This is a genomic window from Bacteroides sp. Phil13 (assembly GCF_001940965.1).
Taxonomy (GTDB): Bacteria; Bacteroidota; Bacteroidia; order Bacteroidales; family Bacteroidaceae; genus Bacteroides; species Bacteroides intestinalis.
Window position 1 is genome coordinate 1 of record NZ_MSHA01000034.1, and the last position, 115,343, is coordinate 115,343.

86 protein-coding genes and 3 pseudogenes (1 of these 89 running past the window's edge) are annotated in these 115,343 nt (G+C 41.6%); 13 read left to right on the forward strand and 76 right to left on the reverse strand.

From position 1 onward, the window contains the following. Positions 1-219: 219 nt before the first annotated feature. The 33 genes and pseudogenes from BWI44_RS05635 to BWI44_RS05795 form a co-directional block, all read right to left on the reverse strand. Positions 220-1,776, reverse strand: a complete 1,557-nt coding sequence (locus tag BWI44_RS05635) for a hypothetical protein (protein WP_115501617.1) — start codon at positions 1,774-1,776, stop codon at positions 220-222. Between the two features lie 14 nt (positions 1,777-1,790). After that, a complete protein-coding gene (locus tag BWI44_RS05640) occupies positions 1,791-4,061 on the reverse strand; it encodes a glycosyl hydrolase family 95 catalytic domain-containing protein (RefSeq protein ID WP_195208204.1) in 2,271 nt (756 codons plus the stop codon). Between the two features lie 109 nt (positions 4,062-4,170). Next, positions 4,171-6,342, reverse strand: a complete 2,172-nt coding sequence (locus BWI44_RS05645; RefSeq protein ID WP_195208205.1) for a polysaccharide lyase 8 family protein — start codon at positions 6,340-6,342, stop codon at positions 4,171-4,173. Between the two features lie 6 nt (positions 6,343-6,348). Further along, positions 6,349-7,656 carry a glycoside hydrolase family 88/105 protein gene (locus BWI44_RS05650; protein ID WP_195208206.1) on the reverse strand — a complete coding sequence of 436 codons (1,308 nt, stop codon included), beginning with the start codon at positions 7,654-7,656 and terminating at the stop codon, positions 6,349-6,351. Positions 7,657-7,668: 12 nt separating this feature from the next. Continuing rightward, entirely contained in the window at positions 7,669-8,835 is a 1,167-nt protein-coding gene (locus BWI44_RS05655) for an alginate lyase family protein (RefSeq protein WP_195208207.1), read from the reverse strand. Positions 8,836-8,839: 4 nt separating this feature from the next. Next, positions 8,840-11,280: pseudogene (locus BWI44_RS05660) on the reverse strand (glycoside hydrolase family 2 protein). Between the two features lie 19 nt (positions 11,281-11,299). Next, the gene (locus tag BWI44_RS05665; RefSeq protein WP_195208209.1) at positions 11,300-12,523 is read right to left on the reverse strand and encodes a glycoside hydrolase family protein; all 1,224 of its coding nucleotides are present in this window, start codon (positions 12,521-12,523) and stop codon (positions 11,300-11,302) included. A gap of 149 nt (positions 12,524-12,672) precedes the next feature. Then, a complete protein-coding gene (locus BWI44_RS05670; RefSeq protein WP_195208210.1) occupies positions 12,673-16,779 on the reverse strand; it encodes a two-component regulator propeller domain-containing protein in 4,107 nt (1,368 codons plus the stop codon). 22 nt (positions 16,780-16,801) lie between these two features. Continuing rightward, positions 16,802-17,941, reverse strand: a complete 1,140-nt coding sequence (locus BWI44_RS05675) for a glycoside hydrolase family 88/105 protein (protein WP_044533280.1) — start codon at positions 17,939-17,941, stop codon at positions 16,802-16,804. A 300-nt stretch (positions 17,942-18,241) separates the two neighbouring features. Continuing rightward, positions 18,242-20,644: a c-type cytochrome biogenesis protein CcsB gene (gene ccsB / locus BWI44_RS05680; protein ID WP_229036041.1), complete on the reverse strand. Its 2,403-nt coding sequence runs from the start codon at positions 20,642-20,644 to the stop codon at positions 18,242-18,244. A gap of 7 nt (positions 20,645-20,651) precedes the next feature. Continuing rightward, positions 20,652-21,395 carry a DAHP synthetase I family protein gene (locus BWI44_RS05685; RefSeq protein ID WP_044534281.1) on the reverse strand — a complete coding sequence of 248 codons (744 nt, stop codon included), beginning with the start codon at positions 21,393-21,395 and terminating at the stop codon, positions 20,652-20,654. A gap of 85 nt (positions 21,396-21,480) precedes the next feature. Continuing rightward, the gene (locus BWI44_RS05690) at positions 21,481-25,473 is read right to left on the reverse strand and encodes an SUMF1/EgtB/PvdO family nonheme iron enzyme (protein ID WP_195208212.1); all 3,993 of its coding nucleotides are present in this window, start codon (positions 25,471-25,473) and stop codon (positions 21,481-21,483) included. A 25-nt stretch (positions 25,474-25,498) separates the two neighbouring features. Beyond that, complete coding sequence (locus BWI44_RS05695; RefSeq protein WP_171032085.1) at positions 25,499-26,395, reverse strand: beta-propeller domain-containing protein; 897 nt, start codon at positions 26,393-26,395, stop codon at positions 25,499-25,501. Between the two features lie 20 nt (positions 26,396-26,415). Further along, positions 26,416-27,291: a 3-hydroxy-5-phosphonooxypentane-2,4-dione thiolase gene (gene lsrF / locus BWI44_RS05700; RefSeq protein WP_195208213.1), complete on the reverse strand. Its 876-nt coding sequence runs from the start codon at positions 27,289-27,291 to the stop codon at positions 26,416-26,418. Between the two features lie 25 nt (positions 27,292-27,316). Further along, entirely contained in the window at positions 27,317-27,931 is a 615-nt protein-coding gene (locus BWI44_RS05705) for a DAK2 domain-containing protein (RefSeq protein ID WP_007664278.1), read from the reverse strand. A 3-nt stretch (positions 27,932-27,934) separates the two neighbouring features. After that, positions 27,935-28,942: a dihydroxyacetone kinase subunit DhaK gene (locus tag BWI44_RS05710; protein ID WP_007664279.1), complete on the reverse strand. Its 1,008-nt coding sequence runs from the start codon at positions 28,940-28,942 to the stop codon at positions 27,935-27,937. Between the two features lie 20 nt (positions 28,943-28,962). Continuing rightward, a complete protein-coding gene (locus BWI44_RS05715) occupies positions 28,963-29,280 on the reverse strand; it encodes a VOC family protein (RefSeq protein ID WP_007664280.1) in 318 nt (105 codons plus the stop codon). A 23-nt stretch (positions 29,281-29,303) separates the two neighbouring features. After that, positions 29,304-29,984: a cupin domain-containing protein gene (locus BWI44_RS05720; protein ID WP_021967902.1), complete on the reverse strand. Its 681-nt coding sequence runs from the start codon at positions 29,982-29,984 to the stop codon at positions 29,304-29,306. A 33-nt stretch (positions 29,985-30,017) separates the two neighbouring features. Next, complete coding sequence (locus tag BWI44_RS05725; protein ID WP_021967901.1) at positions 30,018-31,175, reverse strand: chorismate transformation FkbO/Hyg5 family protein; 1,158 nt, start codon at positions 31,173-31,175, stop codon at positions 30,018-30,020. A gap of 19 nt (positions 31,176-31,194) precedes the next feature. Beyond that, the gene (locus tag BWI44_RS05730) at positions 31,195-33,033 is read right to left on the reverse strand and encodes a hypothetical protein (protein WP_007664283.1); all 1,839 of its coding nucleotides are present in this window, start codon (positions 33,031-33,033) and stop codon (positions 31,195-31,197) included. A gap of 146 nt (positions 33,034-33,179) precedes the next feature. Next, positions 33,180-37,289 carry a hybrid sensor histidine kinase/response regulator transcription factor gene (locus tag BWI44_RS05735; protein ID WP_286812071.1) on the reverse strand — a complete coding sequence of 1,370 codons (4,110 nt, stop codon included), beginning with the start codon at positions 37,287-37,289 and terminating at the stop codon, positions 33,180-33,182. A 238-nt stretch (positions 37,290-37,527) separates the two neighbouring features. Continuing rightward, positions 37,528-39,570 carry a glucosidase family protein gene (locus BWI44_RS05740; RefSeq protein WP_286812072.1) on the reverse strand — a complete coding sequence of 681 codons (2,043 nt, stop codon included), beginning with the start codon at positions 39,568-39,570 and terminating at the stop codon, positions 37,528-37,530. 13 nt (positions 39,571-39,583) lie between these two features. Beyond that, complete coding sequence (locus tag BWI44_RS05745; RefSeq protein WP_286072153.1) at positions 39,584-41,752, reverse strand: alpha-galactosidase; 2,169 nt, start codon at positions 41,750-41,752, stop codon at positions 39,584-39,586. Positions 41,753-41,759: 7 nt separating this feature from the next. Continuing rightward, the gene (locus tag BWI44_RS05750) at positions 41,760-43,907 is read right to left on the reverse strand and encodes a glycoside hydrolase family 31 protein (RefSeq protein ID WP_118422963.1); all 2,148 of its coding nucleotides are present in this window, start codon (positions 43,905-43,907) and stop codon (positions 41,760-41,762) included. A gap of 35 nt (positions 43,908-43,942) precedes the next feature. Beyond that, positions 43,943-45,889 (reverse strand): glycoside hydrolase family 97 protein, encoded by a 1,947-nt coding sequence (locus tag BWI44_RS05755; RefSeq protein ID WP_195208216.1) that lies wholly within the window; start codon positions 45,887-45,889, stop codon positions 43,943-43,945. Between the two features lie 22 nt (positions 45,890-45,911). Further along, positions 45,912-47,804 carry a glycoside hydrolase family 97 protein gene (locus BWI44_RS05760; protein WP_195208217.1) on the reverse strand — a complete coding sequence of 631 codons (1,893 nt, stop codon included), beginning with the start codon at positions 47,802-47,804 and terminating at the stop codon, positions 45,912-45,914. A gap of 9 nt (positions 47,805-47,813) precedes the next feature. Next, complete coding sequence (locus BWI44_RS05765; protein WP_117707576.1) at positions 47,814-49,187, reverse strand: glycoside hydrolase family 28 protein; 1,374 nt, start codon at positions 49,185-49,187, stop codon at positions 47,814-47,816. 20 nt (positions 49,188-49,207) lie between these two features. Further along, complete coding sequence (locus BWI44_RS05770; RefSeq protein WP_195208218.1) at positions 49,208-51,388, reverse strand: DUF362 domain-containing protein; 2,181 nt, start codon at positions 51,386-51,388, stop codon at positions 49,208-49,210. Between the two features lie 117 nt (positions 51,389-51,505). Beyond that, positions 51,506-53,080: a DUF362 domain-containing protein gene (locus tag BWI44_RS05775; RefSeq protein ID WP_195208219.1), complete on the reverse strand. Its 1,575-nt coding sequence runs from the start codon at positions 53,078-53,080 to the stop codon at positions 51,506-51,508. A 43-nt stretch (positions 53,081-53,123) separates the two neighbouring features. Further along, positions 53,124-55,964 (reverse strand): glycosyl hydrolase family 28-related protein, encoded by a 2,841-nt coding sequence (locus BWI44_RS05780; protein ID WP_286812073.1) that lies wholly within the window; start codon positions 55,962-55,964, stop codon positions 53,124-53,126. A gap of 3 nt (positions 55,965-55,967) precedes the next feature. Beyond that, positions 55,968-57,365 (reverse strand): polysaccharide lyase 6 family protein, encoded by a 1,398-nt coding sequence (locus tag BWI44_RS05785; protein ID WP_195208221.1) that lies wholly within the window; start codon positions 57,363-57,365, stop codon positions 55,968-55,970. 209 nt (positions 57,366-57,574) lie between these two features. Continuing rightward, complete coding sequence (locus BWI44_RS05790) at positions 57,575-58,183, reverse strand: OmpH family outer membrane protein (protein ID WP_007664296.1); 609 nt, start codon at positions 58,181-58,183, stop codon at positions 57,575-57,577. Positions 58,184-58,212: 29 nt separating this feature from the next. After that, positions 58,213-58,446: a hypothetical protein gene (locus BWI44_RS05795; protein WP_195208222.1), complete on the reverse strand. Its 234-nt coding sequence runs from the start codon at positions 58,444-58,446 to the stop codon at positions 58,213-58,215. Between the two features lie 227 nt (positions 58,447-58,673). On the opposite strand from BWI44_RS05795, the gene BWI44_RS05800 reads away from it, so the two are divergent. Next, positions 58,674-60,134: an aminoacyl-histidine dipeptidase gene (locus tag BWI44_RS05800; protein WP_195208223.1), complete on the forward strand. Its 1,461-nt coding sequence runs from the start codon at positions 58,674-58,676 to the stop codon at positions 60,132-60,134. Between the two features lie 67 nt (positions 60,135-60,201). On the opposite strand, the gene BWI44_RS05805 is transcribed toward BWI44_RS05800, so the two are convergent. The 17 genes and pseudogenes from BWI44_RS05805 to BWI44_RS05885 all read right to left on the reverse strand — a co-directional run bounded on the left by BWI44_RS05805 (position 60,202) and on the right by BWI44_RS05885 (position 76,401). Continuing rightward, the gene (locus BWI44_RS05805) at positions 60,202-60,531 is read right to left on the reverse strand and encodes a type II toxin-antitoxin system RelE/ParE family toxin (RefSeq protein ID WP_117707579.1); all 330 of its coding nucleotides are present in this window, start codon (positions 60,529-60,531) and stop codon (positions 60,202-60,204) included. After that, the gene (locus BWI44_RS05810) at positions 60,522-60,752 is read right to left on the reverse strand and encodes a hypothetical protein (RefSeq protein ID WP_021967888.1); all 231 of its coding nucleotides are present in this window, start codon (positions 60,750-60,752) and stop codon (positions 60,522-60,524) included. Before BWI44_RS05810 ends, BWI44_RS05805 begins: the two co-directional genes overlap by 10 nt. Positions 60,753-60,825: 73 nt before the next feature. Next, positions 60,826-61,785, reverse strand: coding sequence for an MraY family glycosyltransferase (locus tag BWI44_RS05815; protein WP_195208290.1), 960 nt, complete (start codon positions 61,783-61,785; stop codon positions 60,826-60,828). A 97-nt stretch (positions 61,786-61,882) separates the two neighbouring features. Further along, complete coding sequence (locus tag BWI44_RS05820; RefSeq protein WP_195208224.1) at positions 61,883-62,779, reverse strand: NAD-dependent epimerase/dehydratase family protein; 897 nt, start codon at positions 62,777-62,779, stop codon at positions 61,883-61,885. Positions 62,780-62,809: 30 nt separating this feature from the next. After that, on the reverse strand, positions 62,810-64,009 hold the full coding sequence (locus tag BWI44_RS05825) for a glycosyltransferase family 4 protein (protein ID WP_138291256.1): 1,200 nt from the start codon (positions 64,007-64,009) through the stop codon (positions 62,810-62,812). An 8-nt stretch (positions 64,010-64,017) separates the two neighbouring features. After that, positions 64,018-64,869, reverse strand: coding sequence for a dTDP-4-dehydrorhamnose reductase family protein (locus tag BWI44_RS05830; RefSeq protein WP_138291257.1), 852 nt, complete (start codon positions 64,867-64,869; stop codon positions 64,018-64,020). A gap of 19 nt (positions 64,870-64,888) precedes the next feature. Further along, entirely contained in the window at positions 64,889-66,019 is a 1,131-nt protein-coding gene (gene wecB, locus BWI44_RS05835; protein ID WP_138291258.1) for a non-hydrolyzing UDP-N-acetylglucosamine 2-epimerase, read from the reverse strand. A gap of 17 nt (positions 66,020-66,036) precedes the next feature. Continuing rightward, entirely contained in the window at positions 66,037-67,110 is a 1,074-nt protein-coding gene (locus tag BWI44_RS05840) for a polysaccharide biosynthesis protein (protein ID WP_138291259.1), read from the reverse strand. A gap of 50 nt (positions 67,111-67,160) precedes the next feature. Then, entirely contained in the window at positions 67,161-68,468 is a 1,308-nt protein-coding gene (locus tag BWI44_RS05845; RefSeq protein WP_138291260.1) for a UDP-glucose dehydrogenase family protein, read from the reverse strand. Position 68,469: 1 nt separating this feature from the next. After that, entirely contained in the window at positions 68,470-69,630 is a 1,161-nt protein-coding gene (locus BWI44_RS05850; RefSeq protein WP_138291261.1) for a glycosyltransferase, read from the reverse strand. 146 nt (positions 69,631-69,776) lie between these two features. Continuing rightward, positions 69,777-70,877, reverse strand: coding sequence for a glycoside hydrolase family 99-like domain-containing protein (locus BWI44_RS05855; RefSeq protein ID WP_138291262.1), 1,101 nt, complete (start codon positions 70,875-70,877; stop codon positions 69,777-69,779). Positions 70,878-70,895: 18 nt separating this feature from the next. Next, positions 70,896-72,092: an O-antigen polymerase gene (locus tag BWI44_RS05860; protein WP_138291263.1), complete on the reverse strand. Its 1,197-nt coding sequence runs from the start codon at positions 72,090-72,092 to the stop codon at positions 70,896-70,898. 39 nt (positions 72,093-72,131) lie between these two features. After that, the gene (locus tag BWI44_RS05865; RefSeq protein WP_138291264.1) at positions 72,132-73,079 is read right to left on the reverse strand and encodes a glycosyltransferase family 2 protein; all 948 of its coding nucleotides are present in this window, start codon (positions 73,077-73,079) and stop codon (positions 72,132-72,134) included. A 22-nt stretch (positions 73,080-73,101) separates the two neighbouring features. Beyond that, on the reverse strand, positions 73,102-74,154 hold the full coding sequence (locus BWI44_RS05870) for a glycosyltransferase (RefSeq protein WP_138291265.1): 1,053 nt from the start codon (positions 74,152-74,154) through the stop codon (positions 73,102-73,104). A gap of 33 nt (positions 74,155-74,187) precedes the next feature. Further along, positions 74,188-75,270, reverse strand: a complete 1,083-nt coding sequence (locus BWI44_RS05875) for a polysaccharide pyruvyl transferase family protein (protein ID WP_138291266.1) — start codon at positions 75,268-75,270, stop codon at positions 74,188-74,190. 99 nt (positions 75,271-75,369) lie between these two features. Beyond that, positions 75,370-75,543 (reverse strand): annotated as a pseudogene (locus tag BWI44_RS05880) (dTDP-4-dehydrorhamnose 3,5-epimerase family protein); the annotation flags it as partial. Positions 75,544-76,248: 705 nt separating this feature from the next. Continuing rightward, entirely contained in the window at positions 76,249-76,401 is a 153-nt protein-coding gene (locus BWI44_RS05885; RefSeq protein ID WP_171032081.1) for a hypothetical protein, read from the reverse strand. A 107-nt stretch (positions 76,402-76,508) separates the two neighbouring features. Between BWI44_RS05885 and BWI44_RS05890 the strand changes: the two genes are divergently transcribed. Both BWI44_RS05890 and BWI44_RS05895 read left to right on the forward strand, forming a co-directional pair. Beyond that, entirely contained in the window at positions 76,509-77,558 is a 1,050-nt protein-coding gene (locus BWI44_RS05890) for a hypothetical protein (protein ID WP_195208226.1), read from the forward strand. 55 nt (positions 77,559-77,613) lie between these two features. After that, the gene (locus tag BWI44_RS05895; RefSeq protein ID WP_195208227.1) at positions 77,614-79,635 is read left to right on the forward strand and encodes a bifunctional DNA primase/helicase; all 2,022 of its coding nucleotides are present in this window, start codon (positions 77,614-77,616) and stop codon (positions 79,633-79,635) included. Between the two features lie 128 nt (positions 79,636-79,763). On the opposite strand, the gene BWI44_RS05900 is transcribed toward BWI44_RS05895, so the two are convergent. After that, complete coding sequence (locus tag BWI44_RS05900; protein ID WP_007664330.1) at positions 79,764-80,021, reverse strand: DUF4248 domain-containing protein; 258 nt, start codon at positions 80,019-80,021, stop codon at positions 79,764-79,766. Between the two features lie 207 nt (positions 80,022-80,228). Between BWI44_RS05900 and BWI44_RS05905 the strand changes: the two genes are divergently transcribed. The 3 genes from BWI44_RS05905 (at position 80,229) to BWI44_RS05915 (ending at position 81,418) form a co-directional block, all read left to right on the forward strand. Next, a complete protein-coding gene (locus tag BWI44_RS05905; protein ID WP_007664332.1) occupies positions 80,229-80,759 on the forward strand; it encodes an HU family DNA-binding protein in 531 nt (176 codons plus the stop codon). Positions 80,760-80,865: 106 nt separating this feature from the next. Continuing rightward, positions 80,866-80,970, forward strand: coding sequence for a smalltalk protein (locus BWI44_RS05910; protein ID WP_022394077.1), 105 nt, complete (start codon positions 80,866-80,868; stop codon positions 80,968-80,970). A 4-nt stretch (positions 80,971-80,974) separates the two neighbouring features. Continuing rightward, positions 80,975-81,418, forward strand: coding sequence for an N-acetylmuramoyl-L-alanine amidase (locus tag BWI44_RS05915; RefSeq protein WP_138291270.1), 444 nt, complete (start codon positions 80,975-80,977; stop codon positions 81,416-81,418). A gap of 72 nt (positions 81,419-81,490) precedes the next feature. Here the strand turns inward: BWI44_RS05915 and BWI44_RS05920 are convergent, their stop codons facing one another. From BWI44_RS05920 to BWI44_RS05975, 12 genes are all read right to left on the reverse strand, one after another. Continuing rightward, on the reverse strand, positions 81,491-83,014 hold the full coding sequence (locus BWI44_RS05920; RefSeq protein WP_195208228.1) for a lipopolysaccharide biosynthesis protein: 1,524 nt from the start codon (positions 83,012-83,014) through the stop codon (positions 81,491-81,493). 72 nt (positions 83,015-83,086) lie between these two features. Continuing rightward, positions 83,087-83,998 carry an aldo/keto reductase family protein gene (locus BWI44_RS05925; protein WP_115501894.1) on the reverse strand — a complete coding sequence of 304 codons (912 nt, stop codon included), beginning with the start codon at positions 83,996-83,998 and terminating at the stop codon, positions 83,087-83,089. Positions 83,999-84,020: 22 nt separating this feature from the next. Beyond that, positions 84,021-84,743: an SDR family oxidoreductase gene (locus BWI44_RS05930; protein ID WP_007664336.1), complete on the reverse strand. Its 723-nt coding sequence runs from the start codon at positions 84,741-84,743 to the stop codon at positions 84,021-84,023. Then, positions 84,740-85,957 carry an ANL family adenylate-forming protein gene (locus tag BWI44_RS05935; protein ID WP_007664337.1) on the reverse strand — a complete coding sequence of 406 codons (1,218 nt, stop codon included), beginning with the start codon at positions 85,955-85,957 and terminating at the stop codon, positions 84,740-84,742. Before BWI44_RS05935 ends, BWI44_RS05930 begins: the two co-directional genes overlap by 4 nt. Continuing rightward, a complete protein-coding gene (locus tag BWI44_RS05940; protein WP_007664343.1) occupies positions 85,954-86,181 on the reverse strand; it encodes a phosphopantetheine-binding protein in 228 nt (75 codons plus the stop codon). Before BWI44_RS05940 ends, BWI44_RS05935 begins: the two co-directional genes overlap by 4 nt. A gap of 4 nt (positions 86,182-86,185) precedes the next feature. Next, on the reverse strand, positions 86,186-87,229 hold the full coding sequence (locus BWI44_RS05945; RefSeq protein WP_138291272.1) for a 3-oxoacyl-ACP synthase III family protein: 1,044 nt from the start codon (positions 87,227-87,229) through the stop codon (positions 86,186-86,188). Positions 87,230-87,235: 6 nt separating this feature from the next. Beyond that, positions 87,236-87,982 (reverse strand): SDR family NAD(P)-dependent oxidoreductase, encoded by a 747-nt coding sequence (locus tag BWI44_RS05950; RefSeq protein WP_138291273.1) that lies wholly within the window; start codon positions 87,980-87,982, stop codon positions 87,236-87,238. After that, positions 87,975-88,211 carry an acyl carrier protein gene (locus BWI44_RS05955; RefSeq protein WP_007664346.1) on the reverse strand — a complete coding sequence of 79 codons (237 nt, stop codon included), beginning with the start codon at positions 88,209-88,211 and terminating at the stop codon, positions 87,975-87,977. The genes BWI44_RS05950 and BWI44_RS05955 overlap by 8 nt, the downstream gene beginning before the upstream one ends. Before the next feature lie 19 nt (positions 88,212-88,230). After that, entirely contained in the window at positions 88,231-90,024 is a 1,794-nt protein-coding gene (locus BWI44_RS05960) for a Coenzyme F420 hydrogenase/dehydrogenase, beta subunit C-terminal domain (RefSeq protein ID WP_138291274.1), read from the reverse strand. Positions 90,025-90,307: 283 nt separating this feature from the next. Continuing rightward, positions 90,308-90,628: a nucleotidyltransferase domain-containing protein gene (locus BWI44_RS05965; RefSeq protein WP_138291275.1), complete on the reverse strand. Its 321-nt coding sequence runs from the start codon at positions 90,626-90,628 to the stop codon at positions 90,308-90,310. 58 nt (positions 90,629-90,686) lie between these two features. Next, positions 90,687-91,166 carry a UpxZ family transcription anti-terminator antagonist gene (locus BWI44_RS05970; protein WP_195208229.1) on the reverse strand — a complete coding sequence of 160 codons (480 nt, stop codon included), beginning with the start codon at positions 91,164-91,166 and terminating at the stop codon, positions 90,687-90,689. A gap of 36 nt (positions 91,167-91,202) precedes the next feature. Continuing rightward, positions 91,203-91,751 (reverse strand): UpxY family transcription antiterminator, encoded by a 549-nt coding sequence (locus BWI44_RS05975; RefSeq protein ID WP_138291276.1) that lies wholly within the window; start codon positions 91,749-91,751, stop codon positions 91,203-91,205. 644 nt (positions 91,752-92,395) lie between these two features. Between BWI44_RS05975 and BWI44_RS05980 the strand changes: the two genes are divergently transcribed. Both BWI44_RS05980 and BWI44_RS05985 read left to right on the forward strand, forming a co-directional pair. Further along, entirely contained in the window at positions 92,396-93,826 is a 1,431-nt protein-coding gene (locus tag BWI44_RS05980) for a hypothetical protein (protein ID WP_195208230.1), read from the forward strand. A gap of 12 nt (positions 93,827-93,838) precedes the next feature. After that, the gene (locus tag BWI44_RS05985; protein ID WP_007664354.1) at positions 93,839-94,900 is read left to right on the forward strand and encodes an endonuclease/exonuclease/phosphatase family protein; all 1,062 of its coding nucleotides are present in this window, start codon (positions 93,839-93,841) and stop codon (positions 94,898-94,900) included. Here BWI44_RS05985 and BWI44_RS05990 read toward each other — a convergent pair. Next, a complete protein-coding gene (locus BWI44_RS05990) occupies positions 94,897-96,066 on the reverse strand; it encodes a mechanosensitive ion channel family protein (protein WP_007664355.1) in 1,170 nt (389 codons plus the stop codon). The genes BWI44_RS05985 and BWI44_RS05990 overlap by 4 nt on opposite strands. Positions 96,067-96,435: 369 nt before the next feature. Between BWI44_RS05990 and BWI44_RS05995 the strand changes: the two genes are divergently transcribed. The 3 genes and pseudogenes from BWI44_RS05995 (at position 96,436) to BWI44_RS06005 (ending at position 97,633) form a co-directional block, all read left to right on the forward strand. Then, a complete protein-coding gene (locus tag BWI44_RS05995) occupies positions 96,436-96,684 on the forward strand; it encodes a hypothetical protein (RefSeq protein ID WP_007664356.1) in 249 nt (82 codons plus the stop codon). A gap of 134 nt (positions 96,685-96,818) precedes the next feature. Beyond that, positions 96,819-96,923: pseudogene (locus tag BWI44_RS22285) on the forward strand (LytR/AlgR family response regulator transcription factor); the annotation flags it as partial. 83 nt (positions 96,924-97,006) lie between these two features. Further along, complete coding sequence (locus BWI44_RS06005; RefSeq protein ID WP_195208231.1) at positions 97,007-97,633, forward strand: hypothetical protein; 627 nt, start codon at positions 97,007-97,009, stop codon at positions 97,631-97,633. 8 nt (positions 97,634-97,641) lie between these two features. Here the strand turns inward: BWI44_RS06005 and BWI44_RS06010 are convergent, their stop codons facing one another. Then, positions 97,642-98,325 (reverse strand): response regulator transcription factor, encoded by a 684-nt coding sequence (locus BWI44_RS06010; RefSeq protein WP_007664359.1) that lies wholly within the window; start codon positions 98,323-98,325, stop codon positions 97,642-97,644. Between the two features lies 1 nt (position 98,326). Continuing rightward, positions 98,327-99,862, reverse strand: coding sequence for a sensor histidine kinase (locus tag BWI44_RS06015; protein WP_118477260.1), 1,536 nt, complete (start codon positions 99,860-99,862; stop codon positions 98,327-98,329). A 219-nt stretch (positions 99,863-100,081) separates the two neighbouring features. On the opposite strand from BWI44_RS06015, the gene BWI44_RS06020 reads away from it, so the two are divergent. Beyond that, the gene (locus BWI44_RS06020) at positions 100,082-100,951 is read left to right on the forward strand and encodes a GLPGLI family protein (RefSeq protein WP_118308063.1); all 870 of its coding nucleotides are present in this window, start codon (positions 100,082-100,084) and stop codon (positions 100,949-100,951) included. A 305-nt stretch (positions 100,952-101,256) separates the two neighbouring features. Further along, entirely contained in the window at positions 101,257-103,791 is a 2,535-nt protein-coding gene (locus tag BWI44_RS06025) for a carboxypeptidase-like regulatory domain-containing protein (protein ID WP_195208232.1), read from the forward strand. A gap of 1 nt (position 103,792) precedes the next feature. Here BWI44_RS06025 and BWI44_RS06030 read toward each other — a convergent pair whose 3' ends face one another. The 10 genes from BWI44_RS06030 to pulA form a co-directional block, all read right to left on the reverse strand. After that, complete coding sequence (locus BWI44_RS06030; RefSeq protein WP_195208233.1) at positions 103,793-104,464, reverse strand: phosphatase PAP2 family protein; 672 nt, start codon at positions 104,462-104,464, stop codon at positions 103,793-103,795. A gap of 6 nt (positions 104,465-104,470) precedes the next feature. Continuing rightward, entirely contained in the window at positions 104,471-106,348 is a 1,878-nt protein-coding gene (locus BWI44_RS06035; protein ID WP_195208234.1) for an LTA synthase family protein, read from the reverse strand. 113 nt (positions 106,349-106,461) lie between these two features. Then, positions 106,462-107,118 carry a fructose-6-phosphate aldolase gene (gene fsa / locus BWI44_RS06040; RefSeq protein ID WP_007664365.1) on the reverse strand — a complete coding sequence of 219 codons (657 nt, stop codon included), beginning with the start codon at positions 107,116-107,118 and terminating at the stop codon, positions 106,462-106,464. A gap of 112 nt (positions 107,119-107,230) precedes the next feature. Beyond that, a complete protein-coding gene (locus BWI44_RS06045) occupies positions 107,231-107,878 on the reverse strand; it encodes a DedA family protein (protein ID WP_195208235.1) in 648 nt (215 codons plus the stop codon). A 146-nt stretch (positions 107,879-108,024) separates the two neighbouring features. Further along, a complete protein-coding gene (locus BWI44_RS06050; RefSeq protein WP_117707606.1) occupies positions 108,025-108,438 on the reverse strand; it encodes a DUF8440 family protein in 414 nt (137 codons plus the stop codon). Positions 108,439-108,507: 69 nt separating this feature from the next. Next, on the reverse strand, positions 108,508-109,695 hold the full coding sequence (locus BWI44_RS06055) for a BF3164 family lipoprotein (protein WP_115501589.1): 1,188 nt from the start codon (positions 109,693-109,695) through the stop codon (positions 108,508-108,510). Between the two features lie 3 nt (positions 109,696-109,698). Continuing rightward, complete coding sequence (locus tag BWI44_RS06060; RefSeq protein ID WP_118294323.1) at positions 109,699-110,907, reverse strand: DUF4934 domain-containing protein; 1,209 nt, start codon at positions 110,905-110,907, stop codon at positions 109,699-109,701. Positions 110,908-111,065: 158 nt separating this feature from the next. Further along, entirely contained in the window at positions 111,066-112,391 is a 1,326-nt protein-coding gene (locus BWI44_RS06065; RefSeq protein ID WP_195208236.1) for a tetratricopeptide repeat protein, read from the reverse strand. Positions 112,392-112,403: 12 nt separating this feature from the next. Beyond that, positions 112,404-113,855 carry an ATP-binding cassette domain-containing protein gene (locus BWI44_RS06070; RefSeq protein ID WP_044534321.1) on the reverse strand — a complete coding sequence of 484 codons (1,452 nt, stop codon included), beginning with the start codon at positions 113,853-113,855 and terminating at the stop codon, positions 112,404-112,406. A gap of 204 nt (positions 113,856-114,059) precedes the next feature. After that, positions 114,060-115,343, reverse strand: the 3' portion of a protein-coding gene (pulA, locus tag BWI44_RS06075) for a type I pullulanase (RefSeq protein ID WP_138291289.1). The gene runs 714 nt beyond the window's last position; 1,284 of the gene's 1,998 nt are visible here — the last part of the coding sequence; the start codon falls outside the window, past its right edge — the gene reads right to left on this strand; its stop codon occupies positions 114,060-114,062.

Below are 115,343 nucleotides of genomic sequence, written 5' to 3' on the forward strand. Positions count from 1 at the left end.
ATAATATCAATACATCATTTTTAAAGTTATACATTATTGTTTTCCATATCGCAAACAAACAACAATTTTCCCAAACGAGATTTAAAGATTGTATCAAATACTATCAATTATATCTCAAAGTGTTATAGACTGTAAACAACAAATTAGATAACACCCTATTATACAATACATTACCAAGCACTATGATTTTACAACACCAAATTACAAGCTAATTCCGGCTTACTTAGTCAGTATTCGCAAGTCCATATTCCTATGACGAGCCATCAGTTGTGCCACATAAAGTGAACGGGGGAAAACATTCTTCTCATTCTGTCCTTCCCAAACACCATCCGGACGATCGATAAAAACTCCCGGATATTTTTCACCCTTCATACCAAAGTTATAATTATGTCCTGATGTCCAAGGACTCTGTACAGCAGCACGTTTCACACGACAGTTCCAAAGCACCTGAGTTACTCCAGCCCAGCCATGTCCACTTCCCATTTTACCACGATCCTGCACATTGATTTCTCCATCGGTAATCACATTATCATAAAGAGTACCAACTGCCCAGCGATGGTGAGGACCTATATCTGCATAAGTTTGCGAAGCCGTACAATTATAAAATACATTAGGACCACATACACGTGCACCCGTCACATAATCATGACGCCCCTCTGTACTCTGACAGTTCATGAACAGATTTTGCTGTCCCCAATTATTAAAAGAATATCGCAGTCCACCGGTTATCAGAGATTTTGTTTCCAGGCAACGGCAATCCGTCACAGTTACATTCTTCGCATTGCGTTCACAACTTACCGCTGAATACCCGAAATAGCGACAAGTCAGATTACGCGCCCAGCAGTTTTCCACTTTATCGAATTGAACGCCAATCCAACCATGCTCGTTATCCTCATAATGTTCAAATTCAGATTCCAAACACATATTAGTCACCCCGACTTCACTGATACGACCGTCAAATGTATACTTAAATACTTCACCGCCGCCATATTTCTCTTCCATTTGCATTACTACCGGATTATCAATATAAATACGGTTACCTTCTACTTTTACAATTTCACGTTCGAAAGAAAGATTATATTCCCGTGCAGTCCATTGGCGGGTTCCCTGGCGTTCAACGATCTGATCCATCTTAATATCATGTATCCAATTCTCTGTTCCCGGACGATAAACAATGATACGATCACCTACTTTAAAATTTGTAGCAGAAGAAACCTGAAAAGAGTGTGTTCCCACTGGTACAAAAGCATCCGTAATCTTCACCCTTGTTCCGGATACTTCCTCCATTCTACCATTACCAGATACTTCTATCAATGAAAAACGCTGCTTACCGATAGCCAATAAACGGGTTTCATTCACATTATCTCCTTCTCCGGTCAAAATAACCCCACCTGTATTTATATGAATGGTTCCATGAACATGATATACTCCCCGTTTCAGCAAAACCGTTCCACGGTGTCCGTTTTTATCCGGTTTCATACGAGACACTTCATCTATTGCATCCTGAATTCTTTGACGACTATCCCCTTTTTCCACAGGATATACAGTTTTTGTTACCGGATAATCAGGAATTGATTTATCACCATGATGATAACCAACCCGGCTAAAATCCGGTATCGTATTTCCTTGTTTATCGGGATAATAAGTTAACTCCCCTTTCGGAGTAATTTTCACATAGCTGGATTGCCAGCCCGGAGGTAATTTGGTCTGGGCAGATACACTTACACAAAGTGTTATCGCCAATATCCCCCCCACAAGTTTCTTTACACGATTCATTCTATTCTCAATTATTAGTTTGTATATAAATTCAGTTCAACCTTCTCACCCACCACAGTCGGTATTTGCAGATATTCTCCATAAAGAATGTCTGCTTTTCCATTTTCCCGGATAACTTGCACAGGGCGTCCTTTCCATGGGTTCTCTATTTTACAGACACGTCCTTTCTCACTAACCAGGGTTACTCCCTGAATTCGTCCTTCTTTCAAAGTAGAAGTAACCAAAAACGCACCATAAGCTCTCAGATTTTCAAAAGATGCATCCTTCTTACGATTCCAATTTGGGAAAACACGAATAATACCTTCATAACTTTGTAGCAGCATCTCATTAATAGTCAGGGGAACAGCTGCTAAAGTTTCAATACCTCCCCCACCTTGCACAATCCAGGAATTGGGATATACATCCATCTCAATCCGCTTCTTCAAATAAGATAGAATCTTATCCGAGGGATACCCCACACGTACAGCTCCGGGATAGCAGGTTTCAATTCCATTATTAGATGTATTTCCCCAATCATTCGGATCACGTTGTTTATCCGCCCAATGTGCCACATCTTCCAGCAAAATAGCATTGAAAGCCACATCTGTCATGGGTCCCACAACACCGGCAGGGAGAATCAAACCATGAATAGATACCCTATTCAGCCCCGATGGAGGTACTTCTTTATCTTGAGGTCCTTTCTCCATATTCTTCAAACTTTGACGCCCGTCTTCTGTAATACCCAATGGGTATTCACTCAGTTTCTCCAAAATATCCTGCCAACGGGATTGCCGTATCTTATCAATGGAAAGGAAATCACTCATATCCATCACACCCTGAAACAGCATACGAACCAAACCCAACGAAAGAGTTGAATTAAAATCACCTAACCGATTACGCCAGACACCTCCATTGCGTTTATTAGGCATCACCTCGTTGAAATGATCCATACGAATGACATAACGTCCATTCTCTAGAGAGAGATAATCTTCCCAAAAATCCGCACAGGCCAGAAGATACGGATATACTTTACGGGCATACGCCTCATCATACGTACTGTAATATCGCATCAACATATTTCCAACACTAAACACCGCATTGATTTTCTGTCCCAGAAACTTATAACCACCATCAATTGTATTTTCACGGGTCGAATACTTTTCCTGCATTTCTTCAGGAGTTAACGGCCACATAGCTGTACATAAACCTTTAGGACCGATACCCACCGGATAATAGATACCTTTGCAATTCAGCAATTCCTGCGCATGCTTCCGTCCAGCTTCCATATAATCTAATAGAGGTTGATCAAAATTATCCGTCAGACTAATATGATTGGAAGAAAATGACGCCCAGTAAGGTGCCTGATAATTATAATTCAGATGATAATCACCTCCCCATGCCGCTTCGTCACGCGTAACAAATGGTCCCCAGATACCAGGTGCAAACTTACCCTCACGGGAAGAACAAGCAAACAAATATTGCGACTGATAGTAATACTTTTCAAAATAACTATCACCTATATTAATATGAGACTGTTTCCAAAAATGATTCCACCAAGAATGATGTTCTTTCCGTAATTGCTCAACACCCGCTTCCGTTACTTTCTCTGCTTCTGTAATAGCTTTGTCTTTCCAATCCGGTGTATCATGATTCGTATAAACAGATATAACCAATTGTACTTTCTTACCAGGAATCAAGGAGAATTCATCAGAATTTGAGTTTAAAGCCAATGCCACATGAGTAGGCCAACGCAACAATTCCGTATTTTCAAATGAACGACTTACCCACATTACTTTATCTTTGCCTCCCGCAGTAGTCGAAGTATTACCTTCCGCAGCCCATAGACGCAAATGGGCAGTAACGGCTTTGTCCGATTGCAATTCAATGATAATCTTATTATCCGTTGCAGCAACCCATGCAGACAAATCCAACTGACAATGAGGAGTTGTGAATTTAGTTCTGATTTCAGCAGATCCGGGCAATTGTTCCGCATAGTAAGTAGCTCCTTGCAGTTCTTTTATCTCAATATCCAGTCCGCCCGGAAGCGCAATTCCTCCCGGATAAACAGGATAAGCCCTCCAAAAATCATTTTTACCAATATAAAAACAGAGTTTATCAGGAGTACCTCCCATTGTGATACCGATATCTCCATTACCGGCTAAAGGAGCATCCGGAGTTTTGGTAGTGGGAACATGCTGTGGGGATGAAGTAAAGACAGCTTTATAGTTATCAATGGCAAACTGAGCTTTCACCCCAATAGTGCTCAGCAATGCTACGCCCAAAATAAAAGCCTTGTGTGTATTCATAGTCCTATAATCATTTATCTAAAACAAAAATAGACGTATCTTACCAACAAGGCTTGCAATATTATTTCAATCGTTTGGAGAAATGGCTCAAAATGCGTTTTTTAACGCATTAACCCACTATAGAAGTTGTTTTCCCTTTCTCTTTTCCTTCGGGAAGAGAAAGACGCACCTTTTTATGATTCAACTCAAGTTCTGCAACATTTCTCTGTTGAGTCGGATCGGCATAGTTTATTACGTACCGACCGGATTCATTTTTCCGTATCATATAGATTCCGGGAGTTTGAATATTCAATATCAAATCCGTACTTACAGTCAATTGTACCGGCTGATAAGCGGCCACCCAACAAGTAGTATTTCCTTCACTATAGACAGCCTGAACAGTAGCATCATTACGGAGTATCCGTATATCAGATAAATTAAAAGCAGCCACATTTTCCTTGTCCATTTCGGGCAATATCAAATATTGATATGTGCCTTGCTTAGGTGCAACACCATGCGTCAAATAGATGGCAGTCACCTCTCCATGTGTTTCTTCCGGGTGATACATTTGCATCACATCATACCATGATCCCGTACGTTTTGCTGTTTCAGCTACAACTTCATGATTATTGCCCCATACAATATATCCTGTATGATCATGAAAATAGCGCTGTTCCTTTCCCTTAGCAGATTGCTTTGTATTCACAACATTCCATCGTGCATTTTCCCAAGAAAGCAGTTCCCCATTTTTATGGCATTGCTCTATAGAAGTGGTAACAACAAGATTACTATCTGCTTGTATGCCAGCTCCCAAACAAAGAATAAAGTCATCCGTACAAACCCATGCCTTATGAGCCTTCACTCCGGAACGATCTAATTCCATAACAGTCATTCCTTGTTTTCCATCCGAAACAGCTCCTACAAAAGTTCCTTTATTACGAGGCTGATAACTTTTAATCAGAGGCATAGGCGCATTATCTTCAAAAGCTGTTACTCCCGGCAATTTCCGCCAGTCCCAAAGAGGAAAAATATCCAGATACTCCTTACCATCTTTATAAATATAAGTAGCTCCATCTGCCATATAATACCCTTTCATATTATCGCCATTCATCATTTCCGTACCGATAATACGGTCAGAAGCCATTTTTATAGACGCCATCCAGGAAGGACAGCGATGAATTGTATAATCCGACTGCCAGAAATGCTTATGTCCTGTAAGCACATTCACCGCAGGCGCAGGATAATTATCACGAAGCAAAGCTATTGCCACAGCCACGCACTCATCTGATTCACCTCCACCTAACTCCGAGGCTGCAAATGCAAGACTCAGTGCTTTATGTACGGGAGCATGATGAAACAGTTGACGTCCCAAAGCATTCACATCCATCATTCCTTTCCAGATTACCCAACGATAGCCCTTATCAATCAGTGTACTCAGAATACTCAACTGTTTATCATCAAATGCTAACGACGTCCCTGAAAATAACCCAGAGAAGAAACTCATTCCGGATACGAACGAAAGCCCATAATTACCAAACTGCTGCTGAGCACCATGCTGGTGAAAGCACCAATCGTCTTTTATACCTTCTGCTCCACCCGTGACTATTTCAGATGCAATGGTATCACGCGCCATCTTTACCAACTCATAATCATTCTGTAATAATGCACGCATCATCACATTTCCGGCAAGCCATACCTTATTCTGTCCGGTCATCCCAAACTTAGCATTCTCCATTACAGTTATAGCGTTCTGTTTCTCCACAGGGGTCAATTGCTTCTCAAACAAGATAAAAACCGTACCCAGTGTTTTAGGAATACCTATTTGATTATACCACCAGTTCAAACATACAGGTTTAGCAGTAAACCAATAATTCAAAGCTTTATGAATAACCGCTTCCACCTCCGAAGAACGATAGTAGGAAGTCTGATCAGAGTTATAGAGCTTTACCAGCTCCAGAATACGTTCCGCATGAATTTTAGGTTCCCAGCCAGAACGCTTTTTGTCATCGTAATTAATATCCGGCCATGTTCCGGCTTCCGTGAAAGAAGACAGATAAGTTTCTATTTTCTTTAAATCAAAAGGATATCGCTGATGTAACTCTACCACAACCTGATCCGAAATCTCTGTTTCCGGTTGAATAGACGAAAGGATGGACAATAAGCCAAACGGATCTTTACCGGAAGGAACCAACATTCGGGCATAATTTTGCTTGATACACACCAACTCATCCACACCACTTGCCTGTACAGTAACAGATACAAGTAATAGACTAATTATAACCAGTTTACGCAAAACTTTCATTCCTGTTTATTTTTTCAATTGTTCTGTTTCCATTATAACAGCCGCCCACAATATACCGGCAACAGCCTCTTTGGCATTCAATATTTTGGGAACAGTAACATATTCTATAAAATTCTTTTTAATCACAACTCCATCACATGCTCCTATCACATCCAGTAAGCCTCTGTCATTCACTTGTATAAAAGGAAAGAGACTTTGATATCCCCTATATGCAACCGGAGTATATTCCTTTGCTTTTAAGAGCCCTAACTCTACACCACGCTGAATAGAGTATACAAACATAGCAGTTCCGGATGGATCTACAAAATTTAAAGGATTATCTCCTTTATCCACAACCATAAACCAACCACCGGTCTTCTTATCCTGCACTTCTTTCAGCCCTTTACACATTTTCAGATAAATATCAAGGACCTGCTGATAATTCGGATGTGTTTTGGGTAGTAAAGCCAGTAATTCAGGTACCACCAAAGTGTACCACCCCATACCTTCACTCCATACCTCCGGTGACAGTCCAGTAGTTTTATCCGCCCACACAGCCTTTTCAGGCTCTGTAGTCCATGCATGAAGGATAAGTCCATCCGAGCGTTGCAAATGACGGGCAGCAGTAATAATATTCCTACATGCCACATCATAGCAATAATCAGCTTCTCCTACATATTGTGCACAACGTATAAGGAACATCTGCATCATAAAAACACCATCTATCCACATATTAGGACTCCGGTTTCCATGCCAAAACTGTCCATCGGAACTGGGATACTGATCCACAGCTTTCAATATTTGCAAGGCAGCTTTCTTGTATTTCTCATCACCCGTACGCCCGTATAATGTACAAAAGGCCGAACCTGTCATAAAATTATCGAGATTCGTTAATCCGCCTCCTTTGTAATTACCCGCTTCATCGACGAAATGATCCATATATTTCTTTATATACTCCAGATACCTGCTATCACCTGTTAATTGTCCCAAACGGTCCATAGCCTCAAACATGTATCCCTGCACATATGTATAATCTTTCCAGTAAGCCATCCGATAATCCGGATATCTCGTCATCAGTGTTTCCGACAAAGGTATAGCTAAATATTTCGGAGTAACTCCGGGTGTATATCCCAGTTTAGCTTCCGGCACTCCCTGAGAAGTAGTTCGCCGATAGCGGGTAGTAGTCTCCTGAGTAACCAGCATAGTAACCTCTCCTTCCACTACCGTACCGGCTGTATGTTGAGTAACTACCCGGTTTTGAGCCATAGAAGAATGACTTGTACCGACTACACATACGATACAAACTCCTACTATTATTTTCCGTGTTATTATCATAGTCATTATTGATTAAATCCAAATCAACGGGTTACGTACAGGCAGATTACGCACCACTTCGTCGGTTACAGGAAAATGTTCTAACTTCTCCCACGTTGACTGCCAATTTTTATTATGAGTCTGTAGCGCACCGAATATCAGGAAAGGATGCGCTACCGGCCATTCATCCCAATACATTACATCTTTCGTATAAATCCAGCTTTCTTTATCAACGACATAGGGATAGATAAAATTAATACCCTTCTCCATATTCTTACCCCCCTCTGCCGTATAAGTCCATAAATTATCATTCTTATCCGAAAGCGTCTGGCATATTGTTGCCATGGCATCCAGATTAAATAAAGAATAACCATAAGGTTTCGTACGTGCTGCCTCCAACGGAAAACTACCGTCTTCCGCCATCTGCTTAGGTAAAAGTACTTCTTTATAACGCCGCTTACAAAAATCCATCATATCCTTATCACCGGCATAACGGGCAAATACAGCAGCCTGCATCACCCAGCAAGTTCCATGATTGTTCTTAGCATTCATCTCGTCTATGCCATACTGATGTGTGAACATCCATTTCAAATAATCAGCAAACCACTGTTTAGTAGACTTTATATCATCCTTAGACAATACTCCAAGCTTTTCTAACTGCCATAACGATTGGGCTACTTCCATAAGATGTACCGTATCAATGATGCCAATACCACGTCCTGTAGCAATTCCCTTAATAGCTTGCGCATACTGCAAGTTAGGATTCATTTTCGTAGACTCATTCACAAACCAGGCACGCACATGCGTCAGTATCGCATCCACATATTCTTTATCCTGAGTCAATAAATAAGCAGAAGTCAGATTACCTACGATTGAACTAAAACGTATCATAGCATGACGATGAGCTACAAAATTATCCGGATTGGTCTCGCCATCCCGACGCACATAAGGTCCGTCAGGATTCAAAGTATCCGGCCACCAATAATCACCCTCCGAATAAAAATCATGTATATCCCCTGCACTGCGTTCCGCTATAAAGGCGGTAACCGTTACCGGTTCCTCCTTTATATTCATAGCGGCACGTTCCAGTATACCCTGCTTTAAAACGCACTTCACAAAATCTTTACCGTCTTTATCCGATGTACACGAAATAGCCAGAAAAGAACAGATCCCTAAAAATAACATACCTACCTTTTTCATAATCTTACTGCACCGTTATAAATGATGTTTGGACTTTATCAGCTTTTACAGCTACACAGGAAGTACCGCCTTGCGTACGAACCCGGATTTGTGCCCGCCCGTTACGTGCCTGTACTTTGCGGGAACCGGTTGCCGTGCCCTGATTCTGTATCAGTTCTCCGTCACCGGCAATATCGAAAGAAACAAAAACCCTGGAATCAAGACACCTGATACCATTACTATCTACCAGCTGGGCTTCAACTTCAACAATTCCGTCTTCTTTAGAAGTAGAAGTTACCCGGAATGCATGTTCTTTCCCCCACTTCTCGGTCTGATATTCAAAGCTCAATTCATCAGCAAGAACTTCTTTTCCAGCAGCCACTGCACGCAATGTATTCTGCCCCTTAGCAAGCTTCACATTCCAGCGCAAACCCGCTGCGGGAAAATCCTGACTATTACGCTTGCGTATCCCCTGGCTTTGTCCGTTCACAAACAGTTCCACCGATGGACAGTTAGAGTAAACCAAAACCTCTTTTTCTTCATCGGCATCTCCCCATCTCACAGGCCAACCATGCCCATAGATATGTACCATAGGCTTTTCTGTCCAATAGGATTGGAATACGTAATAGCTTTCCTTTTTCGTAAAGTCACGTTCCACCACTCCTTTCTGATTCATATATGGTACCGGATTATCCGGACGCACCGGTGTGGAAAAGTCCTTAAACGGCCAATAAGCAGCACCGGTCAACCAAGGCATATTCTCCTGTTCCTTCAAATGCCAATCTATCAGCTTAACGATATAACTTTCCGACCAGTCTCCTTTCTTCAACACCAGAGCCGAACCGTTCAGAGCCGCATCGCCATCACTTTCACCTTCTTTTCGTATAGGAGCAGTAGCCTCCGCATGACGTCCGGCATGGCTATCCCCCCCCACTCTACATGCAGAAAATGTTTTACCTTCTCCATTTCTTCTTTGGACATCTGCTGATAATCTGTATAAACCCCACGATACCAACCGGCCCAGATAGAAGGAGAATATACATCTACAATATCGCTACAGAATGCACAACGGCGAATTGCTGTCTTACGTTCGGCATCAAGATGATGTGTCAGTGTATTCAACTCACTCATCAGGCTCCGTATCTCACGTTGTTCAAATTCAGGAAAGTCATTCGGCCAGTCATTCTCATTACCCAATCCCCAGATTATCACTGAAGGGTGATTATAATGCTGGGTTATCATATTCGTCAACATACGTTTCGCTTGTCCGCGATAAGTTTCATTCCCCACACCACCACGGCACCAGGGAATTTCTTCCCAAACCAGAATGCCCAGTTCATCACAAAGATTCAAAATGATTTCAGATTGCTGATAATGCCCCAGACGGATGAAATTCACACCCATCTCTTTCATCATTTTCATTTCCTGTATCATCTGTTCCTCAGTCATGGCAGCAGCTACTCCTGCATGATCCTCGTGCCGGTGTGTTCCCCTCAACAAGAGACGCTTTCCATTCAGCATGAAAGGGCCCTTATCTATAAACTCAAAAGAACGGAAACCGAAACGTTCACTCGTTGTTATTTTCTGTCCATTGGCTGTTACAGTAACCTCGCAAGTATATAATACCGGATGATCTACATCCCAAAGTTGTGGTTTATCAATCTGAATATCCAGCATATCCAAATCCCCCAACGGAGTTATTTTATCCAACGTACGGGCAGATACCACTTCACCTTTAGCATTCTTCACAGTAACTTCCACCAGTGCTTCACGCACATCCGCAGGATTATAGAATGTACCGGATACCTTTAACATTCCCTTTTTCAATTTAGCGTCCAATGCCGGTTCTATCCGGAGAGAAGTCACGGAGACTTCCGGAAGATACACCAGATTCAGATAACGGTAAATGCCGCCATACAAATTGAAGTCCGATAAATCCGAAGGTATCATTTCAGCATCCCGGGTATTATCACAACGAATACTTAATGGAATTTCACCTCCAAAACGTTCAGCCTCTTTGCTTGCCAGAAAAGCTCGCACGGCATCTGTTATATCTACATTCCAACTATCATATCCACCAACATGACTACCCACTTTGGTCATATAAACATATACATCCGTCTTCTGTCCCGCTCCTTCGAATTCCAATACCACCCGTCCGTCAGGATATGGATTATCCAGCTTCAGGCGTGTTTTATACCATCCCGGTCCCTGATAGTAATTCAAATCCGGATCAACAGCATCCTCCGCATTAAAGCAGTGGGGCAACGTCACTTTTGTCCATATAGGTTGCTCTTCCGGCTGGCCTTTCTTTATAGGGCGTACCAGTTCCCAGATATTGCCCACATCCTGACGGAGAAACTCCCAGTTATCCGTTAACCGGATCTTATTGCCCATCACAGGTACCTTCGCAAAGGTACCTGCAACAAAGCAACTCATCACTAACAATGCAATTATACGTCTCATACCTATTGATTCTCCACGTTTACAGAATAGCCGTACCTTCTTTCTCTAATTTAGCTTTCTTAAGCAAAGCTTCCAGGAAGTAATAGTCTGCATAAACCAAAGGCACATCTCTCTCAAAGTTGTGCGCACCTGTGCTGTGCAGCAGTAAGAATCCACGGTCACCATCTAATTGCGCACGATAGTTCTTGCTTAAGCTCTCAACAATCGTATCCGCCCATTTCTTGTATAATGCTGCTTTCTCCGGATTATACATGGACAATTCGTACATGGCACAAGCCATCACTGCGGCAGCAGAAGCATCTTTCGGTTCGTTCGGAATACCCGGAGCATCAAAGTCCCAATATGTAACCATATCTTCCGGCATGGTAGGATTGGTAAAGATGTAATTGGCTATGTGCTCAGCTTGCGACAAGAATTCCGGAAGTTTCGTTTCGCGATAACACATGGTATAGCCATACAAGCCCCATGCCTGGCCTCTTGACCAGGCAGATTCGTGATTGTATCCCTGGTGCGTATGCTTATGAAGCACGTCTCCGGTGATTGTATCATAATCGATTACATGATAAGAGCTATAATTATCGCGGAAATGATTTTTTATTGTAGTGCGTGCATGTGTATTTGCAATGTTATAATACACAGAGTCACCGGTTTCCTTAAATGCCCAGTACAGCAATTCAAGGTTCATCATATTATCGATAATAACCGGACATTGCCACTTGTCACGGCTGTGATCCCAGGAACGGATACAACCAATTGTTGGCTTATAGCGGGTAATCAATGTAGCAGCAGATTCCAACAGGATATTTTTGTAGTTTGCATCATTGGTCAGGCGATAACCGTTACCAAAGCTACAGTACATTTTGAATCCCATGTCATGCGTTCCGCCATTCGTTTTCTGGTCTTCTATGTTAGCGGTAAATGCCTGTGCCTGTTTCTTCCAAAAATCATCTTGTGTATACTCATACATATACCACAATTCACCGGGAAAGAAACCACTGGTCCAGTCTCTTGATGCTACCAAACGTAAGGTACCGTTATCTTCTATCGTGCGGGGAGAAACCGGCTTCCTTTTCAGCTGTTCCTCCGGCATACTTGCTTTTGCAGAATCTATTTGTGTAAATGCATACTTCAACTGCTGTCCGGCAAAATCAAAACTGTCTTTTACGACATCCGTTTCTTTTGTCGCTTGGCTGCATGCTCCACATACGACCAATAACGATACTAATCCTGTTTTAAATTTCATAATAGTTATTCTTACTAATGTTGATATTGATTTAAAGATTAAATTCTCCATAAAAAGATTGCGCTAAGATAGGCGATTTATCTTAGCGCAACTTTCAATATTGTCTTATTCATTTGAGATTCTATTCCAAACGATATGTAAAACATAAGCTATTTGGGAGTTTCTCCCTTATCATTATGCCTTTGTACCCACTCTGAAGGTGAATAGCCATAAAATGACTTGAAGCAGTTGGTGAAATAAGCATGGCTATTGAAGCCTGTGTAGACCGATATTTCAGAAACCGTATAACTGGATTCCAACAAGAGTTTGGCAGCTATTTCCAAACGTTTATTACGTATCAACTCTGTTGGAGAAAGCTCCGTTACCGCTTTCAGTTTCCGATACAAGTTGGCACGACTCAACCCTAACTCCTGACTTAACAAGTCTACCCCAAGCTCCGGATTAGAAATATTCTTTTCTATAATCTCAAAGAAACTCTGCGTGAACCGATCATCCCCCGAAACAATCTCGATACCCATCGCTTCCGGAGAGAACTTCTTTCCATATAGTTTCTTCAGTTTCTCACGGGATTCCAGCAAACTGTTGATACGGCAAATCAGCACATCCATACTGAAAGGTTTCACAATATAGTCATCGGCGCCCACCGAAAAGCCTTCCTTGATATGAACCACCATGGACTTGGCCGTCATCAGTACAACCGGAATATGCCCAAGCTGTAAATCCTGCTTCACACGTGAGCACAGTTCCAGTCCGTCCATCTGCGGCATCATGATATCACTCAGTATCAAATCCGGATATTTCTCCAGACTCAGTTCCAGTGCATCCTTACCATTGTTTACATCCAGCACATAGAAATAAGGATCCAGACATTCTTTGACGTAAGCTCTTACTTCATCATTATCTTCCGCCAGAAGTACAGTCCACTTCTTCTCTATCTCAAAATGCATTTCCTTGGCTGACGGAATAACGTCCTCCACTACCTGCTCTTCATCATCCTCCACCAATTGCTCCTTGCCGTAGACAGAATTGCTGATCGGAATATAAACCTTGAAGATCGTACCCGTAGGCTGATTATGGGATACGGAAATAGTGCCTTTATGCAGAAGTACGATAGAGCGTGTCAGACTCAAACCGATACCCGTACCCACATTCTCTTTATTGTCATCTTCACCCTGATAAAAAGGTGCAAATATATTCTTCATATCTTCCTCCGTAATACCCTTCCCGGAATCGGTAACCGAGAGACAGGCAAACCGGGTATCGGCAGGCATCTTATTCAATTCCGCCTGCTGTTCTGACGGAAGTTCGGCAAAGGTACACCGGGACAATGAGAACACAACTTTACCATTATTCGGAGTAAACTTCATCGCATTGGACAAGAGATTAAAGACCACCTTTTCCACGATAGACTTATCAAACCATGCCGACATTCTCTCCTCACTCTTCTCAAAAGTAAATTCTATGGATTTCTTTGCTGCAAGATGGTTGAAGGCATAGTAAATCTCTTGCAGGAACAGATTCATATCCGTTTTGGCAATATGCAATTTCAATTTACCCTCCTGGTTCTTGCGCAGATCCATCAACTGATTCACGAGCAGCAATAGGCGTTGAGCATTACTGAATATCAGGCTCAGCTTATTCTTCACACTGGAAGAAAATTCCGGCATAGACACCAGATCCTGTAAAGGTGCAATAATCAATGTAAGCGGAGTGCGGAGTTCATGGGAGAAATTGGTAAACATACGTATCTTCGCCTGATGGAACTCTTCCAGTTGCAGTTTCTCCTTCTGTTTGAATTGCAATTCACGCTCCAGCTTTTGCTTCTTCGATATATAATACATGATGAGTGTCATTATAAAGACAAAAGCAATGGCATAAAACAGGTAAGCATACCAGGTTTTCCACAAGGGTGGATGCACAATGATGCGTATCTTACGTGTCTGTTGACTCCAGACTCCATCATTATTAGAAGCCTTCACTTCAAAGACATAGGTTCCCGGACTTAAGTTCGTATAGTAGGCTTCCCGACGATTATCTATATAATTCCAGTCTTTATCGTAGCCTTTCAGGAAAGTGGCATACTGATTCTGCCGGGCAAAGACAAAGTTCAGTGCGCAGTAACCGATAGAGATATTATTCTGATTATAACTCAGCTCTATTTCTTCCATACCGTCCAGCACGGTGTCCAATATTCTCGTTTCGTCTTCCGGTTCAATCACTTGGTTATTCACTACCAATTTCGTGAATACCAATGGCGGTACAAAAGAATTTAATTGCAACTCCTGCGGATTAAAGGTCACAAAGCCATTGTTACCGCTAAAACAAATTTCTCCATTGGGCAGTAACAAACCACTATGGGGAGTAAACTCATAGACTCCGATTCCATTCAAAGAATTGTAATTGGTAAACTCCTCTGTTTTCAGATTGTATTTCGAAATACCATTGTTCGCGCTGATCCATAGGTTATTGTCGTTATCCTCCACAATGGAGCAGATATCATTCTCAATCAATCCCTGTTCCTTTGTTACGGTCTTTACAATTCCTTTCTCTTCATCGTACAAAGCGATACCACCGCCGAACGTACCAATCCAGATACGACCGGAAGTATCACGCACAATACCCGTCACATAATTACTAAGCAACCGATGAGGCTCTTTCTCATCCGTATCATAGTAAACCACCTCTTCCCTATTTACATCGTACTTTATCAGGCCGTCATTACGGCTGCCAATCAACATTACCCCATCACGCAGTTTCAGTATGCATCGCGAACTGGCAAACAGGCAACTGTCTTTTCCGCCATTTACAGGAAAGTGTTTCTGAAGTTCCTTTTTATCCGACAAACGCATCACTCCCATACGCGAATCGGAAGTTATAATCCACAGACTATTATCCTTATCACGAAGCATGGAGTAAATGGACATCTCCCCCGGCAGCTGATAATAGAACGTATATTTCTTAGTGCGGGTATTGAATTGATAGATAGATCCCTTATTCGTTCCGCACCAAAGTATATCATCTTCCAACAGAAGCCCTTTTATAATATTCTGACTGTACTGCAACTTTGAAGCCTTATCTATCGGATAATACGCATACTGCCTGTTTTCCAGATTATAATCGAGCAGCCCTCTGCCCTCCGTTGCCATATATAAAGAACCTCCGGGAGTAGAAACCATACAACCGTATATCCCAAACAATGCATCAAACACCGTAGCAGGATCATGGAAATCAAAGCGGTTGTTAAAGCGGCTGGAGAAGCTCACTCCGCCAGCATACGTCCCCACCCATACCGTCTGGCTCCTGTCTACAAACAACGAATAAATGGAAAAGTGACTCAGATTCCCCTTTTCAAGGGAAGCATCTGTATGTTTCCAGAAAGAATTAGTAGAAAGATCGATGGTATATAGCCCGTCGAATGTACCGATAAGCAACATTCCGCGCAACTCTGATATGGCTCTGACGCTATTGCTCGTTAGAATACTGTTACCCTTATGATAGGTCACCATTTCCTCTTTCTCAAAGTTTATGCGATACAATCCGCTCAGTCCGCTTCCTACCCATAACGTTCCGTTTGAATCTTCATAGATAGTAGAGATACTATTGCCAAGCAGATGAAGTCCCGGCGTCCGGGTAGTCAGCTGCCGTTGCACTTTCATGTTCATATCGCAGACAAACAGGCCTTTCGTAGAAGTACCTATCAGAATCTGATGCTGCTTCGTTTCGTAGACTACAGAGATGAATTCATCTTTGATCTTCCCGTTCAGGTCTATACGCTGAAATACATCCATTGCAGGCACATACAGGTACAGCCCCTTAGTAGTTCCTATCCAAAGGCGATTACGGGAGTCTACCGTCAGGCAGCGTACTTCACTTTTGGCAAAAGCACCGTATCGTTCGTCAACAAACGGTTTGATACGGTTGGTTTTCAGGTCGAGTTTATTCAATCCGCGTGCCGTACCAATCCACAAATTGCGGTCGTTATCTTCGGCTAAACTCCAGATATGATTATCACTCAAGGTCAGAGAGTCTTTCGGATCATGTTTATAGATCACGAACTCACTGCCATCATAACGATTCAATCCATTGCGCGTACCAAACCAGATGAAACCTTTGGTATCCTGGAATATTTTAAGCACAGATATCTGAGACAAACCATCTTTCAGATTCAGGTTTGAGAAATAGAAGTTCTCATTATTCTGCGCAGTTACTTCCAGGGTTACTAACAAGGTTATCAGCAAAAGAATATGTTTTCTCATAGGTCAAAAAAATGTGATAGGCTTATTTCGTCAACAACTCCGTAGCGCACCATAACAATGGAGCATGAGCGTGCAGGTCACCGGTGATTTGTTTGCGGTTCATGTAATGGTTCTTGTCATTCTTGATATTGGTTCCCTCGCATACGTTTGTTACCTCGTCTTCATCATTGATATATGAAACCAATGCCAACCATCCTTTTGTTGCGGCAGGAGCATAGGTTTTCTTATCGAGCCAACCGTGTTTCACACCCACCAGCATGGCATAGGTGAACATTGCCGTGCCGGAAGTCTCTTTATACGAAGCGGGTTCATCGATCAACTGGTGCCACATTCCATCGGGGTCCTGATTTTCGAGTAAGGTAGCCATCATCTTTTTATAGGCTTCCATAATAACCGGGCGGTTCGGATTATCCTTCGGAAGTACGGAAAGCAAACGGGACATTCCGGCAGCCATCCAACCATTGCCACGTGCCCAGAAGAAAGGGGCTGTAGGAGCGTGATAGAAAAGACCATTCGGTCGTTGTATCCTCTCCAGGTACATCGCCATTTCAGCAGCGGCGCGGTCTATATACTTCCGATCACCCGTAGCCAGATAAGCTTGCGACTGTATGGTGGTTATCATAAACATGTCGTCAATCCATACACGCGTTTGCCAGGAATAGCCCTGCTCGGCATACGCTTTCTCCTCCGGCTTGGCATCGGCAGGAACTTCCCATTGGGTATCGGCATATTTCATTCCGAGATCGAAGTATTTCCGATCGCCTAACTTCTGCATATAGATTTCAAGGGGAACAGCGCCTACCACGTTATAGTCTACGTGCACCATGCGGGGAAGCATATTCTTTTCTGTAGTAAACAAGGGTTCAAAGCGTTCCTTCAGCCGCAGTTGCATATCTTTATTCTTCACGGCTTTACTGAACCATAAGGCGCCCAACCAAGTGCAGGCATCAGGATAAGTCACATAATTAGGAGCTTTTTCCGCCCGCGGATTTCCAAAGCGGGTATGAGGGGTGACCAGGAACTTATTGACTATACGCGTACCTATCACTTTCGGATCGGCATCTTTCATACGTTTCTTCAAATCGGCATCCTGAGCGTTCATTGTTCCACACCAGCCTGAAAAGGCGGCAAATAGGATAAGTAAGATCTTGTGCGTCTTCATTCCATAGTATTGTTAGCAGATTAATAACTATGGCAAAATTAGGGAATTTGGGTCTGAAGGGTTTGAAAGATCGTTCCAAATGCTTGAACTATTAGCTCAAAATAGCGTATATATGCCTCTTAGATAGGATAGTTCAGCGATAGAATTAGAGATTGACAGACAGATTCACCACAATCATCAAATTCTCGCTTTATTGAGATCAAATACTCACCGTAGCGAGAGTTTTTTCTCATCGTATTGAGTATTCTTTCTCATCGCATTGAGCAAATATTCTCAAAGGGGTGAGAAAGAATAAGAAACTTACTGCCTACGCTGACTATACCCTGCATAAATCATCAGCGCAAAAGCGCAGGCATACGTAATGAACACGGCAGTCAGCCCCGGCGGCGTATCACCTCCGCCATACGAATGAAGGCCGGACAGGTAGTAGTTCACACCGAAGTAAGTCATCAGTACCGAAGCAAGACCCAGTACGGACATGACACTGAATGCATAATCCGAACGGAGAACGGGAAGAAAGCGTGCATGCAGGATAAAAGCATAAACCACCATCGTAATCAATGCCCAAGTCTCTTTAGGATCCCAGCCCCAATAACGCCCCCACGACTCATTTGCCCAAACAGCACCGAGAAAGATACCTGCCGTCAGCAGATAAAGCCCTATGTGCAGGGACATTTCATTGATGATGCGGAGTTCACGGATATGGGGCTGCAACAAGGCTACTTTCGACGGATTGCCGGCACTCATGAATGCAAGAGTAAGCAGTCCGAGCAGAAAACTGATACCGAAGAAGCCATAACTTGCCGTAATTACAGCCACATGTATCATCAGCCAATAAGACTTCAACACCGGAACCAGAGGAGTGATTTCGGGGTCCATGAAGTTCAGGTTGGCAACAAACAGGATGATACCTGCAAAGAAAGCTGCCAAAGCCAACGTCATGGAGGAACGCTTGATAAACAAAAGTCCCGCCAACGCTGTAGCCCAGGCAACATATATCATGGATTCATAAGCATTGGCCCAAGGGGCACGCCCGGATATGTACCAACGAATACCGATGCCGGAAGTATGCAACAAGAAGATCAGCACAACCAGCGTCACCAAGGGAATGATAATGGTTTTCAGCAGACAGCGTCCAGGTTTCAGCAACTGCCCGACAGCGAATATCAACAGCAACAGCCCGACAGCCATATACCCCATAGCCGACCAGAAGAACAACCGTGCCTTATTATAAAACAATTCCCACGACACTTGCTTCTCCGTCAGCAGAGGTGTGTCGCTCTGCTTCTGTTGATACACGTTCATCATGGAAAGCACCTCTCCCGCACTCTCCCATGTACCGGTGCGCAAGGCATCAAAGGCTTCTCCCAGATACCACGGCATGATTTTCGATACGAACAGAGAGTCTTTCCCGGAATACACGCTTAAATCATCTCCCGGAGAATACCATTTACCACTTGTATCTCCCGGCAACGGGAACAGTGCAAACATCTTTCCTTGTTGCAGGGAATACAGGATATTAATCTTTTCGTCCAGTTTCAACAGGTCCTTTTCAAGCCGCGAACGTTCGGCTGCCGGACGGGAATATGCCTTGTCTACGGCATCGGAAATCAGATAGCTGCCATCTTCACTGAATACATCAAAGAAACGGATATATTTACCTTCGGGCAGAGAATAAGCTTGCGGCAATTCTTTATTAGTCTGGCGGATAAAAGGAATATTTCCCCAGTAAGACGGATTAATAAGAAAACCGATAATGACCTGTTCGGAACTAAGTCCTTCAAAAGTATCGCTACGGTAGATCTTGCGCAAGAGTTTGTCCGTATAAGTATCTACAGGTTCAATACGGCCTGTAGGACATTGTATCTGCATTCGTCCCCATTGTTCAGCCTGTTCCGCAGGGATGGTGTTCTTCAGCAGATGTTCCGTTTCAGCCTTTTGCGCAAAGGAAAGGGTGGGAAGAAAAGCCAGTAGCAAAAGAGGAGTCACCTGTTTCAATTGTTTTGCCAGTTGGCGGAAACGGGACTTTTTATCTGCCAAGGTCAGTAACATACCGGCAAGCAGCAACAGATATCCGGCATACGTAATACCCGTTCCTGCCGTATCATTGTTGACGGTCAGGATGGTACCCTGCTCATCAGCATCATAGGAGGACTGGTAGAGCCAGTATCCCTGCTCGTAAATCACCTTATTCATGTAGATGTGTTCGCTCCGTTCTCCCTCTTCCGTATGAATGGTAAGGAAACTCTCGAAAGAAGAAGGGCTGTGAGAACCGGGATAACGAACTAACTTAAAGTCATCCAGGCGGATGGAAAAAGGTAACGGGCGTTGATCTTCCGTTGTACGCATATGGGACACGGTTTCTCCTTCCCTGATATGCACAATGCCTTCAAAACCGAACATATTAGTCACCAATGCTCCCAGTAGGATTACAATGAAGGAGATATGCAACAGTAAGACTCCATATTTGCGCTGGCTCCACAAACGGGTTTGCCAGGCAGTAGCGCAGAAATTGAGAATCAAAAGAAATTGCAGAAGATAGAAAAGCGGATTGTTATAGATTATTTCCCTTGCCATCGCCGTCCCTTGCGCCTTCTCGACAAAAGTTGCGGCAGCCAGCAGAATCACATAATGCACCAGCAATATCAATGTTATCTTCCACGAAGTGAACATCGCTTTCAGGGAGGAGCTTACTTTTTTCATGTGTGTATCATTCAATTGAAACATTCAACATAGCCAACAATTCTGCAAGTGCCGGTGGCGTCAGTTGCTGGGCAGCATCAGAAAGAGCTTTCTGCGGACAGCAATGCGACTCGATAAACAGACCGTCGGCGTGCAAAGATATGGCTTTCTTGCAAATAGCCGCCAATAATTCACGTTTTCCTCCGATATGGCTCGGATCACAGTAGAAAGGCAATTCAGGAAAATGAGTATGAAAACGTTCCGCCAACTCCCAAAGGGGGGCATTGCGGTAAGGAGAACTATCTACCGTGCAGAAGCCACGATGAATGATGCGGATGTCTTTCAGTCCGGCCTGTTGAAGGCGTTCTACCGCACCAATCCATAAGTCTACGTCGGGACATACAGGATTCTTCACCCATACCGGCATATCGCACCCGCGCAGGGATTCTGCCAGTTCGTGCATCATAAAAGGGTTGACCGTAGTACGTGCACCAATCCAGATCATATCCAGACCGGCTTTCCGTACAGCTTCCACGTGGCAGGGAAGTGCCACCTCAGTCATAACCCGAAGTCCCAGTTTCTGTTGTATCTCTCGCATCCAGTCCAGTCCTTCTTCGCCAACTCCCTCAAATGTTCCACAGCGCGAACGGGGCTTCCACAAGCCGGCACGTAAAGTGCCAACGCCTATCTCTTTCAGTCCTCTTGCTGTTTCCAACATCTGTGTACGACTTTCCGCACTACACGGACCGGCCACTAAACTTATAGTTTTCATATTTCCATTCTCCATATCAATTCATAAAAAAACCGGCGCAATCTCTCCTGTCAAGAGTTCAGGCGCCGGTTTATTCAATCACATATTAATCTTCGATAATCACACGGAAGCCTACATTATATACTTTCTGCCAAGGCAAATACGATCTGCGGTAATATGTGGTGGACGCTTTTGGATGATCATTCCATGATCCGCCTCTAACCACTTTCTCCGTACCCATTCCTTGCGTCTTTTCATTGTAAGGATAAGGCAGATAATCAGAGGATGTCCATTCGGCAACATTACCCTGCATATCATAGAGTCCCCACGCGTTAGCCTGGTATCCGCCGCCTTTCACCATCAGCATATTGCCGTCATCCACACCATTCTCCTTGGGTTGATAAGTGTAGTACTTATACCAAGGGTCAGTCTCCCGCATCGGCATCGGATTCACTCCTCTTACCGCCATCTGATTCAGATGCTTGTCGGCCAGATTCTCAAACTTACCAAAGTCTGTGTTTAAAGAACCATACCAAAACTCACCGTCGCTACCTGCACGGCAAGCCCACTCCCACTGAACCTCGGTAGGCAGAGTGACGGTCTTACCTGTCTTTTCACTCAGTTTCTTGCAGAATGCCATTGCCTCTTCCCAGCTCACACGGATGGCAGGCTGTTCAGGGTTATTGGCAGGATATCCTTGGTGTACATGATCTTTCCACAACTGACGAATGAAACGGCTGTCATGTTCCGGAAAGATTGTACGAAACTGTTCATTGCTGACTTCAATCTCACCCATCCAGAATCCTTTCTTCACAACCTGCTTATGAGCAGGAGAATAATCGGAATGGCCTCTATTGCTACCCATCACAAATGAACCGGCAGGAATGCGGACAAAATTCATCTTTACTCCCGGAGCCAATTCAATGCTCATCTTCGTTTCTCCTTCTTTAGCAAGCATAGCCTGGGCAGCAGTTTTATCAAACGGCCAGCCTTTGACTTTTACATCCTTGTCTTTATACTCCTTCTTTTCCGGTTTCACTGGAGCCGGTTTCTCTTGTCCTTCCAGGTATTTGGCATACGAACGGATCTCTGACTGCCAGTCTACACCGGAGCGGGCATATTTCTCCGTCAATTCCGTACGGCGACTGATTTGCTCTACTCCCTTAAATTCATTGGCCTTGAACTTGCCATGATAAGGAGCATTGAAATCAATCCAGTTGTACAGAGCCTGCCATTCCTTGTCGGTCAGTTCCACTCCATGATGTCCCGTCTTCAATATTTTGATCAACGGACTCACGGAAGCATGATACTCATACGGATCGAGCACTTCAATCTCCGCTTCGGGACCTTGACGATATACATAAGGATGCAGATTCAGGTAACTGACTCCAAAACCAGAGAACTTATCTATCTTTCCACCTGTAAAGTCAGCCAGTTTATTAGAACCATCGTGGCAGGCAATACAAGCACGATCCAGCACCGGCTGTACTTCCAGATCAAAAGTGAAAGAACGTACGCCACCTTCCGGCTTCGTAATCTCGTGAGGTGCCATAGCCGAAGCTTTCACACGTTTCGGTATAGGCAATTGGTTCTGGTCTTCATGACATCCTACACAAGAAACAGTTTCTCCCGGCATACCGGTCAACCAACTACGCATCCACTGAATGGCACGTCCTTCCGAATCCAACGGCTGCAATGAAATGGGCGTATTGGCAGGAATCTTAAATATCGCAGAACCGTCTTCTTCTACAGGAACGGTACCCAGCAAGCGCTTGATATCCCAACCACTCTGAATACCCTGCGCCCAATGGTCGGACGGAGTTTTGTTATAAGCATATTCATAAGCAAGCACACGGAATGCTTTTACTGTACCACGAGGCACACCTTCCAGACCTTCACCTTCGTATATATCCTGAATGAATACGGTAGCCTCCTTACTGGCCAGATTAATCTTTTCAGGAATCACCGGAGGTACCGGACGTTGCACTACAGGAGTCGGACAAATAAGGCCTTCACCTTCAAATTCGGCAATCAGCGTGAGGTTATCGTATATGTCGATCAGATAGACTCCCCACAGGGCGCTTTCATTCAGCTTAGCAGTAACCAGGAAATATTTATCCGTCAATGGATAAGGCTTGATGAACTGAGGCCAAACGCCATCCACCAATCGGTCTTTTACAATCGGTTCTATCTTACGGTCGCGGAAAGGCAATTCCTGCAACATACCTTTCTCTGACTTACGGCTCTTTGAAGGATCAAACAACATCAAACGGCCGGAACGTGTCACACCATGGTGACCGGAAATCACACCGATAAACTGTGACGAACTACCGGGCAGCGGTTTGGCATCGAACGTACTGTTCGGGAAGTAAGAACCACTACCATACAAAGACTTCTGTTCCGTTCCGTCCGGATTCATGTGCATTACGAAGCGGGAAAAATAGTGGGTCAAATCCGTATATTCCCAACGTGTGTACATGATACGGCCATTATTCATAACCGTTGGTGCCCAGTTGGCATCCTGGTCAAAGGTCAGACGACGCAAAGAACCATCTTTCGGATCATACAAGCACATATTACCTACTTCGTCATTACCATTCACGCAAGGTACACCGTTATAACCGATATTGGATACAGCGATAAGCTTACCGGAAGGCAAATAAGTAGCATCAAAGAATTCCAAATCCTTTTCCGGAGTCTCTATGAGTTTCTTCAAACCGGTACCATCCAATTTCACTTCAAATACTTGCCAGCGGCGGTCGGTATCTACCATAGAGAACATCAAACGGTCAGCATCCCAATGTAATTTCAAATCAGGCACAGAGGAACCGTTGGTAGGTTTAAAGATAGTACGGGTCTTAACATCTCCACGCAAGTTGGATAACTCCGCAATCTCAGCATTAAATCCACCGCGTGAAGCGGAAGTCTGGTTGGACCAGTTGTTATTCTGAGTACCCAGGGCACGCGGATTCACCTGACGGGCAGAAGTACCTATCTTATAACGGCCGACAATGATCTTATCCATATCCAGCGCTGTATTTGCCAGCAGGATATCACGCTTCAATTGCAAAGCTTTGTTGGCAGCTTCCAAGGCAGAAGCCTCATTTTTATAAATACCGGAGAAACCTTTTCCGGTCAGTAACTTCAGTTCGGCAAGCTTGGCCTGGTTCGTATTCTTATCATAACCGGCATCTTTTACCATGTCATTATAAGCCTCTTCAATGGCACGCATATTCAACCAACACAGAGATTCCTGCAACTGATATACTTTCATAGCCTCCTGTGCCAGATTCAAATAGCCGATAACCTGATCGTCCAAGGTTGGTTTAGAAACAATCTGTGCAACCTGGGCAGTGAAATAAGATTTATCATTCAACAGATTAATAACTTCCGTTGCTATATGTTTTTCGATACCGGCATCATAGGTCGTAACCAACGCTTTCATATCGCTTCCACCGAATGGCAGAAACAAAGTAGCCTCAGTCGGATATTTGGCAACGAGATCCGAAGCAGCTCCGGCACCGGTAATCCCTTGGAGACGGAAAATCACCGTACCCGCAGAAGAGCGGTTCTCCAATCCGATCTCCGCCTCAAAGCGGGTATATTTCTTATCCAGAGGAACCACGATTTGCGCATTGGCATTTGCCATGATCGTGCGTTTGTAGGTTTTGCCTTTCATGACTACATCCTGTCCCTTGGCATTCTCATTAAAACGCAGATTGCCGCTACCTGTTTTCTTGAAAGTACTTCTCAAGTCGTTCAGCCAAACCGAAGAGCCATCTGTCGCTACTAATTTAGCATTTGCCCATACAGCCTGATCATCTCCTGTACCATCTACAGTACCCCAGGTATAAAGCACCATTTCATCCAGTCCGGTTATATCCGCCGAGAAAGGCACTGCCGCCTCTTTTGCCTTAATTACCTTCGATGCAACCGGCAAACAGGTCTTTTGCATTTCCGCATGGGCCTGATTCTTAGCCGCAGCAATGCTTTCCGCCCACGTAGCAGGCGCTTTCACCTTCGCACTCGCCCTTCGCTGTGCCATAGTGGGAAGCGACAGGGCAATGCATACAGACATTACTAATAATTTCTTATTCATAATACTTTGTTCTAAAGTTAATCTCCTATTTTAAGTTCGGTAAGCGGAAATTGTCTATATAGCAGGCAGCGGATATCTTACCGACATTCTTCTTATCATGCAAGCTCCACACCACTTTACCGTTTTTATCTATCTCTATCAATTGTGGTTCATCCACCGTGGCATCTTTCGTATGTCCATACCAGTTACAAATCAATAGATTCCCATTCTTCAATTGCAGGATCTGCCCTACAAACAATAAAGCAACTCCTTCAATATCCAGTGCATTTACCCGTTTCAACTCTTCGCCTGTCTTGCGGTCGATCACGATGTAACAATGATTGTCTCCACAAGGCAACAGCAGATTTCCATCAGGAAGTTCAAGAGACGAGAATGCCTTACCCTCAATCTGGTGTTCAGCGATGATCTTCCCTTTACGGCTTACTTCCAACACTTTCTGTTTTGCCATTACCGGTATCAGATAATTGCTGTTCCGGAGCTGGAATATCTGTCTGAACTGACTGTGGGGTCTTTCCACTTCCAAATTCAATGTTACTTTATTTACTTCTTTACCTTTCTTATCCAATTCTATGAATTGGGCAGGAACACCACATATTCCCAATAACACGCCACCGTTCTGCAACAAGGTAGCTGATTGTAATTCCGTCTTGTCCGGTGTTTTATAATCCCAGACCACCTGATGATCCCATGTCACAAGTTTTGCTCCCCGCTTATACGAATACAAGATTTCTCCCTTCTGGGTCAAAGCAACCGCATTACATTCTTCCCCTTTCTCCAAAGCATGCTGCCATTCCACTTTCCCCGTCTGTTTATCCAGCAGCAGGATATTCGGATTTCCGGAACCGGCAACCAAGAGTTTATCTTGTGCTGCCGCCCGAAATCCCATGGAAAGAATGATCCAAATAATTATATAAACCCTCATCATTCTTTTTGTAATCAGTGTTACTTATTCTTCAGTGCATTGAACAGTTCGAATGCCTGTTCCGGTTTCAGGTTTTCGTGTACCACTGCATAAACGGCCTGTATCATAGCGGCAGGAGCTTCCGACTGGAACACGTTACGTCCCATATCCACACCGGAAGCACCCTCGCTGATTGCCTTATAGCACAACTCCAACGCTTCCAGTTCAGGAAGTTTCTTTCCACCTGCAATCACCACAGGAACAGGACATGCTGCCACTACCTTTTCAAAGCCATCACAATAATAGGTCTTCACGATATTCGCTCCATTCTCGGCAGCGATACGGGAAGCTAAACCGAAATAACGGGCATCACGTGCCATATCTTTACCAACAGCCGTCACTCCCATCACCGGTATTCCGTAACGGGTACCTTTATCTACTGCCTTGTACAAGTTGGCAACCGTTTTTGCTTCGTGGGCCGCATCTCCGATAGACAGCATAACTGCCATAGCCGATACATTCATACGTATTGCATCTTCAATGTCAATCAATACGTTGTCATTCAGTTCTGTAAGAATAGAAGTGCCGGCATCCGAACGAAGACAAATAGGTTTATTGGTACTGGGCGGTATCACCGTACGAAGAATGCCGCGTGTACACATCAGGCAGTCCGCATATTCTATCAACGGAACAATGTTCAAATCGATACGCTCCAAACCGGATGTCGGTCCCATAATAAAACCATGGTCAAATGCCAGCATCACGGTTTTGCCTGTCTTCGGATTGAAAATACGCGATAAACGATCCTTCATACCCCACGGAAGATGTTCCGCTCCTTTTACATGAAAACTATTATTAGTAGCAGCTACCCCCAAACCGAAATTGCAGCCTTCTCTTAAATCATCTAAATCAGCCATTTCTTATCTTTTCATTAGTTATTTATCATAAAGCTTTTGCGAACGCATCAAACATGCACGACCAGGATGAAGCCCCGGAATCTGCGTACCCGATAGAGCGTTCGCCGTAATTACGGGCACGTCCGAAGTTTGCCTTCATTTCTTTGGTAGCTTCAGCACCTTTCACAGCCGCTTTAGCACCCGCTGTCAGGATAATCTTCACATCAGCAGAATCACAAGCCTGAATGGCTTCCACCGCCGGTATCAGGGCATCCATCATTGTTTTATCTCCCAGTTTTGCTTTTGTTTGTTTTCTCACACCTTCCAGTCCACCTGCAAACATAGCTTTTACGCCTGCCACGTCCAGTTCGGTACCTTCTGCATGGTCGCTCATTCCCAGGAAAAATCCCCCCAGTAATGTACTGGTCGAACCGCTGATCTCAAGCATCAGGTTAAAACTCATGTCATTCAGCATCGACTTAAATTCAGTGCCCTTATCAGCCGTAGCAACAAGGGCCGACATGGATTGAACGATAGCTGTTCCATGATCGCCATCTCCCAATACCGCATCCAGTTTTGAGAATTCGTCGGAGCGCTCCGTAATGCACACCAGCGCATTACGGAGCATCTTCTTGAAATCATCTATAGTCAGTTTATCCATCTCTTACTTACCAATAGTCGTCCAATAAGGAGCATTAGACATTTTATTATTCAGATAATCTATATGATCGTCATCCAGCAAACCAAGAATCATTTGGAAACCTGCTTGTTCCTGAACGGTCAACAACTCACCGATACGGGCAGCAGCCACTTCGATACCGGCATTTTCCAACACCTGATGAGCTTTGCGATAAACGATATTCATCTCCATGTGCGTAGTTGCTCCTACACCGTTAATAATTAACAGGGCCTTGTTACCGGCTTTCGGCTGGAGTTTCTTCATCAGCAAACCGATCATTTCTTCGGCTGTTTCATCGGCAGAAACCAGTTGCTTGCGACCTCCTCCACCTTCTCCATGTTGCCCCATACCGATTTCAATTTCACCATCCGGAAGGTCAGAGATAGTCATACCGTTTTGCGGATGGGTACAGGATTTCATTGCCACTGCCAACGTAGCCAAGCGTGCATTGAAGCGTTCACCTATTTCAATAATCTCGTCCAACGACTTACCTTCTTCAGCGGCAGCTCCAACGATTTTAATCAAAGGAACACAACCTGCCAGACCACGGCGATCTTCATCCGGTGCATCCAGTCCTGCACTGATATCATCGTGTGTCAGAATAGTCTTTACCTTAATGCCCGTACGTTCAGCCAACTGGCACGCCATGTTTGCGCTCATGATATCGCCGGAGTGATTCAACACCACAAGCAAGATACCAGCCTCACGTTTGAACATCTGCAAAGCCTGGAACAAACGTTGCGCACCCGGAGCAGCAAAAATATCACCGACTACAGAGCAGTCCAACATTCCGTCGCCCACGAAACCGCTTAATGCAGGTTCATGACCGGAACCACCCAAAGTGATCACAGCTACTTTATCTTCAGCTTTCGCATGTGCACGCACAATAATGTTTTCTCCGCCAATGGCTACCTGGTTACTATAAGCCATTACATATCCTTCCAGCAATTCAGCTGTCAGGTTATCCGGATCATTTATGAATTTATTCATCATAATTTCTTTCTACTAATTGATTATTTATCAAACTGCATTAACTCCAAAGCAATACCTTCTTCTTCAATGAAAGCAATTGTCAGATTCTCTCCGCCCGGCATCGGTTCAACCAATACTTTTGCACCTTCCAGTTCAGCCGCCAGATCATCTACTTCGTAAGCGATATGTGCTACTTTCTGAATTAGTTCAGGCATCCAGCTACCTTCTTCAAAACGCAAATATTCTATCTTATTGGGACTTTCATTAAAGTTAGTCAGCCATACCTTTAATCCTTCCACATATACCTCACCCGGTTGCGGTGTGGTGGTTGGTATTCCAAAATGATTAATCTTTCTCATGGTATTCTTAATTATTGAATGATTTACAAAGCAGCCTGTCCATTAGTGAAACGCAGACCATCGTTATCATGGTAACATGCCCATTCATCTACAATGGCTCCCTCAGGACCGGCCATCATAAAATGGAAAGTACCCAGTTCTTTCAGGCGAAGGACATCACCCACATTCTGCTTCACGAAATTCTTACTCTTGATAGGACCGTGAGATGCCGGAACCGCAGGAGCATTCGGAGTCTCCTCTCCTACCTCGGAGAAGTTATAAACCCAGCCGTGATTTACCATCCATGACTCGTGTTTTGCCGGGAATGCCGTTTTCACATGTGCATGTTCCGGAATCATTTGTCCCGGCAACAAATAAATAGCATGTGCAAAGTAGCCATATTCAGGGTCGTTTACCCAGAAGATGCCTCCCATACCTACATTCTCAAAGTCACCCAAACCGAAATCTGTAAACCAGATATCTTTCTCCATCAGCGGAGTGTAAGGCACACCATAAAATTCAAACATGTCAAGGAATGCCTTCTTGGCAGCTTCCTGATCAAACTTTCCGTCTTTGTAGAAGTCAGCGTTCGTGTACTTCTTCTGATACGTTGCCTTTTCTTGTGTCATAACTTGTTCTGTTTTTTTAGATTCTGCCGTACAGGCAACGAGTCCCATACCGCAGGCGGCAATTAATGCCAAGGTTAATACTTGCTTTAATCTCATGTACTTATCTATTTTAATGGTTAATAATCAGTTTCAGCATAATATTCCCATTCCTTCTATCTCTATCAATAGTTCCGAACGGCACACATCTGTTAAAGTATAGATGGCAGGTAAATCGGGGTATCGCTCTGTCACTACCTGTTTTGCTTTTTCCATATCTTCCCAACGTTTCACGTACACGCGGAAGGTGATAAGGGTAGCATTCTCCGTAGCAGGAATACCGGAACGATTGAGATTATCACGGGATACCAGATATTCTATATTCTCCAAGGTAGTCAGTGTTTGCTGTTCAATACCAACGCCTTCCAGACTCTGCTCACCACGAATAGCGGCTGTGCCCGATACATATACGAAACCATGATCTTCTTTCCATACAGCCTTGGCACGTTCAAACTTCGGAGTGGTCTTTTGAGGAAGAGCGGCATCCTTTTCTCCCAATAATACATTCTGTGAATAAGCATGAGCGGCAATCTGCAAAGGATTATCCACCCCAAGAACCCGGACACTTCCATCTTTACAGAGTAAGGCATCCACATCAATCATAATGCCGCCCCACTGAGTCCCGATACCGGTAGCAGCCGGATAACCGGTGATCCACTCCACACCATTATAGAATAGCGAACGTGCATCATTGAAATCCTGATAATGCTGGTGTCCGGTTGCATCACAAGCTGTTATCTTTTCAATATAGTTCCATTGACGTATGATTGAAGAAACCGGCATACCTTCCGTTTCCAATACTCCGGCTATCCTGGAAAATACGCCATGAGATTGTTCACGGATGTTTTGACGTAGTACATCTCCCGTCACACCGCTCAGGAACAAGCGTTTACATCCTTCTCTTTCGATAGTGATATAAGGCAAATCTTCCAGTATCCGATATTCAATATGATCTTGTTCCGTCAACTGCACTTCATGCACTTCCATCACCAAGCCCATAGTTTGAGGAGGTTGTGCCACATAGCTTACAGAAGGTTGTTTTTCTTTAAAAAGCTCTTTCACCGCCTCCTTGATGCAAGCAAAACGGGTTACATATTCTTTATTATCCACCGGTGCATCGAATATCACCATGCGTACCGGTGTATAAACCGCCCTGTATTCCGCCAATAATTGCATCAGCATTTCCTTAAAAGGAGCTTTAGCAACTTGCAGGAAATGATGAACAATCTCTATATTTTCGTGTGTAATCATGGTCTTCTTTCTTATCCTATTAAAGTGAATTCACATACTCGGCAAGTTCTTCCGCTTCTTTAGCTGATATTTTCTTTTCAATGCCATGCTTATGCACCGTAAATACTTCTTCCATGGTAGCAGCACGTCCATCAAAAAGATAAGGAGCTGTGCGCCAGACTTCACGCAGCGTCGGCGTATCCCACCCATTCTCAAACTCGATATCTTCACCGATGCGGTGCATCTTCATATCCGTATAATAGGGACCGGAATGACATTCGTCACAATTAAACTTTTCATAAACCTTACGCCCCCGTTTAGCCTTTTCTGAAAGCTCACCATTCACCAGATAAGGGCTGGGAACCGGTTTCAATGACATTAGATACTCATCCACACACTCTGCAAACTCTTCCGGCAGATCACTGAACTGAATGAGCTTATATCCTGCACGAACCGCTATCTCGGCATGAGCACGAATACCGGAAATCATGCATGGTGGAGTGACATGGGAGAATAACAGGCTCTTGCAGTTTTTTGAATTACCAATGCCATCATTCATCAAATCCCAGTTCATGGCATCCATACGCGCATCTCCCGGATGGCATCCATTGCACGACTGCCAGTTCTGGAAACAATGTTCCGCATCATTGAAGTATTTCTCACCACGCTGTATTCTGCTTTCCGTACGATTCTTCACCATAGCAACCGACTGAACATTTGCCGTATTCAAATCCACGATATTCAATGTATCAGAGAAATAAGTAGGAACAACGGCAGTTCCGTCCTTCAACATCATACAACGCGGTCCATTACCTACCAAGGCTACGCGTTTACGCATACCGTATAAAAAGCGTAAGTCATACGCTAAAGCATCCTTTTGAGGATACTGCTCAAATTTCCGAATAAATGCAGGATAATCTATCACACTGACCTCATGGGTACCGGAATGGCTAACCACAATCTTATCATCCGTACACTTCACATCCCATATACCTGCTGCACCCCGTTCCGGTTCATCCAGCAACACGGCACCCTCAAAGTTCAGAGTAGCCAGATTAACGATACTGATGGCACTGGTATTCATCCAGCCTTGTTGCAACTGGGATGTCGGAACCTGGAAACGACCCAGATTATGAGTAACCAGCAAATAACGCCCGTCCGGAGAAAGCGACATTCCACGCAAGGCATTACTTCCGTTAGCCAGTTGAATATCCTTTATCTTTCGGAAACTGTTCATATCAATCACTGATACGCAAGCAGCTACAGTATCTACATCCGCCCGTTGCATAGGCAGGAAATTGGTAACAAACAGGTGTTTTCCTTCTTTATCAAAAACAGCAGATTTCGGTTCACGCAATACTTTCACCGTTCTTACTACATTCTTTCCATTCTTATCCAACTCAGACACCGTACCGGCAAACTGGTTGCAAATATATAACTTGCCATTACCCGTATTTACCAACGGAGCACAGGCACCGGAAGCTGTTTCCACAAAGACTTTCTCCGAAGGATTGGAAGCAGACAGGAAATAAACACCATTCTTATGTTCACCTGCCACCGTTGCATAAATTTGATCTCCATCTGTAGCAACCCCGGTAGGGACTTCATCCAGTTCCCACTCTTGCAAACGTTCTTTATAATCTGATGAATAAATAGAAACCTTCTGAACGCCCTTCTGAGATACGATCATTCCGGATTTATAAGGAGTGATACCCGTTATAAACAATGGAGTTCCTTCCGGCTGCTCCGTAGTATGAGTAGTAAATGCAAATAGAGATACCACTAAAAACACAGGCACTATAACCTTTGCGATGCTACGACTTTTATACTTCATAGTGATTGAATTAAGCTTGTTTTTCACATCACAAAGATAGGGCATCACTGTTCTGAGGGTTATCAATCGTGTATCATTGACTTGCAATAATGTCTCAAAACAAATGCAGTAAGCATTTTGAGACGGTAGTGAGAATCGTTTGAGACAAAAAAGGCGGAAACTTCTTTCCGCCTTAAATCTTATTTTTCGTCTTACATCTTCTCTTTGTTCGCACTGTTCATCTGTACGAACTCGGTAGGTGTGAACCCATAGAATGCTTTAAACGAATTGGAGAAATAGGAATGACTGTTGAATCCCAACAAAGTTGCCACTTCCGAAACACTCATATTCGTTTCCTTCAGATAACGCAAGGCCACTTCCAAGCGCTTATTACGTATCAGTTCCGTGGGTGAAAGCTCTGATATAGCTTTGATTTTACGGTAGAGATTGGCGCGGCTGATACCAATCTGGTCACAAAGCATCTCTATACCCAAATTCTGATCAGATATATTCTTCTCAATAATCTCATACAGTTTCTGTGAAAAACGTTCATCCGCTGAGGTAGTACTTACCCCTACTACTTCGGGCGAAAAGCGTTTGCCATACAGTTTTTTTAATTGCTCCCTCGACTGCAACAGGCTTTGAATACGTATCCGAAGCACATCCATACTGAAAGGCTTAATCACGTAATCATCCGCCCCTGCCTCAAAACCTTCCCTGATATGCATCACCATGGAACGTGCAGTCATCAGTATCACCGGTATATGTCCGATACGGATATCATTCTTAATCATGGAACAGAGTTCAAGCCCATTCCGCTTAGGCATCATAATATCACTCAACACTAAATCTGGGAAGAACTGTACTGCCTTATCATATCCTTTTATACCGTTTGCCGCTTCAATGATTTCATAGTCATTTTCCAAGGACTTATGCAGGTAATCCCGTACATCTTTGTCATCTTCCACCAAGAGAACCACCGACTTTTTAGGTGCAATTTCTCCAATGGGAGATGTTTGCGGTTTCTCCACCGGCTGTGCAAATGCCGTATCACCAATCGTTTCCACAGGCATAGCATCCGTCTCTTCCTCTGTGAAAGCTTCACGGGAAACGGGCAGCAAAACAATGAACCGTACTCCTTCCGTCCCATCTTCCCGGTCTTCAATACGTATCACTCCCTTATGTAGCTTTACAATGGAATACACCAGACTTAGCCCGATACCTGTACCCGGTACATTTACCCCTGCCGTTTCAGGTACCCGGTAGAAAGGTGTGAACACCTTATCCCGTTCCTGCAGTGGGATTCCACAACCGGCATCCACAACCTGCAACATCATATACAGGGCAGAAGGGGCTACTTCTTTTCGATACGATTCTTCCAACTCTCCAGCCGGAATACATTCTACCAACATACGTATGTCTTTGCCGGAAGGAGTATACTTGAATGCATTGGACAGTAAATTGAATACGACCTTCTCAAGCAGCACCTTATCATACCAGGCCTGAAACTCCCGATCCCGGCAATCCAGTGTAAAAGTGATTTCATTGGTTTGCGCTATCTGATTGAACGCACAATAGATCTCCGTGACAAATTCATATACATTATTCTCCGTGACTTGCAATTCCATCGTACCACTCTGGTTTTTCTGCAAGTCCAACAGCTGATTAACCAATAAAAGAAGCCGTTGGGCATTTTTATAAATAACCATCAGTTTATCCCGCAGTTCCATAGTCATATCCATCCGCTTCACCAGTTCTTCAAAAGGAGTGATGATCAGCGTCAAGGGAGTACGTAACTCATGGGCAAAATTCGTGAACAGATGCATCTTTGCCTGATGAAATTCTTCCTGTTGAAGTTTCTCCTTCTGCTCCATTTGCAGTCTTTCCCGCAAGCGGCGGCGGGCATTAAAATAATGGAATATCGCGTAAAGCACTCCTATCACCAATAATCCATAAATCAGGAAAGCATACCAAGTAGCCCATAAAGGCGGGGTAATAACAATCCTCAAAGTCTTCCCTTCCTCATTCCAGACCCCATCGTTATTACAAGCTTTGACATGAAAAAGATAGCTGCCGGGACGCAGATTGGTATAGTAAGCCGTGCTGCGTTCTCCCACATGATTCCAGTCTTCATCATATCCTTCCAACTTATAGGCATACCGGTTCATCTCCGGATTGATGAAATTCAACGCTTTATATCCTATAGCCAGATTGTTCTGATTGTACCGTAAATTAATAACCTCCGCTTCATTAAGCAACCCACTTAAGATTCCAGTTCCATCATCTGCTCGCACCACACGATTATTCACCAACAGGTCTTCCAATACGATTGGCGGCACAAAACGATTCATCGGCATCTCCGGTGTGTAAAAAGTGATAAAGCCATCATTACCGGTAAAACACAATGTACCGTCCGGCATGGCTACCCCACCCCGATATGTAAATTCACGCAAATGAATACCATTATTGAATGGAAAGTTTTTAATCTCCCCGGTGGACGGAGAATAAGAGGAAATTCCCTGCAACGAGCTCATCCATAGATTCCCGTCCGCTCCTTCCAGCAATTTACAAATATCCCCTCCCATCAGTCCTTCTTTCTCTGTTACCCGGCGAAGCACACCTCCCCGCTTATCCAGTTGGAAAATACCGCCTCCATAGGTAGATACCCATACATCACCGGATCTGGTTGATAATATAGAAGATATATAGTTACTTGGAATTTGCATTTCCTGTTCCGGGCGAGATGTACGAAATACAGTCAGTTCACCTGTATGAGTATTAAAACGGTACAGTCCGGCAGAACGCATACCTATCAGTAGCACACCGGGACTCTCTTCCTCCATGCAACGAACGGAAGAAAAGTGTAATTTCTCTCCTTCCGATCCGGTAAACTCAGTCTTCCGCTCACCGGAAGGAGTAAAACAGGTCAGTGCATATCCGGCTTTTGAAGTTCCTACCCATAAATTACCGCCTGCATCACGCACAATACCATAAATAGCAAGTTCTATGGGATATTTATAGAATAAAGAAAAACGCCGGGTAGCAAGATCAAAACGATAAACCTCACCTAATACCGTACCACACCAAATACAATCGTCCTCAGCATACACCGTTTTGATAACATTCGAATTATGCACAGAATAGCTATCCTTATCAATCAGATAAAACTGCCCTTCCCCTGTCGAAATTTCATATTGCAATAATCCATACCCTTCAGTAGCTATCCATAAATTTTTCTGTTTATCGACACAAGCCGTACCGTAGATTCCCGTTTGCAGATTCACCATCTTCCCCGGAGTATGATGAATGAAACGGTCGGTAAGAGAACTCAACCAAGTGACACCACCGGCAAAAGTACCAATCCACAACGTACCGGTATGATCACGACAAAAAGAATAAATGGAAAAATGCCCCAAGCCACGTCCGGGTTCGTCATAACTGCTCACTTTACGAATCTGGTCTTTCAACGGCGCATAAGCATAAATACCGTCGAAAGTACCAATCAATATCTCTCCATCCCATTCGGCAAGGCAACGGACATAATTATTCTTCAGACCACTATTGGCAGATGTATAAGAAGTTATTTTATGGTTACGGACATCAATGCGGTTCAGTCCGCCAAATTGACAACCTACCCAGATGCGATGATAAGAATCTTCATAAAGAGTGGAAATACTATTATCCGGTAAGCCGGCATGACGGTCATAGTGATTAATCACCTGCATCTGTTTGTTACACTGGTAAACTCCGTTCACTGCCGTACCTATCCAGAAATTACCTGCCTTATCCTCCATCAAGGCAGTGACGGAACTATTGAAGTTCTCTACAAATTCCACCCTTTTAAAGTTGTCTTGTTCGGGAATATAACAACAAAGCCCACTGCGGGTACCCACCCATACTTTGCCGGAACTATCAACCAAAAGAGAAAGGATACTTGCACTGGAGAGTCCATCTACACTAAAATAATTGCGGATACGTTCGGTGCGAAGACACATCCGGCTTAGTCCGCGACTGGTACCTATCCATAAATTCTTGCTATGATCTTCGCGTATTTCATTGACTTCATTGTCTGCCAAACTCAGAGAGTCTCCCGGATGGTGACGAAAAACAGTATATTCACTGCCATTATAACGATTCAGTCCATTACGCGTCCCTAGCCAAAGATATCCCCGGGTATCCTGGCAAATGGTCATCACGGAGAGTTGGGAAATCCCTTCATTCAGTTTCTGGCTATAATAGAATGAATATTTAGAATGTTCAGCCCACACATACAACACTGAGAATGAGCAAACTAACAACATCAACAATATTTTCCTTTTCATCAGCATAGATATATTTACTGCACAAAAATAAGAAAAGCATAGAAATTACATAAAATATAGTGCAGAAAGGTACGGAAATAGAATAAGATGAGCAAGGGTTAGTGGTAAACACATACTATCAGAAGTTACGACAGAGCCTACCATCAATACGGATGATGATAGGCATCATCCGTATTGATGGTAGGCATCATCGGCATTGATGATAAGATGCCTCCTGCACTTATCTATCCTGCATGCATTATAGATTCACCCTCACTGCTACACCTTCCGTTATATTCTTCCTTAATATGGGCTTGCCACCTTTCAAGACTTCTACATGCAGCTTCTTTCCTGCACGGGATACACGAATATCAAACTCCGAATTGAAAGCACGGACACGGTTCAGGTTCATATACTCCCACCCCTGTGGCAAACGGGGTGTCATCTCGAAACTGCGCAATCCTGTAGGCCGGATGCCGAACAGGCCTTCAGTATAGATACGGCAATACAATCCACTTTCAGCAGAAAGATGACGCTGATCTCCTTCGGGCCACGCTTCAATGGCATAAGGCACATGATCGCCCAACAAACGGCGATGTGAATACTTCTTGAGGAAGTTCATACCTTTCTCCACTTCTCCGGCAGCAATGGTGCCACGCAGGGCATAAAGGGTACTACGATCCCAGAAGGTTTCGGTACCGGCTTGCGTCAGTAACCCATCGTCCGTCCATAGGCGGGGCGAAAAGAGCGCATCAATAGTGCCATGCGCACGGGTGTAGATACCCATAACAAGAGGCATACAAATCCAGGAACGCAGGATATCATTACCTTCATAATAGCGGTAACTGTGGAAACCTTCTATCTCATAACCAAAATGTTTTTCTATGGCTTTATCTAAAGCATTCGCTTGATCACGATACGTATTCAACTGCTTTGCCGATATTCCCAATTCACGCCCCAGCATAACGGCTGAACGCAAAGCATCGTAGTAAAGCGTAGAGGTACAGAGATTTGCATCACCAGCCGGGAAGCGGTTCTCCAATTCATCCGAATTCGATGCAACCACGCCGGCGGGAGTTAGTTTACGGTTGCAATACTCCAGACACCATTCGATCAGAGGCCACAGTTCACGCGCTTCCGCCTTATCTCCACGAGCCAACGCATAGCGTGCGGCACCGTAAGCAATCATCGCACCGTCTCCCCTATCTTTGGCTCCATGCCAGAAGCTGACACCTTCGGAGATGATGGAACTCGGGATAGGTTTATACTCCGGATTCATATAGCGGGCAAAATGGCGAAAAGAGTTCAATGCGGACTCATTACCAATCTCATAACCCAAGAAAGGGAAAAAAGGATTGATATACTCTGCCTGGTCGTTAGCCCAGACAGCCGCATAATAAGCTTCACCACCAGGACCATGCATCAATCCGCCTTTCGTACGGTAGATACTTTCAGCACCACGCAGTTTGGCGAAGGCAAACATGCGATTGAGCACGGGATCGGGAGTCTCCAAAACCAGATTGCCCCACCACTGACTGATAAGCGCTTCACGCGCGGCACGTTCACTAAGGATGTTGATGTGTGAAAGGCCGGTGCTGTTTAGTCCGGACGAAGCATCCGCCAGTTTCCTTCCGGAAAAGATTGCATAGAATTCAAGCGTCTCTCCCGGTTTCAAAACAAAGACACCACTTTTGGAAAGAGCGGCTTCAATGCAATAAGCACCATATACACCGGCTTCCTCAGGAGTAGTATATGTTACATTCCACTCAGGCACTCGCAACGTTATCTGATTCGGACTGCTATTTTTGAAAGTATATTCCTCACAATAGTGCGCGGCGTTGGTGGATGGATAAAGTACACGAGTCAACTGTACGGCATCTTTCAGTTCTTTACGCCGGTAAATATAACCGAAACTACTTTCCACACGCATAATGCCATTGAAGGTAACGTCGCGTACTTCTTCATTCAGCAGAGTTTGATCGTCCACTGTAACTAAAGCGGGAATATTCACATCGAAGCGTTGCTTCAGATTGTTCTGTGTCTTGTTGGGATGCATACGAAGCATAGGAAAAACAAGACTGCGGCTCAGATGAAAACGCTTCTGTGCATCCACACCGTAACGAAGGACAACAGAAAGTTGCTGTCCACTCATTTCCAAATGATCGTCATGTGGAATATTATCATTGATACTCCAGCGGATGGCTCCACCATCCTGGATAGTCCAACGATCTTTCGGTTGTGCAATGGCCAGCGAACCGGTAAAGATGAAAGAGAAAAGTAATAAGGTTCTTCTCAAGTCCATAAGGTTATTGTGTTTAATTGTTAGCTACTAATATCAATACTGCACTCTCAAACTGGGTATTCAATGGATTCTCCAGACCTTTTTCCATCAGTTCTGCTCCCGTAAATACCTTACCATTGGCAGGGAAACGGGAAGCCACTCCTTTGGCCAGACTGACTTCTTCCACACGATATTTCTTATGGGCATCCAAGCCACCAAGCATTACTCGGGGTTCATTACCATCTTTAGTCTGGTAGAAGTAAACAACTGCCTTTTGCTTATCTGTTGAAACATAACTCAAAGAAGCCAATGGAGACTCATAGGGAGAAACCAAGCGATAAAGTTCACCATGCATCACCAACGGACGGATGCGTTCTTTATATAGTTTCACAGCATCGGCAATCTGCGCACGTTCTTCAGCCGTAGCCTTATCCAATGCCAGGTCTATTCCGAATGCACCACTCAATGCCACATCTATGGCCATCTTCAAATGACGTTTCCCCATACGGGTAACGTGAGCGGAAATCGTATTTGCAGGGAAGAAATGCGAGAAGCCCCATTGTATCTTGATACGTCCCAACGGGTCTGTGTTGTCACTGGGCCAGAAGGAATGGAAATAAGGCATTGCACCATAATCCACACGTCCCGATCCACCGGCACAAAGCATGGCCATCACATTGGGGAAACCTTTGGCAAAACGATCCATCAGACGGTAAAGCGCCCAGTTATAGTCTATCCAGAGATGACTCTGATCGGCGGGCTGCAAATAAGAAGATCCGGGTTGGGTGATGTAACGGTTACAGTCCCACTTCACATAAGTGATATCCGGGTTAGGCCGCAAGGTTTTGTCGATAATATCCCACTCAAAAGCCTGTACCTCGGGGCGGGTAAGATCCAGTATTTCCTGATGGCGACCCAGTATCGGTTCACGCTTGGGTTGAGTAATGATCCAATCCGGATGTTTCTGATAAAGTTCGCTCTGAGGATTCACCATCTCGGGTTCCAGCCAGATACCGAAACCAACTTTACGCTTCAATGCTTCTTTGGCAATATATGACAAACCTTTGGGTAACTTCTTGGTAGAAGGATCCCAATCTCCCAAACCGTGCTTATCATCATCACGGGAGTAAGGGCCATTACCGAACCAGCCATCATCCAATAAGAAAAGTTCAGCACCTACCTGGCGGGCACCGTCAAAGAGTTGCTTCAGGCGGTCTTCATCAAAATCGCAGTGCGTAGCTTCCCAGTTGTTCAACAATACAGGGCGGTCTTTCTCTGCATCGCGGATGGCATTTGCCATAGCCCAACGATGGAAACGACGGCTGGCTTCTCCCTTACCCTGCTTACTATACGTGTAGAGAATGGCGGGTGTAGTAAATGTGCCACCACGCTCCAGATTGTATTGTGAGCCCAAAGGATTCATACCGGTCAACAAACGCAGGTTCTTGTTCCAGTCTACATCGAAAGCAAACTGGAAACTGCCGCTCCAACGCAAAGAAGCAGCCAGTACTTCACCTTCATTTTCTTTAGCCGGTCCGTTCAGTGAGAGGATAAAAGAAGGAATACGCATCTGATGCGCACGGATGCCTAATTTGGAATCCAGAATCTTGACTCCTTCCGAAAGCCGTTCTTCATTGAGGGTTGCTTCGCGCTTATAGTTACCGGAGAATTGAGAGAGCCAGTATTCCTTTGCCTTTACCACCGGAGCAGCAGAAGCAAAACGATGCAGAATGACTTTACCTTTCTCATTATGCGTAACGGTATTCCATATCTCCATCATGCTATTGTCTGTATAGCACTTGATATAGATATCTACGGTGAAAGGATAGGCAGGGTCTTTCAGTAAAATAACGGTTTGTTCGATACCCGGCGCCAAGGTTTCCGTACGATGTCCGGTGTAGTGAAGTTCCGTAGATGTATTTCCATCTACATGAGTTGCCTGAATAGCCGGTTCTGTCAGGACACCGTTTCCATAAGGAGGAAGAAACTCCCATTCACGTGAGGGCATCTTAGCAGGAGGCTCTACTTCACGGGCAGCATCCCCAAAACCCAATTGGTAAAGGCGATTGTCCGTACCCACCATAAAGGTCAGTTTCAGTTCGCCGGATGTAACGGTAAAGAGTTTCTTCACATTCGGATTATCTGCTGCATGCACCGTGAGGAGAAGGCAGAGAAATAAACAGGTCGTCAATATATTCTTCATGATCTTATTATTCTTCTGTCATAAACTTCCAGGTAACATTGGCAATACTGTTCGGCTTACCTTTTTCTGCTTTGGATATAGCCCCCTTCAGCTTGCCTTTCTTATCGCGTGTCACAGTGATATCACGCCAGGAATAGGCGCCCTTCTCATAATCGAATGTTTCTCCGTCATCATCATACAGACGGTAAGAACCATCTGCTTTTCCATAATGACGGATTTCCAGATTCACCTTCTCTCCTGCTTTCGGTGCATGCAGACGGGCCTCCATAAATGGCAGGATAGCTCCATCCTTTACATATACCGGAATACGGTCCAAGCCCGGCGTAACAGTAATCTTCTCTCCATTGCCCACATATTTACCCGTATAGAAATCGTACCAGTCTCCCTTAGGCAATACCACCGTACGCTCTTTCTGACCTTTGAACATGGGAGCCACCAACAGATATTCACCAGCCATATACTGATCCTTAATTTCCTTGGAAACAGCTTCCAGATAAGGATTCTCTTCCAGATTTGCATCCGACAGTTTCGCTGTAGTTCCTTGTTCAGGAATGAAACCCGGTTCCAGATTCATGGCACGGAACGGAGGAATACCATCAAAATGATAACGTGCAAATTCACTATACCAGTAAGGCATCATCTGCATACGCAGCATAGCATACTCTTTTATCTGATTCTCTACTTCGGGGAAAGTCCAGGGTTTTGTTCCGCTTGCCCAAGCATTAATCATTGCCATCGGTGAGAATACTACAGACTGGAAACGGCGTAGCCAGTCTTCCGATGAACTGGAACTACGTACTTCCGGAGTCCACAATACACCACTAAAACCTGAATTAATCAAAGCAGTAATAAAGTCCTGATGACTGTAATAGTCATTATAAATCACATAGGGAAAGGAAGCAGCACCGGCATTCGATGCGCGAACCAATCCGAAGGTACGTTGATTACGTTTCTTGTACAATTCCGCAGTAGTGCGTTGTACCCACAAACCATAAGTCTGGCGCATCTGCTCGGCAGCAATTCCACTGGGGAAAGTAGCTACATCCGGCCACAAATAACGGTCGTATCCGTCTACTTCATCCACTTTATAACCGCTGACACCGATATTCACATGTTCCTGTTCCAGTTTATCCATCCAGATTTTGCGGGCTTTCTCGCCTGCCAAGTCGGGCACGATACCACACCATACGGTGTGTGAGCCACTTACCGGATACATTTCCTTATATATCTTTGAATCGGGAGATACGTATGGGTTTGTCCATAAGTTGATGCGTACTCCTTTAGCCAACATATCTTTCACAAAGCCGGCGGGATCAGGATAGCGGGTAGCGTCCCACTCAAAGGTACAAGGATACGCTTTGCTTTGCCAGCCCGGTTCCAGTCCGATAAAGTCCAACGGGAAACCGCGTTGTTCAAACTCATCCGCTTCGTTCTTCACGTCTTCAGCTGTATAGAGCTTCTTTGTACGTTGCGTAAAGCCCAATCCCCAGCGCGGAGGCAATGTACCACCTCCACAGAGCAGGTTATAACGACGGACAACATCCATAGGAGTAGGTCCGGCAAACAGATAAATTTCTGCACCCGGGGCAGGAACCAAGATAGAAACGGCATCCGAGTAAGGAGCGGATGTCCAGGTCTTATCCAGATTACGATCCTTGGCTACCGGAGCATTCGGACTATCCTTACGTGCGCCGCTACCAGCATACACCGTCAGATAACGTGCCGAATTGATCAGTACCCCATAACCGGAACTGGAAATGTAAAAGGGAACAGGAGCATGTGTGCGTCCGTTGTCACGTCCACCGTAATGGTCTACATGCAGGTTCAGAATCTTGCCACGCTGGTGTACCGTCTGGAAGTTCAGTCCAAAGCCGTACAATTGCTCCTTACGTTGCAAAGGAATACGGAGACTTGTTTTACCATCCTGTATGGAACCCACAATTTCATTCGCTAATTGGGGTAATGTCACCTCCGGTAAGCGGGCAAAACCTTCCTTTTGCGGTGTGACACCGGCCACTCCCAGTAATGAATACTCTTCAGGAGTACCTACCACGCCTTTCCAAACGCCAGGCTCCACTTGCTGCCAGGCTATCTGTGCTTTAGCAGGACATAGCATCAACAAAGCCATTGCCCCTACAATCAAAATCTTCTTCATTCTCTTCATTTTATTATAATAGTGTTATTCTCATTTCATCGGATTATACCGGCAAAGCCACCGTTCGGAAGTACCTTCACTTTTACCGTTCCGTTCATATTCTCCACAGGCATGTAGTCAAAACTATCCTTATCTTTTCCATCTATAATCATAGTGAATGGTTTACCTTCACATCCGGCAGGCAAGGTAAATTCTATTTCACGTTCCTCTTCCTTACCACTGATGCCGCCAATATACCAGACATCACCGGAACGACGAGCCACAACAGCATAATCAGCCGGATAACCAGCCAGCAGGATACTTTCATCCCAGGCAGCGGGTACTTCTTTCAGGAATTGTTTCGGTTGTTCCGGTAGAGAAAGATAAGACTCCGCCTTATCAGCAAAACATTGAAAACCTGATTCAAAGACTACTGCCAGAGCCAACTGATGCCCCATAGTTGTCTTACGTATAGCAGGTACCCCTTGGCGTACTTTATCAGAGAAAGTCACCGGAGTGTAATCCATCGAACCGACTACATTGCGTGTGAAAGGTACAGTAGCATTATGTTTTGCCGCCTGGTCGCAACGTTCCTGACGTCCCAGGGTTTCTGCACCCCGGATAGCTTCCGTAGTCAGCATATTCGGATACGTACGTTCAAAGCCACGGGGTAAAGTGGCACCATGAAGATCTACCAGCAAATGATTGTCCGCGGCATCTTTCAATAAAGCCGGATAAAGTTGGATAATACGTTGTTTATCTGTATCAAAGAAATCGACCTTGATTCCTTTCACTCCAATTTCACTGATGCGTTTCATTTCTGCACGACGTAATTCAGGATCACTCATCAGACGATGCGTCGGTATAGAGTCGTTGTCACGCCCTGCACCGGAATGGTACCATAACCAGCCCCCCACTCCTTTCTTCTGTGCGTATTTCACTACATCTTCCATAGTGCCACCGTTGCCCATGTTTTGCCAGCCGGCATCAATCAGCATATATTCCCAACCCATTTCTGCACTAAGATCCACATATTTCAGTTGTGCTTTATAATCACGGGGAGTGCTGCCATTAGACCACCAGCTCCATGAAGCGCGTCCGGCCTCTATCCAGGATTCATCGCTTACTACAGATGCAGGATTCAGATGTGAAACCATTTGTGTCTGGAATATGGTATTCAGATCATCCCCTATGATAATGGCACGCCAAGGAGTGAACCACGGTAATTCTGATACCGGCTCTACTGCATCCGGTACAATTGGCTCATCCGGTTCCGGAAAGCGGATTTTATATGCTTTATCTGTTCCGGCATTATCTATATGAGTAGCAGGATATGAGCCATTCAGATGAGCTTCTGTGATCATCATCCAGATTCCGTTGGTATTGAATAGCATAGGGAATGCCCAACCACGCCCATGCCCACATTCCGAACGGATATCTATTTCACTCCGGCAATATTGTTCATAGCTCGGTTTATGACGATCGTTCCAGTCATACGGGTGTATCCACGCTTTTCCATTTACGGGTACGGCAAATTCTGTATGCTCGGTCTGGATAGTATGCATCTGTCCAGCCTCTCCGGGTAGTTCATAACGGAAAGCGACTCCGTCATTATATACCCTTGCGATCAAATTAAACTGCTTATTCTCTTTATTACGGAAAGTAAAAATCTGCTCACGGCACTCATCCGTAGTATTCAATTTCTTACCGGATTTTAACTGATAAGCATTAGAAATATCTTTCACTGCAGAAGCGGAAACAAATTGTGCGTCTTTTCCATACTCACAATTATCCATAACCAGCCCTAAAAGAGATTTCTCTACTGCCAGCGTATCCCTATAATAAACGGAATAGCAAAGATTTACTTCACCTTTATCCTTTTTGTTTGCCAGGACGAAACGGATATTATTGTCCTTGGACACCAACTCCCATGTATCGGGAGCCGTACAAGCGGCCATTAATACCGCCAACAGCAACATTGCTGCTCTCAATAGTTTTCTCATGGTATTCATCATTAATCATTAATTATTCTTGAGGAGTAAACATCACAATATATCCACCCCCTGTACGCATGTGTCCCGTCAAAGCATCAGATTTTCTACAGAAGACACGTTCTGTCTTGATAGCGGCAGCATCAGACGGCCGATCATTCAAAACCATTCCTTCATACCATCCGTCACCCAAAAATGATAAAGGAAATTGCAGGGAACATTCCTCTTGTCCATTCAGCACAGCCAAAAACCAAGTCTTTCCGCTTCTTCGTGCAAATGCCGCAACCTCACCTATCCGACTGGATGGCAATACCACCGTCTCATCCCAGGTAGCAGGTATTTGCTTCAATAATTTCACAGCCGGATTATCCAACATCGCTTTCGGGTGTGAACCGAAGAATATGACAGAAGAGTTGAAAACAAGTGCCGTAGCTAACTGATGTACCCATGACGTTTCCAAACGACGTTCTCCAAAAATAACGGGTGTATAATCTCCGGCTCCCGCTACCAGACGAGTGAAAGGCAAGGTTGTATTATGCGTGCTCCACTCATACTGATTTTTCCCATATTCCAAGCCACGAATACCTTCACGACTCATCTCATTCGGCCACGTACGCACTTCACCCGTCGGTTTATTACTGCCATGAATGTTTAGCATCAGTTTATATTCCGCCGCTTCCTTCAGACATGACTGATATAAATCGACAAATTCTTTCGACTCATGTGAGAACGCGTCAAGTTTCAAGCCGACAACTCCTAATCTGTGACAGCGTTCAAACAATTCTCTGCGTTTTTTAGGATCACGCATATCCCGGCCGTGACGCCATAACCAGATTTTAACTCCAAACTGAGCCGAATAATCCACTAGTTCTTTTAACTGTTCATCTGTCCAACGATACCAAAAAGCATCTACCGTATTATATTCAAACCCTAATTCTCCGGCTAGTTTAGAAAATTCTTTCATTCCCTCCACTGTCCGTGCTCCACCATCCAGCCAGCACCATACGGAACGTCCCGGTTTAATCCAGTCCGTATTTATTCCTTTAGGGAATAGTCGTTTATCCGGTGCCAGAGCCAAGTTGGTTATCAAATCGGAATTCACCAACTCATTCAGATTATCAGCTATTATGATTGTACGCCAGGGAGTTATTATAGTAGCTGCCAAAGCTGCCGGTTTCGATAACCGCCGGGCTTCCGCCAGACTATAATCATGGGCAAAAGGATATCCGGCCGGTTGCGCATGTCCCAGTTTCGTTTCAAAACCATTCTTACCATTTGCCTGCAATGACATACCGGCATAATTCATCAAAGCGGATTCTGTTATGCAAAGATAACCGGATTCTCCCGGCAATTGCACCGTTACCGGAGGAGCAGCCCATTCTCCCTGCATAATTTCAGAGATATCCTTTCTCCGATGGATACCTTCATAGTGACAATACATATCATGATACCACACCGTACTCCCCACCGGCAATGTAAATAATGTATGTTCATCCGGCGTTCTTATTTCTCCCTGCTTACCGGGAAGTATCATCCGAAAAGCGACACCATCGTTATAAGCTCTCGCCTCCAAAGAGAAATCAGTCTTCAAACTACTATTTCGTAACTTGATAATTTGTCCATTGCTTCTATCTACCGCCAAAGAATGACTGCCCCGGATAGGATAGGTATTATCCGTCTTATATGTATCTGAAGACAGAACATCGACCGAATTACAAAGTTCCGATTCATCTATGGTCAGACGCACAGGCGACTCTACCAATACCTTCACTCCGTTTTTCTCTACTTCATAATAAAGTCCTTTTTCTTTTAGTTTCAACACCAAAGAAATAGAGCCATCCGGACTGGTGACCGGAAACAGTGTCTGTGCATTGGCATAAGCCAAGGCACAAGACCCCATCAATATTGCACAAATAGTTTTTCGCATAATCACCGATTATTTGTAAATCTGTATATCCCCATCTTCACAAATAATCTCAGGACGAGCATCGGGATTCTTCAACTCAAACGTAACATTCTTCAGTTTCAATCCTTTCACATGGCGTGCCCATACCCCGTATGCCGGAATCTTAGGTCCGAAAGTTTTCACTTCAGGATATTTGTCTATAGCTTCAGGCACCTGAGACAAGGCATCTTCAGGAGTTCCTGTACCCAATAAACGAATATGAATATTTTCCAAAGTCAGGTTTGTGATATAGTGTCCGGGAATACCTGTAATCAGGATGCCGGAAGGAGGTGTCAGTTGAGCCTTATCGGCAGCCACTGCCTTTACGTTGCGAATAGTCACATTTTCAAAGACTCCAATCGGTTGCTGACGGTCTTCTTTTTTGCGAAAAACACTAAGACGAGCACCCAAACGAAACAGCATCGGAGTACGTACTTCGTCCATTGTGATATCAGAGATTTCCACATTACGCAGATGGGCTCCATCTACAGAGAATAACTTAATACCTCCATTCTTGGTATCGTAAATATGACAATTGCTGATCTTGATGTTCTCAAATCCTGCCATGGATTCGGTTCCCATCTTAATGCCCGCCTGATTGCTTTTCAGCTTCATGTCCGTAACAATGATATCATCGCACCCCATCTTGCTGGAAGTGGTCTTGAAACAAAGTGCATCGTCGCCACTGACAATATCACAATTACTAATACGTACATGCTGGCAACCATCAATATTAATACCATCATTATGAGCTACTCCAAAACTGCGTATCGTCACATTGTGGATATTCACATTACAACATTGGAAATAATGGGAAGTCCAGGCACCTGCATATTTTAAAGTAACTCCTTCCACGCGCACACCTTCGCAACGAACCCAACGAAGCAAGAAAGGACGCAATCCCCAACGCTGTCCTTCCGGACGGGTATCAACTTTTATATGCCGTTCTTTCAAAGCCGAACCTTGACCATCGATAACACCTTCACCCTCCAAGGCAACATTTTTAGCATCTACCGCTACCAGTAATGCCCAACCGACATCAATGCCCAGACCTTCGGTAAAAGGATCAAGGTTATCGTAAGCTTTATAATCGGTAGTGCCCAGAATAAGAGCATCTTTCTCCAAATGCAAAGTCACATTATCTTTTAGCACGATAGTAGCCGACAAATAGGTTCCGGCAGGCACAAGTACTGTTCCACCACCTGCCTTATGACAAGCATCAATTGCTTTCTGGATAGCGGGCGAATCCATCTTTTTGCCGTTTCCCCGAGCACCGTACTTCTTTACATTAAATGTTTCAGCCTGCAACGTAAATGGCAGAACAAGTAACATTAACAACAGTAATAAATTCTTTTTCGTTTTCATGGTTAGTATATGTAAGTTAACTATTTAATTTCCTTTGCAATATTCACTGTATAGATCCTGTTACTGCGCCGTCCCGGATGTTCCAAACGCAATTCATTGGTACCTTTAGCCAACGCTACAGGAAATACAAACTCTCCGCGTTTCCCACCAAATGTAGCCAAATAACCGATATTCTCACTGATTTTCTCCCCATTAATATATAAGTAAGAAGGAACCGGATTGCCACCCGCATAAGATACTACCAAATAATATTCACCTTTATGTGGAATGTTGACTTTCCAACTCACACTTCCTTCAGAACTTCCTTTCTCGCCTTTGAATTCTACCGAACCATCCTCATTCAAGGATGCAGATCCCTGTCTTTCCATATCTTTAGCCTGGCATATCTCTATATTCTTCAAACGACGTACCACTACACGTTGTGAAGATGTTACCTTTCCCTTTGCCAAAGTCTCCAGATTAAACTCAGTCGTCTTAGAAACAGATAAAGGAATGACGCCTTCTGCAACTTCCAGATGTTTACCATTCAATCGCACTTCATCTGCATGGGATGTTTTATAATGCAAGGCATTTTTATCTGCGTAGAAGTATTCTATTGCCGGACGCTTTTCATCCAACGGAACCCTGTATAATTCAATCCCTTTACCTGTACCCAGATTACGACTGTACATCCGGTGCGTTGGATTATTCCAATGCTCATGTACTCCCAGGCTACCTTGCTCTTTTCCGATATAAACTATCCCCGAAGGAGGATTCCCTATATTTGCCGCCTCATGAAGAAAATTGTCGGCATTGGCACATAAAGGAAGTTCCGAATAAATGAAATCAAGTACCACTGATTCGATAGCGACCTGATCATTGGAAGCCAGAAAACTGGAAGTCCAGCCATTATTGAACGGAGGAAGTTGGAAACGTACCGCTTTCCCGTTATGCTTGGGATTTACGTACATAGCATCCACCAAATACACCAAGGTATTTCCACCTATACGCTCGTGAGCCATCAGATCGACAATGCTATTATAAGTGCCCATACCACGGAAAGAAGACCAATCACGAATAGAAAGATGCAAGGGCGGTACATTGCCTATTGAACCGAATTGATTCTTACCGGTAGCAGTTATAGCTGTCTGTCCGGCACTGTCCCGCCATTTATCGGTCGGTTCAGAGTGTCTTTTCATCAATGCCATGTTAATCATATAGTCGGCTTCGTAAGCCGCACGTGCCAAACTTCTGGCACCGGCATCAGTAATCTCACTGGAATAACGAATTACATCGGGAACAAATCCTCCCCAATTCTGATAATTGACATTTGGATAAACCGGTTGTACATAATCGTAAACAGCCGAAATACCCCGACGCTGTGCATCATATACCGTAATACAGCTCTGAGGAACCTTCATGATATCCACCAATTGATGCAGCAAAGAATACACTGACTGTGGAGTAGCATCAATGATATTAGTTCCACCATTGTCATTCAGATTAATCTTGATAGCAATCTTCTCACCTTTCTTGTACTTTACCGCTCCCTTACCTTTCTTATAATTAAAGGTTCTGAACAATTCATCCCATGCCTTATCAATCGTATTTTGGCGGGTCAGCGCAATAATCACTCCCTCCATCATATCATCGACACGTGTCTGACTATTATTATCCGGATCCGAATAAAGTCCTCTTTTTCCATCCCAGGCAGCCGCCTTCGGATCATGTGCCCATGCCACCCGCCCCGGATGAATTCCTCTGGCTACTCCCATCGGAGTGTTGGGAGCATCAATAGGCACAAAACGTCCCATATCAGTACCATTATCTATCTGCTTACGAATGACCTGCCCCATCAGAGAATTATCCACTGACATTATATATAATGTACCCGATAATAATATACCGACTGCCAATACGGACAGCCCCATATAGAACCGACGGGAATGCCACAAGAATTTGAAACGTTTCCACGTACCAAACCCAACCAATGTACTACTGATGAAAGCTACAAAAGAGAAAGCGATAGGAGCAGCAATTTGCTGACAAGGATATTCTATTCTGGAAGGTTTGGGTACTACCCGTATCAGAAACCAAATCAGAGCTGCTAATCCGAACAGAGGAAAGCAAACCTTCAAAATAACATTTTTCTTGTTGATTCCAACGATTCGTCCACTCTTCGGACAAGTCTTAAAAAACCATCTTTTTATTTTTGTATTCATTTCATTAGATATAAAGGATTATCTTTCATGGTTACAAAAATAGGCAGATAAAAAAGAGACGATTATCAGTATTTCATCAAATACTTGAAAAATCGTCTCAACCAAGCAGACAGTGTCTTATTTATGTAAATAGAGTAACTCTATTCCAATGTCTTTCCCCATATTACGGCTATATTTCTTTTCTTCCGGATTATTCCAATGTTCCAAGACTCCGAGACTGCCAACTCCTGTACCATCTCTTTCCGGATCATAGAAAGTAGTGGATAACGGACGGTCTGCCAGAGCTGCCTCCACCAGATACATATCGCAATAATCCACATCGGCCATACGCGGAAACTCTGCACTCAGAAAATCAATGCCCACCGCATCAATGGCTACCGGATCCTGGGAAGCCAGAAGTGAGCAAGGCCAGTCTCCATTAAACGGTGACATCTTCCATTTACCTGAAGGCGCCCCATTTACCTTTTCCGAACCGTACAGGCCATCTATCAGAAAGAGCATTGTCTTTTGTCCCAGATCCTTATGTGCGATATAATCGGTAAAGGTCATATAGCGCGGTTTTCCACCACGATCCTGATTGAAATTGTTATGCTGATTTTTACGGAAGTCACGGTTGATATCCGTTACTCCATACCAGTTTTTCGCACAGAGTGTTACTCCCTGTCCGCCATGCCCTTTCAGCAATGCCATATTGATCAGGTAATCAGCCTCAAGTGCACAGTTTGCCAATCCTCGCGCCAAACGGCCATTATCAGTTGAATATGGAATTGCATCTGCCGTATAGGTAGATTGGGTACGCCCGTTTCCTCCTTCATTATCCAGATATACAACACCGGGGAATTCGGCATGACATTTATCATAAAGAGCTTTCGTAATAAAACGGCTGGCATCAAATACTGTGATTTGCTCCTGAGGCACTCCGCCGTCATTCACCAAACTACGAAGCAAGGCAAGCGTCAGATGCGGAGAAGCATTCAACTGCTCACAATCTTCATGGGAGAAAGTATTATTCTGATTAATCTTGATAGCAATTCTTTCTCCTTTCTTATATCCACGCTGCCCCTTATCATGCTGTTGATTGAAATAAATAAAAAGGGATTTCCAGGCTGCCTTTTCTTTTTTCTCTCCGGTCAAGGACAAGAGAGACTGGTTTAGAAGCCAGTCGGCATCTGCCTGATTATTCCAACGATCTTCAAACCAAAAGCCCTCCCCTTTCTTCCACGTAGCGGCACCCGGCGCATGAGTCCATACCACCCGACCCGGATAAATACCTTTCGCCTCCCCTACCGGATTATTCTTACCCCATGCCATACGCGGTTCTCTAGTCGGAAGAAAAGTTTGTGCCAGCATGTCAGTGCTATTTTCTACCAACATCAAAGCACCGAAGAAACAAAAACCTGCAAAAGCAAAAACCCCTACCACTACTTTCCGGTTACGGAATGCTTCACGCAACTGTCGCAGACTCACCCAGACTCCCGTGAACGAGAGTAAGTACATGACAAATGCAGACATCAGCGGTGCCGCTGTCTGCATACATGGATAACTGGCACGGGAAGGTTTCGGAATAACCCGTACCAAAAACCAGATAGTAGAAAAAAGACCGAGTCCCCAAAAGAAGAGTATCTGTATCCCTCTGGAAGTAAATTCCCCTTTCTCGGTCCTTTCTTTAAAATATAAATAAATACGTTTCATACTTTCTCACCATTATCTATTATTTCTTCATGTTTCTCTGTTCTTATTTGATGATAATCTTTTCACTACGAAGCACTTTTACGTTTTCTTTATCCGTAATGCCTTCTTTCACTTTCAGATTCCTGATCTCAGCGCCAATCACATCATCCATTACTACTGCATAACGACCATCTTTCTGCTCAGCACTGATACTGCAATTATCTAATAGGAAGTCCTTCACATGACGCGCCCAGAAACCAAAAGACGGTTGTATTTTCAAATCACCTACATTATAACGTCCTACTCCGATTTCAGGCGGATACGCTTCTGCATCTTCTACCGGATGTCCGCCTTTCACAAGTAAATTTACATCATGGAACTGTACATTCTTAATATACCCGGTATGCTGGCCATTCGGCAAACGAAATGTCAGTCCTCCTTCCACAACTTCCGTATCCGGCAGTTTAAAACCTGCAATGATGGGGGTTGCCGTATTTTGAGAACCATCGTATGCTTTCCAGCGACCTCCACGGAAAGAACTCCCTCCGTATACTTCATCAATGTCTACACCACAAATCACAATATTCTCCACTTCACCGATATTAGAGTTGGTCACCAGTAGTTCCTTGCGAACATTTCCATTTTCTGTGAACGTGAAAGGAGCTACATCAGCACCCAACACACGGCCTCTATTGGATATAGATATGAAGAACGGAGCACGGGTACGATGCATCACCGAACGGGAATGTATCGGTCCTGTCTTTCCACTATTCAGATAGACATTTTTTATATGTCCGCCATCATTGGTAGATATGGAGAAACCTGCTTTATTGGCACCCAGTACATAAATATTATCCACGTATAAGTCCTGAATATCATCCGCTGTTTCCGAACCTATCTGGAACAGGTTACAATTGGTATCTCCAACGATATTGCGTACCATATAGTTACGTGCTGGACGGGTAAAACCTAATGAACAATCCGAACCCGGTTTCACAATGTCATCCGAACTGACACGCGAGTAAATGTTCGTCACCGTTACGTCATTGCACGCCATAAAGTCGTAGATATCACGGGCATTCCGGGTATTATGTTTGGCAAAATAGGTATCATGCACATGAATACCATCGGTACCAGTAGCCAACAAAACAAAATGCCCGCCCTGATCTATATGCAGCATATTGCTGACATCATAATTCTTCCGGTTATCCGTATCTATGTAGTAAGGCTCATCTTTTTGCGGATCATACCACATATCTTTATCTATGTTCCAGCCTCCAATTTCAATATTGGTACAAAGTTTTAAAGAAAACATTTTGTCGCAACGTTTCTCGGGAGCATTATTCATGACTTTATCAGAAGTAACCAAATTACCATTACCCGTGATACGGCCTGTACCCACAATCTTCACATTATCAATGCGTTCTCCAAAGAACATTGCATTACGGAAAAATGTATGCCCCACATCCTGCTTCGTCAGATAGTTCTCCGGATCAGCATAAGGGCGAGGATCGGTAGGAGAAAGTCCCGAACGGTAAGCCCGGTCACTAAACCAAGTCGTTTCCGGCGCATCACCACCCGGAAGTCCCTGAATGGTAGCGTCTGCATCCAGATGTAACCAGACATTACTCAACAGATGAACCGTCCGCACATTATAGGTGCCTGCCGTAAATCGCAGAATCCCCCCACCCAACTTATTCATCTCTATAATAGCTTTGTTTATGGCTTCCGTATCGTCTGCTATTCCATCTCCTTTCACTCCTGTAGTCTTAATATCCTGCAAACCGGAATAGAACCAGGCTATATTTGATTCTCCCTGGTTATCACCTCCTTTTACAAGCAGTTTAAAAGCATACAATTGATTAGGATTCAACCGGCCGGCAGCAGCGAAATCATCGTCCGGCAATATCCCTGTTCTTACAGGTTTCCAGGTTCTTCCCTTATCCTCAGACAATAGCAAAGTCACAGACTCCGCATTACGAGGAGCTGTCCAGTAGAAAGAAGTGAAAGATAAATCCCAATTCTTTTTATATGTAAATGCCTGTAAGGGAGTACGGGTAAAATCGGAGACAGTCGTCACTCCTTCAAATGTTGCAGTAGCAACCGGACTATACAGAACTTCCGGTTGAGAGGTTATATAATCAGCTTCGAATGTATAATTACCTTTTTCCGGTATTGCCACTCCGTGGAAACAAAGACGGATATCAGGACCGTTAGAGGGACGGAAATCCAAATCTTTAAATATTAACAGGGTACCTTTCTTCCCATCTTTACGAATTTCCACATCCCCAACCTTTTTATACGAATAGTTGGTTCCGGTTCTTCCGATAGACTGTTTGGGCAAATCACGAAGAATCACTTCTCCACGACCTATTACATTTACCGTTGTATTGTCCAATGTTACAGCAATCCCTTCCGGTACGCGAATAGTGACAGTAGTCATCGGGCTACGCTGTCCGGCATAAAAATCAAGTGTCAGATTTCCCGCAGTCTTTATGGTAAATGCAGTACGGTCCAACTTTATCACAGGAGGTAACGCCCCTTTACGTACCCCTATAAGCAAACGCTTTTTAGAGGCTGATTGTAAGTAATCACCATTAACCGGAAAACCTTCTGTTTTCTCCTGTCCGGCAGAAGTAAAAAGACGATAAACGCCCGAACCGGAATGAACCAACTGTTCTTTCAGAGCTTCAATTGACGGCAAAGTAGAACTTAAGCCCTCATTTTCGGGAGTATCTACAGTATAGCGATAAGTAGAACCTTCAAACAACAATAAAGAATCGCGCGTCAGTTGCCAGGGATACAATTCCCCTGCCTGAATACCTGTTCCTACCACTCCCAATAACAGGGACAAAAGAAAAGTTTTTGATAATATAGACCTCATATCCAATAGTGTATTTCTCATAAATCAGCGATTCGTATCGATATGGTTAACATTCTCTTTCAACGCCTTATACCATGTCGGACCGGCAGTAAAGATACAGGCATCTATCCGTTCTTTTTCCTCTTGATTCAAACCGTCAGGCATATCAACCGGCTTAAAACCTTCTCTCACCTGTTCATAAGGGACACTCGAAAGTGAATTCTTATCAGAAAATGCCCACTCATTATCCAGAAACAAGAAACCGGGAAGTACTTCATCCGCCCTCACTATTTTCAAATCAGGAGTTTGTCCTGCAAACAGATTATGGGCAAAACGAACATTGCGGGGCATCTTTTCTCCACGGCCTGATCCCAACTCCAATGAACTATTCAGAAAGGTATTATAAGCGATATCCACATTCTCTACCCGATGGTATGAAGTTAATGGTTCTTGTTTCACATCCGTTTCTGCCGTAGGACGTTCGTAGACTCCTACACGTACCAACAATCCGAATGACCTTACATCTTTAATATAATTATCGTAAACCGTATGTCCCTGGTTAATAATACGAATACCGGCGGTTCCACGCAGATTATGCCCTATAAATGTATTCGACTCTATCACATTATAATGCCCATGACGACAAACCAATCCACCGGCAGATTCATAAAACAAGTTCCTACGCAATACATTATGACAGGATTTCACAGAAATAATCTCATTTTCTCCACTACATCTGAAAAAGACATTATCCTCGACAATCGTACGTGATTCCAATTGGGAAGACCAGGAATGCCCGATACGAATAATTTCTGCTCCATTGCCACCGTAAGGCTGACGTTCACCAAAGAAATTATGATCTATCAAATGATTATTCAAGTGGTTATCAGCACTCAGCCATACCTGCAACACCAGTCCGCCTACTCTTTTATTAGCAAAGTAACAATGGTCTATCCGGTTATTGGTTCCCCGTAATCCGACCCAATATTCATCTCCTTCATTCGGTCGTTCACCTTTCTGAGGATCATTGCACTCATCAATCACACAACGAGTCATCCGGCAATAAGAAGCATACACACCTTTTTCTCCTTGAAAATCAATCATATCATGCCCTATGGCCCATGCCTTATAAAAGAGCAAGTCTTCCAGTTGCAAATACTCTCCATATATCTTCAGCCTTAACTTACCGGAAATAACAGCCTTTCCGGGATTCTCAGCCCGCCAAACAATCGGTTTACCAGAAACACCCTTACCGGTAAAATGTATTTCTTCCAGATTATGATACGTTCCGTCTTTCAGTACGACGGCATCCCCCGGCTGCAAGTTTCCACTACCCAGCAACTGCTTCATTGCCTGCACATCTCCCGGTGAGAATGTATACTCTTTGGCACTGGCAAAGAGTGACACCGTTAAGAGCAAAAGAACACAAAGTTTTTTCATCATGTTTTTCCAATTAGAGTTTAAAAATCACAGAACAAATATAGATGATTAAAACATGAACAGAAATAGGTAACTTCCCTCTGGAAGTAGTTTGAGAAGATACTTCAAAAGAATGGTACGTTTTTATAAACTTGAAGTGCAGATATAAAAAAATCGTCCCCTTACATTGTGATTACAACGTAAGGGGACGACCCTATTCTAAATCGATTTTTTTATTTCTTAGGAGCCGGAGAAGAATATCTTGCGTTCAATCCTTCTACGATTTCTTTCGTAATGTTATAGATGCTGTCAGCGTACAACAGATTGTCGAAACCTGTATTACTGATAATCATACTATATCCTTTTGTCTTATTATACTCTTTCAGGAAAGCATTGATAGAATCACGCAATTGCAGGCTATTCTTTTCGTTTTCGCTCATCAACTCTGATTGCAGTTTGTTGCTCAAAGTCTGTAAATCTTGTTCCAGTTTGGCGATGCGGTTGTACTCCTGCTGTGCTCTTTCTGGAGACAGATAAGCATTATTCTGATACTTCGTCTGGAAATCCTGTTTCTGCTTATCCAATTCACGAGCTTTCTGATTCAGCGTCAAGCGTACATTTTCACTCTTCTTTACCATACCTTCATTCAGGTCGATGCAGAAATTATATTGTGCCAGAAGCGTGTCTATTTCAACATAAGCAATCTTCATTCCAGTAAGTTCACCTGAAGCTTGGCCTGACGTAGTTGCCGTTTGATTTTCAGCTTTACCTGCACACTGAGAAAATAAAACGATAAGTGCAAGAGCAGCCAAACCGTTTACGAGGTAGTTCAATCTCTTCATAACTTGTAAAAAATATAGTTTTAAAATTATTAATTCATACTATCATTTAAGGCTTTTTCCAGTTCATCAATAGAAAAACGCAGCTTCTTCTGTGCTTCCCTGTCTTGCGATTGGGCACACCCAATACCTCTCTCCCGCATTGCTTTATTACCGCTGACGTGCCCGTTAGGGAACTTTCCGCCTTTCACAAAAAAGACCTTTACACCTAATAATGCAATACAAATAGCAACTATTAACAAACTTATCAATACTGTATCGAGCATTTCTACTATTTTTGTAATACGAAAACAGACTGCATTTCAGCAAAATGAAAATAAAATTTTCTTTTGCATTCAATTTGCTCTATTTTTGTGGGTGCAAATATAGGGCTTTGTATGGACTAACCCGCTTTTTTTACCATAAAAAAAGAGAAGCGGTTATAAAATAGCCAATTAATTTAACCATATTTAGCAATAAGAGGTTAAATACGAACATTCATAAAGGAATTAATATGGAAAAGAATGAACTGAAACCGGCAGGCGTTTTTCATTATTTCGATGAAATCTGCCAAGTGCCGCGTCCTTCAAAGAAGGAAGAGAAAATGATTGCTTATCTGAAAGCATTCGGTGAGAAACATAAGTTGGAAACGCTGGTCGATGAAGCCGGCAACATCCTCATCAAAAAGCCCGCTACACCGGGCATGGAGAATCGGAAAACCGTTGTACTGCAATCTCACATCGACATGGTGTGCGAAAAGAACAACGATGTGCAGCATGATTTCCTCACCGACCCGATAGAGACTGTGATTGAAGGTGAATGGATGAAAGCCAAAGGTACAACACTAGGAGCCGACAATGGTATTGGCGTAGCCACTGAACTGGCTATCCTTGCTGATGACAGTATTCAGCACGGACCTCTGGAATGCCTGTTTACAGTGGACGAAGAAACCGGGCTGACCGGTGCCTTTGCCTTGAAAGAAGGTTTCATGAACGGGGATATTTTGCTGAACCTCGACTCGGAAGATGAGGGTGAACTCTTTATCGGCTGTGCAGGAGGAATCGACTCCGTTGCAGAGTTTATATATAAAGAGGTGGATGTACCCGCCGGATATTTCTGTTGCAAGGTACAAGTGAAAGGTTTAAGAGGCGGGCATTCCGGTGGAGATATCCACATGGGACTTGGCAATGCCAATAAGATACTGAACCGCTTCCTGAGCCAGGCTTTCCAGAAGTATGATATGTACCTATGCGAAATCGATGGTGGTAATCTGCGCAATGCCATCGCTCGCGAAGCACACGCCATTATCGCTATACCGGAAGACAATAAACATGATCTGCGTGCCGATCTGAATATATTTGCAGCTGAAGTACAGGCAGAGTATGCCGTAGTCGATCCGACGTTGCAGCTCGTTTTAGAATCGGAAAATGCTTGTGCGAAAGCTATTGATAAAGATACCACCAAACGTTTGCTGCAAAGCCTCTACGCTTGTCCCCACGGAGTTTATGCCATGAGTCAGGACATCCCCGGACTGGTGGAAACTTCCACCAATCTTGCATCTGTCAAGATGAAGCCGGGCAATGTGATTCGTATCGAAACCAGCCAGCGCAGTTCTACCGCCTCTTCCAAGCAAGACATTGCCAATATGGTACGTACCGTATTCGATATGGGTGGAGCCAAAGTTAGTTTCGGTGACGGCTACCCGGGTTGGAAACCCAATCCTCACTCCGAAATACTGGAAATTGCAGTCGAATCTTACAAACGTTTATTCGGTGTAGATGCGAAGGTAAAAGCAATCCATGCCGGATTGGAATGCGGTCTGTTCCTTGATAAGTATCCTTCACTGGATATGATATCCTTTGGTCCGACTCTGCAGGGCGTACATTCCCCCGATGAACGGATGCTGATTCCTACAGTGGATAAATTCTGGAGACACTTGCTGGATATTCTGGCTAATGTTCCCGTAAAGAAGTAACAAAAAAACTCCCGGCAGAATATTAGTTATCTGCCGGGAGTTTATTTTAAGAATTCCTTTATTCTATTCATCTATATTGCTTCATAAAATCGACGACCATTGTACTAATTGTATCTGGGGAGCGGCGTGCATCGAAAACAGAAATAATTACAATAACATCTTGAATAATCGCATAATAAATAATATTAGGAGTATTAACCAAATAACGAACCTCCATTTCATCTATAGAAAAACGAGGATCACGAACTCCCATTCTTGGGAAAGATACTAACAAATCAACATGGTTGTTTATTTTATTATAAACTTTCATAGCAACTGTAGAATCAAAATACTCTTCAATATAATCCAATACAGTAGCTAAAGTTTCTTTCGCAGAACGAGACCAAATTATTTCCATCCCATTCTTTCTTTTACCCAAATATCCATTTGAGAATGAGGAGTACAACGGCCCATTTCATAGTCATCTATAGCTGAATCTATTAGTATTCGCATAGTTTCTTCTGGAATCATTTCCAAATACTCTTCTGCACTACGAACTGTAGAATTATAAACGGCCATCGGTTCACTCACCTTTTGCGACTGTTCTCCCTTTTCGGAGTAATATTTAGGTTTATCCATTTTTCTTTTTTTATAAACACAAAGGTACCACTTAATATGGAAATAGTCAAAAGAAAAAGTACTTTTTATAATTTCACTTTTTTCCTTGTTGCACATAAAAATGAAAATACTTTCTCATAAATAACACATAAATGCTACTCAATAATACAATTATCCCCAACAAATACCAATAACCATATCCCACAAAACAGAAATAACCCAATATGACCAAAGCTTGCGTCAACATATAAACCAGTGACACCGCCACATGAGGTATCTTCAATTCATTCGCCATAAGCTGATACATGTGTTTCCGATGTGGTAAACCTATGTTTTCATGAAGCATCAGTCGGTGAACGATAGTCAAAACACTATCAACGCCATAAACAGACAACAGGATAATCCAGCTGAAATCCTCAGTCTTGAGAATTAACTTTCCTATCAGGAAAAGAAGTATAAAAGCAATACTTACAGAGCCTACATCACCGGCAAAACATTTCGCCTTCTTACGAAAGTTGAAGAAACAAAAGACCAATACAGAACAAAGAACCGTATAGATTAGAGCAGGTTCTACAAACTGCGTTATTTCAGTATTGATATAAGCCAGTGCAGCAAGGATAACCAGCGAATAACCACCTGTAATGCCATTGATGCCATCCATGAAATTATAAGCGTTAATGATGCCCGTACAAACAATTAACGCTACGATAATCCACCACCAGGGAAGAGTAAACAATCCCCATTGATAAAACATCAAAACCATAGCAGTAAAATGCAACATCAACCTTAAGCTTTGGGAAATAGAACGAATATCATCCACAAAACTGATAAACGTTATCAAGGTTAAAGCTAATATGAACCAGGGATATTCCCAATGGTTAGTCAAGAAATAAGCTAATGCGCCAAAATAGAAGATGATTCCACCACCACGCAAAGTAATCCGGGTATGGGAACTTCTCTCATTGGGCTTATCGATGATATTGCACTTATCAGCTATTCTAAAATAAAAAAGTTCTGCCAGAAATAGCAGAACCAGAATAATTACATAATACATCATGCATTTTTATTAATCCAATAAAACCATATCTGAACACAGACAAATAAAAAAGCTGCTATACCTACTACAGCCATTACAATTCCAAAGCATATACTCATTCTATCTTGAAGTTTTCTAATACATTTGTTGGCTTCCACCCTAATTCACGCATTGCCTTCTCATTACTAAAAGTTAGCGACTTGGTTATTTTATTAAGTTTCAATGAGTTTAATGGAGCTTTCTTACCCAAGCAGTCCCCTATCAAAGCCATACTTTTTGCCAGCCAATAAGGGATTGATAAAGGCAGTGACTTATTCATCTGATTACAAATCAGTGTTTCCAATTCTCTGAATGTTGGCTGATAGCTATCGCATACATTATAAACACCGCCTTTTTTAACCAACAAAGGAACCAAATTTGCAATGTCTTGTACCATCAGCACACTTTTCCGAGCTTTCCCACCTGCAATACTAAAATACATTCCTCTACGAATTCCGGTTATCATCGTTCCTAAATTCCCCGGAGGATTAGGACCGGCTATCAAAGAAGGACGAATTATTCCCAGCACAACATTGTGTTTCCGACACCAATTCTGCAAATACTCCTCTGCTAAACGTTTACTCATAGCATAAGGAGTGGTTCCATTTAGTGGATACTCTTCCGTGATATTCACTCCATAATCGCAACCATATACTGCTACTGTGGAAATAAAAATAAAAGCTCTCGGTACTCCGACTCTCTCTAACGCTGCACAAAGGTTTTTCGTACCCTGTAAATTTACATCGAAAAACGCCTGTCGTTCAGCGTCTGTTTTAGGAATAGAATGGGCTTTTCCAGCAGCATGTAATACAATATCATAACGTTCGTGTAGCTCCGGAACCTCTCTAGCAATGTTTACTGTATAATTATCTTGCTGGGTTAGACCAACAGTTATGACATCATACACTCTTTCTAGAAAAGGATGTATATTGTTGCCCAAGAACCCGGAGGCTCCTATGAATAAAAGTTTCATAAAAATTTACAATTTTCTAAAATCCAAGAATCAACTCAATAAAGTATAATATCGATTCAAAATTCTTTCTTTTGCAAATACCGTATCTGCGACAAGTCTAGCATTATTCTGGATAGATATTAAACTGTCTTTATTTTGATAGATATACTCTATCATGTTTTTCAGGCCATATGGATCATCAGGCTTTACAAGCCAACCGATATTATATTCTTTTATACATAATGCAATCTCTGATTTTTCATCTCCAATATATAGTATAGGTTTGCCGGCTGCCATAATATTGTAGGACTTAGACGGAACTCCTAAACCATACATACCATCACTTAGTGTTACAATCGCAACATCACAAGTATTCAGAAAGTCTTTTTGCATAGAACGTTCTTGAAATCCTATATAAATCACATTCTCTTTTTGCTCACCAAATGCTTTAATCACTTCCGCTTTCGCCCCACCGCCAATAAATAAAAACGAAATATACTTATTTTCCACAAGTGAAATGGCAGATAATATATTATCCAAGCCTTGTGCATATCCTAAATTTCCTGCGAACTGAAATATAAAGCCAGGAATTTCCAATTGATTATACAAACGAGTTTCTTCCTTACGTAAAGGAAAAACTTCTTTATTATCCGCCCAATTAGGTATCAGTTCTACTTTTGTCTTTCCTTTAGTTTTTCTTTTGATAACTTCTGTCATATCTCTCCCAATGGAAATGCAGAGATCAGCATTGACGTATGACTTATCAAAAATCATTTTTAGAATTTTATATCCTAAAGAAGATATATTTATCTTTTTGATTGCTACCAAGTTTTCTGGAAAGATGTCATGTACTAAAAGTTTATAGTGAATCTCCTTAAAAAATGATATCACAGGAATCAATGCCAGCAGAAAAGCAGGATTTGTAACCACCAATAGTTCCTCTCCTCGCTTTACATTCTTCAAAATTTTAAAAGCAAGAAATATACTTGAAAGAAAAAGTCGGAACGCACGTTTTACAAAGTTATTTTTATTTATTTCTGCCATCAATACACGATGAATATGTACTCCATTATGTATTTCAAACTTTTTGGGATGATAATTCTCAATTTCATTATATTTAGCTCCGGTACAGATTACATGTACATCCATGCCTTTCGAAACCAAATATTCAGAAATCTCGGTCATATAGAAACCAGTAGATGTAACTACCGGATAATAAAATTCAGAAACAATCCAAAGCTTTTTCTTCATTAAGTCATTTAATAAGAAGTATACAAATCAATATATTTTTTCATCCAGATAGCTTGTTCTTCTAACATATAATGATAGCTTGGAACTTCATAATCAAAACGGAGAGATTTTTTAATTGATTTATCTACTCCATTTGCATCGCAGGATGTGATCTCAACATTCTGTTTTTGCCAAATTTCTTTAAACATACACAACAAGTCATATTTTGAAATACCAATGCCATTACTTAAATGAACCAATCCAGTAATTCCACTATCTAAAGCATAATCAATAGCTTTTGCCAACTCCAAAGTAGTCACTCCACCCCATACAGCTGTCCTGAATCCACAAACCTTACCACTCTGATGCATAAACCAATGAAACAGTCCCTCGCCATTATTCTTTAGTTCAGGGCCAATAATAGAAGTGCGGATCGTCAAATCTTTATTGTTGATAACCTCTCCCAAAGCCTTACTACGGCCATACACATCATCAGCGTCCCTAAAATCATCTTCTGTATAATTTCCTTTCTTTCCCGAAAAGACACAATCCGTACTTATATGAATTAACTTGGCTCCAACTTCATCTGACAATCTTTTTAATAAATGTGGAAAATAAGCATTTATCAAAATAGCATTATCAGGATGTTCTATAGATCCTTTAATAAGAATACCGACACAATTGATTATGATCTCTGGATGCACTCTATGAACCACATCAGCGACCGCATCACGATTTGTCACATCAACAACTATACTGTCTTCTGTCAGCGGAGTACGATAGACCACATTGGAGATATCATATTTTCCCGTGCTTCGAAGATAGTAATAGATTACATGTCCGGCCATGCCCGTGGCACCGAACAATAAAACTTTTTTCATCTAATATTCAAATGCAAGTTTAGAATGTTTTATGCCATACCGTACGGTTAACATAATCAGTATAAGAAAGAATGATACGAACCACTTTCTTAGAAACGTTGTTCGCCACATAATCCGGGATAGAATGAATAGCATCTGCATTCTCTGCATATTGAGACGTAACTACATCTATTGAATCCAAAATGCGATTACTATTTAATCCGGTCATTATCAATGTCCCTTCATCCATACCTTCAGGACGTTCATGAGCTTGACGAATTGTTATTGCCGGAAAATGAAGGATAGAAGATTCTTCTGTGATCGTACCACTATCCGAAATCACACAAAAAGCATTCTGCTGAAGCTTGATATATTCCATAAATCCAAAGGGTTTCATAAACTCAATCATTGGATTTGAATTTACAAAACCAATAGATTCTAGTTTCTTTCGGGTACGAGGATGAGTAGATACAATCACTTTTTTATGATACTTCTCAACAATAGCATTTAAAGAAACAAGCAAATCAGAAAAATTATCTTCCGAATCTACATTCTCCTCACGATGAGTGCTGACAATAAAATACTCTCCCTTTTTCAAACCTTCCTTCTCCAGAACAGTATTTTTTTCAATTTCATCTCTATGATATAAAAGAACTTCTGTCATTGGAGAACCAGTCTTTATTACAGTTTCCGGACGCAACCCTTCAGCCAGAAGATATTTGCGAGCATGTTCAGATAGAGGCATATTGATGTCACTCAGATGATCCACTATTTTTCGGTTGATTTCTTCTGGAACTCTTTGGTCAAAGCAACGATTTCCAGCCTCCATGTGGAAGATCGGAATCTTTTTACGCTTTGCCGAAATTACAGAAATACAGCTATTAGTATCACCATACAACAGTACAGCATCCGGTCTCACTTCCTCCATCAACTCATCAGACTTACGAATTACGTTGGCTATCGTTTCCGCTGCATTCTTACCGGCAGCATCCAGAAAATAATCAGGTTTACGGATGCAAAGTTCCTGAAAGAATATCCCATTCAACTCATAGTCATAATTTTGTCCGGTATGCACAATTATATGTTCCGTATATTTGTCCAATTCGGCCATTACCCGGCTCAGCTTTATAATCTCAGGTCGGGTACCAACAATTGTCATTACTTTCAACATAGCTATAGTTATATTTATTATTCACTTCTGATTTCACGAGTCTTAGCCTTTGTCTCAAGCCCCATATCTTCACGAACAAAACGAAGCCTCAACAACAGCTCCTTCATACCTTCCACATCCAAGCGGCGAGTATTATGACTATGATAATCCTCTACCTTGGAAACCTCTTCATTACCCTTGGTGAAATACTTGTCATAGTTCAAATCACGAGTGTCACAAGGTATACGATAATAATCTCCCATATCGATAGCACGAACCATTTCTTCACGAGTTACTAAAGTTTCATACAACTTCTCACCATGACGAGTACCTATAACTTTCACTTCTGTATCAAGATATTTTCCGTCAGCTTTAGCATATGTTTCTTTCAATGCTTGAGCCAACGTTTCCAATGTAGCAGAAGGAGCTTTCTGTACAAACAAATCACCGTTATGAGCATGGGTAAAAGCATATATTACCAAATCAACCGCATCATCCAATGTCATCATAAAACGTGTCATATTGGGATCAGTGATAGTAATAGATCTACCTTCCATCATCTGTTCCACCCACAAAGGTATCACAGAGCCACGACTGGCCATCACATTACCATAGCGAGTACAACAGATCGTAGTTTGAGCATTTTCCCCCAACTCACGTCCTTTGGCTATTGCCACTTTCTCCATTAAAGCTTTACTCATTCCCATAGCATTAATCGGGTAAGCAGCCTTATCGGTAGAGAGGACAACTACACTTTGCACACCATGTTCTATAGCTGAGTTCAAAACATTTTCAGTACCCATAATATTGGTCCTAACAGCTTCTACCGGAAAGAATTCACAAGAAGGCACTTGTTTCAAAGCGGCAGCACTAAATACATAGTCTACACCATTCATTGCAACATCTACAGAGGATTTGTCACGCACGTTGCCAATATAATATTTCACCTTAGGATTTTGCAATGCATGGCGCATGTCATCCTGTTTCTTCTCATCACGAGAGAAGATACGAATTTCCTTGATATCAGAATCTAAAAAACGACGTAAGACAGCATTACCAAAAGAGCCTGTTCCACCGGTAATTAAAAGAGTTTTGTTTTGAAATACAGACATAAAAATTATATTTTTAATTTATATACTAGTTATTTAAGATGATATATTTACTACCCTATTGTCAGATATATTAAACCTTCCAAATCAGATGAATCAAAAACGTTCCTACCATCAATCAATACCGGATTTTCTTTCATAGCTCTCTTTATAATAGCCCAACTTGGCATACGAAATTCTTTCCACTCTGTTACATGAAAAATAGCATCAGCATCTATTACCGTATCATACATATTATTTCCGTAAGAGATTACATTACCGATTCTACGTTTACACTCATTCATTGCTACAGGATCATAAGCACAAATTTTACAACCAGCCTTTAACAAGCTATCAATCAGAACAAGAGCAGGTGCTTCACGCATATCATCTGTTTCAGGCTTAAAAGCAAGTCCCCAAATCGCGACCTTTCGGCCTTTTATGTTTCCACGAAAATGTTTATTGAATTTTTCAAAAAGAATATTCTTTTGATGCTCATTAACTTCTTCTACTGCATTCAGCACACGCATTGTATAACCATTTATTGATGCCGTCTTAATCAAAGCTTTTACATCTTTTGGGAAGCAAGAGCCACCATAGCCACATCCTGAATAAAGAAACTTACTGCCGATACGACTATCCGAACCAATTCCTTTACGCACCATATTTACATCAGCACCCAATAGTTCGCAAAGATTCGCAATATCATTCATAAAACTAATGCGAGTAGCAAGCATAGAATTCGCCGCATATTTCGTCATCTCCGCTGAAGGTATATCCATAAAAAGCACTCGGAAATTATTCAACAACATAGGTTTATAGAGCCGTGTCATCACCTCTTTTGCACGTTCCGACTCTACCCCTATTACTACCCTATCTGGTTTCATAAAGTCGTCAATTGCATTACCTTCTTTCAAAAATTCAGGATTGGATGCCACATCAAACTCTATATTTACGCCACGGTTATTCAACTCTGTTTGGATAGTCGCTTTCACCTTTTCAGCTGTACCAACCGGAACCGTACTTTTAGTCACTACAACTAAATACTGATTCATGTTTTGACCTATTGTCTTTGCCACCTCCAATACATAACGGAGATCTGCACTACCGTCCTCATCAGGAGGAGTACCTACGGCACTAAACACAATTGTTACACTATCTAAAACAGAAGCCAAATCTGTAGTAAAGCGCAAACGTCCTGCTTTTATATTACGAAGCACCATACTCTCTATATTGGGCTCATAAATAGGAATATTTCCACGATTCAAATTTTCAATTTTTTCAATATCTACATCTACACATATCACATTTGCGCCAAGTTCTGCAAAACATGTGCCTGATACAAGGCCAACATAACCGGTTCCAACTACTGCTATATTCATATCATTTATTATATATAAAATCTGGGGTAACTATAGAACGATTTAAAATCCAATTATACAATTTTCGAAATTGACCAGTTACAATTTCACTTGAATATGTTTTCAAGATGATATCTCTAGAAAGAGTACCTTTTTGCTCCAAAAGTTCTAATGGCAAAGAAAGTGCTTCTTGTAGCACAGAGAGTATACTATCAACAGATGGAGTAATCCACCAGCCAATATCTTTTTCTTTCAGAACGCCCCACGGTGTTCCAGTAGTTGTAATAACTGGAATTCCACAACACATAGCTTCAGCTATTGCCATACCAAAATTTTCACTATATGTCGGAAGAATAAATAAATCGGCACTATGGAGTATATCGATTTTATCTTTTCCATATTGCGGTCCTACCAATTCTATTTGCAAACCACTATATTCTGTTTGAATAATCTTTTTTATGTTTTCAAAAGTATATTCCGCATCTCCTTCACCTGCTATTACCAATTCCCACTGACTTCTTATATTCTCAGGTAACTTCTTCCATGCCTTAAACAATATTAATAGCCCTTTTTTAGGATGGAGTCTTGACAAAAACAAAAGTTTTTTTTTATCTCGTCCTCCAATATTCCATTTTTTTAAAGGATAATTATTTATTTCAATACTATTTGGAATAACAGCAATAGGATTATTAAAGCCCAATGATCTTATATGCTGAGCTTCCATATCAGCCGTTGCATGTATACATATAGCTTTTTCTAAGTCATATCTTTGATAAAAAAATAGAGCTATTTTCTTTTTTAAGGCTTTTTGAGATAATGACCACGGTTCAAGCGCACCTCTGGGACTCCATATATAAGGAATATTTTTTCTTTGACACAATTTTGCTACATTATGCAATTCTAATGTCCACAAATTATGCAATTGAACTAAATTTGTACAAGAATCTATCGAAGCTACATAATTACTACAATTAATTTTATCTATGAACTTTACTTCTGGGCTTACCAATCTAACCTCAATAGCATTTTCATCTAACAAATTAGTATTCGGAGATAATGAATTATAAGCAACTATTACATTTTTAAATTCATCATTCTGCAAACCGCAACAGAGCGTAGGCAAACTCCTTGATGGCCCCCCCGCACTTTTATCTAAAGTATTGATACAATGGAATATTTTCATATAATATATACATTCACATGTGACTACCAGATTCCATATTCCCCTTTAGGTCACATTGAACTATTTTATTAATTAATAACTAGTACCCTGCGGAGTATATCTTTTCTATAAGACACATTAAAAAACAATTTGAGTATTTACAGACCTTACTCTTGATTTATTGATTTATCTATCGCTTTCTTCAAAGCCCAAATATATTCTTTGCCATTTTGCAAATCGGGCTCCATGTAATTACCTTCTCCCCATTCATTCCATGATTTCAAAAATATAATTTGTTTTGAACTGGGCTTAGACTTAACAGCATCTATCACCATTTCTGCATGCTTCATAAAAAGCTTTGGAGTAGATCCCTCAAAAATGACACCACGTTTACCACTCCTTGGAGTATGATCCCAATTGGGAAGAATAGAAGGGAAAATATTTTCCGCACTATCTACCTCTTTTTTTATGAGATGTTTAATCATCTTTGAGTACTTCAATCTTAAGGGATAGTGAAATGTTTTGTATCTAAATAGCTTAAACACATTTTCTCTAATACACTTAGGATCAAATCTATAAGCTCCTAAACGCAACATATTGATCGCATCAAAACCATCATTTAGCAATCTGCTATTTTCTTTTTCATCTATAGAATACGCTACAAAGAAAAAAGAATCGGCAATGCCTGATTCCTTAATCAATTTATTCCATAAGCTTTTAAAATTAGGAAAGTCAGGAATCAGCAAGGGACGATATATTACAAATAATGGTCGATTATCAATTCTTATATATCGCTTATCTGAGATAATAGGAATTATAGTCTTAAAATGATTTATAATATCATCATCTCCCGGATATTGTTGTTCTATCAATATCTTTCCCTGAGATTTATACTGTGTATTCCAAGACTTAGATAACCATGAATCATTTGCCCAGCCTAAACAAAAAGGGAAATCAGGTTTCCCTGTTTTTACTACTTCATTTATTGGATATTCTAACAATTGTTTTCCATTCCCAAACCAATAATGCCAATAACAAAAGCCATACACCCCAGCTTCCCTAGCCAGTTCAGCCTGCGCTTCTCTCACTTCCGGAATTCTTAAATCATAAAAGCCTAAATCTTTTGGTATTTTGGGCTGCAAATGATGTCTAAACAAAGGCTTTGCCTTAGCTACATTAGTCCATTCCGTAAACCCATTCCCCCACCATCCATTATTCTCTGGAATAGGATGATATTGCGGCAAATAATATGCAATAATTTTAACCATGATATAATAATTGTGTTATTACGCTCTCAGGTGCATGCGCCCGATTGTCGCTCTTTGAATAAATTTTAGTAAAAAGTATATAATCCAAGCCTCCAATAATTGAATTCCATACCCACGCCCCAACACAAATACACCATTAAATATCAACATAGAATACGTAAGCAGTAAATATATGTCAGGTATGTCAAGAAAACGACGCCTACCTATTTTACAAAAATAGCTGCAGAATATAATAGCCACCAGAACTGTTCCCACTAAACCAAAATCAAGATATAGTACACCAACAAACGTAATAAAATTCGTTCCAAAATGAGTCCCAAACCGCACATCCTTTAAACTACTACAATCAAACATATATGCACCATTGGCATAGTTCTGAATAGTGTCCATAACCCCATAATTAAAAGTTAACATGGAATGTCCCAAATAATACATCATCGATTCACCAGCATCAATATTGAGTGAGCTCTCTTCAAAGCGACTTACAGTCACCGCAATAAAGTAGATCAAAATCAGAGGAATAATTATCGAGACAGCAATTATCAATGTTCGTTTCACATATTTTGGCAAGATATCTTTCATCATTAAGTAAACGATTGCAAAATTCGCAAACAAAGCGACCATACCTCCCCTACTCGCCAAAGAGATAGTGGCCAATATAACAGGAAGAAATGCAGCAATCCCCAATAAAAAAAGGAAAATCTTGCTTTGTTTTTCCTTTGCCAGAAAAGAGAAAAAAAGAACCATGCCCAAATATCGAACATGAAAAAACAAATTAGTAAATTTCGAAAATAGATTACCTTCCTTTTCTTCATGAGCCATCTCATATATATCCGCCAGATCAGAAGAACGTAAACTATCTAACGCTATCGGAAAATATACAATACTACTAAATATAGCCAAAACAATATAAACTTTAGCTATAGTTCGATAAACATTATAACTAGATAGCGGATTTTCTTGAATGACAAAACAGTTCTTCATGAATGGCTTCATGAAGATTAAGATCACAATATATAAATACAGAAATGAGAAAAAAGAAAAATGCCAGAAATGAGAAGAAGCATTGTAATTAATGACACAAAAAAGCGATATCATAGCATACATGAACATTAAAAAGACTCCCACGCTTATTGTTCTATGCTTACTATATACATAGATAAAAGTCACTACATAAAGGAAACTATTAATAATAGTAACAATAAAATCATCCATTCAAACTATATAAAAGTACATCAATCAAAATGCAGTCTACTATTTTTTGCCAATCACTTTGGCAGAAACTTTAAAACCAGCAATCATTATTAAAAGTAAAACAATCTTATATTTGAAAGAAGCCAGAAGTAGTGCTTTTCTTAATAAAGTAGATTTGCTCTTCCAGTCTTGTATATAAGCACTCAGTACTTGATAATTATTTTGAGCAACAGCCTTAACTATAAGATATGAATACGATAAGTAATAATGTATAAATATTGCACTATCAAGCTGTTTTATCATACAGTAGTCAAGTATTTTTTTCAATGTATCAAGTTGTTGGGTACGTTTTCTCAACGAATAAGTAGAATTACAAATAGACCCTTCGCGTACTACATAATAATAGCATCCCACCTCTGAAATAACCAATGACGAAACACATTGTGCAATTTCAGGTAAGATATATCCATCTTCAAACAATCGACCTTCGGTAAACCTTGAATATAAGAATATATCAATTTTGTAAATGCATCTCCATACCGCACAATTATACTTGCTCGAAAACAAATAATTAAGTACATCATTTTTATTAAGCAAAACTTGTGGATCATTTTTATAAAGGACATTATCCGTATCAGAATATTTACAATATGGCAATATCATCATATCAATATCCGGGTTTTTTTCCAAGAATTCCATATTAGCTTCATAAAAATTACTAGATATGAAATCATCACTATCGATAAATGATACATAATTACCTTTTGCTACTTTCAAACCGGCATTCCTTGCGCTACTTAATCCGCCATTCGGTTTATCTACTATAACAATTCTATTGTTTGTGACTTCATAGCGTTGGCAAATGCTCAAACTATTATCAGTACTTCCATCATTCACCAAAATTAATTCAAAATTCTTAAATGGTTGAACCAAGATACTATCAAGACATCTTTCTAAGTACTTCTCTACATTATAGACAGGTACAATTATCGATAAGAATAAGTTCATATTTTGCTATTTAATATTCTCTTTAACAATCCATAATTTTCTTCACTACATCATTAAATTGCTCAAAACTAAACTGTTTACTCTTCAAGAGCGAAGCCACTTTCATTGATTGAAGTGTTTTCTTTTGCATCAACACTTCAATTGCTGTCTTAAAACTATTAATGTCATTCTTACAAAATATAGCATTGCTATTATCACAATAATCCCGAATAGAACCTACATCACTAACAATAATAGCTAACCCCATTGCCATGCTAGTGGTAATAACATTACTTCCCACAGTATCATCCATAATATTCAATGAAATATCCGATTTACACATCAAATTCCTTAGTTCATCCTCAGAAACAAAACCAAATAATTGTATATCATCCGATCGTTTAAAACACCCATCCAATGGCAATTTTCCCTTACAAATTATAAAACGGACCCCCTCAACATTATTCACAATATCTGCCAGTAATCTAAAATTTCTTCTCATAGCTCCCATTACAATAACAGTAGGTTTTAGAGTTGGCTCTGAAGTTTTAATTTGACAATAATAACTAGAATCAACATAGTGTTTTATAGTAAATACTTTACTTTTAGACACTCCCATTTCAACAAAATATGCTGTTAAAGAAGAACCAAACGTTAGTAGATAATCAACTTGTTTCCCCCACTTTAAAACTTGATTTTGTGAAAAAAAAGACTGCAATGACAATGGAGTGAGATGAGCTAATGCAATTCTTTTGACTTTAGGTCTAAACAATTTAAATGTTTTAGCTATTCCTAATTGGGAATAAGTAGGTAACAAATACTCTAATAGAATAACACTATCTTCATTTCTAATTTTGATCAGTATAAAAAATGTAATAAACAGATGATACAAAGGTATCCATATTCTATCAAAAATATAAGCCTTAAAAATTCGAAAATACTTATTTGAAGAGTTTACAAACATATTTTTATTATCCGGAAATATTATTAATTCATACTTTCCTGGATAGTTTTCTTTCAATAGCTTACACATATGCTTCATACCAGCATGATTGCCATCAGTATTCTTCCAATTTTGACAAAATATATAATTCATAAAAATAATTTTAGATTTTACTATTTTAACAGATTAACAGTTGTCCAATGCAGTTTTCAAAAACGTAATTGATATATTTTGATATTTTGCAATGCATTTCTCTACTTCAATCCAATCTATTGATAAACATCGATCAATACGTGTGGAAGTCAGTTCTTGTGATGATTCAATCATTAAATCCATCAATCCAAATATTTCTAGTAATGAAGTAAAACGCGCTAAACCACGAAACCTATTTCCCATCACAATAAAAGGTTTTCTGAAAATAATAGAGAAAATACATCCATGATACGAATCTGTGAAAACAAAATCAGCATCCTTAAAAGCTTTCAACCAGTTCTCAACGCTAGGCATTGTGGAAGTATTCAATTGGATAGAATAGGCTTTTTTCTGCAAGTCAGACTCTAATTTTCGAACGATAGAACCCTTTTCCGAAGTCATATCAAGTAAATAACAAAATAAGTTACCATTAAAAGCTACTGATTCTGAATCCCCTATCAATTTATCGTAATCTGCTTGACATAGAAGCAATGTAGGATCCAAAACGTGTACCGGAGGAACAGTTTGCCATTTATAGACATCACGAATCAGACCTATAGCAGAGGACTCACGTATTGAAACCGCATGAAACAACTTCAACAAATCACCACATATCTGAATTTCACTTGCTGAATATTCAGCTTTATCTGTTCCAAAAGAAGCTGCATAGCTGATCTTTTTACATGCAGTATTTTTCACAAAATCCAAATAATAATTCTCTATTGGATGAACATATAGAGGACGCCAAACTTGATCAGAGCCTACTATTACAGCGTCAAAGTGCTGCAATTTATCCAATCCTTTAACAGATCTAATTTCAGAAGTTCTAGGAGCTATGTATTTCTTAAAAAAAGGATTTATATTGCTATTTACTTTCTTTTTCCCTAAAATGAGTCTTAAAAAAGTTTTTATCTGACCTTTAATTATTTCTTTTTTCTTTTTCTCTACAAAATCAACTTTATCAATGTATGTAACATCATGCCCTAGGCTTTTAAGTATAGATAATAAAGCATAACATTGGAGTACCCAACCATAATTTGTATTTTTATGAAGAGACAATAAACCTATTTTCATCATTTCCTAAGTATAATTTTTATTTTGCTATTCAAAAGATGACCTAACAGCCGCAATATATATTCCACACAGATAAATATTTAACACAAAGTATCTTTATAGTTAAAATAACCACTCAGCATCTTTCAACTTCGGATACAGTCTATCCTTTTCGCTCAGCAAAACTTTATCCATCGGTATTCCCCAATCAATCCCAAAATCCAGATCATTCCATGCTATTGCTCCTTCATTTTGCGGTGTATAGAAATTATCGCACTTATACTGAAACAATAGTTCGTTAAACATTCACTTAACCTTTATGTGGCAGTCACCGCAAACTTAACTCCCTCTTGCCATAACCTCCGATTTATTTCCTTGTCAGACTTAATCCCTAACACAGAAATAAGTCGTTGCATAAGAAAAAGATTGTAGCACAGCATCTTTACAAAAGCCATGACAACACGGTTCCTTCTTCAAAGGCTTTCACTTTAACTATATTCACACTGGTGAGTGAGGTATTAAAATGAAAGTGTAGCTTATCCAAGTCCCGGCTTTGACAATCTGTAAAGCCAACTATAAGCAAGGAAAGCCATAATACAAGGTATCAAGTATTCTATGTCAGTAAAATAACGATCAAAGAAAAGTGGCAGAAAAATAAATAAGTTTTTCAACTACTAATGGGGGACGGAGAAGTAAAATCAGATTTTTCATTAGCCAATAAGTGCCCTATCATTATACACTGATAATCAACAATATAAGCTTTACTTTTAAAGTATTTTTGAGGTTTACAGTGATACATCCTCCAGAACGAGGCACTCACATTTCTTGCCACCTAACATAGGGCATCGGAGCGCGACGCCTTTTTTCTAAGAATTATTTTCAAGAATTCTGTCTATTTGAACCACACATCCAAAAGTAACTTTTCCATGGCATAACGGCATTCACTATAACGCTCTTCATCCGTATTCTCCCGCAGATAACGGAAAATACGTATATAATAACTTATACTAATGTCTCGCCAGCTATTACCTGGTAATAAGTACGTTTACTGATTTCGCAGTTCGTACAGAGTTCTTGAATTGTAATGTCAGAAACATAGCAGAGAAGGGCAATGCTATTGCCCAAAGTTTTGTAGGTATAAACTACTTTTTTCATATTTTTCTTTAAATAAATGTTAATATTTAACGCAAAGTACCAACATGGTGGTAACGCCGCTAATTTCTTTCTCAATACCTTCACCGCAGATTTTAAAACAACAAGCAATGAAAGCACTAAAAACAACCATTTCCATTACAGAACTGCAAAAAACAATTAAGATATGGAGAAGTCGAAAAATAACAGACTCCACTATACCCAAACTGCTCGATCTGTACCTCGGAATGACTGCTTACATGAATGATAAGCACATCTATCCGGTAGAGAACTTCTACGACATCAAGATGTCACTGAGATTTTCCACCACCCAATCGCTCATCGAAGCTGTAAAGACAAGTCAGTCTTTCAAATTCATTGTGGACGAGAATCAGAAGCAGATTAAAGCCTTTTATTCTCCACTATGCCACGACGAAAATTCTAAATTAGAGACAAAAGAGGATAACAAAAGATCCGAATCATCACTAAATTTACCACAAGCTTTTGCGCAAACTCTTGCGGTGGATAATATATATAATATATATACTAAAGGGAACTCTTCTGACGAAGAGCTTTCGCCTAAAGGCGAAGCAACTTTAGAAGATAAATCTTCGAAGAAAGATATTATTACAGAAGAATCTTTGGCTGCTGCCAAAGAGTTTTTCCATCTCATTAATGAGAATTCGTCACAAAAGGCGCAGATATTGACACCACTCATCAACTGGTTCCAAATACATGAAAGACTTACCCGAAAACACGCGTGCGAAAATCTGGTCTATCTGGTCAACGAATTGCTGATTCCCTATTTCGCAGGACAGGCACGGTTTATGAAATCAAACCATACCGGACGACTTTGCTGGTTGAGTAATCTGCTGAAGTCAGCGCACGGACAGCATTTGCTGAATGATGCGGCACGAGGCAGTAGGCAGAAACGGGAACAGGTGGCCCTGGAAACGAAGAAGAATCAACGCGACAATCATCCGGTCAATGGGTTTGAATGGACAGACCCGGAGACGGGAATGAGATTCTACGACGACAAGGATGAAGGGGCAGTGAATATTCCTGCTGATGCGGAGGCAAGACCTTCCGAAAATGCGGTTTGGAATGTGCTGAGCAAGGAATGGGTTTTACCTACCACCTCCCCCTGCGGGGACTCCCCCTTCCGGAAGGAGGAGAATTGAGATAGTTCTGCTTATAAAATCTACATAAATCATAATTTATAAATCAAAAATCATAATGAAACCATTTTATTATCTTTCTGACTTCCCCGAACGTAAGAACGCGGGACAGAATTTCGTTGCCGAATGTCCCAAATGCGGGAAAAAACATCTTTCAATTTCCAAAAAAACCGGAGCCTTCCACTGCTTCTACGCCGGATGTGACTTCAACGGAAAGCTGAAGGACTTCTGGGAAGAACGGCCGTACAGCGATTCATCATTTACCGGCAACACCGGCGGAAACTATACAGGGACAAGCAAAATTACTCACTACACCGGTAAAGGGAATGATGCAGCATGTAGTAACAGCTCAACAATCAACGGAAAAAGCACATCGGAAGTACCCATGATTCCCGAAGATTATAAAAAGCTCTCACCCGAAGTATTTTCCAAAATTAAATCCTTGACCAATGATCCGGAAACGAATGATCAGGATCAGTTGGCAGCAAGACGGTACCTCGCAGACCAAGGCATTTCGTTGGAAAAAGCAATCGAAGCTCATATCGGATGTCTCACACACCGCTGCTTTGGCAAGGACGATGAGAAAAAAGCCACCGGAACCCAGTATCACTGCATCGCATACGTAAACTATGTGAACGGACAACCTGTAAATACCAAATACCGTTCGTGTGATCCGTCGACTATTAAAACAACAAGCGACGGAAACGCAGTCGGTACAGAAAATCCCGTCTGTTATACCAAGTTCTGGAGCCAGGACTCACCAACCACACCTTGCGCACCTTATAATATCGACTGTATCAATCCTCTACGGGTATCCGAAGAGCATATTCCACGACTGATTGTCACCGAGGGCGAAAAAGATGTACTTACTCTGCTAGAAACCGGTTACCCCTATGCTATCAGTGTCCCCAACGGGGCTGCCAGCGATTTAGCCAAAACTTTCGAAGCCTTCGAGCCTTGGCTGGATCAGGTTCGTGACATCGTGATTTGTGGAGACCGGGACTTGCCCGGACGTACGCTTATCAAACACCTTACCGACTATTTCGGAGCCCGCAGCCTGCTCACCACTCTGCCAGGCGACTGCAAGGACATATCCGATGTACTTGCTACCTATGGCAGCAATGTGGTGCGCGAAATCATCGAATCGGCAGAGGCGCAACACACCTCAGACATCATTACCGTAAGCGAACGGACTAACGAAATTCTAGACGCCCTGCATGGAGAATACGACCACGGCTACGACGTGGGATACGGACCATTGACGGATCACATTTTTCATCCCACCGATCAAGGCGGACTGATAATCACCACCGGGAAGCCCAACAGCGGAAAGACCGATTTCCTGAACGACCTCACCTGCCGGTTGATGGCCAAAACCGGACGTTACGTCTGCTATCTATCTTTTGAAGTGCCTGATAAGAACAAGCATATCGCCCATCTCATCCAGTTGATGTTGGGCAAAGTAAACACAGCCAATTACACCCGCGAGCAGTTACAACCCATAGTCAGTTTCCTGAACACGCACATGGTGCACCTCGACCTGCACGAAGTCTCTCCTACCCCGACCAATATCATTGCACGGGCAGACAGAGTGCGACGGACAGCTCCTCTGAAATATCTGATTATCGACCCGTACCTCTTCATGGAAATGGAAACGGGACGCTACAGCACCGAAACGCAAGCCATAAAAGCCATGCTGACACAAATGCAGGCATGGGGACGCAACAACAACATTTGGGTAATCATCGTGGCACATCCGCGCAGCCTGAAAAAGCAGAACGGAAAAAACGAACTGGAAGACATAGATATGTACACCATTTCGGGAAGTGCCAACTGGGCCAATCTCGCCGATTTCATCTTTTCCATCTCCCGAATCAAAGAACAGGACCGGAGTTACACCCGACTCGATATGCTGAAAGTTCGCGACCAAGACCTGTGCCAGACGGGAAGCGTACTGTATGTTCGTCAGACTTGCGGACGCTACGATGAACGTGAGTCAGAAGAACAGATCGTGGCTGAAGCACAAGGCAAAATCATGACCAAAGACCGGAATCCTTGGCTTGGAGAAGTTGAGAGTTGAGAGTTTTATGCTTGCGGCTTCGTTACCGTTCACTTGTGCAAGTGTTGGCTGACAGAGCCGCAAGCGTCTGCCTTCGCAGCAGCAAGTACAACTACCTTCACTCTCAACTCTCCACTTCTCCAACTTCTTCAAGGTCTTCCCAAATATTCAAAAATCAGGCCGACTTGCTTAGATGTAAAAATCTGCTGAGTCGATCTATAACCGGTTGCCTTCAAAGCAGAATACAACGCTTCATTAAAACGTATCCAGCGAGACAAACGGTTGAGCGCGGAACGCTCTCCTATTTCGGGTGCATAAGCACGCGCCAATTCACTCTTGGAGTAAGGACGCACCGGCCATTCTTCAATGGCAGCATCCGATTCCTGATCACTCACATTTTTCTTCATTTTCCGATAACTTTTTAGATTCTTTATATGCTATAAAAGTACTAAAAAGTCACCAGATAACACTCATACTAAAGCAGGTTTATCACCGCTCAATGTCACTCATTTTCACACCTATCAGAGGTTGTATCTTTGACTTGTCGGAAAGAAGAAAAAGTCCTTCCCCGACAAAAGTTAAATTTTTAATTATTAATTTTTAATTCATCGCTTATGCCACTGAATTACAGTATTGCAATGCTCAAGAATCCTCAAAAGCAGGATGAAGAGCCCAAGGCTTATGCCAAGTCACAAATCACCGGAGAACTGACTCTAAAAGAGTTGGGACAGCAGGTAGCAAGCCAGACCACCGTTAGTAGAGCGGACGTAGCCGCCGTAATCATCTCCACTGTGGAGAATATGATTGGAGGCCTGAGAGCTGGCAAACAGGTGGACTTCGGAGACTTGGGAAAATTCCGGTTACAAATCAACAGTCGTGCGGCAGACACGGCCGAAAAATTCACGGCTGCCAATATCACCGGAGTAAACATCCAATTCGTTCCCGGAGAGGACCTGAAGGACATCTTTGCCGGAATGAGTTTCTCACCCGTACCTACACGTGCTGCAACGCGTGCATTGCTCAAAGCCCAGAAGGCAGGGCAGACCACCGTAGATATTTCCGGTTCTTCAAACTCAGGCGGAAAACCTGATGGCGGCGGTGGTACCGATGGCGACGGAGGTATTGAAGACGATCCGCTGGGATAGGACATAAAGGCGCAGCCTTTAGAAATTAAAAATGAAAGAATTAATAATGAAAGGCTGCGCTGCCAATCACTTATCACTTATAACTAATAACTAAATTACAATTCGCATGGAAAAAAAATCAAAATCAACCTGGAGTGTTATCATCAAAGTTGTAATTGCCGTGGCTTCTGCTCTGGCAGGAGTACTCGGCCTTAATGCCTGCATGGCATAAAGGTATGAAAGCAGGCAGTTTCTATCAAAACTATCGGGAGGTACGCCTCCTGGTAGTTCATTGTTCAGCGACACGCTGTGACAGAATTTTTTCCGTAGAAGCTCTTCGCCGTTGTCATCAGGCAAGAGGTTTTGCAAGCATCGGTTATCATTTCTATATCACACGTGACGGTGAAGTACACATCTGCCGTCCGGTTCATCAAATCGGGGCCCACGCAACGGGGTGGAATGATAAAAGTATAGGTATCTGCTACGAGGGCGGTCTGAATGAAAGTGGGCAACCGGCTGATACAAGGACGTATGCTCAGAAATGCTCGCTACTTGATTTGCTACGACAATTGAAAACAGACTATCCGAAGGCAAAAATACTGGGGCATTATCAGCTCAGTAAGTTGGTGCATAAGGCGTGTCCGTGCTTTGATACAAAAAAAGAATATCAGAAACTATAATCTTCATTTAGAGTTTTGCAGAGAAAGCTAAAATTTTCTGCAGAACTCTTTTAATATATATATGACCCAATATCACATTCTAAATTTCCGTTTCACATATAACCAAACCTTTTGTTTGGTTAGCATATCAATCCCAATCCAATATATTGCAAATATAATTATAATAACCGTTATAAAACCTATAAAAATAGAGTATGGAATACTATCAACACCTATTACATGATATAAAAAAACAGGTATAGGAAGGGCAACCACAGTAACCAATAAACAGGGTCTAAAAACATCCCAGACATCTCTCCAACAATAATTTGCTATTTTCACTACCAATATAGGCTTTACTATCAGCCCCAATACAGCATAAGTCAATAAACTAGCCCAAGAAAGAGCAACCGGAGAACACCCTGCTCTAAATAAAAAATAGATTATAGGAAAACTTAAGAAGCCTAAAGTTGGTGATATTAGAGCATTTTCCCTTAAGCGTCCTTTAGCATACAACGCCGTATAAAAAGAAGAATCAAAAACTTGAAACAAACTCTGAATAACTATAATTTGAAGAAATATAACCGTATAATCAGGCACAGCACCCAACCATATCCTTAATAAAGGATGAGCCAGAAGACAGACAGGAAAACAGATTACAAACATCATATAATAAGAATACTTAGTGGATGCCAATAGTAGTTTTTTAGACCCCATCGAATCTCCTGCTGCCATTTTTTTCACTATCTGCGGATTGGCCGCTATCCGAAAATTAGCAACAAACTGACTAGCAGCCATGTTAACCTGTATGGAAATAGATCGCGCCGCAACCACAGCTGGCTCAAAGAACATGTTCAGCAGAATCAAAATACCTTGGCTATTAAGTGCAAGTGAACTACTGGCAAATAAACTCCATCCCGAAAATTCTGCTATTTCTTTGAATATGGCTCTATCGAATATAAAATGATAAATGGTTTCCTTGAAATGCCGGCTACAATACAAACGATAGATACAGATGAGTCCTACCTGAACTACAAACAATAAAGTTGCATACAGTTTTAGTTTATCATAGCCACCAATAGATAAAAAATAAACAACTCCCAGTTTTGCCGAGACTTCAAGAATGCTCATGTATGCAAAAACCGACATCTTCTCATGTGCGATGATACTTGCATTATAAGGCACTTGCGTTAATGTGAAAACAGCTGTCAATATGGATATATGGAAGGTATAGACTGCCGCGCCCATTCGTTCTGCCGGTATCACCAACTTATGATGAAGAAACCATCCCCCAAGTGTCTCTGCAACTATAACAACAAAGAGAGCTATTGCTATATGAATAGTCAATGTCGTAGAGAAAGTTCTCTTCAACTTTTCAAAATCGCCTGTCCCAAGCTCGTAAGTCAAGAAACGGGATGAACCTGTACTGAGCGCACTATTGATAAAAGACAAAAAGCCTACAATTCCACCTACGGACTGATAAATACCATAATCGTCAACTCCTAACGTTTGCAGTATCACACGCGAAGTATACAATGAAACTATCATTGTAAACATCATACGGAAATACAGAAATGCGGTATTCTTTGCGATGGTTCTATTATTACCTTGTTCCATGTAAAGCACATCCCCCTAATAAAACAATCGATAAAATTTGTAAATCACGTAACCGCTTATACAAAGTCATATCTAAAGAATCGAAAAGTCACAATTATCCGGATCATATCTCAAACGACTATTGATATTGATAGCATCAATAGCTTTCATTTCATTAGATGTCAATTCAAAATCAAAAATACTCACATTCTCTAATTGTCTACTTTTATTCAAAGATCTTACCAATGGAATTACACCTGTTTGAACATGCCATCTTAAAATAATCTGCACAACGGTTTTATGATATTTTTGAGCTATATTTTTCAATAATGGTAATCGCATCAAACGATCATCGAATCTTGCTATCGCAGTATATGCTTCTACTTGAATTCCCTTGCTCCAACAATAGCCAATAAGATCTTTCTGAGTAAATAAAGGATGAACTTCAAATTGATTAATTGACGGGACGACATCAGCGGCTTTCATAAGCTCTTCTATGTGATGTTTATGACAATTTGCAACGCCTAAACACTTGCAATAACCTTCTTTATACAATTGCACCATTTCCTTCCAGGTATCTATATATAGATCTGTTACAGGCCAATGAAACATCAACATATCTACATAATCTACACCCATACCCTGAAGTTGGGACATGAGGCACGCACGTACTTTTTGCTCACGTTGAGCTTGATTACTGATTCTTGTAGTAATAAATAAATCATTCCGTGATACTCCACTTCTTTTGATAGCTTTACCTATTAGATGTCCATCGCCGTAAGATGATGAATAATCTAACAGACTAAATCCTATCTTAAAAGAATTTGCAACAGCATCCACATAATCATATTCCTGTTTTGGTCGTATTATGAACTTTCGAAACGCCCGTTTAAATAAAGAATTAGAAATACGATCTTGCCTTGGAGAGTAGCCAACAATTCCCGGACCATTACCAATGCAAGGTATTTTAACGCCATTATTCAATTCTATTTTGGGAATATCCATTTTATGTATTTTTATCCTGTTATCATATTGTTCCATTATCAACGTGTACATTCTGCCCTGTTATGCTGCAAGCCTTATCAGAAAGCAAAAACGCCACAGTTTCAGCAACGGATCTCACACTGGTTGCGGTTTTTAAAGATGTACGTTTATAGATTCTATCTTTTTGATCTTCTGTTAAAGATGCACTCATAGCTGTTTCCATAAATCCTGGTACCACTACATTTGAGCGAATCCCCAGTTGCCCCCATTCTCTTGCAGTATCTTTAGAAAAAGCTTCTAATGCACCCTTGCTTGATGCATACATTGCCAGTCCTTTGTATCCGGTGTGGGCACTGATAGATGAAATATGTATAATAGAACCTTTCTTTTTAGATAAAAGCATATTGCGAAGCACGTATTTCGTTATCATCATTGGAGTAAAGACATTCACATTATACATAGCTTTCAGTTTATCTATATTAAGGTTCGTTACTATATCATCATATGCCATGGCTGCATTATTTACATATCCATCCAACTGAATTTTGTTAGTAACATACTCCTTAAATACATTCTTATGAATATTCTCACAATCAGAAAGATCTATACTTTTAAAATATAAGTATCCGGAATATTCCGACTCCAGCTTTTTAAACTCATCTGTATAGCTTCTTGCCACGCCATATACCGTATTTCCTTCTGATAGTAGCACACGGCATATTTCTAAACCTACACCTCGCGAGCATCCCGTTACTAAATAATTCATTGTCTTTTCAATTTTCCAGTTCTTGTTAATGTCATAGCCTCTACAAACCTAAATCTGCGAGGTATTTTAAAGTCCTGCAAATTACTACGTAAGATTTTCTTTATATCTATTTCTGTTAATGCTATATTAGGTTCCAATTGAATATCGGCACATAATATATTGCCCAACACAGAATTTGCTTTACCGTACACTAAAACCTGCTGAATACCATCAATAGATAATAAGACATTCTCTACTTCTCCCGGATTTACTTTATAGCCACCTACGTTGATAAGTTCGTTTTTACGGCTCTTGAATTTAAATAAACCCATTGATTTGTCGATCCATTCTATCAAATCTCCTGAATGATAATAATCACCTTCAAACTTAAAACTATCAGAACGACCTAATAGTGACTTATGAATAAGAAGTTCATCGTCTTCAACTCTAAATTTATCTCTGATAGCTTCCGGTATCTGGAAGCAATCACCTTTTGCCGCAAACAATGACCCAGCTTCTGTTGATGCATAAACGTTATTAATTTTTGCATTTGGAAAAACACAACGCATGGAGTCATAAAGATGCTCATCGGACTTCTCTCCTCCTAAGGTAGCTCGAATTACCGTATCATATTCCTTCTCAAAAGGAAGCAACAGCCTGTAAAAAGTAGGAGTTGCAGAAATATGAGTTATGTGATGATTGGATATACATCTGTAAACCTCATTGCGGCTCCTTCCGAATATATTTACTAATGTATTTTCATTTTCAAATGCTTGGAAGAATACTTGTAATCCCGCCATGTGAGTAGGAGCGTAAGCATAGCCCCATATTTGATTGGCATACCGTTCACCTGTTCTTACTGATCGAGTAAGAGATGAAATAGAATGGAGGACTTTCTTGGGCTGACCTGTTGTACCGGAAGTAAATATTGTTATCTCGGCCGCCGATTTCTTTACCGCATTTATAACCTCTGGAACATCAGAAAAACTTGACGTATTTATAATTCGCGGCTGATTGACTAACGATTCATCTAAGTTTTCAATCTCTGAAGAATTTAAATCAGAGTCCAATAGTACCAATGACTGATTATTAGCCAACGCTTTAACCAGATTTACAAAATACAAAAACACATCGTGAACTTTGTAATATGGATAATAAAAGCCATCCGTCTGTATAGCATCTAACAAATCTTGATAAGTATATACCTTATCATTATCAATCAAAAAAGGTTTCATTCTTTATCAAGTTTCGTATAGATTTCACCAACAGTACTAACTAATCCATCTTCGAATATATCAATATCAAATTCGTCTTCAATATGAACTGTTAATTCTGCCAAATCAAAAGAAGTAAGTCCTAAATCATCTCTCAAACTGCTTTCTTCAGAGATGGATTCCAAAACCGGTAAATCTTTTGACAGTCTGATATCGTTGATAATAGTTAATATTTTTTCTTTCATTTCTCTACTTATTTATTGGTTGATAAAAATGTGTATTTGACAGATTTGCGGCCACGCTACCCCATGATAATCCAACTCCAAAACCACACATAATAACTTTCTTCAAATTATATTCTGCCGGACACAAATCAGAAAAAAGCAATGGAATTGAAGCAGGTCCAGTATTGCCGAAATTACTCACGTTAGTAGGAGCAATATCCGCACTGATCTTGAGCTTCTTACGCACATAGTTTACCATAAAATCATTGGCTTGATGCAAGGCATAAAAGCCGACATCCGCTTTATTCCATTCCATGTATTCAATCAATGTATTGATGTTTTTATGTACCTGTGATATTGCAAAATTGAATATGGCTATTCCATCCATAAACAAATCATTTTTGGTACGTCCATTATGATCTTCATCCCACTCTAACACTGATGTCTCTTCAGAACATGGCAAACGAAATCCACCCGCAGGAACGATGAGTCTATCAGAGCCACTACCATCAGACTGTATGTGAAACCCGATGAGATCACTTCCTTTAGATACTAAAGTGGAAGTACCACAATCTCCAAAAACCATACGAAGTGATTTGTCATTGGGGTTAATCATCCTGGATGTAGTATCACCGGAAAGCACGAGTACATTCTTACATGCTCCGCTACTTACCCATAGGGATGCTTGAAACAGACCATAAATATAACCGGAACAGCCATAATGAATGTCAATACAAACGGTATCTTTAGACAACATCAATTTTTCTTGTAATAATATCGAAGTTGCCGGAAGAATATAATCCGGTGTCTGTGAAACGAACACTAAACCGTCAATTTCTTCTCTATCAATACCTTCTTGTTCAAATAATGCTTCTGCTGCCTTTTGACACATGTCTGCTGACGTCATGTCTTTATTTGCAATTCTGGCTCGATTGACACCTGTTGCCTTCATGATTGTATTCACCTCAGATTCACCATAAAGACTGCCAAGGGATAACATTTCCAAACTATTAGAAGGAAGCCATGAATTCACGGCTTTTATTTGAACGTTCTTTAATATCGTCTTCATGATTAATTATTGCAGTGTAAATCCTCCATCAATGACTATACCTGTACCAGTGACAAAAGAAGATGCATCTGATAGCAAATAAATTATGCCATAAGATACTTCGTTTGGATTTCCAAATCTCTTCATCGGATACTTTGAAGCTTCAATTCTCAATTCCTCTTCACCTATCTTTCCTCTATCAAGTATGCTGGTATTTATCATTCCAGGGCACACCTCATTGACCCTAATACCCTTTACGGCTAAATCCAAAGCCGCATTTTTCACAAAACCATGAATTGCTCCTTTAGATGTACTATATAGGACATTGCCGCCACCGGCAACACACGTACCACTAATACTACACGTGAAAACAATGCTTCCTCCACATGAAATTTTCTTTTTTTTCAATATTTTCTGCGTCAAAAGTATTGGTGCTATAGTATTTATACTCAAAACCCTTTCTATATTTTCTCGCTTCACAAATTGTGTAAGTATAGTTTCAGTTAGCCCAGCATTATTTACTAATCCGTTTAGGTTAGGTAATTGTTCTACTAATTCATCAATCTGTGTATCATCAGATAAATCCGCTACAATACTCTGATGGCCTTCACCTTCCAACATCAGAAAGGTTTCTTTTAAACGTTCAGCATTCCTTCCTGTTATTATGAGTTTCGCACCTAATTTAGAACATTCTATAGCAGTGGAACGCCCTATTCCCGATGACGCTCCTGTGACTAGAATAGTTTTAGACTCTAATGTAAATGGATTATACATTTTTTCTTGTTTTGACAAGTTCAAATAAATCCGCAATCGTTTCTGCACTTCTGATATCTTTTGCTGATATCTCTACTCCATACTCATCATCTATCATACCAATAATCATCAATGCCGCCATAGACGTCCATACGTCCATCTCTTTAAAATATGTTTCACCGTTGATTGTAGAAACATCCAAATTGTCAAATTGCTCAACAAACTGAGAAATAAAATCTTTCAATTCCATATTCTTTTCCTTTTATTATTTAGTATTTCCAGAGAACATCTTCGTCAACAACTTTCGAAGGATTGCCGGACACCATTGTATTTGGTGGAATATTAGAAGTAACGAATGCTTTGGCTCCCACTATCGCCCCATCTCCTATATTTACTCCTAACATAATGGTACAACCCTCACACAACCAAACCTTCTCTCCTATTACAACAGGACGAGTATTTTTGTATCCCGTACGGTTTATATAATGGTCTCCATTATTGTCTCTAATCAAAACATTACGTCCCATCATTGTGCCTTTTCCTATTTCTATTTTTTCACCGCAAATGACAGTGGCGCCAATATTGCTACCTCCCTCTCCTTTGTATATCAGATGCGCGTCATGAAAAACTTCAACATCTGCACCATACATTATATTTGTATTTGGTCCAAGTTCCAAAACGCCCCCTTTTTCTATCAGCAATCTTGTCTCTAATTTGGATTTTCTATATCGCTTTGTACCAATATAGGATATGCCTTTTTTTGTTATTTTACCACCTTTTTCCAGTTGAATAACAACATGAGATGCAGGTATCAATACATTTCCATGGATTATCTCATTAAATGTATTGTATTTAAAAAATTGATATATGGCTTTTGGAGAATGATTTGTTCCTCGCCACACAGCAAATAGATATTTGATGTATTTTTTTATAATAAACTTCTTACTCTTAGGAGTTGATAATATGTATTTGTCAGCAATCTGAGTAAATGTCATATTATCTAAATCCTTAAAAAATTGCTCTCTATTGACTTTGGGTTTATCTAATGATTTTGTTAGTGCAAGATTGCCCTTTTCAATCGTTTCAAAAGGTACTTGAAAGGAATTTATTCTTATCTTTGCTTTCTCAAAGAATGATGCCCCTTTTTGAGAATTAACCATAACTAAGGACAATCCCAAATTTTTATCCATCACCTTTTTAACATTTTCTACTCCCCAAAAATCCGCAAGTGTAATATCCGCTATGCGTGGATATCCCTTGAATTTACATTCATAGCAAGAAGGACGACAAAAGACTCCAGTCTGTAAATATCCTTTTGTGTAGTTATTCGAATCTTTAGGCTCGTAATAAGCCTTTCCATTTGCCAAAACTACTTTTTGAGTCAAATTTCTCCATCCATATTCCTTGGATTTGGCCTTGCAATATACAACTGGAGAGCCATACCTTTCTTCAAAAGTATCAAGGTATTTCCGCCAAACTTTAGGCGAGTTTGTACCTCTGCATACAAAATCCACTATAATTAGGTTTTCGTAGTCTTTTCGCAAAAAGGATCTTAATGCAGCCATTTGACATGGAGAACCACAAACTAATACATTTTCTCCTTTTTTTAGCAAACCACGGAGCTGTTTATAAAACCCTGTGAAATTGCTTTGCAAATATTTAGAACTACGCAGTTTTATTAAATCTTTCTTATCGGGTGATATATACTGTCTTACTGAGAAATCTTCATTAAAAATAGCGCCACCAACATATCCCTTATTACGATACATTATATCAGCCAAAGCTGAAAATAATCCACCCGAAGTACTGTCAAATACCACTTCGATGTCCTTATGCTCAGCTACATAGCAAATTGATTGCTTCAAATTATTCTTCTTCAGTGTATCGATATTGATAATTGGACAAACCTTTTCACACAATCCGCAATCAGTGCACTTGCTTTTGTCCACCTCTGGATACCAAAATCCTTCAATATCCGTTTTGAAAGTAATTGCATCATGAGCACACACGTCTCCACAGGCGTTGCAACCGCAGCACATTGCTTTATCCGAAATATCAATCATATGAATGGGAAATATAAAATGAGAATATAAAATTCTGACCAACTCACTCTTCAAGTAAGCCGGCACACATATCAACTGCAATAAAATGATGCAGCGCCAAAAATAAAAAGGATGATTAGAACTGAGTTATCAATCTGTCAAGCTTGACCAACAATTGACGTGTTGGCTCTAACAGAGGAAGTACACCTTCACGTGCAAAATCAAAGAGATCATTATAGTCACCTGTTATGCTTTTTCTTTTCTATAGGCAATAATGCTTGCATGTCTTCCGAACTAAAACTCATTACAATTGTATCCCTTCTTCTTTTACATTATGAAAAAATGGTGTAAAATGATACTTCAACCAGTCTTGCATGGTATATAGTACCGGACTTATACATTTATTTAATGACCATCTCAGCTCAACTAATGGATAAGAAACATTATCGTAATCTTTAGTCTCAATCTTCGGCTTATCCAAAAGAATAAGTATATCCCAATTCGAATCAACACGTGCATCGCCCCGCGCCTGTGAACCATACAAAAAAGCATGTCCACCTGAAGGAAGAACGCTCTGCAACGTATTCTTTATAGAGTGTAAGATATCACTCTTTACCGGATTCATAACAATTAAATACTCATTTTACACAAAGATAGACTTTTATTCTCAGAGAACAATTTTTTTATAATAAATCAACTTCCTCAAAAGGATAAGGATTCTCCTCAATATATTGTAATTCCTCAATTATCTCCACTTGCTCCAAATTCAATCGGGATGTTTCCCAAGTTGAAATTATGGCATGTGCTTCCTCAGCCAATTTTTCTTCATATACTTCACCATAACAATAAGTCAGCAGACGGACTTTCAGAAGCGAAGGCCTTAGGATAGGAAGCACTGCAAAACTACGGTCCAGAACCTTCTGAATATATTCCTGTTTATGGCCATTATCGTACATAGTGGCATTGAAAGCCACTAAAAGCCCCAGACAAAGTTCGGCTTCAGCTTCAGGAGTAGAGCCATGCTTTCCATACGAGTTCAGGGCCGATTCATAAACATCACGATTCAGACGGGTGAAATCATCGACATAAATCGGACGGTCATCCTGCCCCAGAGTGAGAAGACTGTGAGCCAGGGAAAATAAGGATGAAACTTGATCACTCATATATTTAATTATGATTTATGATTTATAACACTGAAATTAGTCGGCTATAGGCTCTACCAGTGAAGAGTGAATAAACGTTGTGGCAACAGCCATAACCCCTTCAATATTCACAACTACACGACGGTCACGACGAATACGAACGAACTCACCCACGGCTCCTTCGAAAACACCGCCTATAACACGTACTTTCTGACCTTTTATCAGTTGAAGTTCGGCTGGTTCCACATAAACAATCGACTCCTCATAAGTACCGGCAACAAGAATAAAACTACGCATCTGACTGTCGGGAATAACAATAGGAAGATGTTGTTCGCGATCCATAATATAGCGCATGGGGATATTCATACCGGCTTTATCTTTTAAAGCATCAATACGCTTACGGGTAGAGCGGATGAAAACAAGATTATGCACAGCAGGAACAAGCCTACGAATGCGACGACCCTTTTTCACGATATAATCGCGACGCATGGGTATAAAATTCTCAATCTTTTCCTCGTCGAGAAAAGCTTTCAAAGCTAACTCACGGCTATAAGTGACTCGCACTGCAAACCAGTGAAGATGTGGAGAATGTGAAGTGATGTTCACGTCAGAATATTCTTTGGGGACACCGGAGTAGTGAAATACTTACCGATTAATTTATGTAATGCAGTTATTTTTAAGAATTTATGTTGCATTCATATTATCTCAAAGCGTTTCGCCATCACGGTCAAAAAGCAGTGAAACAGTTATGTGAAAAAGAGATTAACGAAGAGATTAATGGAGCTATAATGTCTTTTAATCGTTCGTTTAATGTGCACAAAGATAAAGGGTATTTTTGAGATGAACAAGATGTTTAATAAAAATATTTGCTTTTAAAGCTGTTTTTATAAGTATGTTATTGATTATCAGTATTGTATTATTGGTGATAAATATATTTAATATCTTTTCCTTTTTATAGTTTTTGGCATCTGAACTTTGTGTTCAACATAGTGCACATTAAACGAACGTTTTTTATCCACCCCTATTTTACAGAAGCAATTCACTGTTATCCAGCGGTTTATTATTAAAACAAAAGCATTCAAAAATCTTCCAAGTTAAGCCAACTTTTGATATTATAAAAATCGCCCACCAATCATATCCATCTATATATTAAGCACTTAGCAAATATTTAATTGTTCCTTCAGATTTCATTTCAAATCATATAATAAAACCCCTCACCCCCCGTTATTTAGTAAAAACCCGATAACGGCATGAGATTAAAAGCCCTGCGCCTCATATATCTATTCCCTATATTCTTCCTGTTGTCCTTCAACGCTTGTGACGACATGGACGATTATTCATCCGACCCGAAGCATACACTTTGCTTCTCGCAGGATACGCTATGCATGGATACCGTTCTCACTGGTATTCCTACATCCACCCGTCAACTGAAAGTATACAACCCGAATAAGAAAGCATTGTTAATATCCTCCATAGTCCTTGCCGATGCCGGAAAATCCGGTTTTCGTATCAATGTGGATGGCATAAAGGGAAATCAATTCTCCGATATAGAAATTGCAGGAGAAGACAGCCTATATATTTTTGTAGAAGCTACTCTGCCTCAGCAAGACAATGCCGACATCAGATTAATAAAAGACTCCATTCTTTTTCAACTGAATGGCATCCGGCAAGAAGTAAAGCTGCAGGCATATGCACAAGATGCTTTTACTTTCAGGGGAAAAGTAATTGAAAAAGATACCTTGATTACATCCCAACGTCCGATACTGATTTATGACAGTATCAGTATTGCCTCAAACGCACACTTAACCCTCGCAGCAGGCACCCGTTTGTATTTCCACGGCAAGGCAGGAATGCAGATACACGGACGCTTGTCAGTAGAAGGTACCCTTTCCGCTCCGGTTGTTTTCCGGGGAGATCGTACAGACCGGATGTTCCCCTATCTTCCTTATGACCGGTTACCGGGACAATGGGGAGGCTTACGTTTTTACAAAACCAGTTATGAAAATCATCTGGTCTATGCGGATATTCACGGTGGTAGTTTCGGCATTCGTTGCGATTCTTCGATAACAGACCGCAGGAAGTTGACATTGGAATCCTCTATCATACGGCAAGTATCGGGCAATGGACTGGAGTTGACGTCGTGTCAGGTAGTGGTAGGAAACAGTGAGATTAGTAATGCGGGAGAAAGCTGCGTCAGTCTGTTAGGGGGAGATTATACATTTACCCACTGTACACTGGCAAATTACTTTAGTTGGAATGTACGGAAAGGGGCGGCATTGCAAGTGCGGAATGAACAGGATGACACTGCATATCCGCTTTCATCGGCTATTTTCCGTAATTGTATTATTGCGGGTTCGGGCACGGACGAAATTAACGGAGGACGCTCTAAAAATGAGAATATAGCTTTCAATTATTACTTCTCACACTGCCTCATCAACTCGATAGAAGAAGAGAATGACAAGATAGTCAATGTTATCTGGGAAAAGGATGATAATTTCATGCTGATGGATAACCATACACAGGAATATAATTTTAATCTTGGTGAAAAATCCAAAGCCATTAATTGGGGAAGAAAAGAGGATGCAAACATCTACCCAATTGACAGAAATGGACACTCCCGCCTACAGGATGCAGCACCGGATGCAGGATGTTATGAATCTATGATCTTGGCATCATACTAAAAACAACTCTCAATGAACATTAAATTATATATTACTTTTTCATTTCTGTTCGCTCCTTTTTTCTTTCTTTGCGGACAAACGAAAAAGGACACCCTCTCTTTTCGCGTTGTCAGTTATAATGTTGAAAACTTATTCGACTGCCGCCACGATACACTAAAAAATGACTATGAATTCCTACCTGACGCAGTACGCCACTGGAATTATACAAAATATAAAAAGAAGCTGGATAACATAGCCCGTACCATCACAGCCGCAGGCGGTTGGACTCCACCAGCACTTGTTGCCCTCTGTGAAGTGGAAAATGACAGTGTATTACGCGACCTGACTCAGCGCTCGGTTCTTCGGGAAGCCGGATATCGCTATGTGATGACCAACTCACCCGATCAGCGAGGAATCGATGTGGCATTGCTTTACCAACGGGACCGTTTCAAACTGATTTCCTATCAGGGAATCCCCATACCTCATATATCCGGTAAAAAGAAACTTCGCCCTACACGAGATATACTACACGTCTGCGGAATGTTATTAAACCACGATACACTGGATGTTTTTGTAGTTCATCTTCCGTCCCGTTCAGGAGGTGCCAAAGAAAGCGAACCTTACCGTCTGCATGCCGCCCGACAATTGAAAGCTGCGGCAGACAGCATCTACCTCCATCGGTATCATCCGCAAATTCTTATCATGGGAGACTTTAACGATTATCCCGATAATGCATCGGTCAGCAAAATAGTTTCAGCAAAAGCTCCCCTTCAAGACAAAAGTAGTTTGCAACCACAAAGATTCTATCACTTGCTTGCCCGTAAGGCCGCTACACAAAAAGACTTCGGCAGTTATAAATATCAGGGCGAATGGGGATTACTGGATCATATCATTGTCTCCGGTACACTTCTCCAGCCGGATGCAGACTTTTGCACCAGTGAAAGCAAAGCCGATATCTTTCGTCCTTCTTTCCTATTGACGGATGATAAAAAGTATGGCGGTGTGCAGCCATTCCGCACTTACTACGGAATGAAGTACCAGAACGGTTACAGCGATCACCTGCCTGTATGGGCAGATTTCCGGCTCATTTATTAATCCGAATACTGATACAATTTCAAATCAAACTTCTGTACCATTACCAGCAAATGATCAAATATATCGGACTGAATACGCTCATATTCTTTCCATACCTTGTTCCGGGAAAAGAAATAGACCTGAATAGGAACTCCGTAAGTTGTCATTTCCTTCTGACTGATAATCAAGTCCAGATCCTGATTTACAACAGGTAAGCTACAAAGATAGCGTTCGATGTAAATGCGGTAGAGTTGCGCATTGGTAGGCACCTCCCCTTCCGCCGGCTGATAGTCCGCCATCAAAGGAACTTCCTTGCGAATGGTATCCAACATTTCAGAAGTACAGAACTTCAATGTGGTCATATCCAGATAGATATTCTTGTCCACACGCCGGCCACCACTCTCCTGCATGCCGCGCCAGTTCTGAAAAGAACCGTTCACTAAGGTATAAGGCGGAATGGTAGAAATTGTGTTATCCCAGTTCTGGATCTTCACGGTGTTGAGGGTAATTTCTTTCACAATACCATTGGCAGATCCGTTGGGTAAAGCAATCCAGTCGCCGATACGCAGCATTTCATTGGCAGAGAGTTGCACTCCGGCCACAAACCCCAAAATACTATCTTTAAATACCAACATCAATACTGCTGCCGAAGCACCCAATCCGGCAAAAAGGGTTGCGGGAGATTTATCGATAAGAATAGATATGGCAATGATAGCAGCCACAAAGAACAGTAGTACTTGCAATACCTGGACAAAACCTTTCATCGGGTGATTCTTACTATTGTCTTTTTGATTATGAAAATCCAGAAAAACCAGTAACAGTCCGTTCAGCGCAAAGGCTAATGCAGCTACAATATACACGGCACACACCTTCTGAGCCAAGCCCAACAACTCTACTCCATGCACAAAAGTATGGGGCAACAGGAAATAAATCAGAATGCCCGGCAAGGTATGTATCAGGTGAGGAACGACCTTCCGCTTCATTAATAAGGTATTCCAACGGTGAGGTGAACGATTTGTATAATGCTTCATACCGCCCACTAATATTGCTTGGAATAGATAGTCTAATCCTACAGCTATAGCAATAATCAATATGGCGATGATAGTCTCATCAAATGTATTCGCAAATTTGGGATCTACTCCCCAACCTACAAGGGTTTTATTCATCCACCCTCCTAATGTCGTCATATATTCCTCCGATTTTAGTTGCTTATAAAAGTGATAACAGATAAAGGGGGCAGGTTGTTTAGTGAAACTTTTTCCGGTTTCATCTTTTAGTTTTCCGGCTTCAGTAAAAAAGTTCCGATGGAAGATGCTCCTTTCACCGTCAAACAGACATTGGTACTGACTTTTATACAGCCTACTCTTTTCAGGATTGGGAGTTTTCTCATTCCTGCTGTTGGCTAATTATGCAAATCTTACTCCGCAAGTTACAAATGTAATCCACACACCATGTGCATTCTTTTTTGTCGTTGCCACTTTCAATATATTGGGATATTATACTCTTCGTATCAGTTCATGGATAAACCGCCTATATTCCAACAAATTGCACTGTAAGTGGAAGTTCATAGTGGTATATACATCTGTAATGCTATTGTTTCTACTGTTGATTATGGGTTGTTGTTAGCTGCCAAGTTAATAGGAAGAGCTGATAATCCATTCACTCTCCAGATAGGAGGAATACGTATTTTATTAGTGGTGTGGTTGGTAAAACTTGTTATCTTGGGATTGTTACTAGCCGAAATAGAATATAATCCGGCAAATGCCGTACGCTTCACACGAAATTTTTCGAATGTATATCACTAATCACACGGCTGCGTTCCGACTGGGAGGTTACCGTATTACCCGGAAGTGTGGAAGATGCCATCGCTTGGTTCAAGATACAACCTCATCCGAATATCCTGTTTCTGGATATTAAGTTATCGAGTGCATGCAGCGCCTATTTTAACGGGAAAATAATACTTCACGTGAAACCGCCTCATAAGGATAAGATAACGGTGAGCGAAGAAAAAGTGTCTTCTTTCAAGCTATGGCTGAACCTTTAACAGTAATAACAGCCTTCATTCCAAATAATTATCATATATTTGGAATTCTATTCACAATATGGACTAACTAAAGACTGAAAGATATGACACAAATTAAAGAACTACTTAGAATCGGGCTATTTGTTATTATAGTACTTTGCGGCACTTCAGCGTGTAGTAACGATGATAGTGATGATGATGAACTCGCAAAGGATTACATATTAAAAGAAGTAGCATGGATTATGCAAGATGATGAAGTCAAAATCATTAAGCAAACGATACCAGGTTTCTTGACTGATAACAACACTGATGAAGAAATGAAAGTAACAGTCAAGCCAACAGCAGATGTAAGACAATCTTCATGCTTCTATACAGATGATGCAAAGTTGTTTCAACTTTTAACCCAGACCCCTAATGAAATTTATGTCCCAGGTGGTTTTACTCTCCTCCCATCAGACCATTTTTCATATATACATAGTGGTCCTAAAACCCTCTTTTCGTTGGAGGAACAATATATTCCTCTTACGGTAGAAATAACTCATGAATCGACTATACCTCCTCATCACAGACTTATTTACAATCACATCATTAGTTTGCGAGAAATAAACGCTACTTACCGTGCCTGCTTCACAGAAATTAATACTGGTAAAGAATTGCAAATCACAGGAAAATGGACAGGCAAATTCTTTATACAAAATGAGGGAGAAACATTGTTAGAAGAAATAAAGTAAACAATAAACTACTTATCTTTCAATACATAGCCTTTCTTCATCAGCGATTCTATCTTCACCGAAGAGTCGTTGCGAAGTGCCTTGCGCAAATAAGTAATCTGCACGTTCAGCGCCAGAGAGTTTGCATAAGAGGCACTACTCCAGACTGTATTCAACAACAAGTCACGGTCTACAGACAAATTAAGGTTCTTCGCCAACAAGCGGAGAATCTCTGCCTGACGGGAAGTAATAAGTACTTTATTATTTCCCGTTCGTATTTCATTGGTACTGTAATTGAAGACAGACTGGCCGAAATGATAAGTCTCCTCCTCCACCGTATCGGAAAGCTGTGAAGCGAAACGTTCACGAATACGGGCTATAAGTTCTTCCGGATAAAACGGTTTGGCAAGATAATCATTCGCACGAAGCTGGAAACCTTGCAGACGGTCGGCCTTATCACTACGGTCGGAAAGAAAGAATATGAGTACATGCTTATCCGTCTCGCGGATACGTTCGGCAACTTCAAAGCCATTGTGACCGGGCATATTAATATCAAGTAGCACCAAATCTGGTTTCACAAGAGGAAATTGCTCGATAGCAATGCTTCCGTTCCCCGCATAAGTTACCTCATAACCTTCTTTTTCAAGAAAGCGCTTCAGCAGCATTGAGTATTTCAAATCATCGTCAGCAAAAAGTATCTTCAAAGGTTTCATCTTATTGAGGTATGTTAATTTCTATTGTAGTTCCCTTACCCGCCTGACTATTTAAAGAGATAGTCCCATGGTGTGCCTCTACCAGCAATTTTACATAACTCAAACCCAGACCGATACCCGGCAATGAGCGGTCGGGAAGATTACTGCCCCGGTAGAATTTATCGAATACACGATTCTGTTCGGAAACCGGAATGCCGATACCATCATCAGATACCCGTATCGTCAACTGATGATCTTGCAAAAGACAATCTACAACGACGTGCACAGAAGTACCTGAATACTTCACAGCATTCTCTATCAGATTACTGATGATGTTGGAAACGTGTACCGGATCTGCCGTCACCAAAGTCTCCGTACTGAAATGTGTCTCAATAGAAACATCTTTATCCTCCGGAATATGATAAAGTCGGACAAGCTTTTCCAGACTCGCTTTTATATCGAACGTACGAACAGAAAGTTGTGTATGTTCATCATCGGCACGCGTCATATCACGCAACTTTGAGAGATAGGCCGACAGATTATCCAGTTCGGACATAGAATCATGGATCACTTCGTCCATTGCTTTCTCATCCATTCGCAAAGACTTGTCATTCAGGAAAGCAATACACATTTTCAGAGCCTGTACAGGCCGTTTCAATTCATGTATCATGGTGTTTACAAAGCTTTTTCGCAATTCGTCGATCCGGCGTTGCTTCAGGATGGTTTTTATCTGAAACAGCAAGCAAAGCCCTAATAGGAAAATCAGGCAGATACTGCCGGATAACTGCCACCCCATACGCACAAGTACTGCATGAGGCGAAACCTTCACAGTAACAAGAAGCAACTGATGTTTCAGGGGATTATAGGGATAGCTTACTTCGATGTACGGATTGAATAAAGTGCCTTGCCGCTTCAGTTCGGCATTCCACTGGTAAGTGGAATCTTCAGAAACGACCAGATGCGTAGTAAACATTTGTTCGTCCAAACGTATGGCAAGCAAGGAATCAAATTGCTGCAATGCAAAAGGTATATCCAACTCTAAACGATAAAGATTAATAATAGAGTTCAAGTTAGGAGCATCTTTATCGGACATATTGATCTTGAATGAATCCTTCACAATAATCCGTTCTTCCGGCAAAAGGGTGTCTAACGCCAATGCCCATTCTCTGCGCTTTGCCTCTCTCTCTTTATCATCCGTACTGGCAGAATCCTGCTGTTCTATTTTGAGAGTTTCTATATTCACCTGTCCCACGCTCTCCAGCTCCCGTCCTTTCAGAACCCCTAAAATTAATTCGTCGATAGTGGTCCGTGCTTCCAAATCAATAGATTTACTTAGTTGATAGAAAAACATATTGCTACTACTAAGCACCTTCTTGGGCTGGGGAGCACGGATAGAGTCATACTGTTGGGTGGTCTGCAAGATGCGATCATAGATATCATTGATCTGTTCATCATTCATGTACTGGTATTGGTTACGTAGCCAGTAAGCCTGTCCGCATGTAATGAGCAGCATCGCTACAATGGAGAATATCCAAACTATCTTAATCCGTCGTTCCATAATTGTTCCTCTTTTTAAGGCCTCTTTCAAAAGGACCTTCATTTGGTACCGGCAAAGGTAGAAGTTAGCTTGCAAATATAAGTACGTGCGAGGCAGATATTATACGCCGCGTAATATTTCAGTAATAACTTTCGCCCTCTTCTGAAGCAAAATCCGCATAGTTTTGCAGTACAATAATCGCTGGAAGCAGTATGTCAAACCTCTAAAAATGTAAAAACTATGAGTGCAAGAATTATTTTCCTCAATCTGTGTCTCGCCATGCTATGCGCATCACAAGCAAAGGCACAAATTATTGTTTCTGATGGAACGAAAATACAGAATGATACCATCGGCGAAGCACAACTCCTTGTGCAATATGAAACGCGCTGCATCATCAATCCGGAGAAACCGGAAAATGTTACGGAAGAAACCATGATGCTGGAAGTAGGCAAAAACCTCTCCAAATTCTACAGTTACACCAAGTATGTATGCGACTCCGTACTGGCAGTGGATTTTGCCAACAAAGCCTCACAGGAAACCATCAATGAACACCTGAAGCAATATGGGCAAAGCAAATTGGGTGAACGTACCTTCAAAGGCTATCCCAGTGGAAAAGTAACAACCCTTGACGAAGTGGCAGGCATGACGCGCCTGCGTTGCGAAGAAGCGGAAGAGCATCCACAGTGGAAGATACTGGCAGAAAACGATAGTGTCCTCTCCTACCTTTGCAGCAAAGCCGAATGTCAATTCAAAGGCCGGACATGGACGGCATGGTTTACTGCAGAAATACCCGTCAGCGAAGGTCCCTGGAAGCTTTGCGGACTACCTGGACTGATACTAAAAGCCGAAGACAGTGAAGGGCATTATTCATTTACCGCTGCCGGTATGGAACAGTGCCACACATACAGACCCATACTCTTCGACGGAAAGAAGCACGAACCGATGAACCGCAAAGCATACAACAAAGTGCACGAACGTTATTATGCCGACCCGGTAGGATTTATCACCGGAAGCATGCCGAACGTCACTGTTACTATAAAAGATGAACATGGCAATGCAACCAAGAACCCGAAGAATGTTCCTTATAACCCGTTGGAACGAGATAAATAAGCTACGAGCTACAAAGTTACCAGCGACAAGTTGCCACGCTATACCCGTAAATAAACAAGACCTTGAAACAGGTTTGATAAAAAGTAACATTTTCGCACACACGTGATAATTCATGAGTTCAGCCGTATATTGAGGGTACCTAAATATGATACTTAGGGTATCTCAGTATCATACTTAGGTATCCTCAGTCGTATACTTAGATGCTCTCTTTTTTACACATTGATAATCAGCAGATTACAAAAGAGTAAAATAAACATATAAATTAAGACAAATATCAATTATTAAATATTCAATTATTTCAGTATATGAATACGAGACTTACGATTCTATTTTTTTTGTTTCTCTTTAGTTTCTTGTCGTCTACCTACGCCCAGACATTGAGCGGCAAAATAACAGATGCAGAAACCAATCGACCGTTGGAGGCAGTCATGATCAGTGTATTACGCGGAAACACAACGATAGACTATGCACTAACCGATGCCAAAGGGCAATTTTCTTTGCCGTGGAAGCATAGCGGAACGCTGCAACTCAATATCTCTTTGTTAGGCTATAAAAGAGAAATGCGAAATATCAATGCGGCAGGAACCCTGAATCTCAGCCTACAACCGGAAGCTATTGTGCTGAAAGAAGTACAGATACGTCCGGGACGCATCAATACCCGAAAAGATACGGTAAGATATGATCTGGCACAGTTTGCTTCCTCTAAAGATGTGCATATCAAGGATGTATTGAAGAAACTTCCGGGCGTGGATGTCGATGAAAATGGGCAAGTTAAGTACAAAGGGAAAGCCATCGACCACTACTTTGTAGAGGGAATGGACGTCACAGGCGGACGCTACAACCAGATCAACAATAACCTGAATGCCAAAGCTGTGAAAACGGCCGAAATCATGGAAAACTATCAGTCCGTAAAGGCCCTGAAAGGAAAGATTAACTCTGAAGAAGTGGCACTGAACCTGAAACTCGATCCGAAAGCGCGGGATCAATGGATAGCTAACACCACACTGGGCGCCGGATGGAGCGATGACAATGATAAACTCTTATGGGAAGGAGGGCTGAATGCCCTTCAACTGGGCAAAGGCAAGCAGAGTGTCTATAATTACAAGACGAATAACAATGGCAAGGACCTTAGCGACGAACAGACAATATTGACAGGGAGCGGTTGGCAGGAAGTGCCACTTTCCGGTTTTCTAGCACAGCCGGGCATCAGTGCACCGTTAGATAAAAAACGCTTATTGTTTAATGAGACGCACACCCTGAATGGCAACCGGATGTACAAATGGAATGAAGATCGCAGTTTACGTATGCAAGCCGGATACACTCATGACGTGATCCGGCAACAACGGGGAAATACGCAAATCTATTATCAGCCAACGGATACCATACAAATAGATGAAACTTATCATTATCGCCTGAGAAGTGATGCCGCCAATCTGGAACTTCGTTATGAAGATAACAGCAATCGCAACTATATATCCAACCGCTTCACAATGGATGGGGAAATAAACCATGGTCGTTCGGAAGAACTCGGGCAAACTCTACGAACTTCCCGGCTGAGTGCGGGAAATTATTTCAATCTCATCCGGAACCGGGAAAATAGTACCTGGGAATTCCGCTCGGCAACACAGTATGCTTACCAGCCCGCATCTTTATTGCTTGAAGAAGGAAAAAGCAAATTCAATCAGCACAGTTTCTATACTGATAATAGTGCGGCATATCTGCGCAAGTACAACGGCTTTACACAGCAATACAAAGTAGGAATACAAGGGGAACGGGCTACAATGAAGTATACTCCGCCTACACAACCTAATGACTTCAACGCCTCTAACCTGTCATTGTATTTCAACCCCTATTTCCAATTGCAACGAGGTAAATGGCTGGCTACACTTTCGCTAGCCCTAAAAGCCCAGCGATACTTCTCACAACAACGTTCATTCCTGTTCTTCAATCCGTCCACGTACTTGCGTTACAAACTGGATTATCATTGGACGTTCTATCTCTATGGCAGCCTGAAACGTTCGGCAGGAGATTTCTCCGACCTATATCCGGGACTTTACCAAACCGACTACCGTACCTGGCGAAGCGGTAACGGCCTTTTTCCAACGAGCACTACGCAGACTTATAATCTCTATGGTGAATATAAAAATACCGTACAAGAATTCTTTGTCACAGCCTCGCTGACCTACAGTCGCAGTAATCGGAATACCCTCTTTGAGCAAAGTGTTTCTGAAAATGCAATTGTCTACACCCGACGTGAGCTGCCGAATCACAGCGATAGCTGGAACCTCAGCAGTACCTTGTCCAAAGGCATATACGACTGGCATCTGAAAGCCTCTCTTACCCTGTTGCTCAGTCGTAGCAACGGGGAGCAACTTACGCGCCTGACTGATAGCGACCCACAAAGTCTTTTGCAAACTTACCGTTATGATTACCTGAAAGCAGAACCTAAGATTATATGGTCGCCCGCAGATCTCTTTGAAGCAGAATATCATGCGACATTGGGGTATGGCGGTAGCAAGATAGGAAGCGATACCCGCCTCAGCCCACTGCTGGACTTTGTACAACGGCTACATCTCACATTCAGCATCGGACAAATAGACCTGCGCCTTTCCGGCGAACATTACCGGAATGATTTAGGAGAACATACACATCTCAATACTGTGTTTGCAGATGCATCCCTTATCTATAAAAGAAAAAAATGGAGATTGGAAGCAAGTCTCAACAATCTCTTCAACAAGAAAAAGTATGCTTACACGACGTATTCAGCCACACAAAGTTATACTTCGCGACTGAATATACGCCCGAGGGAAGCTATGGCGACGGTAAATTATCAGTTTTAACCTATAATACCATTACTGCGGAATAGATGAGTATCCCAAATATTGTTAATCCTCCAACCAATATCGGAGCATAAATATGGGGAACTTTTTCCATTATCTTATGTCCGCTGACTTTCAGGAAAAGGCGATATACGATATATGCTGCAATCAATCCAATAAATGTACCTGCCAAAAGATCACCCGGAAAATGTACTCCCAGATAAATGCGTGAATAGCAAGTCAGCAGTGCCCATCCCATTATAAATACGGTGAGCCATCGCTTACGGAAAAGGAACCAGATAAAGAATGCCAGTCCGAAAGTATTGGCTGCATGGCAAGAAGGAAAGCCATAACGCCCACCCCGATAGCCATTTACAATGTGTACCATATCGGATATCGGATTTTCCAGATTAGCCGGGCGAAGACGCTCCACATAAGGGCGTATCAATGTTGCACCTGTCTGGTCGGCAATGGTAATGACGAGTGCTAACCCAATCATACAGAACAAAGTCACTTTCCAGTGGAAATTGCGCAGCATGACATACCAGATAGCAGCATACATAGGAACCCAAATCCATTTACCACTATATGCACTCATAAAATAATCAAAGAACGGACTGTGCATCCGGTTGATGGAAAGGAATATATCAGTATCAATATCGACTACCTGATTCAAAATGTCTAATAGCATCATCTTGTTTTATCTTTTAGCAATGTCATCATACAATTTCTGTAAATAAGCCTTGCCCGGCAGCAAGTTCCCTCCTTTCGCAGTACCTTCATCTACTGCTACAGCATCTGCTTCACAGTTAAATATCAGCAGGTTCTCCGGTGTTACCATACCGAAAAGGTCCGGAACTGCAAAAAAAGCAAAGTGAGGAGAAGCAGGATTCAACATGTCTTTGCTGAATACAAACTTCTGATGAGGCAAGGATAATTGTGCCAACAGAGTAGCAGCAATATCATGTTGTGAACCGTACACATCAATACGTCTTGGTTCGCTAATTGCACCGCCAACCAATAACAGAGGTATCTGATAGCGGTCTACCGACTGATTATTCAATTGTTCGGGATATGCCCCCAGATGATCGGGCACAAATACTATTACCGTATTCTTCCACTGCGGCAATTCACGGAAACGCTTCACAAAGTCACCTACACAACTATCAGTATAGGCAAAAGCATTCAAACGATCATTCGCCAGACGACGATAGGGAACCTCAAAAGGCTCGTGACTGCTGGAGGTCTGCAATACCCGGTAGAACGGACGGGCATTATCTGCCATAGTTGTATCCGCCGCTTCAGCCTTTATATCTTCCAACAGACGATTGAAAACAAGATGATCGTGTGCGCCCCATTTACTCAAACGCTCTGATACGGAGAAGTCCTGATCTGAAACAATACCTTCAAAACCGGAAGACATCAGGTAAGAACGCATATTCGTAAAGTCGGCATCACCCCCATAATAATATTTAGTACGGTATCCGGCATCACGCAGGCTACCTGCAATAGCAGGAAGATTCTGGGTCTTGCGAGGGTACTTCATAATACTGGTAGTAGGCTGTGCAGGATAACCGCTCAGAATGGATACCAATCCACGGTCTGTACGGAAGCTATTGGCAAAAAAGTTCGTAAAGAGAACTCCTTCACTTGCCAGGCTATCCATCTGTACGGCAATATCCGGCTCGCCACCCAGAGTAGTCATCAACTTGGACGAGAAACTCTCCAGTATGACGAAAATAACATTCGGACGTTCTGTTTTGAATAAAGCTGTGCGCAAAGTATCAGGAACTACCACAGTACTATCCAGTACCTGCGGATCTACCAGCTTCTTCATCAATTCATCTGCCTGTGCCGCTTCCATAAAACGGTATTGTTTACTGAAATCTTTTTGCTTGGAAAGAGATTCCATCAAGCTGAATGCCGGATTGATAGCTGCATGGTTCAGTCGCTGGTTAGAACTGAAATAGGCTTTACCGGTATTCATTGTAGAAACGGTGAATCCACCGCGGATAGGAATAAAAAGCAGGGCAGTCAATAACAACATGACACCCGATACGGACAGGCGGCGATAAGGTAACTTCAGCCCCCTCCAAATGCCTCTCTGTACCCAAAGGAAAATGACATAAAGTAAGGATGCATATACGATCATGGCTATTATTCCACCTATCATCTGCCATATATTCATACTTGCAAATGCATCTTTAGGAGAAGAGAAGAAATAGAAAAGCGGCGTGGCATCCAGACGGAACCCCCAATACTCATATAAACCTAAATCAACAATGAATATGACAGCGAGTAAAATAGCAATGAAGAAATAATAACCATTCCAGATGCTGCGGAGCGTCTTGGAAAGTGTCCAGGCGGACGCAATAAAAAGTAATCCGGGGATAGCCGTTAGATAGCCAGCCAGCGAGAGGTCAAGGGGTAAACCATTCCAGATAACCAGGAAGGGATCTGTCCAGGAAGTACCTGCATACAAAGAACTGTAGTAAAGTATAAATAACGGTTTCTGCAATATAAAGATACAGACGAAAAGGATGTACGTCTTTATCAATCCTATAAGCCTTTCTTTCATCAGCTTTTTCTTGTTTTATATTTATATTGAGCACAAAAATAGTTGTTTTATTCTATTTTTCGCGAATATTGTTCAAGAAAACCGTGAAAGATAGGCTTATAAGAGTATTTTTATTATCCGTTTACACGTTTATAGTCTTCCAGGAACTTTTTCAGTCCGGAATCCGTCAATGGATGATTAAGCAGACCTTTAATGGCAGACAATGGACAAGTTGCTACATCGGCACCTACTTCAATACATTGCATAATGTGTGCTGTATGACGAATAGAAGCCGCAAGAACTTGTGTGGTATAGCCGTAATACCGATACATTTCCACAATCTTACCTACCAGTGCGATACCATCCTCACAGATATCGTCCAGACGTCCCACAAACGGAGATACATAAGTAGCTCCCGCTTTGGCAGCCAGCAAAGCTTGTCCTACAGAAAATACCAATGTACAATTGGTACGGATACCTTTGGAAGTGAAATATTTGATAGCCTTGATACCATCTGCGATACAGGGAACTTTTACTACGATATGCGGGTTGAGTGCAGCAAGCTCTTCACCTTCCTTAATCATACCTTCATATTCCGTAGCAATAACCTCGGCACTGACATCACCTTGTACGATGTTGCAGATTTCCACATAATGTTTCCGCTGATTATCTACTCCTTTGATGCCCTCTTTCGCCATAAGCGAAGGGTTGGTGGTTACTCCATCGAGAACGCCCATATCATAGGCTTCTTTGATCTGGTCTAAATTTGCAGTGTCAATAAAGAATTTCATGGCATAAACTGTTTATTGTGATTAAAAATATAAAGTTACATAAAAAGATATGAAACCTCAAATTATAAGGCATATATAATTAGAAACAGATAGTTTAGTTAAATGTTTTCGACTATTTCTGTTTCTTTGATTTAATTTTTGCTCGTACCACTTCTATCATGGCAGGTAATATGGAAATTACTATAATTGCTACAATCAGCAATTTAAGATTTTCTTGCACCACTGGAAGGTCTCCGAAGAAATAGCCGGCATAACAGAAAAGCGCTACCCAGGCAGCTCCTCCTATCAGATTGTATACCATGAAATAGTAATAATGCATCTTCCCCATTCCTGCTACAAATGGAGCAAAAGTGCGCACTATGGGAACAAACCTTGCTATGATTATAGTCTTACCACCATATTTTTTATAAAATTCATGTGTCTTATCCAAATGACTTTGTTTGAATATTCTGGAATTGGGATTATTAAACAGTTTGTTCCCAAAGAAATGCCCTATCATATAGTTACAAGAATCTCCCAGCACAGCAGCAAAAAACAAAATAAGAACAAGGATATTTACTTCAAGCGGTGTTCCAGGTAACGAAGCTATAGCTCCCGCTACAAAAAGTAATGAATCGCCCGGAAGAAAAGGCGTAACCACCAACCCTGTTTCACAAAAGATGATTATGAACAATATTACATAGGTCCAGGTATGATATTCCTGCACAATAGCTATCATGTATTGATCAATGTGAAGAATAAAATCTAATATAAATTCCATTACATATTGATTATTAACAATAAAGTATATACATATTCCACAACATAAATATAGCCCTCCAGCTACTCCTTATGACAGAAATATATATGAATTGATATAATTAAAGAGAATATAAAGCACAGAATGCCTTATAAGAGAAAGAAGATTTAAATAATAATACGCCTTAAAGCATAGATATAATATCTACTGGAATATTGAGTAAGAGAAAGATGATATGGAAAATAAAACCTCTTTTCTTCAGGAAGTAAAACTTTTATAGATTTAACAATCTTGGCTACAACAGAAAATGCATTGAATCTCAGGACTTGTGAAGAAGGAATATTACTACGTGAAACAGATGTTGCTATATTGCCAATAGCCTTACTTGCATATTCTCCTCCATAAACAATCTTTTTACATTGCTCTGTATTCACATTGGATAAGTTGCATTCTGGTCTACTCTGTTGCAGTTCTGTTACACGAAGTTCTTTGTACTCCTTCATATCATTGGATACAGACTCAAATCCCGATACAAGGAATACACTTAACAATATGCAAAATAAAAATATATACTTCGCCATAACGGCTGCAAATATAAAAAGTATTTTTCAGAGATGAATCATTTTAGTCCTTTATCTTGCAAACCTATTTTATTCTTTTCCGGGCAATGTATACAGAAAAAGTGGATCGTCATACATATAACACACCTGATATAATAACTTCCCATCTGATATCACCCTGCCCCAATGGTCAAGTTTATAACGGGCTACCGGATTACCACCCCAATCATATTGTTCCACAAAGATATATCCATCACCTTTACCGTTTTCACGCGATACCTGAAGTGGAGTACGTCCGCTATAAGTCAGGAAGAAGTAATCGTCAGTAGCAGATATTCCCCAATAATAAGTCACATTATCCGGGCCTAATGTAAGTACATCATTCTTGGCTTCCACACCGTCAACATCAAAAGTTATATCCCGTACAGTTTGAGCAGATGTATCCATTACCAGGATTTTACGAAAATATTTATAAGCATATACCATCCTGTTACCGGAAGGAGAGACTATAAAATCACCGATATACGGACTCCAGGAACGATGTTTCTTACTAAAAGCAAGATTATATATTTGCTCCGTTTGCAAACTGTCTCCCTGATAAACAGTACGAATTATCGCCTTTCCCCTCGGCACATTATCAGCATAATAGAAAGTATCCCGGGAAACTGCACATATCTGCCGGTCTGAATAAGAAGCACCTTTGATTGATTTAAAGGTAAAAGGAAAAGCTCTCAATACACCCGTCGTATCAGTTTCAAACAGTTGCATAGTACCCGTTTCATAAACATACGTACCGGGAGCAGACACACCTGAAGATACCAAATGAGGAAAGTTAAATTCATTAGGTCCATTTCCTCCTATTCCGAAAGAAGTGATATAACGGAAATCCGGTAAACGATACCAGTGGAAGAAACAGTCCAGACCTTCATCTGCCGGTTTCACTATTTCAACCGTTCCATCCTGGCGGCGGATATAAGACATAGCAGGACGATTTTGTAAAAGGAAATATCCATCTCTAATCAGCATCTCCGGTTCTGACATTTTAAAAACAGGACCTTCTTCATCTAATATTTGGTGGGTACCAGCCAATTCGATCAGCTCTCCGAAGTCCTCGTCTTTTAAAGTTACACATCCAGCCACCAGAGGAGCATCTTGTATCATCTTTGGAGTTTCTGCAACAATCGTATCGTTCGACTCCTGCTGTTTCTGCTCTGCCCGCGACTTGCAGGCAGAGAAAAACAATAGAGACAGCAATATAATGTAAAGTAAGTGTTTCATTTATTATTTCAACTTAGCGTACAGAATATAGTTATTATCATTCTCATGAATACTATCTGCCAGTTTCTGCATGCGTTCCCGGTCGGTAGCCGGAATATCTTTAGCATTTTCCAGATACTTTTCCAATGTTTCCTTCAAAGTCACAGGCTCCATATTAGCTGTATAATATCCATTTGAACAATTGTATGGAAACCAGGGAATCGGCAAATTACCCAGATAATCATTCTCTACTTTATAGAAAGCGCCCTTCAAAGATTCTTTATCCATAATAAAATCAGCTGGCACTTCTGTAGTAAAATTATTTTCATCCAGCTGCTTCTCTACAGATGTACTTCCCAGGAAATGACGCGGCAATTCCTTGTAATCATGAATGGGGATTTCTTTCTTAGCAAAATCCATAGTGAAACGAGGATTCAAACGCCCGTTGGCATAGTGATAAAGACTGTCCGGACGACGTTCCCAAAATACAAAAAGAGAAACATCAAAGTCTGCACCATTTTTATTGCTATACACTTCATTGCTAAAGTCCGGTTTGATGGCTAAATGGCGTGAACGTATCGTATCTTGTATTTCTCCATTGAATTTCTGAGTCCATGCCACATACGGCAAATAATCAAAAGGCAGAAGGAATACAGACAAAAGGGAATCCTTTGTATTTGCCTTGAAGACACCTTTCGGCACCAAACCAGGCAATGGAATACTCTGTACAGCTTGTCCTTTCAAGTCATAAGCCAGTAAAGATTTTGCATTCCACGGAAGCAAGTATATGCGTCCACCTGTTTCATCTATCTGAGCATCATAAATCAGCTGATACTCACCGGGACCTTGGCCGAAAGATCCCACATTAGCAAGAAATTTCCCTGATTTATCAAAAAGCTTAAAAGGAGTCTGATCCTTACCCCACACTAATATATAATTGTCGGAAACAATCACATTTCGTACAGGCACCAATGCTTCATCCCGATTGTCCAACTTCACAATCTGCAATTCATCTGCAAAATAACTCAACGGAAGTACCACAGTATCTTTCAATGCCGACAGATTACAAACCCATATGGAATCTCCATTTATAACCTCCACCGAACCAGCTATCGGCTGTGTATCCAATGCTGAGTTTTTCTGACTTTGACCTCCATTTGAACAGGAACTCAATCCCCCAATAAACATCAGGCTTGCCAGCCATCCAGCACTTTTCCATTGCTTGTTTTTCATATTCTTATTTTTTATGTGAAACAATGAGACAAAGATAGCTGCCTTGGGGAGGAGAAGCAAATTATCTTATAGACAAAACTGACAGATTACTGAATAGATAAAGCATTGATTTTAAAAGAAATAAATCTTTTACACTTAAAATCAGTATAGACAAAAGTTCAGAAACGGCGCAAAAAATCATCCAAAGTTTCATTGTTTTCCGTCAGCCCCAACTTATCCCGTCTCATACGTTGTTTCTTACGGCTAATCGAAGTACGACTAATACAATAGATATCAGATAAATCCTTGATACTAACATTTATTTTCACCAGGCAACAGAAATACACATCCTTCATACTTAATCCCGGGAACGCTTCTAACAACCTCACAGAAAACCGATCATAACTTCCATCCACCGTTTGACGTATATCTTCCCACTCTTCATCAGATAAGGCTATACGCCTATTTTGACTGTCACTTTCTTCGTCGGAAGCCTCTTCTTCTTTCTCTAAAGAAGGGATTTTATGAAATGACTTCATTCGCCGGAAAAGTGATTCGCGAAGCATACTCTCTTTTTCACGTAGCATATTCAACTCCTCTGATTGCTGCAATAATTGCTCCGTCTGGCTCAAACGCAGAGATTGCTCACGCCAAAGCTGCTTATACATCTGGCGTTTGCGACGCTGCCAAACAATATAACCTACCGCAAATGCTACTACAAAACAAAGCCCTAAGCTCAAAAGCCCGATTTCACGCCTCTGCTTGTCTATTTTCAGACGATTCAGTTCATTTTCGAGCTTAGCCTTCTCATATTGTGTCCGATTCTCAAAACTTTCTTCTCTCCTCAGCTCATTCACAAGATGCTCATTGGCAGCAAGTGCCGCATAGAAAGAGCAGCTATCTTTTCCCTGTGAAAAATACAGCATTTTCAATCGTCTGGACGCCTCTGCAGCAACCCATCGATTTAATGATATAGATGCTGTACGGTAATATGTAACAGCCGAATCGTATTCATTGACACCTGCCCAAAGATTTCCTTTTGCCAAATGATAGTAGGGTACAACTGTCCTATCATTCATATTTTTCCGTATTAAATCCATTACTAACACTCCTTCCCGAAAACGTCCGGCAGCAGCATAAACTTTGGCCACTTCCTGGCAAATAGAGCTATATTGCCATTCATTTGCCATACGACTGGCTTTCAAAAAATAGGGCATAGCCTCATCTAACATCCCTCTCGACGAATAAATAAAGGCAATAAAACGATTCACCTGCGCTTTGTCCCCCTCACGTTTAAAAAAGTTTTCAGCCAATTGCATGTAAAACAATACACTATCCATATTGGCAGAGTTATGAGAAGCTGCTCTTCCTTTATTAAACAGATTCAGACCAATTGCAAAAGAATCGGGCACTATCCGTGAAGGGGCAGTATACAATTCTTTTCCCCCTCTTCCGCAAGAAAGAAGGACAATTAGTATCAAAAGCAGGAGTAGCAGTTTCTTCATAGTATTGAACGATTATCGATTACGCTTCAGGAATATACGATCTGAAATAGTGGCGGGTAACTCCCTCTCATAGTGAGTAACCATAATCATCGTTTTATCCTGCCGACGGCAAAATGCCTCGATTACTTTCTTCACCCGGCGACGGTTATAAGTATCCAAGCCATGCAAAGGTTCATCCAATATCAGTAATTCCGGATCTTTTACAAAAGCTCGTGCCAATAGTGCTAGGCGTTGCTCACCACTGGATAATTGCAAGAAAGGTTTATCTTTAAGGGCGGCAATACCAAAAATATCCATCCACCATTCACAAACAGACATTTGTTCTGCCTTCGGACGTTTATACAATCCAATGCTGTCATGCAGGCCGGAAGCAACAATCTCAATAGCCGGCAAATTCTTCAAATAGGCGCGGTGCATTTCAGGGCTGACATACCCGATGTGTTTCTTTATTTCCCAAATACTTTCACCTGTTCCCCGTTTTCTCCCGAACAGGCTGATATCACAAGCATATGATTGGGGATTATCGGCACATACAAGACTCAATAAAGTCGATTTACCAGCCCCGTTTTCTCCACTCAATGCCCATTTTTGTCCACGCATCACCGTCCAGTCCAGTTCTTTCAAAATAGTGCGATCGCCATAACGGATACTGACTTTATTCAGTTTTACCACTTCATCGGAAACATAATTGGTATTATCATAAGGCAAATCGATAATGCGTTGTTGCAAATCTTCGGGTACAGGTATATCTGCATTCCGAAATATAGTAAGGTATTGATCACGTGGCATCATCTGTCCTACTGTACGATTTGCTATTGGTAGTACTTTATCTATATATGCGGGAATATCATCCACCATAGAGAGTATCAGGATAAGTTGCACGGCAGACCGTTTAGCTAATCCTTCCAGCAAGGTATTCAGCAGCTCACGGGTTTGTGCATCCAATCCAATGAAAGGATTGTCCATGATAAGCACACGAGGAGCGGTAAGCAGTGCTTTCACTAACTGAAATTTGCGCAACTCGCCGCTGGAAAGAAGAATCATCGGCTTATCCAGCATAGGTTCGATGCAAAATAATTCAAAAAGTTCTTGTTTTAGGGCCTCATCCCTAACTGCTCCCAACATATCCTTAACTAATGGTACATCATCATGGTCATGAGTATTCCAGCGTTGTTGATAATAATAATTAGCATCCGCCGAACCGTATGTATCACGGAAAGCAATGTATTTGACATTATCATAGACCGTTTGTGATGCAGAAGGAGAAAAGTCATAAGTAAGTGTCCCTTCTTTCAATGGATATTTCCCGATAAGCATATCTACCAAAAGGCTCTTTCCTGAACCGTTAGGCCCTACAATAGCAATGTGTTCGTCTGCAGGAAAAGAAATGGAAACAGGTGCAGCCAATCGCACAAGCGGATTACGTGCCACCCCTCCATTCAAAGATATAGTATATGATTGCATCATTGGAGACATATTTTGTTTTATAATGCCGCAAAGATACCAAGTTTTCCGGTTTTACTTACCCTAACAAACAGACAGTTTACGCAAATTGCCTATTTTTAAGCAAGTAATCTGAAAGTAAAACTGATAATATAGCATCATATCTATAAAAATATCGCCCTTGCCAGTATGGTTACTTACAAGGGCGATATTTTTTATAGATACTTATTTATAAATAATAAGTGCAGATTGTGCCGGAACCAGCACTTCCGAACCATAAAGTGTACCCAGTCCATTTTCATTTATAAATCCATCCTTGCATACCACTGTGTATTTGCCTTCAGGCACAACCAGCTTTGCCGGCTCTTTACGAGAATTCAGTGCCACGATAATATCTTCCCAAGCATCTCCATTAGCATTCTCCTTCAAGCGATATGCAACCAGATTATTACCCTCTACCGGAAGGAATTCCAAATGTTTGCGCACCAGTTCCGCATCTCCCATACGGAAAGCAGGATGATTTTTACGCAACTGTATCAAACCTTTATAATAAGCAAATACATCAGCATATTCAGCTTTGCGTTTCCAATCGATCGCATTGATAGAATCAGGACTCTGATAACTGTTATGTACCCCTTTCTTATCACGCATCACTTCCTCACCTGCATAAATAAACGGTATGCCTTGTGAAGTAAATACCGCCGTCTGTGCCAGTTTATCCAACTTGACAAGTTCCTGCGGTGTAATGCCTGGAATACTTACATTCAGCCTGTCTACCAGACACATATCATCATGACAAGATACATAGCTGATCATCTGCGTCGGCTGTTCAGCCCATGAAGCCTTACTGTAATTCACTGAGTCATTATCCACCTGCGGATGCTTGATGGCACCCACAATACCAAACTTAATACTCTCCTCTCCACCGGGAAGTCCGGCAAGGAAAGCACCTTTGTGGTTATCATTGAACGGACCACGCAGAGCATCACGCATTTCATCGGAGAAAGCGGCAATACCGGGCATCCGATACGTATTCATCTTCATAGCCAGAGAGTCCTCCGGCATTTGAGGAGCCTTAGCCGCCCATCCTTCACCATAAATAATGATACTCGGATCAACCGCCGTAGCAGCCTTGCGGATTTCATTCATTGTTGTAATATCATGAATTCCCATCAGGTCAAAGCGGAACCCATCAAGATGGTATTCGTTAAGCCAGTGCAATACAGACTCTACCATATATTTCCTCATCATAGGACGGTTACTTGCCGTTTCATTACCACAGGCAGACCCATCAGCGAAGCTACCGTCCGGCATCTGACGATAGAAATACCCCGGTACTGTACGTTCAAAATTACTTTCAGCAGTGTTAAATGTATGATTATACACTACATCCAGCACCACCCGGATGCCGGCCTTATGTAAAGCCTGCACCATTTGCTTGAATTCCTTAATACGAATAGAAGGATTATAAGGATCGGTAGAATACGAGCCATCAGGTACATTATAGTT

Excerpts from the sequence above, each read along its gene's own strand:
- BWI44_RS06015 (WP_118477260.1), bottom strand. The coding sequence starts at position 99,862 with ATGGAACGACGGATTAAGATAGTTTGGATATTCTCCATTGTAGCGATG.
- BWI44_RS06010 (WP_007664359.1), bottom strand. The coding sequence starts at position 98,325 with ATGAAACCTTTGAAGATACTTTTTGCTGACGATGATTTGAAATACTCA.
- BWI44_RS06050 (WP_117707606.1), bottom strand. The coding sequence starts at position 108,438 with ATGGCGAAGTATATATTTTTATTTTGCATATTGTTAAGTGTATTCCTT.
- BWI44_RS05755 (WP_195208216.1), bottom strand. The coding sequence starts at position 45,889 with ATGAGAAAACTATTGAGAGCAGCAATGTTGCTGTTGGCGGTATTAATG.
- BWI44_RS06035 (WP_195208234.1), bottom strand. The coding sequence starts at position 106,348 with ATGAAAGAAAGGCTTATAGGATTGATAAAGACGTACATCCTTTTCGTC.
- BWI44_RS05790 (WP_007664296.1), bottom strand. The coding sequence starts at position 58,183 with ATGAAGAGATTGAACTACCTCGTAAACGGTTTGGCTGCTCTTGCACTT.
- BWI44_RS05885 (WP_171032081.1), bottom strand. The coding sequence starts at position 76,401 with ATGAAAAAAGTAGTTTATACCTACAAAACTTTGGGCAATAGCATTGCC.
- BWI44_RS05810 (WP_021967888.1), bottom strand. The coding sequence starts at position 60,752 with ATGGATAAACCTAAATATTACTCCGAAAAGGGAGAACAGTCGCAAAAG.
- BWI44_RS06045 (WP_195208235.1), bottom strand. The coding sequence starts at position 107,878 with ATGGAATTTATATTAGATTTTATTCTTCACATTGATCAATACATGATA.
- BWI44_RS06005 (WP_195208231.1), top strand. The coding sequence starts at position 97,007 with ATGACACAAATTAAAGAACTACTTAGAATCGGGCTATTTGTTATTATA.
- BWI44_RS06025 (WP_195208232.1), top strand. The coding sequence starts at position 101,257 with ATGAATACGAGACTTACGATTCTATTTTTTTTGTTTCTCTTTAGTTTC.
- BWI44_RS05675 (WP_044533280.1), bottom strand. The coding sequence starts at position 17,941 with ATGAAGACGCACAAGATCTTACTTATCCTATTTGCCGCCTTTTCAGGC.
- wecB (WP_138291258.1), bottom strand. The coding sequence starts at position 66,019 with ATGTTGAAAGTAATGACAATTGTTGGTACCCGACCTGAGATTATAAAG.
- BWI44_RS05655 (WP_195208207.1), bottom strand. The coding sequence starts at position 8,835 with ATGAAAAAGGTAGGTATGTTATTTTTAGGGATCTGTTCTTTTCTGGCT.
- BWI44_RS05960 (WP_138291274.1), bottom strand. The coding sequence starts at position 90,024 with ATGATTGATATTTCGGATAAAGCAATGTGCTGCGGTTGCAACGCCTGT.
- BWI44_RS05855 (WP_138291262.1), bottom strand. The coding sequence starts at position 70,877 with ATGGTTAAAATTATTGCATATTATTTGCCGCAATATCATCCTATTCCA.
- BWI44_RS05950 (WP_138291273.1), bottom strand. The coding sequence starts at position 87,982 with ATGTATAATCCATTTACATTAGAGTCTAAAACTATTCTAGTCACAGGA.
- BWI44_RS05635 (WP_115501617.1), bottom strand. The coding sequence starts at position 1,776 with ATGAATCGTGTAAAGAAACTTGTGGGGGGGATATTGGCGATAACACTT.
- BWI44_RS05945 (WP_138291272.1), bottom strand. The coding sequence starts at position 87,229 with ATGAAGACGATATTAAAGAACGTTCAAATAAAAGCCGTGAATTCATGG.
- BWI44_RS05830 (WP_138291257.1), bottom strand. The coding sequence starts at position 64,869 with ATGAAAAAAGTTTTATTGTTCGGTGCCACGGGCATGGCCGGACATGTA.
- BWI44_RS05640 (WP_195208204.1), bottom strand. The coding sequence starts at position 4,061 with ATGAATACACACAAGGCTTTTATTTTGGGCGTAGCATTGCTGAGCACT.
- BWI44_RS05825 (WP_138291256.1), bottom strand. The coding sequence starts at position 64,009 with ATGAAGAAAAAGCTTTGGATTGTTTCTGAATTTTATTATCCGGTAGTT.
- BWI44_RS05770 (WP_195208218.1), bottom strand. The coding sequence starts at position 51,388 with ATGAATACAAAAATAAAAAGATGGTTTTTTAAGACTTGTCCGAAGAGT.
- BWI44_RS05980 (WP_195208230.1), top strand. The coding sequence starts at position 92,396 with ATGAGATTAAAAGCCCTGCGCCTCATATATCTATTCCCTATATTCTTC.
- BWI44_RS05710 (WP_007664279.1), bottom strand. The coding sequence starts at position 28,942 with ATGATGAATAAATTCATAAATGATCCGGATAACCTGACAGCTGAATTG.
- BWI44_RS05940 (WP_007664343.1), bottom strand. The coding sequence starts at position 86,181 with ATGAAAGAAAAAATATTAACTATTATCAACGATATCAGACTGTCAAAA.
- BWI44_RS05820 (WP_195208224.1), bottom strand. The coding sequence starts at position 62,779 with ATGAAACTTTTATTCATAGGAGCCTCCGGGTTCTTGGGCAACAATATA.
- BWI44_RS05805 (WP_117707579.1), bottom strand. The coding sequence starts at position 60,531 with ATGGAAATAATTTGGTCTCGTTCTGCGAAAGAAACTTTAGCTACTGTA.
- BWI44_RS06055 (WP_115501589.1), bottom strand. The coding sequence starts at position 109,695 with ATGAAACACTTACTTTACATTATATTGCTGTCTCTATTGTTTTTCTCT.
- BWI44_RS05715 (WP_007664280.1), bottom strand. The coding sequence starts at position 29,280 with ATGAGAAAGATTAATCATTTTGGAATACCAACCACCACACCGCAACCG.
- lsrF (WP_195208213.1), bottom strand. The coding sequence starts at position 27,291 with ATGGCTGATTTAGATGATTTAAGAGAAGGCTGCAATTTCGGTTTGGGG.
- BWI44_RS05695 (WP_171032085.1), bottom strand. The coding sequence starts at position 26,395 with ATGAGGGTTTATATAATTATTTGGATCATTCTTTCCATGGGATTTCGG.
- BWI44_RS05775 (WP_195208219.1), bottom strand. The coding sequence starts at position 53,080 with ATGAAACGTATTTATTTATATTTTAAAGAAAGGACCGAGAAAGGGGAA.
- fsa (WP_007664365.1), bottom strand. The coding sequence starts at position 107,118 with ATGAAATTCTTTATTGACACTGCAAATTTAGACCAGATCAAAGAAGCC.
- BWI44_RS05875 (WP_138291266.1), bottom strand. The coding sequence starts at position 75,270 with ATGATGAAAATAGGTTTATTGTCTCTTCATAAAAATACAAATTATGGT.
- BWI44_RS05845 (WP_138291260.1), bottom strand. The coding sequence starts at position 68,468 with ATGAATATAGCAGTAGTTGGAACCGGTTATGTTGGCCTTGTATCAGGC.
- BWI44_RS05965 (WP_138291275.1), bottom strand. The coding sequence starts at position 90,628 with ATGAATCCGGTAAAGAGTGATATCTTACACTCTATAAAGAATACGTTG.
- BWI44_RS05860 (WP_138291263.1), bottom strand. The coding sequence starts at position 72,092 with ATGGATGATTTTATTGTTACTATTATTAATAGTTTCCTTTATGTAGTG.
- BWI44_RS06030 (WP_195208233.1), bottom strand. The coding sequence starts at position 104,464 with ATGATGCTATTAGACATTTTGAATCAGGTAGTCGATATTGATACTGAT.
- BWI44_RS05785 (WP_195208221.1), bottom strand. The coding sequence starts at position 57,365 with ATGATGAAAAAACTTTGTGTTCTTTTGCTCTTAACGGTGTCACTCTTT.
- BWI44_RS06065 (WP_195208236.1), bottom strand. The coding sequence starts at position 112,391 with ATGAAGAAACTGCTACTCCTGCTTTTGATACTAATTGTCCTTCTTTCT.
- BWI44_RS05800 (WP_195208223.1), top strand. The coding sequence starts at position 58,674 with ATGGAAAAGAATGAACTGAAACCGGCAGGCGTTTTTCATTATTTCGAT.
- BWI44_RS05815 (WP_195208290.1), bottom strand. The coding sequence starts at position 61,785 with ATGTATTATGTAATTATTCTGGTTCTGCTATTTCTGGCAGAACTTTTT.
- BWI44_RS05840 (WP_138291259.1), bottom strand. The coding sequence starts at position 67,110 with ATGTCTGTATTTCAAAACAAAACTCTTTTAATTACCGGTGGAACAGGC.
- BWI44_RS05905 (WP_007664332.1), top strand. The coding sequence starts at position 80,229 with ATGCCACTGAATTACAGTATTGCAATGCTCAAGAATCCTCAAAAGCAG.
- BWI44_RS05890 (WP_195208226.1), top strand. The coding sequence starts at position 76,509 with ATGAAAGCACTAAAAACAACCATTTCCATTACAGAACTGCAAAAAACA.
- BWI44_RS05930 (WP_007664336.1), bottom strand. The coding sequence starts at position 84,743 with ATGAATTATTTAGTAACGGGATGCTCGCGAGGTGTAGGTTTAGAAATA.
- BWI44_RS05720 (WP_021967902.1), bottom strand. The coding sequence starts at position 29,984 with ATGAGATTAAAGCAAGTATTAACCTTGGCATTAATTGCCGCCTGCGGT.
- BWI44_RS05925 (WP_115501894.1), bottom strand. The coding sequence starts at position 83,998 with ATGGATATTCCCAAAATAGAATTGAATAATGGCGTTAAAATACCTTGC.
- BWI44_RS05865 (WP_138291264.1), bottom strand. The coding sequence starts at position 73,079 with ATGAACTTATTCTTATCGATAATTGTACCTGTCTATAATGTAGAGAAG.
- BWI44_RS05665 (WP_195208209.1), bottom strand. The coding sequence starts at position 12,523 with ATGAAATTTAAAACAGGATTAGTATCGTTATTGGTCGTATGTGGAGCA.
- BWI44_RS05850 (WP_138291261.1), bottom strand. The coding sequence starts at position 69,630 with ATGAAAATATTCCATTGTATCAATACTTTAGATAAAAGTGCGGGGGGG.
- BWI44_RS05970 (WP_195208229.1), bottom strand. The coding sequence starts at position 91,166 with ATGAGTGATCAAGTTTCATCCTTATTTTCCCTGGCTCACAGTCTTCTC.
- BWI44_RS05690 (WP_195208212.1), bottom strand. The coding sequence starts at position 25,473 with ATGAATAAGAAATTATTAGTAATGTCTGTATGCATTGCCCTGTCGCTT.
- BWI44_RS05780 (WP_286812073.1), bottom strand. The coding sequence starts at position 55,964 with ATGAGAAATACACTATTGGATATGAGGTCTATATTATCAAAAACTTTT.
- BWI44_RS05895 (WP_195208227.1), top strand. The coding sequence starts at position 77,614 with ATGAAACCATTTTATTATCTTTCTGACTTCCCCGAACGTAAGAACGCG.
- BWI44_RS05955 (WP_007664346.1), bottom strand. The coding sequence starts at position 88,211 with ATGGAATTGAAAGATTTTATTTCTCAGTTTGTTGAGCAATTTGACAAT.
- BWI44_RS05870 (WP_138291265.1), bottom strand. The coding sequence starts at position 74,154 with ATGAATTATATATTTTGTCAAAATTGGAAGAATACTGATGGCAATCAT.
- BWI44_RS05915 (WP_138291270.1), top strand. The coding sequence starts at position 80,975 with ATGAAAGCAGGCAGTTTCTATCAAAACTATCGGGAGGTACGCCTCCTG.
- BWI44_RS05935 (WP_007664337.1), bottom strand. The coding sequence starts at position 85,957 with ATGAAACCTTTTTTGATTGATAATGATAAGGTATATACTTATCAAGAT.
- BWI44_RS05750 (WP_118422963.1), bottom strand. The coding sequence starts at position 43,907 with ATGAAGAAGATTTTGATTGTAGGGGCAATGGCTTTGTTGATGCTATGT.
- BWI44_RS05705 (WP_007664278.1), bottom strand. The coding sequence starts at position 27,931 with ATGGATAAACTGACTATAGATGATTTCAAGAAGATGCTCCGTAATGCG.
- BWI44_RS05910 (WP_022394077.1), top strand. The coding sequence starts at position 80,866 with ATGGAAAAAAAATCAAAATCAACCTGGAGTGTTATCATCAAAGTTGTA.
- BWI44_RS05730 (WP_007664283.1), bottom strand. The coding sequence starts at position 33,033 with ATGCCCTATCTTTGTGATGTGAAAAACAAGCTTAATTCAATCACTATG.
- BWI44_RS06060 (WP_118294323.1), bottom strand. The coding sequence starts at position 110,907 with ATGAAAAACAAGCAATGGAAAAGTGCTGGATGGCTGGCAAGCCTGATG.
- BWI44_RS05735 (WP_286812071.1), bottom strand. The coding sequence starts at position 37,289 with ATGAAAAGGAAAATATTGTTGATGTTGTTAGTTTGCTCATTCTCAGTG.
- BWI44_RS05670 (WP_195208210.1), bottom strand. The coding sequence starts at position 16,779 with ATGAGAAAACATATTCTTTTGCTGATAACCTTGTTAGTAACCCTGGAA.
- BWI44_RS05740 (WP_286812072.1), bottom strand. The coding sequence starts at position 39,570 with ATGGACTTGAGAAGAACCTTATTACTTTTCTCTTTCATCTTTACCGGT.
- BWI44_RS05765 (WP_117707576.1), bottom strand. The coding sequence starts at position 49,187 with ATGAAAACGAAAAAGAATTTATTACTGTTGTTAATGTTACTTGTTCTG.
- BWI44_RS05990 (WP_007664355.1), bottom strand. The coding sequence starts at position 96,066 with ATGACGACATTAGGAGGGTGGATGAATAAAACCCTTGTAGGTTGGGGA.
- BWI44_RS05795 (WP_195208222.1), bottom strand. The coding sequence starts at position 58,446 with ATGCTCGATACAGTATTGATAAGTTTGTTAATAGTTGCTATTTGTATT.
- BWI44_RS05745 (WP_286072153.1), bottom strand. The coding sequence starts at position 41,752 with ATGAAGAATATATTGACGACCTGTTTATTTCTCTGCCTTCTCCTCACG.
- BWI44_RS05650 (WP_195208206.1), bottom strand. The coding sequence starts at position 7,656 with ATGATAATAACACGGAAAATAATAGTAGGAGTTTGTATCGTATGTGTA.
- BWI44_RS06070 (WP_044534321.1), bottom strand. The coding sequence starts at position 113,855 with ATGCAATCATATACTATATCTTTGAATGGAGGGGTGGCACGTAATCCG.
- BWI44_RS05985 (WP_007664354.1), top strand. The coding sequence starts at position 93,839 with ATGAACATTAAATTATATATTACTTTTTCATTTCTGTTCGCTCCTTTT.
- BWI44_RS06020 (WP_118308063.1), top strand. The coding sequence starts at position 100,082 with ATGAGTGCAAGAATTATTTTCCTCAATCTGTGTCTCGCCATGCTATGC.
- BWI44_RS05900 (WP_007664330.1), bottom strand. The coding sequence starts at position 80,021 with ATGAAGAAAAATGTGAGTGATCAGGAATCGGATGCTGCCATTGAAGAA.
- BWI44_RS05685 (WP_044534281.1), bottom strand. The coding sequence starts at position 21,395 with ATGAAAACTATAAGTTTAGTGGCCGGTCCGTGTAGTGCGGAAAGTCGT.
- BWI44_RS05725 (WP_021967901.1), bottom strand. The coding sequence starts at position 31,175 with ATGATTACACACGAAAATATAGAGATTGTTCATCATTTCCTGCAAGTT.
- BWI44_RS05760 (WP_195208217.1), bottom strand. The coding sequence starts at position 47,804 with ATGCGAAAAACTATTTGTGCAATATTGATGGGGTCTTGTGCCTTGGCT.
- ccsB (WP_229036041.1), bottom strand. The coding sequence starts at position 20,644 with ATGAAAAAAGTAAGCTCCTCCCTGAAAGCGATGTTCACTTCGTGGAAG.
- BWI44_RS05645 (WP_195208205.1), bottom strand. The coding sequence starts at position 6,342 with ATGAAAGTTTTGCGTAAACTGGTTATAATTAGTCTATTACTTGTATCT.
- BWI44_RS05920 (WP_195208228.1), bottom strand. The coding sequence starts at position 83,014 with ATGGAACAAGGTAATAATAGAACCATCGCAAAGAATACCGCATTTCTG.